This is a genomic window from Mycobacterium nebraskense, from assembly GCF_002102255.1.
In the GTDB taxonomy this organism is placed as follows: domain Bacteria; phylum Actinomycetota; class Actinomycetes; order Mycobacteriales; family Mycobacteriaceae; genus Mycobacterium; species Mycobacterium nebraskense.
The window spans coordinates 1-84,652 of the sequence record NZ_LQPH01000011.1 but is presented as its reverse complement, the minus strand read 5'-3'; the positions used below and the strand labels follow the sequence as shown (position 1 = coordinate 84,652).

The following is an 84,652-nucleotide window of genomic DNA, read 5'->3' as shown; positions in this document are numbered from 1 at the left end:
GACAGTGGCCACCCCGCCGAAGGAGGCCGCCCCGCCGAAGGAGGCCGCCCCGCCCAGGGAGGCCGCCCTGCCCGTCTCAAAGCCCGAACCGGTCCCGCCGCCGGCCCCCGAACCGGCCGCCGCGCCCGCCGAACTCAACGCGGCCGCCGTGCGAACGATCTGGCCGACGGTGCGCGACAAGGTGCGTCAGCGCAGCCGCACCACCGAGGTGATGCTGGCGGGCGCCACCGTCCGCGCGATCGAGGAAAACACGCTGGTGTTGACGCATTCCTCGGCGCCGCTGGCCAAGCGGCTGTGCGAACAGCGCAACGCCGACGTCATCGCCGAAGCGCTCAAAGATGCGCTGGGCGTCAACTGGCGGGTGCGCTGTGAGGTGGGCGCGGCCGCTGAACCGGTCGAGTCGGCCCCGCCGGCCCCGAGGGTCGAAGAGCCCGCGCCCGACGTGGCTCAGCGCGACGAAGAGGAACACATGCTCGCCGAAGCCGGCCGCACGGAGTCGTCGGCGCCGCGGCGCGACCCCGAGGAGGTCGCGCTCGAGCTGCTACAGAACGAGCTGGGCGCGCGCCGGATCGATAACGGCTGAGCTCTAGGGCGTCCACCAGGGTCGCAGCGGCAGGTGGTCGTCGCCCCAGGCGTCGACGTTGGCCGCCAGCACGTGGTGCAGCTGCAGGTTGTTCTGCTCGAAGGCCACCCGCGAGGCGGCCATGTAGAGGCCCCACACCTTGGCGGTGGCCAAGCCGACCTCGTCGACCGCTTCGTCCCAGTGCTCGACCAGGTTGCGGCACCAGTCCCGCAGCGTCATCGCGTAGTGATGCCGGAAGTTCTCCTCGTGCAGCACCTCGAAACCGACGTCCTGGACCTCGGTGATGATGCGTCCCGAGCCGGTCAGCTCGCCGTCCGGGAAGACGTACCGGTCGGTGAAGCCGCCCGCAAAGGAGGTTGACTTGTTGTCGTGGCGGGTGATGCAGTGGTTGAGCAGTAGGCCGCCGGTGCGCAGCTTCGACTTCAGGAACCCGAAGTAGGCCGGGTAGTTCTTGACGCCGATGTGCTCGGTCAACCCGATCGAGGACACGGCGTCGAACCCGCCCTCGCGGATGTCGCGGTAATCGGAATGCCTGACCTCAGCAAGGTCCTTCAGCCCTTCGTCTTCGATCGCCCGTTGCGCCCACTTCGCCTGCTCACCCGACAGCGTGGCTCCGATCACCCGCACGCCGCGTCGCGCGGCAAAGCGCACCATGCCGCCCCAGCCGCAGCCGACGTCGAGCAACCGGTCGCCGGGCTGCAGCCTCAGCTTTTCGAAGACCAGCCGGTACTTGTTCTCCTGGGCCTCTTCCAGCGTCGCGTCGGCGCCGGGATAGACCGCGCAGGTGTACGTCATCGACGGGCCGAGCACCCATTCGTAGAAGTTGTTGGAGACGTCGTAGTGGTGGTGGATGGCCTCGGCATCGCGCGTCTTGGTGTGCATCAGCCCGTCGGCGATCCGCCGCCACCGCGGCGGCGTCTCCTGCGGTGGCGGGGCGACCGGCACCAGCCGCTCGAGCCCCATCGACCGCACCACGTTGGCGAGCACCCGCGCCGGCGGCCGCTTGAATTGAACGCGGTCGGTCAGCGTCTTGAGCAGCTGGTAGGGATCACCGGGGTGGACGCCGTACAGGTCCAGGTCGCCCGCCACGTACGCGCGGGCGAGGCCAAGTTCGCCGGGCGCAGTGGCCAGGTAGGTCGCGCCCCGCGGGGTCCGAAGATCCAGGCCCAGTTCGGCGTCTCGGCTTCCGGCGGTGCTGCCGTCGTAGGCAGTGAACTTCAGCGGATGGCGCCCGGTTGCCGCGAAGATTTCCAGGATCTCCGCCATGCTCAGTTTTCCGGTCGTGGCGCGGTGGGGTTCTTTGGTCATCGTCATCGCCGTTGCACCGCCTTTGCGTAGAGGTCGAGTAACCGGGAATCGGGATCGTAGGTTTTCTTGACCGTGCTGTAGGCCTCGCCGCCGTACAACTCGTCGAATTCTTCGCGGGCGTAGTACGAGTCGGAATACAGCGACTTGTGCCCGTCGAGCTCGCTCACCTTCGCTTCGATCGCCCGGTTGGTTCCACCTTCCGTGGCACCCGCCGGCACCGAGGACCAGAAGCCGACATTGACGTAGGTGTGGTCCGGCCGCATCGGATACAGCGGCCAGCCCTCGTGATCGCGCAGCCGCAGCGGACACAGCCAGATCGGGGTGATGGGCACGTTGCCCAAGAACCATTCCAAGAACTCGCAGGTCCGTTCGACCGGCACCTCGACATCCTGGACCACCCGCTCACGCGGCGGACGGCCATTGCGCTTCTCGATCCGGTCTACGACACCGAAGCGCTGGTCCATGGCGATCAGCTTCGAGTAGACGCTGCTGCGCCGGTAGCGGCGCGGCCACCACCGCCGCAGCCGGGGATTCTGCAAACCGAACGCGCGCGAGCACCAGAACCAGTCGGTGTCCCAGCGCCAGAAGTAGTCGTGCATCGTCAGCCGGTCGTCCCTGGTCGCTTCTTGCGTGGTTTCCGAGCCCGGGGAGTCGTGCCGGATCGACTGGTAGTAGATGTCCTTGCCGGTGTAGTCGCTGACCGGGCCCGGGGTGGTGGTTCGCCGGCCCACGCACAGGTAGCTTTCGTCAGCGCTGAACACCACCCCGTCGAGATAGTCGACGGGCGTGCCGCCCTGGCCGCCGGTGTCGATGATGCGTTCCATCGCCGCGATCAGCGCGGGCAATGAGCGGAACCGGACGTGTCGCAACGCCACGAACGGCGCGATGGGCTCCAGCTCGATCCGAAGTCGGGTTGAATAACCAAGCGTGCCATAGGAATTGGGGAAGGCGCGGAACAGGTCGGGGTGCTGGGTGCGGGATGCGGTGAGCAATTCGCCAGCGCCGGTGAGGATGTCCATCTCCAGCACCGATTCGTGCGGCAGGCCATTGCGAAACGACGCCGACTCGATACCCAAGCCGCTGACCGCACCGCCGAGCGTGATGGTCTTCAATTGCGGGACTACCAGTGGCGAAAGGCCGTAAGGCAGAGTTGCGGCCACCAGGTCCTCGTAGGTGCACATGCCGGCCACGTCGGCGGTGCGGGATTCGGGATCGACGCTCAGCACGCCGGTCAGCCCCGATGTGTCCAGGCCGGGGGCGTCGCGTTTAGTGCGGGCGCGGAACAGGTTTGACGTCGACTTGGCGAGCCGGACGGCGGACGTCGCGGGGATGGATCGATAACTCGCCATCAACCGGTCAACGCCCGACTTGTGCGCCGAGAGTGCAGATCCAGGGACAGGCACCACATATACCCTAGTCTTCGACCACAGCCCGTGCACCCGCGCGCGGGCGGCGTACCTTCAGGAGTTTGTCTTGGGACAGGTGAGTGCTGCCAGCACAATTTTGGTCAATGCGGAGCCGGCCGCCACCCTTGCGGCCGTCGCGGACTATCAGACGGTGCGCCCGAAGATTCTGTCCCCCCAGTACAGCGACTACCAGGTGTTACAGGGCGGCCAGGGGGCGGGCACCGTCGCCAAGTGGAAGTTGCAGGCCACCAAGACCCGCGTCCGCGATGTGCAGGTCAACGTCGACGTCGCCGGTCACTCCGTCATCGAGAAGGACGCGAACTCCTCGATGATCATCAACTGGACGGTGGCCCCCGCCGGACCCGGCTCCAGCGTCACGGTGAAGACCACCTGGACCGGTGCGGGCGGCGTCAAGGGCTTCTTCGAGAAGACTTTTGCGCCGTTGGGGCTGAAGAGGATTCAGGGCGAGGTCTTGGCCAACCTGAAGCGGGAGCTGGAAAGCTAGGCCGCGCTGGAACCGCGGCTGGCGACCGCCACCGTCGGGCCCAGCCGTTGGTCGGGGAATTCGACGGTAATCGCCGGGTCGGCGAAATGGGCGAGCGCGCTCAGCGCCGACGGGCTGTAGGCGCGTAGCTGGCTGATGAAACCATCGTGTGCCAGCGGGCTCAGACCCGTGAAGGGCCACGTCGCCGCCAACACCACCGAGTGGATCGGTGCCGGCGGCCTGCGGAGGTCGATGATCACCAACTTTTTCGCGGCCCGGGTCCCTTCGGCGAATACTCGGGCCGCCAGGGCGGGCGGCAGATGATGTAACGACATCGCAAATACCGCGAGGTCGTAATGCCCGTCCGGGGCGTCGACGGCGGTGGCATCCATCTCCCGCACCGTGGCCCGTGGGTGACTGCCGAGGTCGCCGGCGGCGACGGCGGCCACAAACGTGGGGTCGATGTCGGTGACCGTCACGTGTGCCGTGGGGTGCATCTCCAGCAGCTTGCTCGACAGCCCGCCGAGGCCGGCCCCGAGCTCGAGGATCTTCGGAGAGGGGACATCGGACACCTCAGCAAGCACGATCTTGGCCAACTTCTCGTGGGCACCCAAGAACCGGCGCCGTCCGGCGCGGTCGAGTGCGCGGACGACCTTTTGCTTGAGATCGTCGACGTCCTCGCGGTCAAGGTATTCCAGTCGGCCGGTCTGCAACCGACGGTCCAACCAGGAGGCGTCCGGCCCGCCCCGGGGCATGCTCTCAATGTCGTGGGCGCTGCTGTCCACGTAGACCATCATGGACCATGGCCGCACCGATCGACCGCGTTTGCGCCCAACCCGTTCGCCGCAGAAGTGCCAACCGGGTCGCCGTGCGGCGTTAGAACCGCGTAGCTGCCACACGACGACGGCAACGGAAACGCGCTACCATGAACCACCCGTTTTCCCGAAGGAAGAAAATGCGCCGAATCGCCTTTTCGATCCCCTTGGCGTTCCGGAGGGTCGTCCAGGCGTTTGGCCTGATGCGACAGAAAGACGCCGCGGCTTACTACACGATGATCGGTGACGACCTCATCGACTTTATGAATGAAGGGTACGCCGATAGCTCCAAGCCGCTGTGGCTCAACCTCGGTTACTGGAAAGTCGCTCGCACCTATCCCGACGCTTGTGTCGCGATGGTCGAACTCCTGGGAACGCGGGCCGGGCTGGAGCCAAGCGATAGAGTCCTCGACGTCGGCGTCGGTTTCGCGGAACAGGATTTTGTTCTTCTGGATCGTTTCAAGGTGTCTCACATCACGGGCATCGACATCACACCGGTCCACGTCGACAAGGGCCGAGAACGCGTCGCCAGGCGCGGGCTGGAGAAACAAATCGACATTCGACTCGGTTCCGCGACCGCAATGGAGTTTCCCGACGTATCGTTCGAAAAAGTCTTGGCCCTGGAATGCGCATTCCACTTCGACACGCGAGATCAATTCATGCGCGAAGCATTTCGTGTCCTCAAACCAGGAGGAACCATTGCGCTCGCCGACATGCTCCCGAATCCAGGCAAGAAATCTGGCCTGACGGCCGTCTTTGGCCGAAAGTACGGTCACATTCCCAAAGCCAATTGCTATGACCGGGAGGAATACCCCCGGCGCCTGGCTGCCGCGGGATTTGCCGATGTCATCGTGGAATCGATCCGGGAAGACGTGTACCCGGGGATGGCCAAGTACATGTGGCAGCGCGTTCAGGAAAAGAAAAAGATGGATGAAGTGGTCGTGGAAGTCACGGATGACGATCGCGCCCAGTGCCGCGGAGTATCGCTGTGGGAACGATCGACCGGCTTCGCGGACTATGTGATCGTGTCGGCGCGGAAGCCTTCGGACACGAACGGAGTCCCTCAAACGGGCTAGAGCATTCCGAGCAGTTGCAGGTCGGTGGCGTATTTGATGATGATCGGCGCCGAGACGTGCGGAATGTCTTGGTCGGGGCCGATTTTCGCTTCTTGCACCGCGGCACGGAATCGGTCGGTCGGCGCGTAGCACCCGCGGGTCGGCTCGGGGGGCTGCAACTGCTTGGCAGTGTGCAACAGGAACTGCAACACCTCCAGGACCGAGTACCGGCGCTGTCGCTCCGGCAGAGCACGCAGGGCGGCCTCGAACCGCTGCAACCACTCCCCAAAGTCATCGATGCGCTGGATCGGGTAACCGGCCTCGATCAGCCAGTCGACGTACTCATCGAGCCCGATGCCGTCGTCGTGCGGGTTCATCACGTGGTAGGTCTCAAACCCGTCGACCACCCGGGCACCCAGCGTGGCGATCGCCTCGGCGACAAAACCCACCGGCAGCCCGTCGAAGTGCGCGCGCTGCCGATTGCCCTCGGCGTCGAGCTGGAAGAACGAGCCGGGCGCAACGCCGGTGGCTAGCAGGCTCAGCGCCGTCCTCGTGAACACGTCCGGCACGTTGAGCTGGCCCGCGTAGGTGGTGTCGGCCAGGATCACGTCGCTACGAAATACCGAGACCGGCATACCGCACAGGTCGTTGGCCTCGCGCAGCAGCACCTCGCCGGCCCACTTGCTGTTGGGGTATCCGTTGCCGTAGCTGTTGTCGATTGCGCGGGTGGGGCTGATGACCCGGATGTCGGCATCCTCGGTGAACGCCGACCGCTCGATCTGGTGACCCACGGCGCTCGTCGACACGTAGATGTAGGGCTTGATCTTGGTGGTGAGCGCGATCCGGATCAGCTCGGCGGTGCCCATGACGTTGGGCCCGAACAACTCGCGGTAGGGCAGGACGGTGTTGACCAGGGCTGCGGGATCGACGATCAGATCGACGGTGTCGGCCAGCCGCTGCCAGGTCTGCTGGTCGAGGCCCAGGTTGGCTTCGCCCTTGTCGCCGGCGACGACCTCGAGATGATCGGCGGCCAGTTCCTCGAAGTGCCGCAACAGCTCCGGGTCGCCGCTGTCGAAGGTCTTGTGGAGACGGCGTCGCGCGTCCCCGTCGGAGTGCGCGCGCACCAGGCAGATAAGCGTGCCGTCGACGAGGTTCATCCGTTCGAGCCATTGCAGGGCCAGGTAACGCCCGAGGAAACCGGTCGCCCCGGTCAGCAGGACCGTCCGCGCCTCGGAGCCGGCCCTGGGAAGCGTCGGGGCGACCGACAGCGTCGGGGCGTCGATGAACTTGTCCAGCGTCAGATCGCCGGCGTGCACCTCGGTGGTGTCGCCGCCGTGCACAGACGCAAAGAGCACATCGCCGGCCGGGCTCTCATGTCGGTCCAATTGCTCGCTGAGGCTTCTGACGGACGGGGCGTCGAACACTGTGCGCACCGCAAGATGGGAATCAAGGGCTTTGTTGATCGAGTCGATCAGGCGCATCGCCGACAGCGAATCCCCGCCCAGGTCGAAGAACGACTCGTCGACCCCAACCCGCTCGAGGCCCAGGACCTGGGCGTAGACGCCGGCCACGATCTTCTCGGTCGGGGTCTGCGGTGCCTGGAAGGGTGTGGCGGCAAACACCGGCGCCGGCAGCGCCTTTCGGTCGATCTTGCCCGAGGAGGTCAACGGGAACTGCTCAAGCACGACTATCTGGGACGGCACCATGTATTCAGGCAACCGCGCGCTCAAACGCTGGCGTACCGCGCTGACCTTGGCGTTGGTGCGGGGTTCATTGGCGTGCGGGGTGCTTCGGCGGGCCCACGTGTCGGGCATGTAGAGGTCGGTCAGCGGTGGGGTGTGCTCGCGGTGCGGTTCAGGGCCGATGAACACGGCGTCGAGGGTGCCGGGTTTGGTGCCCCAGGTCACCGCGACGTGATATCCGGCGGCTTCGCCGGCGCGGTGCAATTGTTCTGCAGTGGCGGTATCGGGGGTCGCAGTGGCTTGGACGAGTGCGCCGGCCAGCGGTAACCCTGCCGCGAGTGCCTGTTCGACGTGGACGTCGGTGATCACTCCGGTGTGGGGAATCTCGGCGATGCGGACCGTGGCGGGACGGTGCGTCATCAACTGGCTGCGCAACCCGTCCAGTCCTGCGCACTGGGCCCACGTCCAGGTGGGCACTTTCGCGAGTGAGCGTACCCACGTCGGGGTTTTATGGACGACAACGTCGTAGCGGTACCGGTTCAGTTCGTTGTCGGCAAATCCGCGTTTGACTTGGATGTCGAGCCCGGCCACTGACGGGTGGTCGGCGGCCCACTTGGTGAAAAACTCTGGGGCTAAGAGCAATTCGGATTCGCTAAGCATGGCCCGGTGAACCCGTTGGCGGATCTCGGCGGTGTCCGTGGTGTCGGTGCGGGCCAGCGCGACCGCGGTTTGGAAGGCGCCTTGCAGAGTGTGGTTGCGGACGTCGCCGATGAACAGTGCCCCGCCGGGGGCCAGCAGTTCCACGGCGTAGTCGATGAGGTCGGCCAGGTATTGCTGATTGGGGAAGTACTGGATGACCGAGTTGAGAATGATGGTGTCGAAGTAGCCAGGCGGCAGTCCCTCGACCACATGGGCGGGTCGGGTCAGCAGCTGGACCCGGTCACACCACGGGGTCTGCAACCGCTCCAGCGAGCGGGCCAGGTTGTCGATGGCCGCCGCCGACATGTCGGTGGCAACGTAATGCTCACACTGCGGGGCGATCTGCGACAGCACCAACCCCGAGCCCGCGCCGATCTCCAACACTCTTCGCGGCTGCAGGGCGATGATCCGATCCACCGTTGCCGAGCGCCACTCCACCATCTCCTCGAGGGGGATCGGATCACCGGTGTAGCTGCTGTTCCAGCTCCGAAAGTCCATGCCGAACGCCGGCTCCGCGACTGGGGCGCCGTACAGCTCGTTCCAGACGTGTTGCCATTCTTCGACGCTTTCGGCGTCGCGGTCGGCGCTGGCGGTGTGCTCGAGGGTGACGTAGGCGACGAGTTGGGCGCCGGTCTTGGTGTGGTGCACGGTTGCGGCTGCCTGGGTGACCTGCGGGCACGACAGCAGGGTGTTTTCGATTTCGCCCAGTTCGATGCGCTGTCCGCGCAATTTGATCTGGGTGTCGGCGCGGCCCAGGTAGTCCAGTGTTCCATCCGGGGCCCAGCGCACCAGGTCACCGGTGCGGTACATCCGCGCGCCGGCAGCCCCATAGGGATTTGCGACGAACCGTTCGGCGGTCAGGTCCATCCGGCCCACATAGCCGTGAGCCAGCACGGGCCCGCTCACATACAACTCGCCGACCACTCCCCTGGGCACCGGGTTCAGCCGGGCATCGAGAACCAGTGCGCACGCTCCGGGCAGCGGGGCGCCGATGCCCACCGGCTGCCCCGCCAACAGCGGCGCAGTGCAGGTGACCCAGATGGTGGTCTCGGTGGGGCCGTAGGTGTTGAACATCTGCCGGCCCGACGCCCAGGTGGCCGCCAACTCTGCCGGGAGGGCCTCCCCGATGGTGATCAGCGTGTCCACCCCGTTCAGCCGGGAGGGATCCAGCGACGACAGCACCGTCGGGGTGAATACCGCCGCATTGACCTGCTGGCGCTGCAGCAACGTGGTCAACGCCTCCCCGGCGTACGCTTCCTTGCCCGCAACCACCAGCGCCGCCCACGACCTCACCGCCGACAACAACTCGCCGACCGACACATCGAAGGTCGGCGACGCCACCATCAACAGCCGCGAATCCGCACCCAACCCGACCCCCTCGCCCAGCGCCGCCGCGCGCAGACCGGCGTGGCTGACCGCGACCCCTTTGGGTGAACCGGTGGAGCCCGACGTGAACATCACATAGGCGGTGTTGTCCACCCCCAACGGCGCCAGCCGGTCGGCATCGGTTATTGCATTCGCGGAGCGCCCGCACAGGTCCAGACCGTCGATGCGCAGCACCGGGCGCGACCCGGCCCCGGCCACGGTGTCGGCACCACACGTCAACACCAACCCCGCATTGACCGTGTCCAGCATCGTGGCGATCCGTTCGACCGGATAGGCCGGATCCACCGGCACATAGGCCCCGCCGGCCTTGACCACCGCCCACCAGGCCACCACCAACTCCAGACACCGATCCATTGCGACGCCCACGGCATGCTCAGGACCCACCCCCGCCTCGATCAATACCCGCGCCAACCGCGTCGACCACTCATCAAGCTCGCGGTACGACACCTCCCGGGTGCCGTCCACCACCGCCACCGCGTCGGGGCGGGCCGCCACCGCCGCAGCCAACAACTGCGGCGCCACCGCCACGGGCACTTCCACGCCAGTGCCAGACCACTGCGACAGCACTAAGTCCCGCTCACCGCGATCGAGCAGCGGGACGTCTCCCACCACCACCGACGCGTTCGCCACCACCGCCTCGATCAGCCGTCCAAACCAGGTGACCAACCGCTCGACGGTGGCCCGGTCAAAGAGATCGGTGGCGTAAGTCACCACCCCGGAGGCCATCGGCGCGGCCGAATCGTCGGTCGGCACTTCGCTGAACTCGAATTCCAGGTCGAACTTTGCGGTGCCGGTCGCAGCCGTCAGCGGCTCGACGCTGAGCTCGTCGAACGACAACACCTCGGGGCGCACATTGTTCTGGAAGGCCATGAACACCTGAAACAGCGGATGGTGTGCCGTGGAGCGCACTGGGTTGAGCTGCTCGACCAGCCGCTCGAACGGAACATCCTGATTGCTGTAGGCATCAAGCGCCTTATCGCGCACCTGCCCGAGCACATCGCTGAACCGGTGCGCAGAAGTGATCCCCACCCGCAACACCCAGGTGTTGACGAAGAACCCGACCAGATCGTCGAGCGCCTGATCCAACCGTCCGGCGATCGGCGTGCCCATCACCACGTCCTCGCCGACGCCGACTCGGTGCAACAACACCGCCACCACCGCCTGCAGCACCATCGATGCGGTCGTATTATGCTCTGCTGCAACGCGTTTAACGCCCGCCCACATTTGCGGGTCGACGGGCACGTCGATCGCATCACCGCGGAAACTGGGCTCCGGCGAGCGGGGCCGATCCGTCGGCAGCGACACCACTACCGGCAGATCGGCTAATTCCTGCCGCCAGTACCGCAACTGGCCCGCGATAATGCTGTCCGGATCAGACTCCGCGCCCAACAAATCCAATTGCCAAAGCGTGTAATCCGCATACTGCACCGGTAACGGCACCCACCGCGGCGCCTCCCCCCGCGCTCGTGCCCGGTACGCCTCGGCGATGTCCCTGACCATGGGAGCGAACGACCAGCCATCAAAAGCAATGTGGTGCAACACAATTGCCACCACATGCTGCTCTTCCCCGACCGAATAGATCTGCGCACGGATCGGGATCTCTGCCGACAAATCGAACCGGTACCCAGCCAGCGCAATTACCCTGCCGGCGACATCCTGCTCCGGCAAAGACATCACCGCTGGGTCCCCGCCCTGCCACATGCCCGGCTTGGCCGGCATCACCTGCTGGAACGGCACACCGTCGATGTCGGGAAATACGGTGCGCAGCGATTCGTGGCGGGCGACGACATCGTCGAGCGCCGATTCCAGCGCTGCAACATCCAGGAGCCCGCTCATCCGAAAAGCGATCGGCATGTTGTAGGTCGCAACCCCACCCTCGAACCGGTTGAGGAACCACAACCGGCTTTGGGCGAACGACAGCGGGACCACTGCCGGCCGTGGACCGGCCACCAACGGCTTACGCCGACCCGCATCTCCGCGCGAGTCGTCGGCCCCGACCCGTTCCGCACCCAGCAGGCCGAGCAGGTGCAAGTCGGTGGCGTACTTGATGATGATCGGCGCCGACACGTGCGGGATGTCCGGGATGTCCTTGTCGGGGCCGATTTTCGCTTCTTGCACCGCGGCGCGGAATCGGTCGGTCGGGGCGTAGGACCCGCGGCTGGGCTCGGGGGGCTGCGGCTGAATAGCGTTGCGCAACAGCAACATCTGCAGCACCGAGTGCCGGCGCTGTCGCTCCGGCAGGGCGCGCAGGCCGGTCTCGAACCGCTGTAACCACTCCCCGAAATCGCCGATGCGCTCGATGGGGTAGCCGGCCTCGATGAGCCAGTCGACGTACTCATCGGGCCCGATGCCGTCGTCGTGCGGGTTCATCACGTGGTAGGTCTCAAAAGCGTCGAGCACCTGGGCGCCCAGCGTGGCGATCGCCTCGGCGACGAAACCGACGGGCAGCCCGTCGAAGTGTGCGCGTTGCCGGTTTCCGTCGGCGTCGAGCTGGAAGAACGAGGAGGGCGCGACACCGGTGGCCAGGACGCTCAGCACCATGCGGGTGACGGTGTCCGGCACGTTGAGCTGGCCCGCGTAGGTGGTGTCGGCCAGGATCATGCCGGAGCGGAACACCGCGACCGGCAGCCCGCACAGGTCATGGGCCTCGCGCAACAGCACCTCGCCGGCCCACTTGCTGTTGCCGTAGCCGTTGGCCAGGCTTCCGTCGATGGTGCGGGTGGGGCTGACGACCCGGATGTCGGCGTCCTCGGTGAACAGCGATCGCTCGACCTGGCGCCCGACGTCTGAAGTCGACACGTAGGAGTAGGGCTTGATCTTGGTGGTGAGCGCGAACCGGATCAGCTCGGCGGTGCCCATGACGTTGGGCCCGAACAACTCGCGGTAGGACAGGACGGCGTTGACCAGGGCGGCGGCATCGACGATCAGATCGACGGTGTCGGCCAGCCGCTGCCAGGTCTGCTGGTCGAGGCCCAGGTTGGCTTCGCCCTTGTCGCCGGCGACGACCTCGAGATGATCGGCGGCCAGTTCCTCGAAGTGCCGCAACAGCTCCGGGTCGCCGCTGTCGAAGGTCTTGTGGAGACGGCGTCGCGCGTCCTCGTCGGAGTGCGCGCGCACCAGGCAGATCAGCGTGCCGTCGACGCGCGCCATGCGTTCGAGCCATTGCAGGGCCAGGTAACGCCCGAGGAAACCGGTCGCCCCGGTCAGCAGGACCGTCCGCGCCTCGGAGCCGGCCCTGGGAAGCGTCGGGGCGACCGACAGCGTCGGGGCGTCGATGAACTTGTCCAGCGTCAGATCGGCGGCGTGCACCTCGGTGGTGTCGCCGCCGTGCACCGACGCAAAGCACAAGTCGGTTGCCGGGCTCGCGGTGGGAGCCACTTCCAGCAGCCTGCCATCCCTACCCAACAGCTGACTCAGACTTCTGACGGACGGCGCGTCGAATATCGTGCGCACCGCGAGGTTGGTATCCAGGGTTTTGTTGACCGCGGCGACCAGGCGCATCGCCGACAGCGAATCCCCGCCCAGGTCGAAGAACGACTCGTCGACCCCGACCCGCTCAAGGCCCAGGATTTGGGCGTAGACGCCGGCCAGGACCTCCTCGACCACGTCGGCGGGGGCGCGGTAAAGACCCGCATGGTATTCGGGTGCCGGGAGTGCGCGCCTGTCGAGCTTGCCGTTGACCGTCAGGGGCAGCGCCTGCAGCACCATCACCGCGGCAGGCACCATGTACGCCGGTAGCCGCTCGGCAAGCTGCGAACGCATCGCTGCTGGGTCCACTGCCCCGGCGACCGACTCGGTGACGTAGCCCACCAAGCGCAAGGCGGCGGGGCGGTCTTCGCGGGCGATCACCACCGCCTGCTCCACCCCGTCCAGCCCGGACAGCGCCGTCTGGATCTCACCAAGTTCGATGCGATATCCGCGGATCTTGACCTGCTCGTCGGCGCGTCCGAGATACTGCAGCTGCCCATCGGCGCCCCACCGCACCAGATCCCCGGTGCGATACATGCGCGTTCCGGGCTCCCCGAACGGACAGGCCACGAACCGCGACGCGGTCAAACCGGCCCGTCGCAGATACCCGCACCCGACGCCGCGGCCGGCCACATACAACTCCCCGACCGCGCCGACCGGCACCGCGCGCAACCATCCGTCCAGCACGAACAGCGCCGCCCCCGGCACCGGTGCACCGATCGGCACCACCGCCGACCCCGCCATTAGCGGGGCGCTGATCGTGGCATACACCGTGGTCTCGGTCGGGCCGTAGCCGTTGATCATCACCCGCCCGGGCGCCCAGCGATCCACCACCTCGCCCGGGCAGGCCTCGGCGGCGATCATCAACGCCGCCGATCCCAGACCCTCGGGTGAGAGCGTCGCCACCGCCGACGGGGTTTGACTCAAGACGCTGACCTTCTCGGCGACGAGTAAGGCGTGGAAGTCATCCGGTGAGGCCGCCACTGACTCGGTCACCACGACCAGGCGCCCGCCGTGCAGCAACGCGCCCCAGATCTCCCAGACCGAGTAGTCGAAGGCATAGGAGTGGCACTGAGTCCACACCTGTCCCGGCGCCGGCGTCAGGCCGACGTCGAGTGAGTCGAACAGCCGGGTGACGTTGTGGTGGGTGACGGCGACGCCCTTGGGGACTCCCGTGGTGCCGGAGGTGTAGATGATGTGGGCGACGTCGTCGGGGTCCGGCGCCGGGAGGCCTGTGCTCGGGTAGGTCTCAACAGCGGGGTCGTTGGTAGCGATGACCGGCACGCCGTATCCGCGCAGCCGGTCGGCCAGCCCGGTGGCGGCAATCGCGGCGATCGGCGCGGCGTCAGCCATCATGAACTCGATCCGGGCCGGCGGGTGCGCCGGGTCGATCGGTAAGTATGCGGCCCCGGCCTTGAGCGTTGCCAGGATCGCGACAATCGCGTCGGCGCACCGGTTGAACAGCACCGCCACACACTGGCCGCGGCCAACACCATGTCCGATCAGCAGGTGCGCCAAGCGATTCGATGCCCGATCAACCTCGCGGTACGTCATTGAGCGGCCGTCGAAGGTCACCGCCACCGCCCCGGGTGTGCGCGCCACCTGTGCGGCGAATAACCCTGGAATCGACACCGGCGTCGCGGGCAGGGCCAATACCGCGCGATTGCCGAACTCATCGAGGCGGGCGTGTTCGTCGGCATCGAGCACATCCATCGACGCAAGCCGCGCCGTTGGATAGGCGGACATGGTCGCCAGGATCCGCTGCAAGCGCGCGGCCAGCGCTTCGATGCCGGCCGGGTCGAAGACGTCGGTGTCGAATTCGAGGCGAAGGCCCAACTGGTCGCCCGGCATCGCTTGCAGTGTCAGCGGGTAGTGGGTGGATTCACGGGTGGCGATGTCGGTGATGGCCAGCTCGCGGACGTCCAACGACGCGGCGGTGTCGATGGGGTAATTCTCGTAGACGAACAGGGTGTCGAAGAGTTGGTCGTGGCCGGTGGCGCGGTGGATCTCGGTGAGCGCCAGGTGTTGGTGTTCCAGTGTGTGGTTGTGGTCGTTGCGTAGTTGGTCGAGCAGCCCGGCGGTGGTGGTGGCCGGGGTGATCCTCGCGCGCACCGGCACCGTGTTGATCAACAGACCGACCATCGTTTCCGCGCCGGGCAGCTCGGTCGGCCGGCCGGAGACCGCGGTGCCGAAGGTGACGTCATGCTGACCTGTCAGCCCCATCAGCAGCTGCGCCCACGCGGCCTGCAACACGGTGTTGACGGTGGTGTGGCACGAGCGCGCCAACTCGACCAGCGCCCGGGTGGTCTGTTCGGGCACCCGAGACGAGGTCACGCCGCGCCGCCCGAGCCCTGACCGACTCGGCGGGGCCACCAGGGTGGGGGTGTCGAAGCCGGCCAGCACATCGCGCCAGGCGGCGTGGGCGGCCTCGAGGTCTCGATCGGCCAGCCAACCGACGAACCGGCGATACGGCGTGGCCGCGGGCAGCCGCTGTCCGTAGTAGCCGGCGAAGATTTCCCCCAGCAGGATCGGCAGCGACCAGCCATCGAGCACGATGTGGTGGTTGGTCAGCACGACCCGGTGCCGCCCGTTGGCGGTGCGGATCAACGCCACCCGAAAGGCCGGCGGCTCGGTGAGGTCACAGACCGCCGCGCGTTCGGCGGCGCACACCTGCTGGACCTGTTCCGCGGAGTCCAGTTCGAAGTACTGCCACGCCGCCGTGGGTTCGGCCGGGATGATCTGGACCGGCTGGTCGAATTCTTCGCAGAACCGGGCGGCCAGGTTGGGATGGCGGTTGATCACAGTGTGTACGGCATCGTGCAGGCGGTGCGGATCGAGCGGGCCGGTGACGGTGATGTCCAGCTGCATCGCATACAGGTCGTCGTTGCTGCCGGTGGTGCTGGCGTGAAAGTGCAGTCCCCGCTGCAGGGGGGTTAGCGGCAAGATATCGGCGATCCGGTACTGCTGTTGCAGCGCGTCGATCTGAGGTTGGCTGAGCCGGGCGGGGACGATATCGGAGGGGGTCAGCCCGCCGCCCCCGCGACGGACATGCGCGCAGATTCCGGCCAGGGCCTCGAACCACAGCCGGCTGAGTCGGCTGATCTGGTCGTGGTCCAGTGCTGACGAGGCCCACGTCCAGGTGGCGTGCAGGTGCGGGCCGGCATCGGTGTCGACGGTGCCGGCGTTGAGTTCCACGGTGTGTCCCAGTGGCATCGGCACGGCGGTCGCGGCGGCGACCGACAGGCCGTCCTGGCTGACCCGCCACAGCTCGTCAGGGAGGTCGGCGGCGGCCGCGCCCATCCGGCCCAGATAGTTGAATCCGATCGCCGGGTCCGAACCGGCCAGGTCGATGTCGGTGTTGAGGTAGCGCAGCAGCCCGTAGGTCAGGCCGTCGGGCAGGGCGCGGAGTTGTTCTTTGCCGTCTTTGATCACCGCACCCAGCGCCGCTTCGCCGGCCACGACCTGGGTCCAGCGCAGCCCACCGACCGCCAACGAAACCGGGTATTTGGTGGTGAACCAGCCCACGGTGCGCGACAAGTCCACGTCGGGGAACAGGTCGTCGTGGCGCCCATGGCCCTCAACGTCGATGCCGACGGGCGCGCCGCTGAGAGCGCCCAAGTATTCGGCCCAGGCCATCCCGAATGCGATCAGCAGGATGTCGGTGATCCCGGTGTGAAACGCCGCGGGCACCTCACCGAGCAGCAGGCGGGTCGTCTCGACATCCAGTGCTGCCGTCAGGTGTCCGGCGCTGGCGTAGGTATCAAGCTCGGGTTGTACCGGCGGTAACGCGGCCGGGGTCGCCAACACCTGTTGCCAGCTGTCGGCCTGGTCGACGACTGCGGGGGTGTGGGCGTGCTCATTGAGGAGTGCCGCCCAGCGGGCGAATGAGGTCCCGGCTGCGGGCAGCGCGATCGGTTGGCCGCTGTGATGCTGGGCCCACGCGATATTCAAGTCCTCCAACAGGATTCGCCAGGACACCGCGTCGATGGCCAGGTGGTGAATGATCAGCGCCAACTGGCCGGTGGCGGTCGCCCATAGCGCGCGCACCATCGCCCCGCCGGCCGGGTTCAACCGTGACCGGGCCTCTGACAGCGCCTCGTCCGAGAGCACGTCGACGGTGTCCAGGCAAGCACCGGAGTCGACCGAACCCGGATCGGGCACCTGGAGTGACCAGCCGCCGGCGTCATCAGTGTCGGCGCGTAGCCGCAGCATGGCGTGCCGGTCCAGCAGCGCCTGAAGAACGATCGCCACGTCGACCTCGGAGACCCCGGCCGGTGCTTGCACCACCATCGTCTGGTTGAACTGGTCGATCGGGCCGTCCACGGTGTGCAGCCAGCGCATGATCGGAGTTGCCGGCACCGGCCCGACACCCTCATCGACCGGGACGGCTTCACCGCCGGCCGCCACGGCCACTCTGGCCAGGCGGGCCACAGTCTGCTCGACGAAGATGTCGCGCGGCCGACATGTCAGGCCTGCCGCCCGGGCCTGGGCCACCACCTGCATCGACAAGATGCTGTCCCCGCCCAGATCGAAGAACGACTCGTCGACCCCGACCCGCTCCAGCCCCAGCACCTGGGCGTAGATGCCGGCCAGGACCCCCTCGACCGCGTTGGTCGGTGCGCGGTAGTGATCGCCATCGCGGTACTCCGGTGCCGGCAGGGCGCGAGTATCGAGCTTGTTGTTGACCGTCAACGGCAACGCGTCGACAACCACCACCGCGGCGGGAACCATATACGCGGGGAGCCGCTCAGCCAGCCGGGCGCGCGCCTCGGCCGGGCGTGCTGTTCCGGTGATGTAGCCGACCAGGCGTTTGTCGCCGGGACGGTCCTCGCGGGCGATCACCACCGCCTGGTCCACACCGTCCAGCCCGGCCAGCGCGGCCTGGATCTCACCGAGTTCGATGCGGTACCCGCGGATTTTGACCTGATCGTCGGCGCGTCCGAGGTAGCGCAGCTGTCCATCGGGACCCCACCGCACCAGATCGCCGGTGCGATACATCCGCGTCCCGGGTCCGCCGAAGGGACAGGGGACAAACCGTGACGCGGTCAACCCGGGCCGTCGCACATACCCGACCCCCACGCCGCGGCCGGCCACATACAACTCGCCGACCACCCCGGTCGGCAGGGGGCGCAGCCATTCGTCGAGGACGAACAAGGCCGCGGTCGCCACCGGCGCCCCGATCGGCGCCGCACCCGACCCCGCTGGTCCAGCCTCTAAAGGTGCGCTCATCGACGCGTACACCGTCGCCTCGGTCGGGCCGTAAGCGTTGATCACCACCCGTCCAGGTGCCCACCGATCCACCACCTCGGCGGGGACGGCCTCACCGCCGAGCAGCAACGCCACCGAATCCAACCCCTGCGGCGAGAGTGCGGCCACCGCGGACGGGGTCTGGGTGAGCACGTTGACCTGTTCGCCGACCAACAAGGCGTGGAAGTCCTCTGGCGAGGCCGTTACCTCCTCGGGTACGACCACCAGGCGCCCTCCGCCGAGCAGCGCAGCCCAGATCTCCCACACCGAGAAGTCGAAGGCATAGGAGTGGCATTGGGTCCACACCTGGGCACCGGGCAGGTCTGGGGGCGCTGACTGGGCCAAGTGGGTCAGGTTGCGGTGGCTGATGGCCACGCCTTTGGGGACGCCGGTAGTGCCCGAGGTGTAGATCAGGTAGGCGATGTCGTCCGGGGCGGGCGCCGGCAATGCGGTATTGGGTTGGCTGTCGACAGCGGGATCGTCGACATCGATGACCAGTAGGTCGTACCCGTCCAGTCGCGACCGCAGGCCCGCCGTCGTGACAGCGGCGATCGGCGCGGCATCGGTGATCATGAACTCGATGCGGGTATCGGGCAGCGCGGGGTCGATCGCCAGATAGGCCGCCCCGGACTTGAGCACCGCCAGCATCGTCACGACCGCCTGCGCCGACCGCTCCAACAACAGCGCCACACACGAGCCTGGCCGCACACCATCGGCGGCCAGCAGGTGCCCCAGCCGGTTCGCGGTCTCGTCGAGTTCGCGGTAGGTCAGTGAGCGGCCGCCGCAGCGGATCGCGACCGCCTGCGGCGAGCGGGCCACGTGGTCGGCGAACAACTCCGGAACCGACACGGACGCCGGCGCGGGCCTGGTCAACACCGCCCGGTTGCCGACCTCATCCAGCCGGGCATGCTCACCGGCATCCAGCACGTCCACCGACGACAACCGCTGATCCGGGTCGGCGGTCATCGCCCCCAAGATGCGTTCAAACCGCTCGATGAATGCGTCGACGGTTGCCGTGTCGAACACGTCGGTGCGGAATTCCACCGCCCCACCGATCCCGGCGGGCTCACCGGCCTCGGTGAAGCGTTCGGCCAGGGAAAACGACAGATCCATCCGGGCGGTGTGGGTGTCGACCAGCATCTGGGTGACCTGCACATCACCCAACGCCAATCCGGCGGCGGGGTCGTGGTTTTCGTGCCCAGGAAGGTTCTGCCAGGACAACATCACCTGGACCAGCGGGTGATGGGCCAAGGATCGGGTTGGGTTGAGGCGCTCGACCAGCACCTCGAAGGGCACGTCCTGACGATCGTAGGCGGCCAGGCTACGCCGGCGCACTTGGGCCAGCAGCTCGGCAAAGCTGGGATCCCCGGCCAGATCGACCCGCAACACCAGGGTGTTGACGAAAAACCCGACCAGCTCATCGAGCGCGGGATCACCACGCCCGGCGATCGGAAACCCCACCGCCACCTCGGAACTCGCGCTAAGCCGCGACAGCAGCACCGCCAAGGCGGTCTGAACCACCATGAAGCTGGTCGCATTGTGCTCACCAGCAAGCTCGCGCACTCGTTGCTGGAGCTCCACCGGCCAGTCCACGGCGGCTTTCGAGCCGCGCTGATCGGCCACCGGCGGATAAGGTCGATCGGTGGGCAAGTGCAGGCATTCGGGCATCCCGGCCAGGGCATCCTGCCAGTAGGCCAGCTGGCCGGCGATGGGGCTGTGTTCGTCGTCCAGATCACCAAACTGTTCGCGCTGCCACAACGTGTAATCGACGTACTGCACCGGTAACTCAGCCCAGCCCGGGGACCGCCCCGCGCTTCGGCTCGCATACGCCATGCCCAGATCACGCACCAGCGGGGTGATCGACCAGCCGTCGGCGGCGATATGGTGCACCACGCCCACCAACACGTGCTCGTCGTCGGCGACGCGGAAAAGCTTTGCCCGCAACGGGATCTGGGTTGCCAGGTCAAACGTGTGACCCGCCGCCTCCTCGATGGCCGCACTCAGCCGGCTCGGCGACCAAGCGGCGGCATCGACGAGTTCCCAACCGAAATCGGTCCGCTCGGCAGACACAACCTGCTGCTGGGGTATGCCCTCGGGCGCGGTAATCAGTGTGCGCAGGCTCTCATGGCGCGCCATCACGTCGACCAGCCCCGCACCCAGGGCGTCGACATCGAGGCGCCCGCACAACCGCAAGACCACCGCCATGTTGTAAACCGCCGAGGGTCCTTGCAATTGGTCGAGGAACCACAACCGATTCTGGGCAAACGACAACGGGACTACCGCGGGGCGCTCAACGGCGACTAACGGCTTGCGCCGACCACCCTCCCTGCTGATACGGGGCGTCAATTGGGCAATCGTGGGGAAGTCGAACAAGGCGTGCATTTCAAGGTCGGCGTCCAGGGCGGTGTTGAGCGCGGCGACCAGGCGCATCGCGGACACCGAATTCCCGCCCAGGTCGAAGAACGAGTCATCGATGCCGACCCGGTTGAGCCCGAGGACTTGGGCGTAGACGCCGGCCAGGATTTCTTCGACGGCGTTGGTCGGGGCGCGGTAGTGGTCGGCATCTTGGTATTCCGGCGCCGGCAGGGCGCGGGTGTCGAGTTTCCCGTTGACCGTCATGGGCAGCGTCTGCAACATCACGATCGCAGCGGGCACCATGTAGCCGGGCAGCCGCTCGGCCAGCGCGGCACGCGCGGTGGTCGGGTCGGCGGTGCCGGTGATGTAGCCGACCAGCCGTTTGTCGCCGGGGCGGTCTTCGCGCGCGATGACGGCGGCGCGGTCGACGCCGTCGAGTGCGGTCAGGGCCGCTTGGATTTCGCCGAGTTCGATGCGGTAACCACGGATCTTGACTTGTTGGTCGGCGCGCCCCAGGTAGTGCAGTTGCCCGTCGCGCCCCCAGCGCACCAGATCCCCGGTGCGATACATCCGCGTTCCTGCTCCGCCGAAGGGGCAGGGGACAAACCGTGAAGCGGTCAACCCGGCCCGGCGCACATACCCGACTCCGACGCCGTGACCGGCCACGTACAGTTCACCGACCGCTCCGGGCGGTACCGGGTGCAGCGACTCGTCGAGGACGAACAGCGCCGCCCCCGGCACGGGTGTCCCGATGGGCACCACTGCCGAGTCGGGGGTCAGTGGGGCGCTGATGGTGGCGTAGACGGTGGTTTCGGTGGGGCCGTAGCCGTTGATCATCACGCGCCCGGGCGCCCAGCGGTCGACCAGGTCGGCGGGGCAGGCCTCACCGGCGGCCATCAGCGCCACCGATTCCAATCCTTCGGGGGAGAGTGCGGCTGCCGCTGAGGGGGTTTGGCTCAACACGGTGACGTGCTCGGTGACGAGAAGGGTGTGGAGGTCGGACGGTGAGCCGGCTACCGCCTCGGGCACCACGACCAGCCGGCCGCCGAACAGCAGAGCGCCCCAGATCTCCCACACGGAGAAGTCGAACGCGTAGGAATGGCACTGGCTCCACACTTGCGCCGGGGTCAGTTCCAGCCCGACGTCGAGTGAGTCGAACAGCCGGGTGACGTTGTGATGGGTAACCGCAACCCCTTTGGGGATGCCGGTGGTGCCCGAGGTGTAGATGATGTGGGCGATGCCGTCGGGGACCGGGGCCGGTAGTGCGGTACCGGGTTGGGTGTCGATGCGTGGGTCGTCGATGTCGATGACGGTCAGGCCGTGTCCGTGCAGCCGGCCGGCCTGCGCGGCGGTGGTGACCGCGGCAATCGGTGCGGCGTCGGTAACCATGAATTCTATGCGGGTCGCCGGCACCGCCGGGTCGATCGGCAGGTACGCCGCTCCGGTTTTGAGCACCGCCAGGATCGCCACAATCGCCTCGGCGGACCGGGAGAACAGCAGTGCCACGCACGTGCCCGGGCCCGCACCATATCCAACAAGTAAGTGCGCCAACCGGTTCGACGCCTCGTCGAGCTCGCTGTAGGTGATTGAGCGGCCGTCGAAGGTCACCGCCATCGCCTCGGGGGTGCGCTCCACCTGGGCGGAAAACAGCACCGGAATCGACACCGGCGCAGCGGGCTTGGCCAATATCGCCCGGTTGCTCCACTCATCCAGGTGCGCGTGCTCGGACTCGTTGACAAGATCGATGGAGAACAACCGTCGTGTTGGGTTGGTAGTCACGATTGACTCTCCAGATCGGTGGTCATGGCCACCAGCGCCCGCTGGAAGCGCTCGATCAATGCTTCGATGCTGGCCGCATCGAATACGTAGCTGTCGTATTCGACGCGCAGGATCAATTCGCGGTCGGGTCTGGCCTGCATTGTCAGCGGGTAATGGGTGGATTCGGTGCCGGTGAAGTCGGTAATGGCCAATCCGTTGTTACTCAACAGTGCGGTGGCGTCGATCGGGTAGTTCTCAAACACAAACAGCGTGTCGAACAGTTGGTCGTGCCCGGTGATGCGGTGAATTTCGTTGAGCGCCAGATGTTGATGGTCGAGGGTGTGGTTGTGGGCACTCTGGAGTTGGCCGAGCAGGTCGGCGATTGTGGTGGCCGGTGTGATGGTGGCCCGCACCGGGACGGTGTTGATCATCAGTCCCACAATGGATTCCGCGTCGGCCACCTCGGCGGGCCGTCCCGAGACCGCTGCGCCGAAGACGACGTCACGCCGGCCGGTCATCGACATCAATACCTGCGCCCAGGCGCCCTGAAGCACGGTGTTGACGGTGGTGTGACAGGAGCGGGCCAGCTCGTTGACGGCCTTGGTGGTGTCCTCGGACACCCGAGAAGAGGCAACGCCTCGCGGTCCCAGCTTTGACCGGCCCGGCGGTCCGACCAGTGTGGGAATCTCGAATCCGGCCAGCACCTCACGCCAAGCCGCCTCGGCGGCGTGCAGGTCCCGCTCGGCGAGCCAGGTGACAAACCGACGATACGACCCGGCCGTCGGCAGCCGCTGGCCGTAGTAACTGGCAAAGATCTCTTGCAGCAGGATGGGCAGCGACCAGCCGTCGAGCACAATGTGGTGATTGGTCAAAACGACCCGATACCGTTCCGGCGCGGTGCGGATCAGAGCGACCCGAAAAGCCGGCGAGCCCCTGAGGTCGCATACCGCGGCGCGCTCGGCGGCGCATATTTGTCGGACCTGCTCATCGCCATCGGTATCGAATTCGAGGTATTGCCACGGCGTTTGGGGGTCGGCCGGGATGACTTGTACCGGCTGGTCGAATTGACTGCAGAATCGGGCGGCCAGGTTGGGGTGACGGGCGACGACGGCGTCCACGGCATCGTGCAGGCGATCGGGGTGTAGCGGGCCGACGACGGTGATGTCGAGTTGCATTGCGTACAGGTCGTTGTCGCTGTTCTGCCGGGCGGAGTGGAACAGCAATCCCTGCTGGAGAGGAGTGAGCGGCAGGATGTCGGCGATCCGGCAATGCCGCTGCAGTTCGTCGATCTGCCGTTGGGTGAGGTGGGCGGGGGACACGTCGGAGGGGGTCATACCGCCGCCGCCGCGTTGAACGTGGGCACAGATGCCGGCCAGCGCCTCGAACCACAGCTGGCTGAGCCGGGCGACCTGGGTGTGATCGAGCGCCGAAGGCGCCCAGGTCCAGTCGGCGTGCAGGTGAGGGCCGGTGGCCGCATCGACAGTGCCGGCGTTGAGTTCCAGGGTGTGTGCCAGCGGCATGGGCACCGCCGCAGCGGAGGTGGAGACCGCCAAACCATCTTGGCTGATCCGCCACAGATCGCCGGACGCCGCGGCCGGGCCCAGCCGCCCGAAGTAGTTGAATCCGATCGTCGGATCGGACCCGGGGAGTGCAACATCTGTGTTGAGGTAGCGCAGCAGACCGTAGGTCAGGCCGTCGGGCAGGGCACGCAGTTGTTCCTTGGCCCGCTTGACGATTGGGCCGACGGCAGTGTCACCGGCCACCAGCTGCGCCCAGCGCAGCCCATCGACCGCCAGCGACACCGGGTACTTGGTGGTGAACCAGCCCACAGTGCGGGACAGATCGACATCAGGGGCCAGGTCCTCGTGCCGGCCGTGGCCCTCGACGTCGATCCCGATCGACGCGCCACCCCTCGAGCCCGAAAACTCGGCCCACGCCAACCCGAATGCGATCAGCAGGATGTCTTGGATGCCAGCACGAAAAGCCGCGGGAACCTCACCGAGCAGTAGGCGGGTGGTCTCGGTGTTCAACGAAACCGTCAGATGTCCCGCGCTGACGTAGGTGTCAGTCTCGGGTTTTGGCGGGGTCAGGGCGGCCGGAGTCGCCGCCACCTGTTGCCAGGTGCTGGCAAGATCCACCACCGCAGGCTGGTGGGCGTGCTCGGCGAGTAGTGCTGCCCACCGCTGGAATGGAGTCCCGCCTGCGGGCAGTGCGACCGGCTGGCCGCTGCAGTGTTGAGCCCAGGCGATGTTGAGGTCTTCCAACAGGATTCGCCAGGACACTGCATCGACAGCAAGATGGTGGATGATCAGCGCCAGCTGACCGGTGTCGGCCACCCACAGCGCGCTGAGCATCACCCCGCCGGCGGGGTCTAGGCGCGATCGGGCATCCGCCACCGCGGCCTCGGTCAACACATCGACGCCGTACAGGCACCCCCCGGCATCCACCGCACCGGCCTCGCGCACGATCAGTGTCCACTCGCCGGCATCGCCATCGGCGACGTGCAGCCGCAGCATGGCATGGCGGTCCAGCAGGGCTTGCAGGACCACCACCACGTCGGCCTGGGTAACCCCGGGCGGCGCCTGTATCAGCATGGTTTGGTTGAACTGATCGACGGGGCCGTCGATGTTGTGCAGCCAGCGCATGATTGGGGTGGGCGTGATCGGCCCGATACCGTCATCCACAGCAGCGCCCAGGCCCTCGGTGACTTGGGCTACGCGGGCCAGTCGGGCCACGGTCTGTTCGACGAAGATGTCGCGCGGGCGGCACGCGAGGCCGGCGGCGCGGGCGCGGGCGACCACCTGCATCGACGAAATGCTGTCGCCGCCAAGGTCGAAGAAGGAGTCGTCCACTCCTACGCGCTCGAGTCCCAGGACCTGGGCGTAGATGCCCGCGAGGATTTCCTCGACGGCGTCGGTCGGGGCGCGGAAGTGATCGACATTGGAGTAGTCGGGTGCCGGAAGGGCGCGGGTGTCGAGTTTCTTGTTGGCTGTCAGGGGCAGCACGTCCAATGCGAGAACGGCAGCGGGCACCATGTAGCCGGGCAGCCGCTCAGCCAGGGCGGCACGGGCGGCGACCGGGTCGGCGGTGCCGGTGATGTAGCCGACGAGCCGTTTGTCGCCGGGGTGGTCTTCGCGGGCGATGACGGCGGCGTGGTCGACGCCGTCGAGCGCGGCCAGGGCCATTCGGATTTCGCCGAGTTCGATGCGGTAACCGCGGATCTTGACCTGTTCGTCGGCGCGTCCGAGGTAGTGCAGTTGCCCGTCGCGGCCCCACCGCACCAGATCCCCGGTGCGATACATGCGCGCCCCAGGGCCTCCGAACGGGCAGGCCACAAATCGAGCCGCGGTCAGCCCCGCCCGGCCCAGATAGCCGACGCCTACGCCGCGACCGGCGACGTACAGCTCACCGACTACCCCCGGCGGTACCTGAAGCAACGACTCGTCCAGGACGAACAACGCCGCCCCGGGCACCGGCGCACCGATGGGCACGGTCCCCGACCCGGCGGTCAATGGCGCACTGATCGCGACGCACATCGTCGTCTCGGTCGGGCCGTAGGCGTTGATCATCACTCGCCCGGGCGCCCATTGATCAACCACTTCGGGGGCGCAAGCCTCACCGACCACCACCAGCGCTGCCGACTCCAAACCTTCGGGCGACAACACACCTGCCGCAGAAGGGGTCTGCGTGAGCACATCGACTTGCTCGGTTACCAGCGCGTCGTGGAAGTCGGTCGGTGACGTTGTCACGTCTTCGGTCACCACCACCACCCGCCCACCACGCAAGAGGGCGCCGAAGATCTCCCACACCGAGACGTCGAAGGCCAAGGAATGGCACTGCGGCCAAACGCCTGTTGACGGCAGGCCGGCGTCCAATGGTTCCAGTAGTTGCGTGACGTTGTGATGACTGATGGCAACACCTTTCGGCACACCGGTGGTGCCGGAGGTGTAGATGAGGTACGCGATGTCGTTGGGGGCCGGGGCAGGCAGTGGTGTGCGGGGTTGGGCGTCCACGGCGACGCCGCTCACGTCGAGGACCGTTAACTCGTGCCCGTCCAGCCGCGACCGCAGGTCTGTGGTGGTGATCGCGGCGATGGGCGCGGCATCGGCGAGCATGAATTCGACCCGCGTCTGCGGTAGCGCCGGGTCGATCGGTAGATAAGCCGCCCCGGTCTTGAGCACCGATAAGATCGCAATGATGGCCTCGGCCGAGCGAGAGAACAGCAGCGCCACGCTCTCACCGGGACCTGCGCCATACCCAGTCAGGAAGTGCGCCAACCGGTTCGACGCCTCGTCCAGTTCGCGGTAGGTCCAGGAGTGCGCCCCGTCGCTGATCGCGACCGCGTCGGGGGCGCGCGTCACGTGCCTGGCAAACAACGCCGGTATCGAGACCGGCTCGGGCGCGGGCCGGGTCAGGATCGCCCGGTTAGACGTCTTGTCCAGACGGGCGTGCTCTGCAGCGTCCAAGACGTCGATCGACGACAAGCGGGCCTGCGGATCGGCGGTCATCGCCACCAGGACCCGCTGGAACCGCTCGACAAGCGTGCTGACGGTATCGGGGTCGAATACGTCGGTGCGGAATTCAACCGCACCTCGAATGCCTTCGGGCGCATTGGCATCGGTCCAGTGTTCGGACAGCGAGAAGGTCAGGTCCATGCGGGCAGTGTGGGTGCCTATCGGCACCTCGGTAACCTGCAAATCACCTAACGCCGACCCGGCGGCAGCCTCGCGGGCGTACCCCGGCAGGTTCTGCCACGCCAATGCCACCTGAACCAGCGGATGATGGCTCAACGACCGGGTGGGGTTGAGCCGGTCGACGAGCACCTCAAACGGCACGTCTTGATGCTCGAAGGCAAGCAGGCTACGCCGACGCACTTGGGCCAACAACTCGGCAGCGGTTGGATCTCCGGCCACGTCGACCCGCAGCACCAAGGTGTTGACGAAGAAACCCACCAGGTCATCGAGCGCGGGATCACGACGTCCAGCGATCGGGAAACCCACCGCCACGTCGGAACTCGAGCCGAGCCGCGACAGCAGCACCGCCAAGGCGGTCTGAACCACCATGAAGCTCGTCGCGTTGAAGTCGCGAGCCACCTCGCGTATGCGTCGCTGCAACTCGGCCGGCCAGTCCACGGTCACTTGGGCGCCACGCTGATCAGCCACCGAGGGATAAGGCCGATCCGTCGGTAACTCCAAGCGCTCGGGCAGGTCGACGAGGGCGTCTTCCCAGTACTTCAGCTGTGCGGCGATCCGGCTGTGGGTGTCGTCGAGAGCACCGAACTGCGCCCGCTGCCACAGTGTGTAGTCCACGTATTGCAGCGGTAATTCGGGCCAGCCAGGGGCCTGCCCCGCGCAGCGGCTCGCGTACGCCTCGCCGATATCGCGGATCATCGGCGCCAGTGACCACCCGTCGAAAGCGATGTGGTGGACCACGCACACCAGCACGTGCTCCTCATCGGCGACACGGAAGAGCGTGGCCCGCAGCGGGATTTCGGATTCCAAAGCAAAGGGATGACGTGCCGCTTCATCGATTGCCTCATCGAGTCGGGCTGACGGCCATTCGGTGGCATCGATGACATCCCAACCAAAATCTGCCCGATCACCAGAAACGACGAGTTGCTGTGGTATCCCGTCGGGTGCGGGAAATACCGTGCGCAGGCTTTCGTGCCGGGTCACCAGGTCGGCCAGCGATGCGTTGAGCGCTTCTGCATCAAGCGTGCCGGCCAGCTTGAGTGCCACTGGAATGTTGTAAACCGCTGAGGGCCCGTGCAACTGGTCGAGAACCCACAGCCGGTTTTGGGTGAACGAGAGTGGAATCACCGCGGGGCGCCGGCACGCCACCAACCGCTCACGACGGGAAGCCTCGCCGTCGAGGCAGGGTGCCAACTGCGCAACCGTGGGCGCGTCGAACAACGCGTGCACGGCGAGGTCCGCGTCCAGCCCGGTGTTGATGGCGGCAATCAAACGCATCGCCGACAGTGAGTCCCCGCCCAGATTGAAAAACGACTCATCGACACCGACCCGCTCGACACCTAGCACCTGGGCGTAGATGCCGGCCAGGATCTCCTCAACGGCGGTGGCGGGGGCACGGTAGTGCTCGGTGGTGTAGTCGGGTGGGGGAAGGGCTCGGGCGTCGAGTTTGCCGTTGACCGTCAGCGGCAGCGCCTGTAACACCAGGATCGCCAGGGGAACCATATGACCGGGCAGTCGCTCGGCCAGTGTGGCGCGTGCCGCAGCGGGATCGACTGTTCCTGTGCTCGTTTCGACGATGTATCCGACGAGGCGTTTGTCGCCGGGGCGGTCTTCGCGGGTGATGACCGCGGCCTGTTCGACGCCGTCGAGTTCGGCCAGCGCGGCCTGGACTTCGCCGAGTTCGACTCGGTAGCCGCGGATTTTGACCTGGTCGTCGGCGCGGCCCAGGTAATGCAGTTGCGCGTCGGGACCCCAGCGCACCAGGTCCCCGGTGCGATACATCCGCGCGCCGGGCGCACCGAAGGGGCAGGGCACGAACTGTGCGGCGGTCAGCCCGGGCCGGCCGACATAGCCGACGCCGACGCCGCGTCCGGCCACATAGAGTTCGCCGACCACTCCCGGCGGCACCGGGTGGAGCCATTCGTCGAGGACGAACAATGCCGTTGTCGACACCGGCGCACCGATCGGGACCGTCCCCGAACCAACCGCCAACGGGGCGGTGAGCGTCGCGTAGACGGTGGTTTCGGTGGGGCCGTAGGCGTTGATCACCACCCGCCCGGGGGCCCACCGGTCCACCAGCTCGGCCGGGCAGGCCTCGCCGCCGAGCAGCAGCGCCACCGAGTCCAAGCCTTGCGGGGAGAGCGCCGCGGCCGCCGACGGAGTCTGGGTGAGCACGGTGACGTGTTCGGCGATGAGCAGGGCGTGGAAGTCTTTCGGTGAGCTCACCACCTGCTCGGGCACCACGACCAGGCGCCCCCCGCCGAGCAGCGCGGCCCAGATCTCCCAGACGGAGAAGTCGAACGCGTAGGAGTGACACTGCGTCCACACCTGGTCTGCGGGTAGGTACGCTGACGCTGACTCGACCAAATGGGCCAGGTTGTGATGCGTGATCGCAACCCCTTTGGGCACGCCCGTGGTGCCCGAAGTGTAGATGAGGTAGGCGATATCCTCCGCTACAGACGTGGGAAGCTCGCAGCGGGGTGGAGCGGTCGTGCGGTCGTCGGTGATATCGATGACGGCCAGGGCATATCCGGCCAGCCGTGGGCGCAGCGCGGTGGTGGTAACCGCGACGATCGGCGCGGCGTCACTCAACATGAATCCGATCCGCTCGTCGGGCAGTGCCGGGTCGATCGCCAGGTACGCCGCACCGGCCTTGAGCACCGCGAGCATGGCGATGACAGCTTCGGCGGAGCGTTCCAACAGCAGCACCACACACGCGCCCCGGCCGGCGCCGCAGCCAGATATCTTATGCGCCAGGTGATTCGACGCCTCGTCGAGATCCTGATAGGTCAACGACCGGCCCGCGCAACTGATGGCCACCGCCTGCGGGGAACGGGCCAGCTGGCCGGCGAACAGTTCCGGGATCGACACTGGCCCCGATGCGGGCCCGGTCAGCGCCGCCCGATTGCCCATGTCGTCGAGGCGGCTGCGGTCATCGGCGTCGAGCACGTCGATCGCCGACAATTGGAGCTGTGGATCAGCAATCATCGTCAGGATGATCCGCTGCAGCCGATTGATCAGTGTGTCAACGTTTTCGGCGTCGAACACGTGGGTGTCGTACTCGATGCGGAAGCCGAGTTCGGGGCCGGGTGTGGCCTGCATGGTCAGTGGGTAATGGTTGGCCTCGCGGCCGGTGAACTCGGTAATGACCAGCCCGCCAGCGCCTGCGAACGTGGTGGCGCCGATCGGGTAGTTCTCGTAGACGAACAGGGTGTCGAACAGTTGGTCGTAGCCTGTCGTGCGGTGAATCTCGTTGAGCGCCAAGTGTTGGTGGTCGAGGGTGCGGTTATTGGCGTTGTGGAGTTGGTCGAGTAGGTCAGCGGTGCTGGTGGCCGGCGTGATAGTGGCCCGCACCGGCACGGTGTTGATCAGCAGTCCGACCATGGTTTCGGCGCCGGCCAGCTCGACGGGCCGCCCCGAGACGGCGGTGCCGAAGACGATGTCGCGCTGGCCGGTCATGCCCATCAGCAGTTGCGCCCAGGCTGCCTGCAGCACGGTGTTGACGGTCGTGTGCTTGGAACGTGCCAGCTCGTTCAGCGCCAACGTGGTCTGCTCGGACATCCCAAACATGCGAGTGCTCTTGGGCCCGGGCTTGAGTCGGGCCGGCGGGCCGACCAGGGTGGGGGTGTCGAAGCCGGCGAGCGTCTCGCGCCAGGCTGCCCGGGCGGCGTCGAGGTCTCGCTCGGCCAGCCAGGTGACGAACCGGCGGTATGGGGTGGCGGGCGGCAGCTGCTGCCCCTGGTAGCTGGCGAAGATCTCTTGCAGCAGGATTGGTAGCGACCAGCCGTCGAGCACGATGTGGTGAAAAGTCAACGCAATACGGTGCTGGTCGTCGGCGGTGCGGATCAACGCCACCCGGAAGGTCGGGGCGTCGGTGAGGTCGCAGACCGCGGCTCGTTCAGCGGCGCAGACTCGCCCTACGTGGTCGTTGACATTGGAGTCGAATTGGAGGTGCTGCCAGAGTATTTCAGGATCAGCAGGAATGATCTGCACCGGTTGATCGAATTGCGGGCAGAATCGGGCGGCCAGGTTGGGGTGGCGCTTGATGACCGTTTGCACTGCGCCGTGCAGCCGGCGGGGGTCCAGTGATCCGGCGACGGTGATGTCGATCTGCATCGCATACAGGTCACCGAGACCCGCAGCGGTGCCGGCGTGGAAGAGCAGTCCCTCCTGGAGGGGGGTGAGCGGCAAGATGTCGGCAACGTCGTATTGTGCTTGCAATTCGTCGATTTGGTATTGGGTGAGCCGGGCTGGGGTGATGTCGGAGGGGGTCAGCCCGCCGCCGCCGTGCTGAACATGGGCGCAGATGCCGGTCAGGGCGTCGAACCAGAGTTGGCTGAGCCGAGCGATCTGGGTGTGATCGAGTGCCGAGGGCGCCCAGGTCCAGGCGGCGTTGAGGCGGGGCCCGGTGTCGGTGTCGATGGTGCCGGCGTTGAGTTCGGCGGTGTGGGACAGCGGCACGGGAACCGCGGCGGCCGCGCCGGCGACCCCCAGGCTGTCCTGGCCGACCGCCCACCGGTCGCCAGAGATGTCGGCGGCTGGGCCGCCGAGGCGTCCGAGGTAGTTGAATCCGATGGTGGGGTCGGGTCCAGTCAGGTCGGTGTCGGTGTTGAGGTAGCGCAGCATTCCGTAGGTCAGGGGATGGGACAGGGCACGCAGTTGTTCCTTGAGGCGCTTGACAATTGAGCCGAGCGCCGGGTCGCCGGTCGCCACTTGTTCCCAGCGCAGGCCGCCGACGGTCAGTGCCACGGGGTATTTGGTGGTGAACCAGCCCACCGTGCGCGACAGGTCGATTTGGTCGGCCAGGTCGTCGTGGCGGCCGTGGCCTTCGACGTCGATGCCAAGGGGCGTGTCGCCGGTGCCGAGAAATTCGATCCAGGCCAGTGCGTAGGCGATCAGCAAGATCTCGTGGATGCCCGTGTGAAAGGCGGCGGGAACCTCGGTGAGCAGTCGGCGGGTGGTCTCGGTGTCCAGCGCCACCGTCAGGTGCCCCGCGCTGGTGTGGGTGTCCTCGGGTTGGGGTCCGGGCAGGGCGGCGCCGACGCTGGTGATGTGTTTCCAGGTATCCGCCTGGTCAATGACCGCACGGGTGTGGGCCAGTTGTTCGAGGATTGCAGCCCAGCGTTGATATGAGGTTCCGCCGGCGAGCAGGGTGATGGGTTGGCCACGGTGGTGTTGAGCCCAGGCAATGCTGAGGTCTTCCAACAGAATCCGCCATGACACCGCATCGACGGCCAGGTGGTGGACGATCAGCACCAACCGACCGGTGCTGGACACCCATACCGCGCTGAGCATGCCTGCCGCGGCGCGGCTCAGCCTTGACCGGGCCTGAGCAAGCGCCTCATCGGTCAACACGTCGACGGTGTGCAGGCATTCACCGGCATGGACCACCCCGGCGTCGGGCACGGTCAGCGCGCGCCCTTTGGTGCCGTCATCGTCGACTCGCAGCCGCAGCATCGGGTGGTGGTCGATTAAAGCTTGCAGGACGGCGAGCACGTCGGTGGGGGTGACCCCGGACGGTGCTTGGAGCGAGATGGTTTGGTTGAACTGGTCGATGGGGCCGTCGATGTCGAACAACCAGTGCATGATCGGGGTGGGCGTGATCGGCCCGATGCCCTCGTCGATGACCGCGTCGTGACCGTCAGTGATACCGGCGATGCGGGCCAGTCGGGCCACGGTTTGTTCGACGAAGATGTCGCGGGGGCGACAGCTCAGCCCGGCCTCGCGGGCGTGGGCCACCACCTGCATCGACAAGATGCTGTCGCCACCGAGGTCGAAGAATGAGTCGTCGATGCCGACCCGCTCCATACCGAGCACCTGGGCGTAGATGCCCGCCAGGATTTCTTCGACCGGGGTAGCGGGAGCGCGGTAGTGCTCGGTGGTGTAGTCGGGTGCGGGCAGGGCGCGGCTGTCGAGTTTGCCATTTACCGTCATAGGCAGCGCGTCCACCGCGACGATCGCAGCGGGCACCAAAAATCCGGGGAGCCGGTCGGCCAGCGCTGCGCGTGCTTCAGCGGGATCGACTGTGCCGGTAATCGTTTCGGTGATATAGCCGACCAGCCGTTTGTCGCCTGGGCGGTCTTCGCGGGTGATGACCGCGGCGTGCTCAACGCCCTCGAGGGCGGCCAGTGCAGCCTGGATCTCGCCGAGTTCGATGCGATAGCCGCGGATTTTGACTTGCTGGTCGGCGCGGCCAAGGTAGTCGAGTTGTCCGTCGGGTCGCCAGCGCACCAGATCCCCGCTGCGATACATCCGTGTTCCCGGCGGACCGAAGGGGCAGGGCACAAACCGGGACGCGGTCAACCCTGCCCGGTCGATATAGCCGACGCCGACGCCGCGGCCGGCCACATACAGTTCGCCGACGACTCCGGGCGGTACCCGGTGCAGCCACGGATCGAGAACGAACAACGCCGTCCCGGGCACCGGCACACCGATGGGAACCACTGCGCCGTGCGAGGTTAGCGGGGTGCTGATGGCGGCATAGACCGTGGTTTCGGTGGGGCCGTACCCGTTGACCATCACCCGTCCGGGGGCCCACCGGTCCACCACCTCGGGTGGGCAGGCCTCCCCGGCGGCCATCAGCGCCACCCCCTCCAACCCGTGCGGTGACAGCGCCGCGAGCGCGGAGGGGGTCTGGCTCAACACGGTGACCTGTTCGGCGATCAGCAGCGCGTGCAGGTCCTCGGGGGAGCGGGTCACCTGGTCGGGCACCACCACCAGCCGCCCGCCAAACAGCAGAGCGCCCCAGATCTCCCACACCGAGAAGTCGAACGCGTAGGAGTGGCATTGGGTCCACACTTGCTCCGGCCCCAACCTGATCCCCACCTGCAGGCCGTCGAACAGTCGGGTGATGTTGTGGTGGGTGACCGCGACACCTTTGGGCACCCCGGTGGTGCCCGAGGTGTAAATGATGTGGGCGATATCCTCGGGCGCCGGGGCCGGCAAGCCCGTGTTGGGCCGGGCATCGATGCGGGAGTCGTCGATCTCGAGGACCGCCAAGTCGCGCTCGCTCAACCGGGGGCGTAGCGCGGTGGTGGTCAGCACGGCGATCGGTGCGGCGTCGGTGACCAGGAAGGCAATCCGCTCATCGGGAACGGTGGGGTCGATCGGCAGGTAGGCCGCCCCCGTCTTGAGCACCGCCACGATCGCAACGATGGCCTCGGCCGAACGGGCGAACAGCAGCGCCACGCACGCACCCTGACCAGCGCCGTAGTCGATCAGCAGGTGGGCTAACCGGTTTGAGGCCTCGTCGAGTTCGCGGTAGGTCCAGGAGCGCTGCCCGCAGCGCAGCGCCACCGCTTCCGGGGCGCGCGCCACCTGCTCGGCGAACAACGCCGGGATCGAGACCGCCCTAGTCGGCTGGGTCAGCACCGCGCGGTGGCCCAGCACATCAAGCCGCACACCATCATCGGAGTCGAGCACGTCGATCGACGACAGTACCGCCTGCGGATCGGCGGTCATCGCCACCAACACCCGCTGCAACCGCCCGACCAGCGAGGCGATGGTGCGGAGCTCGAAGACGTCGGTGCGGAACTCCACCGTCCCCGAAATCCCGGCCGGCTCAAAGGAACCGGTGAAGCGCTCGCCCAGATTGAACGTCAAATCCATGCGGGCGGTGTGGGTGGCGATCGGCATCTGCGCGACCTGCAGATCACCCAACGCCAACCCGGCACCCGGGTCACCGCTGCTTCCGTGCAGGTTCTGCCAGGCCAACATCACCTGCACCAACGGATGATGGGTCAGCGACCGCGCCGGATTAAGCCGCTCAACGAGCACCTCGAACGGCACATCTCGATGCTCGAGAGCGGCAAGTGCTTTCAGGCGGACCTGTGTCAGCAGCTCCGCCACCGTGGGATCGCCAGCCAGGTCCACTCGCAGCGGCAGGGTGTTGACGAAGAACCCGACCAAATCGTCGAGCGCCGGGTCATCACGTCCAGCGGTCGGAAAGCCCAGCACCACATCCGAACTCGAGCCAAGGCGGGACAGCAACACGGCCAATCCGGCCTGGATCACCATGAAACTGGTCGCGTTGCACTCGCGGGCCACGGCGCGCACCCGCTGCTGTAACTCCGCGGGCCACTCCACCGCCACGGTGGCACCGCGCTGGTCGGCCAGCGGCGGATATGGCCGATCCGTCGGCAACTCCACGCGCTCAGGCATCCCGGCCAGCGCATCCTCCCAATACGCCAGCTGCGCGGCGATCGGACTATCGCCGTCATCAAGATCACCGAACTGGGCCCGTTGCCACAACGTGTAATCCACATACTGCACCGGCAACCCAACCCAACCCGGGGCAAGGCCCTGCTGCCGCGCCTGATACGCCGCGCTGATATCCCGGACCATCGGAGCCAGCGATAACCCGTCAAAGGCAATATGGTGCACCACAATTCCCACCACATACTGCTCCGGGCCGACCGAATAGATCTGCACACGGATCGGGATGTCGGTCGACAGATCGAACTGATGCCCGGCCAGCGACCTCAACTCGCCGGCCACATCCTGTTCCGCCAACGGCACTATCGCGGCATCCCCGCGTTGCCACATCCCGCTCTTGGGCGGCAGCACCCGTTGGAACGAAACGCCGTCGAGGTCGGGGAAAACGGTGCGTAAGGATTCGTGACGGGCAACGACGTCATCGAGGGCCGCGCAAAGAGCCTCGACGTTGAGGGGCCCGCTAATCCGGAACGCGGTCGGCATGTTGTAAGTCGTTGCGCCGTATTGTAATTGCTCGAGGAACCACAGTCTGCTCTGGGCGAACGACAACGGAACCGTCGCGGGACGCTCGACGGCCACCAATGGCTCGCGTCGGGGTCCACCTTCAATGAGCCGGGGTGCGAGCAGCGCCACCGTGGGCGCGTCGAACAAGGTGCGCAACGAGAGGCCGGCATCCATAGACTTGTTGATCGCGGCGACCAGGCGCATCGCCGACAGTGAATCCCCGCCCAGTTCAAAAAATGACTCGTCGATCCCGACCCGCTCGGCGCCGAGCACTTGGGCGTAGATGACGGTCAGGATCTCCTCGGTGGGGTTGGTGGGGGCGCGGTAACGATCGGCATCGGCGTATTCAGGTGCCGGTAGGGCGCGGGTGTCGAGTTTGCCGTTGACCGTCAGCGGCATCGCCTGCAACACCACCAGAGCCGCGGGCACCATATAGCCGGGTAGCCGCTCGCCCAACACCGTCCGCAGATCAGCGGGATCAACAGCCCCGGCAACGGTTTCGGTGACATAACCGATCAGACGCTTATCGCCCGGGCGGTCCTCGCGCACGATCACCGCGGCCCGTTCGATGCCGTCCAGTTCGGCCAGGGCGGCCTGGATCTCTCCGAGTTCGATGCGATAGCCGCGGACTTTGACTTGCTGGTCGGCGCGCCCAAGGTAATCAAGCTGCCCGTCGCGGCGCCAGCGCACCAGATCCCCGCTGCGATACATCCGTGTTCCCGGCGGACCGAAGGGGCAGGCCACAAACCGCGACGCGGTCAATCCGGCCCGGCGCCAATACCCCACGCCCACACCACCGCCAGCGATATATAACTCACCGACCACATCAACGGGCACCGGACGTAGCCACCCGTCGAGGACAAACAACGCCGCTCCGGGGACCGGCGCGCCGATCGGCGGTGCACCCGTCCCGGCGGTCAGCGGCACACTCCTCGACGCACACACTGTGGTCTCGGTGGGGCCGTAGCCGTTGACCATCACCCGTCCAGGCGCCCAACGATCGACGATCTCGGCGGGGCAGGGCTCACCGGCCACCAATAGCGCCGCACATCCCAAACCCTCGGGAGGTAGCTCCGCCACCGCCGAGGGGGTTTGGCTCAAGACGCTGACCTGTTCGGTGACCAGGAGGGCTTGGAAGTCTTCCGGTGAGTGCGCGAGCGACTCGGGTACCACCACCAACCGCCCGCCGAACAACAGCGCACTCCAGATCTCTTCGACCGACGCGTCGAAGGCCAACGAGTGCCACTGCGCCCACACTTGCCCCGGCAGGTGCGAATTCAGCGAAGCCAGCAGCTGAGTGACGTTGTGGTGCGTGACCGCAACGCCTTTCGGCGCGCCAGTGGTGCCCGAAGTGTAGATGATGTACGCGATGTCATCGGGTGAGGGCAACGGCAACGCGGTGCTGGGTCGGGCGTCGACAGCAGGGTCGTTGATGTCGATGACCACGTGGTCGTACCCGTCCAGCCGCGACCGCAGCCCCGCGGTGGTTACGACGGCAACCGGGGTGGCGTCACCCAACATGAACTCGATGCGGGAACGGGGATGCATCGGATCGATCGGCAGATACGCGGCGCCGGTCTTGAGCACCGCCAGCATCGCGATGACGGCCTCAGGCGAACGGGGGAACAGCAATGCGACACACCCGCCCGGACCCGCACGATGTTCAGTCAGCAGATGCGCCAGCCGATTAGCGGCCTCATCGAGCTCGCCATAGGTCATCGATCGACCCTCGAACCTCACCGCCACGGCCTCGGGGGCGCGCTCCACCTGCGCGGCGAATGACTCCGGAATCGAAACCGGTTGGCGGGGTAGCTGGGCGAGCACCGCGCGATTGCCCCACTCATCAAGCCGGCCGTACTCATCGGCGCTGAACGGATCGACCGACGACAGCTTCCGCCCCGGGTCGACCGTCATCGCCACCAAGACGTCTTGCAGCCGTTCCGCTAGGTCTGCTAGATCGAGGTGTGAAAATGGTTGGCCGGCGCCCTCCGTGCCGAACAAGAGTTCGTCACCGACGGCAGAGAAGAACAACCCGAAGCCGTCGGTAAGCCCAGAATTGGTGAATGACGCCGACGCCGCGAGGCCACCGAAGTCCAAGGTGAACGCGGACGGAAGAAAGTTGACGCTCACTCTCCGGCCCGGCTGACTCCGGCCGGGGAAGCGGGCTTTGCGTTCCAGGGCTTGCACCGGAAAGCGCTGGTGTTGCAGGGCTTCCCGAATTCGGATGTCAACATGGTGACAGAACTCGGCGACCGTGGCGTCCGGCGAGATCGTCAGGACCAGCGGCACGACCCCCGAAAACACCCCTGGGAGTGTCTTCGCCTCCGGATCTACTCGCCTACTCACCGGGAAGTCGAGCACCACCTCTGAGCCTTGGGCGCACCAGCCGTGTACCAGTAGTGCGCACGCCGCGGTGATGACCGATGAACGAGGCATGTCCCGCGCTTGGGATAACTCTTGTATCCGGCGGAGGACCACCGGGTCCAGGCGAACCGGCGCAGAGGCACCACGCTCGCTCGCATCCTGAGGGAACCAATGATCCAGTCCGTTTTCCGATGGCAGGTTCTGCGTCCAATACGCCTGATCCTCTTGGTAATCGGTCGACGCTTCGTACTCTGCCTCGCACCTGACCAAGTCCTCGAGGGAGCCGAATAACGGGGGCGGCAAGGGTGCGCCTGAGACGACCGCAGAGTAGATAGTGGCGATCCGGTGCCCGACCAGCGCAATACCCGATGCGTCCACGACGATGTGGTGGCAGCATGTGAACCAATAGAATTCGTCGGGCCGCATCTGAAATAGCGCGAATCTGAACAGTGGTCCCGTGAGCGGCATCGGCGTGCGCTGAATCGACGAGGCTATCTCGTAGGCCTCTTGCAGGGGATGATATGAGCCGCTCAGATCATGGACAATGAGTTCAATTTCCGGATCGTCAATCGTCCTCTGGAGAACCTGGCCGTGCTGTTCAAAGAACGTGGCCCTGACCGGCTCAGCCTCCCGCAGCGCTCGGCGGATCGCCCACTCGAAGGGCTCTCGCTGCAGCCGACCCTCGATTTTCGCGAAGAGGCCAAGCTGCCACTCCGTAGTGAAGCGACCCGTCTCCTGCGCGAGCCATATGTCCAACTGCCCGGGCGTCAGGGGAAGCGCCCGGCCATCAAGTTCCATCCGACCCCCCTCGGTGTCAGGCCGCACTAGCGGGCGCTAGCTTCTCGCATAGCAGCCCCGCTAGACCGCGGACGGTTATGGTGGAGATGTCAGCGGACGGGATGCGAACCCCCGTTTCGGTCTCGATGCGGGTGCGTAGTTCGAGGGCGCCCAGCGAGTCCAAGCCGTACCCGGAGAGCGCCCGGTCGGGATCGACGCTGCGACGCAGAATCAGGCTGACCTGATCGGAGATCAGACGCCGCAGCCAGGTGGGCCACTCGTCCACGGGCAGCTCGTCGAGCTCAGCACGCAGTTTGCTTGTGCCCGTTTGGTTTTGTCCGATGGAACGGAATGCCTGCGCAAACAGGCTGCGCTCGGCGAGGATCGCAAACCAGGAGGTGCCGGTGATCGGCGCATAGCCGGTATAGGCTCGGTCGTGGCGCAGTATCGATTCGAATGCGTAAGCGCCCTCGTCGGGGGCGATTGCAATGTCGGAACTTTCCGCGAGCGCGGTCGCGCGCCCGATCTTTGCCCAGGGGCCCCAGGCGATTGCGGTGGCCGGCAGGCCCCGAGCCCGGCGCCAGTGGGTGAAGCCGTCCACCCAGCTGTTGGCCGCGGCGTAGGCGCCCTGCCCCGGCGAGCCCACCAGCGCGGCCGCCGAGGAGAACGAGCAGAACCAGTCCAGCGGCTGCCCGACGGTTGCAGTATGCAAATTCCACGCGCCGTAGACCTTTGGCGCCCAGTCATGCGCGATCAGCTCATTGGTGATGTTGGCCAGTGTGGCGTCCTCCACGACCGCCGCCGCGTGCAGCACGCCGCGCACCGCAAGCCCGGTCGCCGTCGCTGTGGCCACCAACCGGTGCGCGGTGTCGGATTGAGCGATATCACCGCACTCCACCACGATGTCGGCGCCGGTCGCGCGGATTCGCTCGATCGTCTCCAGCGCATTGCGCGTCGGCTGTGAGCGTGAGGACAGCACGATACGCCCACATCCCGCGGCGGCCATCTTCTCCGCCAAGAACAGCCCCAGGCCCCCCAGGCCGCCGGTGATGAGGTAGGCGCCGTCGCGGCGGAACACCCGAGCCTGCGCCGGCGGCACCGTCACCCGGTGGTGGCCGGTGTGCGGGACGTCAAGCACGATCTTGCCGGTATGCCGGGCGCCGGCCATCGTTCGAATGGCGTTGCCGGTTTCGGCAAGCGGGTAGTGCGTGCTCTCCGGCATCGGGAGCACACCGTCCGCGATGAGCTGGTACACCGTGGTCAACAAGTCGTGAACCCGTTCGGGTTCGCTGTACGACAGCAGCGCCAGGTCGACGCCGTGAAATGCGAGGTTGGGCCGAAACGAGAAGAGACCCAGCCGGGTTTCGCGCTTGCCGATCTCGACGAATCGTCCACCGAGAGCGAGCAATTTGAGCCCCGCGAGTTGGGCGGCGCCGGGGACCGAGTTAAGCACGATGTCTACGCCGTACCCGTTGGTTTGGCGTCTTATCAGTTCGGCGAACTCGGTGCTTCGCGAATCGTAGACATGGTCGATGCCCATGTCGCGCAACATTTGACGACGTTGCTCGCTGCCCGCTGTGGCGAAGATTTCGGCGCCGGCGGCCCGGGCCATCGCGATCGCCGCCTGTCCCACCCCGCCCGTCGCAGAGTGAATCAAAACGCGATCACCGGCCTTGATATGAGCCAGCTCATGCAGGCCGTAATACGCGGTGGCGTGTGCGGTTGGTACCGCCGCGGCCTGCTCATCGGAGAGTCCAGCCGGCAGCGTCACCGCCAGGCGCGCGTCGCAGGTGATGAACGTGGCCCAGCATCCGTCGCCACACAGACCCCCAACGTGATCGCCGACCTTATGGTCCGTCACACCTGGTCCGACGGCGGTCACCACTCCGGCGAAATCGGTGCCCAGCTGTTGTCGTCGGCCCTCGAAGGCGGGATAACGATCGAACGCGACCAGTACATCGGCGAAGTTGATGTTGGAGGCACTGATTTCGACCTCAATCTGGCCCGGCCCCGGCGTAACCCGTTCGCGAGCAATGAATTCCACCGACTCCAGATCACCGGCCGTGCGGATTTGCAGACGGATGCCGTCGAGCTCGAGGTTGGCGATGGTGGTTTGCCGCTCCTCGGGGCGCAGCGGACTGAGGGCCAACCGCGCCGTGTACCACGCGCCGTGTCGCCAGGCCGTCTCGTCTTCCTCTGAGCCGCCGACCAGTTGGCGGGCGAGCTGCTCGGCATCGGTGTCATCGTCCACGTCGATCTGGGTGGCCCGCAAGTGCGGATGCTCGGTGCCGATTACGCGCATCAAACCCCGTAGCCCGGTTTGCTCCAAATTGGGCAAGTCACTGGCCACTACGGTCTGGGCGTTGTGCGTCACGACATAGAGGCGGGGGAGTTGGCCGGGAATGTCGGACAATTCGCGGGTGACATGCACCAGATGCTGCACGGACTCCAGGCCCAGCAGCGGCGACTGGTCACCGGAGTCGCCTTTCCCGGGTCCCGTCACGATCACCAAACCGCTGAATCCACCGGCACGCAGGTGATCGCGAAGCAGTTCGCTGTTCAAGGTGTGGTCGGTGTGCGGCGGCCAGCACATGGTGGTGCATTGTGCGCCAAGCTGTTTCAGTGCGTCCGTCATCGGGGTGACGACATCGGCGGTGGGGCCGACGACCAGCCAGGCTCCGGGGTTGTTGTGTTCCGCCCCTGGCAGTTCTCGTTGACGCCACTCGATCGTCAGCAATCGCTTGGCCAGCAGCCGTTCGTCGTGGTCGTTTTCGGATGCTCCGGCACCCAATCGCAAACCCTGCGCGGCGAGTAGGACGGCCCCGTTCTCATCGAGCATCTCGAGGTCTGCCTCCACTCCGGAAGTATCGGCTTTCGTCACCCGTGTGTAGCAGTAGCGGGCGCTGCGGGCAGCGTCGTAGGAGCGGAGCCGGCGAAGACCCAGCGGCAATGCCAGCACATCTTCGCCCAGCGCATGCAATTCCGGGTGCGCCGCGACGGACTGAAAGCAGGCATCCAGCAGCGCCGGGTGCACCCCGTAGGCATCTTGTTGCGAGCGGATTTGGCTGGGTAGCGCGACCTCGGCCACCACACTGCGGGTTGCGCCATCGCCGATGTGCAACGCGGCGAGACCGCTGAATGCCTGCCCGTACCGAACACCGCGCTCGTCCAGGCGACGGCGCACCTCGGCACCGTCCTCGCGGCCCGGGTGCGCGGCGAGCAGCGCGGAGATGTCATGTGCGGGAGGGGGATCCGCCGCTGCGGCATATAGAACCGCGGTAACCAGCTGTGCTTGTTCGCCCCCCTCATCGGACTCCACGGCGAAATCGGCGACGCCCGTTGACGACAACACCGCCGAGGCGCCGATCGTGGTCTGCTCGTCCAGCAGCAGCGCATGTTCGAAGCGCAAGTCACGGACTTCAGAGGCGTTGCCGAGCACAGCGCGCGCGGCCGCCAGCGCCATTTCGCAGTAAGCAGCCCCCGGAAACACGGTCACATTGCGGACCTGGTGATCGCCGAGCCAGGGCTGGGCGGCGGTGCCGACCTCGGCCTGCCAGACGTGGCGCTCCGGGTCTTCCAGCAAGCGCACGTGGGCGCCCAACAGCGGATGCACCGAAACGGTGCAACCACCGTGTATCGAGGGTTGACCGCCGCGGCTCAACAACAGCCGACGGTGCGTCCAGGTCGGCAGCGGCGCGTCCACCAGCCGGCCATTCGGGTAGAGCGCGGAGAAGTCGACCGCGGCCCCCGCGCTGTACAGATCCGCGACAAAACCACGTAGCCCGTATGGCTGCGCTTGCTCGCGGCGCATGGCGGCCAGAGCGGCCAGCGGCATGTCGAGACTGCGGGCGGTCTGCTCGACCGCGTGGGTGAGCAGCGGGTGGGGCGCCAGCTCCGCGAAGACCCGGTAGCCGTCCTCCAAGGCGGCCCGCACCGCCGGGGCGAACCGCACCATCTGGCGCAGATTCTGCACCCAATACCCGGCATCGCAGAGCGGCCGCTCGCGCGGGTCGTAGAGGGTCGCCGAGTAGAAGGGAACTTCCGGCGGCATCGGGTGCAGCTCGGCGAGCGCGTCGGCCAGATCGTCGAGGATCGGATCGACCTGGGGGGAGTGCGAGGCGACGTCGACGGCGATCTCGCGGGCCATCACGTCGCGCGATTCCCAGGCTGCGACCAGATCGCGCACCGTCTGGGTGGCACCGCCGATCACTGTGGACTGCGGCGACGCCACCACCGCCACCACGGCGTCGTCGACACCACGGGTCACCAGCTCCGAAAGCACTTGCTGGGCAGGCAGTTCCACCGAGGCCATCGCACCGGCGCCGGAGATGCGGGACATCAGCCGGGAGCGCCGGCAGATGACGCGCAACCCGTCTTCCAGGGACAACGCTCCCGCGACGACGGCCGCAGCGACCTCACCCAGGGAATGCCCGATGACCGCGCCTGGCTGGACCCCGTACGAGCGCATGGTGGCGGCCAGCGCGGCCTGCATGGTGAACAGGGTCGGTTGAATCCGGTCGATACCGGTCACGGTCTGCGAGGCGGTCATCGCCAGGGTCACCGAGAACCCGGCCTCGTGGGCGATCAGTGGCTCGGCCGCCGCGACGGTCGCGGCGAACACCGGTTCGGTCGCCAGCAGCTCAGCTCCCATTTGAGCCCACTGCGAACCTTGTCCCGAGAACACCCAGACCGGTCCCCGGTCGTCCTGCCCCGCCGCGGCCTGATACGGAGCGTCGCCGTCGGCGACCTCGCGCAAAGCTCTGGTGAGCTCCGGCCGGCTACTCGCAATGACGGCAGTGCGTACTGGGCGGTGCGTGCGCCGACGCGCCAGGGTGTAGGCCAGATCCGTCAAGGCCACATCCTCATGCGCTGCCACCCAGTCGGCCAGGCGGCCGGCGGTGCGGCGCAATTCGTCGGCTGAGGTCGACGACAGCGGGAACAGCAGAGGTGCCGCCGTAACCGAATCAGCTGGGATGGCTTCGGGCACAGCGGATTCGGGAGCCTGCGCTGGGGCTTGCTCCACGATGGCGTGTGCGTTTGTTCCCGAAAGTCCGTACGACGACACCGCCGCCCGTCGGGGATGATGACCATTGGTCGGCCACGGTGTAATCGTTTGCGGAACAAAAAGTTTGGTGTTTATCGCGGCCATTTCGTCGGGCAGCCGGGTGAAGTGCAGATTTTGCGGAATCATGCCGTGCTGCAGGGCCAGGATCGTTTTCATCAGCCCGAGCGTTCCGGCGGCCGACTGGGCATGCCCCAAGTTGGTCTTCACCGTTGCCAGCGCGCAGGGGACGTCGATGCCGTAGACGGCGGCGAGGCTGGCGTATTCGACCGGGTCGCCGACGGGCGTGCCGGTGCCGTGCGCCTCGACCATGCCGACGCTGCGGGCGTCGACGCCTGCGGCGGCCAACGCCGCCTTGTACACCGCGGTCTGCGCCTTGACCGACGGTGTGGCGATGTTGACGGTGTGGCCGTCCTGGTTGGCAGCACTGCCGCGGATTACGGCCAGAATCCGATCGCCGTCGCGCAGCGCGTCGGACAAACGTTTGAGTAAGACCACGACACAGCCCTCGGCAGACGCGAACCCGTCAGCCGCGACGTCGAACGCATGGCACCGTCCGGTGGGAGACAGCATGCCTTCCGCGGAACCTGCGACGAACTTCCGCGGATCCAGGATCACCGCGGCGCCACCCGCCAGGGCAAGGTCGCTTTCACCGTCGCTCAGGCTGTGACAGGCCAGGTGGACCGCCGTCAGACCGGACGAGCATGCGGTGTCCACCGTCATCGCGGGACCGTGGATGCCCAAGGCATACGCGATACGCCCGGATGCCAGGCTGAAGCTGCTGCCCGTGAATCCATACGGCGCCTCCACGGCGTTCGCATCGGCGGCCAGCAGTTGATAGTCGCCGTGCGTCAAACCCACGAACACACCGGTGAGCGAGTCGGCCATGGTCTCTCGAGTCAGGCCGGCGTGTTCCACGGCCTCCCAGGAGGTTTCCAGCAGCAACCGGTGCTGGGGGTCGATCGCGGTGGCCTCGCGCTCGTTGATCCCGAAGAACTCGCAATCGAAGCCGGCGACGTCATCGAGGAACCCGCCCCACTTCGTCACCGATCGACCCGGCACTCCCGGCTGAGGGTCGTAATATTCCTCGGCGTCCCACCGGTCCAGCGGCACTTCCGTGACCAGGTCATCCCCGCGTACCAACGCCTCCCACAGCCGCTCAGGGGAGTCGATGCCCCCCGGCAGCCGACAGGCCATGCCGATGACAGCGGTGGAAGTGACAGTAGCTTTGTCCACGGCCGTTCACCTCTTCTTATCCGGTGGGGCGGTAAGCGCGATTTAATTCGAATTGGCTGATGGGACCGCCTGTTTGAGTCGGCGCATCTTCGACAATTGGTTGCAAGAAACGTCGGGCGTTGGACGTCATACCGGTGTCCATTCCAATTGATCGATTGCGCGGCTGATGGGTTGCAATCCGGGGTCTACCAGCGCAAAGACATAATCAGAGTTCGGCTCGGCGTCCGAATAATCAATCGCTCCATGGAAAACTTGGCCGCCCACCCCGAAGAAATCGGCCCTGAGTGGTTCCGGCCCTCGCGGCACTTTGCTGGTTACTTGCCCAGGCAAATCCGGATTGAGTGAAACCCCGATATTCGCCAATAGGCTGCGTCGCCATTCGGTACGGAAATGACCAGACTTTCGCGAAGGCCGGACGTTTGCTTGTCGCCCCGCCGGTAGCTGTGTCCCGCCCTCAAGTTCCATCCGACATTGCCCGCCTCGAAGGCGTATGAATAGACGGCGGCGCCGGCGCGGCCGCCGTCGCCACTTCGTCGGGCGGAGCGGAGATGCAGCGCGAATGGCTGCGCTCTCGACCGTCCGGCAGTTGGTTGAGACTTCGGCGACGGCCTGCCACAAGTCGTCCCGCGCCGGTTGTCGTCGGCCGAAACGAACAAATCGGCGTTGTCGTTGTCGACGGGTCGATCATCGGTTCTCCCACCCCGCAACTCGACATGCGTGGAACAAACCATACCCAAGGTCTCGTTGGCGCGGGCCGCCTTGAGGCAAATTTTCCGAAGTGGCCAGTGTGTTAGCTGTGTGTTAAGCCACGATTGGTCAGACGGCCCGGCGGAGAAGCCTCCGCGGGTGGCGCCGGCGCGTGCCAGGCGCCTGCGGCGGCCTAGCGGGCCTGGCCCTGCGAGGCCAGGAAACCCGCGACACCGCGGACCATCGCGTCGGCGTACTTCTGCCTGCCCTCGGCCGACTCCATCAGCGCCGAATCCGCGGGGTTCTTCATGTTGCCGCACTCGACCAGGATCGACGGGTACTGAGCCAGGTTCAGCCCGGCCAGGTCCGAGCGCCCATACAGCCCGTTCTGGCCGATGTAGTTGGCCGGCGGAATCCCAGAGGCCTGCATCTGGTCTCGCATGATCCGGGCGTACTGCACCGACGGTCCGGCCTGCACCTGGTTCAGCGGCGGGGCCGAGTAATTGACGTGGAATCCCCGGCCCGACGCCGGCCCGCCGTCGGCGTGGATGCTCAGGACCGCGTTGGGGTGCAGCGCGTTGGCCATGTTGGCGCGCTCGTCGACGCACGGCCCCAGCCCGGTGTCGTCGCCGCGCGCCATGGCGGTCCGGACGCCCAGGGCGTTCAACTCCGCGCGGACCCGCAGCGCGGTGTCCCAGGTGAAGGTGTGTTCCTGATAGCCGCTGTTGGTCGACGTCCCGCTCGCCTGGCAGTCCTTGGTGCCGCCGCGGCCGGTGGGCACCTGGCGGCCGATGGAGGCGTCGTTGGAGCCGTTGTGGCCGGGATCGATGAAGACGACCATGCCGGCGATGTTGGAGGGAACCCCCCATGCAGTCGGGGCCGCGGTCGGGGTGATCGCCGCCGAAGCCGCAACCAGCACACCGACGACCAACCTGATGCCGACACGCCTGCTCACTCGTAGGTCCACGGCGCCAAGGTAGCGTCGCGCGGTCTACGCTGGGTGTTTCGAATCGCCGGACACACGCAGGCGAAACCAGTTCGAGACCAAGATGCGAGGGAACTGTCATGCAACCCGGAGGTGACATGTCGGCGCTGCTGGCCCAGGCGCAGCAGATGCAGCAGAAGTTGATGGAAGCCCAGCAACAGCTCGCCAACGCAGAGGTCCACGGGCAGGCCGGTGGCGGCTTGGTCAAGGTGACCGTGAAAGGCAGCGGCGAGGTGGTCGCGGTGCAGATCGATCCCCAGGTCGTCGACCCCGCGGACGTCGAGACGCTGCAGGACTTGATCGTCGGGGCCATGGTGGACGCTTCCAAGCAGGTCACCCGCATGGCGCAGGAGCGGCTCGGCGCGCTGGCCGGCGGTTTCGGCGGGCCACCGCCGGGCCAGCCGCCGGCCCCGGCGCCGGAGCTCTAGCTCATCCATCGACATGTTTGAAGGACCCGTCCAGGATTTGATCGACGAGCTCGGCAAGCTGCCGGGCATCGGGCCCAAGAGCGCTCAACGCATCGCCTTTCACCTGTTGTCGGTTGAACCGCCGGATATCGACCGGCTGACCGCGGCGCTGGGGAAGGTCCGCGACGGCGTGCGGTTCTGCGCGGTGTGCGGCAATGTCTCCGACAACGAGCGTTGCCGGATCTGCTCGGACCCCCGCCGGGACGGCTCGCTGGTGTGCGTCGTCGAGGAGCCCAAGGATGTGCAGGCCGTCGAGCGCACGCGCGAGTTCCGCGGCCGCTACCACGTGCTGGGCGGCGCGCTGGATCCGCTGTCCGGGGTGGGGCCCGATCAGCTGCGGATCCGCGAGCTGCTGAGCCGGATCGGGGAGCGGGTCGACGATGTCGACATCACCGAGGTGATCATCGCCACCGACCCCAACACCGAGGGCGAGGCGACCGCCACCTACCTGGTTCGGATGCTGCGCGACATCCCCGGGCTGAGCGTGACGCGAATCGCGTCCGGGCTGCCGATGGGCGGCGACCTGGAGTTCGCCGACGAACTGACGCTGGGCCGCGCGCTCACCGGCCGCCGGGCGATGGTCTGACGCGTTCGTCGGCCGCCGGGAGCTCTCGGTAGGGATGGGCGACTCTCAAATTTGATATCGCATGCGCTATCAAATCCGCCGTTGACCACATGCCTGTAGCGGCGGCTCGCGGGCAACCGTCAGGCGGTCACGACGGCGAAGTTGTCACTGGTGGCCCACGCCTTCTCGAACGTGGCCAGGGGCACCTGCTCGTCGCGGCCGGCCTCGATGCCGCTGTCGTTCAGGTGCACCACCCGGGCCGTGGTGTCGATGCCGATGACGACGACGAAGTGGTTCTCCCGGGTGCGGTTGCCGGGCTCGTCCCAGATGATCTTGTCGTTGAGGCCGACGATCACCTTGTGGCCCCGATCCAGTTCCTGCGCCAGCGCGTCGGTGTCGGTGTGCACCCCGGCGGCGTGCACGCCGTAGTGCGCCAACAGCACCGCGAGGTCGCTGTTGCTGGTCTTGCCGGCCGGGCGGTAGATCGGCCCGGAGTGGCTGACGCTGGGGATGTTGCCGGCCGTGGCGGTGATCTCGTCCTCGCTGGGCTCGTGGCCGCTGATCTGGCCGATCACATCGGCCACCGCCATCTCCCCGCAGTCCAGGTCCTGTTGCTGGTAGCGCCAGTAGGGCGCGGCGGCGGCCGGGTCGCCGTGCATCCCGTCGCGGGCGGCGTGGGCCGTGCCGGCGAAGGGGACCGCCAAAGCGGCGGCCGCGCCGAATATCGCCGCGAGCTTGATGCTGTTAGCCATGGAGCAAGGCTGAGCGATAGCCCTAAAAGGATCCTTGAGGTGGCGCGGGGCCGGCCTTCAGCGAGCGGCCAGTCGCTCCTGGCGCAACAACTCCACCTCCGGCAGCTCCAGCGGCGCCAGCTCACCCACCACCTTGCTCAGCAGCAGGTCGGCCAGCTCGGGGTTGCGGGCCAGGCACGGTCCGTGCATGTAGGTGGCGACGACGCTGCCCTGCACTGCGCCGTCAAAGCCGTCACCCGCCCGGTTGCCCGCGCCCTTGGCCACCGCTCCCAGCGGTGACGCGGCGGGCCCCAGGACGGTGCCGCCCCGGTGGTTCTCGAAACCGGTGAGCCGTTGGGTCAGCCCGGTCAGCAGCGGCTTGGTGATCAGTTCGCCGATGGTGCGGGCATCCTGCGGGGAGGTGGTCGCATCGAGGAGACCCACGCCGTCGCCCCGTTCGCCCGCCGACGTCTCATACCACTGCCCGAGCACCTGGACGGCTGCGCAGATCGCCAGCACGGGCGCTCCCCGGTCCGCGGCGCGCTGCAGCCCCGGATGCTTGATGAGGTGCTTGGTGGCCAGCCGCTGTGCATAGTCCTCCGCGCCGCCCAGGGTGTAGAGATCCAGCGAGCCCGGCACCGGGTCGGCCAGCGTGATCTCCACGATCTCCGCGGCGATGCCCCGCAACCGCAGCCGCTGGCGCAGCACCAGCGCGTTGCCGCCGTCGCCATAGGTGCCCATCACGTCGGGCAACACCAGCCCGATCCGCACTATCGAGTCAGCCATGGCGCGCCAATGCCCGCTGCAGCTGGAGGAACGCGGTGTAGTTGGCGACGACCTCGACCCGCCCGGGCGGGCACGACGCGATGGCGGCCACGGTGTCGTGCACGAGGGTGTGGTCGACGCCCGCGTATCCGAGGCGAACCGCGAGGTCGGTGCCGCGTTCGCCGGCGGCGACTATGGGCCTTTTCGAGGCCGACTCTTCGAAGCGCTCGAAGCGCACGTCCCACAGCCACGACAGGTCTTCCCCGTCGGGAACCTGCCCGTTGACCGAGATGACCACCCCGGCCGCGTGCTTGTCGACCATCGACAGCGCCTCCTGCCAGCCGGCCGGGTTCTTGGCCAGCAGGATCCGCGCCTCGTGGTCGCCGATGCGGACGGTCCGGTAGCGCCCGGCGACCTCGTCGACGCCCGACACGGCCGCCACGGCCTTCGCAGGATCCGCGCCCAGCGTGACGGCCGCGGCGACGGCCTGGGCGGCGTTGCCGCGATTCACCGCGCCCGGCAGCGCCAACCGCATCGGCAGGGCCAGCCCGTCGGGCCCGTACAGCGTCTCGTCGTCGAACCACCATTGCGGGCTGGGCCGCTTGAAATCGGCGCCGGTGGAATACCAGTGGTTCTTGTCGCGGACGATGACCTCGCCGCTGCGCGGGCAGCTGACGGAGTCGTTCGCCCACGAGCCGCCCGCGGCCACCCACACGACGTTCGGGCTGTCATAGGCCGCAGACGTCATGAGCACGTCGTCGCAGTTGGCGACGACGACCGTCGCCGGGTGCCGGGCCAGCCCGGCTCGCAGCGTGCGCTCGATGACGTTGATCTCGCCGACGCGGTCCAGCTGGTCGCGAGACAGGTTGAGTAAAACGATCACGGCGGCTTCCACCGCATTCAAGACGTGCGGCACGTGCATCTCGTCGACTTCCAGGGCCGCCAGCGGCGCCTCGCGGTTCGCTGCCAGCGCGGCCACCAGACCGGCGTCCATGTTAGCGCCCTCGGCGTTGGTGGCCACCGACCCCAGCGTGCCCAGGGCGGCTGCGGTCATCCGGGTGGTGGTCGACTTGCCGTTGGTGCCGGTGACGACGACGGTGCGCCGTCCGGCGGCGAGCTGACGGAGCACCGAGCGGTCCAGGGTCATCGCGATCAGGCCGCCGATCATCGCCCCGGCGCCGCGCCCGGTCACCCGCGATGCCCAGCGCGCGCTTGCTCCCGCGGCGAGGGCGAGACGCGCACGGGTGGTGATCACGCGGGTGAGTTTAAGGGCGATCGCAAGCGCGGCGCAGAGCGCCGGGCGCTGGGGGTCGCCCCATCGGGTAGAGGGGGGTCGCCGCCGTCATCGAATTCAGCGCCGACACGATGCACGGTGACCAGGCGATGTCGGTCGGACGTGCCATCCTCAATTCATGAACCGGGTGTCCTGGGGTCGGCCGGCCAGCGAGCCGGACGGGGGCTGGGCGGTCATCGACGTCGAGACCTCGGGCTTTCGGCCGGGTCAGGCACGGGTCATCAGCCTGGCGGTGCTCGGCCTCGACAACGACGGCCGAGTCGAACAATCCGTCGTCAGTCTGCTCAACCCCGGCGTGGACCCGGGTCCGACCCACGTGCACGGCCTGACCGCCGCCATGCTGGAAGATCAACCGCAGTTCGCCGACGTCGTCGACGACGTGGTCAAGGTGCTGGACGGCCGCACGCTGGTGGCCCACAACGTCGCGTTCGACTACGCATTCCTGGCCGCGGAAGCCGAGCTCGCCGAGGCCGAACTGCCCATCGACTCCGTCATGTGCACGGTCGAGCTGGCCCGGCGGCTGGACCTCGGCATCGACAACCTGCGGTTGGAGACCCTGGCGGCGCACTGGGGCGTGACCCAGGAACGGCCGCACGACGCCTTCGACGACGCCATGGTGCTGACCGGAGTGCTGGCGTCCGCCCTCGCGCGGGCGCGCGAACGCGACATCTGGCTGCCGGTGCATCCGGTGACCCGGCGCCGGTGGCCGAACGGCCGTGTCACCCACGACGAGCTGCGCCCGCTGAAGGTGCTGGCCTCGCGGATGCCCTGCCCGTATCTCAACCCCGGCCATTACGTGTGCGGCAGGCCGCTGGTGCAGGGCATGCGGGTGGCCCTGGCGGCCGAGGTCGGACGCACGCACGAGGAACTCGTCGAGCGAATCCTGCACGCCGGGCTGGCCTACAGCGACGCCGTCGACGGGGAGACCTCGCTGGTGGTCTGCAACGACCCCGCCCCGGAACAGGGCAAGGGCTACTTGGCCCGCCAGCTCGGGGTGCCGGTGATCTCCGACGTGCAGTTCATGAACTCCATCCGCGCCGTGGTCGGCGGCACCAGCATGGAGGAATTCACCGACATCACCACGGTCGACCAGCAGCTCGCGCTGTTCTGACGAGCCTCTTGTACCACTACGTGCATAGTGGTACCGTCGCGGCATGAGTACCACTACTGGTGTAGTGAACAAGGGGTCCTGGTGGGCGTCCTACCGCCGGCACGGATACTTCTTCCGCGAGGCGGCCATGCTGACCATCTCGCTCGGCGTCCTCATTCACGTGTACCGGGTGGGCTTCGGGGACGAGGCCACGCTGAAACACGCGCTCACCCTGACGACCGACCGGATCCTGCTCGTCCCGATGACCTATGCGGCCATCACCGGCATTCTGGTCTGGCGGCGCGTCCGGTTCGCCAACAAGCGCCAGCGGGCCTTCTTCACCGCGTCACTCGTCTACATCGCCGGCAGCGTGCCGCTGCACGTGTACTGCTCCTACGTGGCCAAAGACCTCTCGACCTACATGTGGTTTCCGGTGTGGTTCAGCTACCTGTTGCTGATCGTCGTCTATCCGGCGTTCCTGACCATGTTCTGGCGAGTGCGCTACAAAGACTGATGCCGCCCAACCCGGAACGCCGCGCGCAAATCCTGGACGCCGCGATCGGCATCCTCGCCGACACCGGCGTCGGGGGACTGACGCACCGCCAGGTCGATGAGCGGGCGGGCCTGCCTGCCGGCACGACCTCGAACTATTTCCGGACGCGCCAGGCCTTGCTCGAAGCCACGGCGGCCCGCACCGTCGACCTGCATTGGCGACGCGTCGAGGCCTTGCGTAGCGCGATCGGGCCGCTCAACCGCGACGGCGTCAAAGCCTTCTTGACGCGGATGATCTCCGAGCCCGACGAACAGGCGCGCCGGTACACGCTGGCCCGGTTCGAGCTGTTCATGGAGGGCACGCGCCGGCCCGAGCTCCGGCCGTTTCTGAAGGACCTGCAGGCGGCCGCGGTGAAGTCAGCGACGCTGATCTTCGAGGCGGCGGGCTACACGCCGCAGCCCGAGCAGATGGAGGAGCTGAGCCGCCTGCTCAACGGCTACGTGTTCAGCAACCTCACGATTGCGGGCGCCCCCGACGACCCGGCCGGGGTAGTGGAGCGACTGCTGCGCGCGTTCTTTGATGCCTAGAGCCGCTTAGCGTGACGCGCGGTTGACCGCCGACACGACGGCGCGCAGCGACGCGGTCGTGATCGACGGCGCAATGCCGACACCCCACACCGTGCGGCCGTTGACCGACGCCTCCACGTACGCGGCGGCCTGCGCGTCGTCACCGGCGCTCATCGCGTGCTCGGAGTAATCGAGAACCGCGACGTCGAATCCCACATCGCCCAGCGCGTGGACGAACGCCGCAAGCGGGCCGTTGCCGGCGCCGCTGATCTCGGTCTCCGCCCCGTTGACCTTCACGGTCGCCGCGATCGTGGTTGTGCCGCTGTCTTCCTCCGATGCCTCGACCCGCTGTTTCATCCGCTCCAGCGGCCACACCGGGGCCAGGTACTCCTCGTAGAACGCGTCCCACATCTCCTTCGGGGAGACCTCGCCGCCCTCGCCCTCGGTGATCTTCTGAATCGCCTGGGAGAACTCGATCTGCAGCCGGCGCGGCAGCGCCAGACCGTGGTCGGACTTCATGATGTAGGCCACCCCGCCCTTGCCGGACTGCGAGTTGACCCGGATCACCGCCTCGTAGGTGCGGCCGACGTCCTTGGGGTCGATCGGCAGATACGGCACCTGCCAGAGCATGTCCTCGACGTCGGCGTCCGCGGCGTCCGCGTCGATCTTCATCTGGTCGAGGCCCTTGTTGATGGCGTCCTGATGGCTGCCGGAGAACGCGGTGTACACCAGGTCGCCACCGTAGGGGTGACGCTCGTGCACGGGCAGCTGGTTGCAGTACTCCACCGTGCGACGGATCTCGTCGATGTTGGAGAAGTCGATCTGGGGGTCCACGCCGCGGGAGAACAGGTTGAGCCCCAACGTCACCAGACACACGTTGCCGGTGCGCTCGCCGTTGCCGAACAGGCAGCCCTCGATCCGGTCGGCGCCGGCGGCAAAGCCCAATTCGGCTGCGGCAACGGCTGTTCCGCGGTCGTTGTGCGGGTGCAGGCTCAGGATGACGGATTCCCGGTTGGCCAGGTTGCGGCTCATCCACTCGATCGAGTCGGCGTAGACGTTGGGGGTGGCCATCTCCACCGTGGCGGGCAGGTTGAAGATGATCGGGTTGTCCGGCGTCGGCGCGATGATCTCTCCGACGGCGTCGCACACCTGCCTGGCGTACTCCAGCTCGGTTCCGGTGTAGGACTCCGGCGAATATTCGAAACGCCATTGCGTGCCAGGGTATTTGGCGGCCTCCTCGACACACTTGCGGGCGCCCTCGGTGGCGATGGCCTGCACCGCGGCCCGATCGGCGCGAAAAACCACGCGGCGCTGCAGGATTGACGTCGAGTTGTAGAAATGCACGATGGCCCGCGGCGCGCCCTCACACGCGGTGAAGGTGCGCTCGATGAGTTCGGGGCGGCACTGGGTCAGCACCTGAATGGTGACATCGTCGGGGATGGCCCCGTCGGTGATGATCTCGCGGACGAAGTCGAAGTCGGTTTGACTGGCCGACGGGAAGCCGACCTCGATCTCCTTGTAACCCATGCGCACCAGCAGATCGAACATGCGGCGCTTGCGGGTCGGGCTCATCGGGTCGATCAGCGCCTGGTTGCCGTCGCGCAGGTCCACCGCGCACCACAGCGGGGCGCTGTTGATGACGCGCTCGGGCCAGGTGCGGTCGGGGAGCCGAATGGGCTCGACTTCCTCGGCGAAGGATCGGTACCGGTTGACCGGCATCGCGGAACCGCGCTGGGGATTCCAGGCGGGCTGGCCGGACCCCGGCGGGCCCGCGGGTTTGACGATCGATCGTGTCGACGTATAGGCGTCGGGATTGGAAGTCACGGTAGTTGCTCCGGGGGTGTCAGAAGGAACCTCAGACCGGCGCATCGCGAACACCCGCGACGGGAGGCCGGTCTGGATCAGACCCCGTCGCGGCGTCCGAGGAGGAGCACCCGCTGCACGTCCTGAACTCTACCGCGATTGGCGCCATGGCGAAAATTGCGCTAAAACTCGCCGAAAACCACAGGCTGTGGCTCTTAGCATCGCGGCGTAAACCGCTATGCGCAGCCACGTATTCTGTTGTGGACTTAAATCGTGCCCAAGGGCGGGAAGAATGCGGGAACAATAACGTGGCGCTCGTCGTGCAAAAGTACGGCGGATCCTCGGTGGCCGACGCCGATCGGATCCGCCGTGTCGCCGAACGCATCGTCGCGACCAAGAAGCAGGGGAACGACGTCGTCGTGGTGGTCTCCGCCATGGGCGACACCACCGACGACCTGATGGACCTGGCCCAGCAGGTCTGCCCGGCCCCGCCGCCGCGGGAACTCGACATGCTGCTGACCGCCGGCGAGCGCATCTCCAACGCGTTGGTGGCCATGGCGATCGAATCGCTGGGCGCGGAGGCGCGCTCGTTCACCGGTTCGCAAGCCGGCGTCATCACCACCGGCACGCACGGCAACGCGAAGATCATCGAGGTGACCCCGGGACGGCTGCAGGCCGCGCTCGACGAAGGCCGGATCGTGCTGGTCGCCGGGTTCCAGGGCGTCAGCCAGGACACCCGCGACGTCACCACGCTGGGCCGCGGCGGCTCGGACACCACCGCCGTCGCCCTGGCCGCCGCACTGCACGCCGACGTCTGCGAGATCTACACCGACGTGGACGGCATCTTCACCGCCGACCCGCGGATCGTGCACAACGCACGCCGGTTGGACAAGGTGACCTTCGAGGAAATGCTCGAGATGGCGGCGTGCGGCGCGAAGGTGCTGATGCTGCGCTGTGTGGAATACGCACGCCGCTACAACATTCCGGTGCATGTCCGCTCGTCGTACTCGGACAAACCAGGCACCGTCGTCGTCGGATCGATCAAGGACATAGCCATGGAAGACCCCATCCTGACCGGAGTCGCACACGACCGCAGCGAAGCCAAGGTGACCATCGTCGGCATCCCCGACATCCCCGGGTATGCATCCCGGGTGTTCCGCGCCGTCGCCGACGCCGACGTGAACATCGACATGGTGCTGCAGAACGTCTCCAAGGTGGAGGACGGCAAGACGGACATCACCTTCACCTGCTCGCGGGACAGCGGGCCCACGGCGGTGGCCAAGCTGGACGCGCTCAAGGACGAGATCGGCTTCACGCAGCTGCTCTACGACGACCACATCGGCAAGGTTTCGCTGATCGGCGCGGGCATGCGCAGCCACCCCGGCGTCACCGCGACCTTCTGTGAGGCCCTGGCGGAGGTCGGCGTCAACATCGAACTGATCTCCACCTCCGAGATCCGCATCTCGGTGCTGTGCCGCGACACCGAACTAGACAAGGCCGTCGTGGCGTTGCACGAGGCGTTCGGGCTCGGCGGCGACGAGTCGGCCACGGTATATGCGGGGACGGGCAGGTAAATATGGGCGCGAATCGCGTGTCGATAGGCGTTGTAGGCGCCACCGGCCAGGTGGGCCAGGTGATGCGCAGGTTGCTCGACGAGCGGGACTTCCCCGCAACGTCGGTGCGGTTTTTCGCGTCGTCCCGCTCGCAGGGGCGCAAGCTGGCATTCCGCGGCCAGGAGATCGAGGTCGAGGACGCCGCGAAGGCCGACCCGACCGGCCTGGACATCGCGTTGTTCTCCGCCGGCAAGACCATGTCGCTGGTCCAGGCGCCGCGGTTCGCCGCGGCCGGAGTGACGGTGATCGACAATTCGTCGGCGTGGCGCAAGGACCCCGACGTGCCGCTGGTGGTGTCCGAGGTGAACTTCGACCGGGACGCGCATCGCCGACCGAAGGGCATCATCGCCAACCCGAACTGCACCACGATGGCCGCGATGCCGGTGCTCAAGGTGCTGCACGACGAGGCCGAGCTGGTGCGCCTGGTGGTCTCGAGCTACCAGGCGGTGTCCGGCAGCGGGCTGGCCGGGGTCGAGGAGCTGGCGACCCAGGCGCGCGCGGTCATCGACGACGCCGAGCAGCTGGTGCACGACGGCTCCGCCGTCGAGTTCCCGGCGCCCAAGACCTACGTCGCGTCGATCGCCTTCAACGTGGTGCCGCTGGCCGGCTCGCTGGTGGACGACGGCTCCGGGGAAACCGACGAGGACCAGAAGCTGCGGCATGAGAGCCGCAAGATCCTTGGCATCCCCGACCTGGCGGTGAGCGGAACCTGCGTGCGGGTGCCGGTGTTTACCGGGCACTCGCTGTCGATCAACGCCGAATTCGCCCGGCCGCTGTCGCCCGAGCGCGCCCGACAGCTGCTCGACGGCGCGCCCGGCGTCAAGGTGGTCGACGTGCCGACCCCGTTGGCGGCCGCGGGCGTCGACGAATCGTTGGTCGGCCGCATCCGCCACGACCCGGGGGTGCCCGATGGGCGCGGCCTGGCCTTGTTCGTCTCGGGAGACAACCTGCGCAAGGGGGCGGCGCTGAACACCATCCAGATCGCCGAGCTGCTGGCCGCCCGGCTGTGAATCAGCGGGTGAGCTCAATGAGCTCAGCCCACACTCGACTGGTCGCGCGGTGCTCGCTTGCTTTAACTCTGCTTGCGCCGCAATGGTTTTGGATCGCGCACGCCGACCCGCCGGCGCCGGCCCCCGAGCCCATCGTGCAGCCGCTGGCGCCCGGTCAGGTGCTGCGGATCGGGCCCACGGCAGGCACCGGCACCCCCACCGGCGACTACGGCATCGGCGCGACCGACCTCTGTGAGTTCGTCGAGTTCCCCACCGAACTGCTGCAGGTCTGCGGCGACAGCTTCGCCGGCCAGGGCGTCGGGTTCGGCGGCTGGTACGCGCCGGTGGCGCTGCATGTGGACACCGCCTCCGTCGACGACCCGGCCGGCGTGCGCTACACCGGCGTGACCGGGCTCAGCAATCCGCTGCTAGCCGACCCCACCCCGCCGGGGACCTCGCAACTGCCCGCCGGAGTGGTGCAGATCAACCGCCGCAACTACGTGATGGTGACGACGACGAAGAACCTGGAGCCGCAAAGCTCACGGCTGGTGACGGCCGAGCCCGCGCGGGCGGGCTGGCAGACCATCACCGGCTCGCGGAGACCGGCGTCCTATCAAGGCGGCTCGCAGACGCAGATCAGCGGCTACTACGACCCGATCCCCACCCCGGACTCGCCCACCGGCTGGGTGTACATCGTCGCCGACAGCTTCACCCGCAGGGACCCCGTCGTGCTCTATCGGGCCGCCCCGCAAGCGTTTACCGACAGGTCCCGGTGGCAGGGCTGGGCGGCGGGACCGGGCGGCGGCTGGGGCAAGCCCCCGACCCCGCTGTGGCCGGACGCGGTGGGCGAGATGTCCGTGCGGCAGATCGACGGCAAGACCGTGCTGTCGTATTTCAACTCCGTCACGGGCAACATGGAGGTCCGCGTCGCCGACGACCCGACCGCGCTGGGCGACGCGCCGGTCACCACGGTGGTACAGCACGACGAGTGGCCGGAACCGGCGGAAAGCCTGCCGCCGCCTTATGACAATCGGCTCGCGCAACCGTACGGCGGATACATCTCGCCCGGCTCCACGCTGGACGAGCTGCGAATCTTCGTGAGCCAGTGGGATACTCGCGCCCGGGTGGCCGCGCCATACCGGGTGATCCAATTCGCGGTCAACCCGTTCAAGCCGGCGTAGCTGCCGCAACGAGCGCTCCCTCCGCAGCACCGTGGAGGCCAATGCTCGGCGGGATGGGTTCGTCGTTCACACTGCTGCAATGGAATTCGTTAGCGCCGACCCCGTCCTGGCAGTGCACGATCTGGACAAAGCCGCCCAGTGGTTTCATTCGGTGCTCGGCTGCAAAATCACCGAGCCGGACCCCGGCAATTGGACCTTCTGCGCTGCGGGGCCCGTGACCTTTCGGCTTGGTCGTTGAAATCCCCGGAAGGACACCGCTTCATGTTGTCCGAGCCGGTTGATGGGACTGCGGGTCGGTAACGCTTACCTGTGGCGGATCGGGTGCGTCTTACCTGCGAGGCAGCGGGTTTCGGTTCACAGCTGCTACATAAGTCGCGCATAGCCGCAACTATTGTTAACGCCTTCATCATTTGTCTCATGAGTGAAACATCTGAAACCCCCGCTGCGCGGACTTCCACCGCAACTGCACCGGCGCCGGCCGCGGTAGCGGCGCCATACCGGGCCTCTCGGGTCTTCCAAGTCGCCGCCTGGGTCGCCATCGTCGCCGGGATCGTGTTCATCGTCGCGGTCATCTTCTTCACCGGCTTCATCCTCGGCCACCGCGGTGGCCACCACGGCGGTCATCACCACAAGCACCACGCGGCGTGGATGCACCAGCATCGCATGGGCGGTCCGGGCGGCCCGGGTGCCGGCGGACCCGCCGGCATCCAGCAGGGCGGACCCGCGTCGGCGACCCCCGGTGCCCCCGGCCCCAGCCAGATTCCCTCGTCGGTAGCCCCAACCCGGACGCCGTAGTCCGACCCGCTCACTGAACAACCAGCAGCCCGGTGCTCGCCAGAGCACCGGGCTGCGCGTCGTTTCTTCCCCGGCAACTAACCGCCGCATTTCGATTCACAGCAAGTTTGTGGGCCGAACCTGTTAAGCCCGTCGCGACCCTGGGCATCATTCAAGGATGAGCGAGACACCTGAACCTTCGTCGACCCCGCCGACCCACGCCGCGCCACCACCGCCGCCGCCCCATCCGGAGCGGGTGAAGCCCCCGAGGCTTTACACGGCCGCGGCGTGGGTGATCATCGTCGCCGGGATCGTCTTCATCATCTCCACCGTGTTCTTCGCCGGTGCCCTCGTCTTCGGGTATTACCACCACTGCCACTATCACCACGGCCAGATGTTCAAACCCGGCGGAGGCCCCGGACCCGGCAACGGCCCGTGGGGACCCGGACCCGGCAACGGCCCGTGGGGTGATGGCGGGCCCGGGTTGATCGTGCCCATGCCTCCAGGTGGTCCGGGCGGACCCGGTGGACCGGCCGGCGGGCCCGGCCTGAGCGGTCCTGGCCAGCCGCCGACGAGCGCCCTCAGCCCGGGCCCGAGCGCGCCGGGACCGCGTCCGTGACGGGCGGCATGCGTAGACATTTTTCTTGACTTGGTCCAGAAAGGGAGCATAGTTATTGGCGCGCAGGAAGTTTCGTCGCCAAAGCCTGGAATCAGCCCAGCAAACGAGGAGATAGCGACATGACGGAGCGTTTCACCACCACTGACGCCGGCATCGCTGCGCCCAGCGACGACCAGTCGTTGACGATCGGTCCCGACGGCCCGATTCTGTTGCAGGACCATTACCTGATCGAGCAGATGGCCCAATTCAACCGGGAGCGCATCCCGGAGCGTCAGCCGCACGCGAAAGGCGGCGGTGCCTTCGGCACCTTCGAGGTCACCAACGACGTCAGCAAATACACGAGGGCCGCGGTCTTTCAGCCCGGCACCAAGACGGACATGCTGGCCAGGTTCTCCACCGTCGCCGGCGAGCGCGGAAGCCCAGACACCTGGCGTGACCCGCGTGGCTTCGCGCTGAAGTTCTACACCAGCGAAGGCAACTTCGACCTGGTCGGCAACAACACGCCGGTCTTCTTCATGCGGGACCCGCTGAAATTCCAGCACTTCATCCGGTCCCAAAAGCGCATGCAGGCAACGAACTTGCGCGACCACAACATGCAGTGGGACTTCTGGACGCTCTCACCGGAGTCTGCGCACCAGGTGACATGGCTGATGGGTGATCGCGGAATTCCCAAGACCTGGCGGAACATGAACGGCTACAGCAGCCACACCTACAGCTGGATCAACGCCGCCGGCGAAATCTTCTGGGTGAAATACCACTTCAAGACCGACCAGGGCGTCGACTTTCTGACTCAGGAGGACGCCGACCGGCTGGCCGGCGAGGACGGCGACTACCACCAGCGTGACCTCTACGAGGCGATCGAGGGCGGCGACCATCCCAGCTGGACGCTCAAGATGCAGATCATGCCGTACGAGGAGGCCAGGAACTACCGGTTCAACCCGTTCGACCTGACCAAGGTGTGGCCGCACGGCGACTACCCGTTGATCGACGTCGGCAAGATGACGCTGAACCGCAACGTCACCGACTACCACACCGAGATCGAGCAGGCCGCCTTCGAGCCGAACAACACCGTGCCGGGCACCGGGTTCAGCCCCGACAAGATGCTGCAGGCCCGCGGGTTCTCCTACTCCGACGCGCACCGCGCCCGGTTGGGAACCAACTACCGGCAGATTCCCGTCAACACGCCGAAGGTCGAGGTGAACAGCTACTCGAAGGACGGCGCGATGCGGGTGAAGAACGTCTCCGACCCCGTGTACGCGCCCAACTCCTACGGCGGCCCGCACGCCGACCCGGCCCGAGCCGCCGAGGTGCGCTGGCACGCCGACGGCGGCATGGTCCGCGCCGCGTACACGCTGCACGCCGAGGACGACGACTGGGGACAGGCCGGCACCATGGTCCGCGACGTCCTCGACGACGCGGCACGGGACCGGTTGGCGCACAACATCATTGGGCACGTCTCCAAGGGCGTCAAGGAGCCGGTGCTGTCGCGGGTGTTCGAGTACTGGCGCAACGTCGACCCCGACCTCGGCAAGTTGGTCGAAGAGGGCGTGCGAGCCAACGGGGGCTGACCACGCGCCGGCCTTCCTGGCATGATCGCTGGAATGACCATGCGGGCTCGCGCGGCCGTGATCACCATCGGCCTGGCCATCGAGGGAGCGGTCGCACTTCCGGTTGCGGCCGCGCACCCGTCGGAGCCGGGGGTGGTGAACTACGCGGTCCTGGGTAAGGGGTCGGTCGGCAACATCGTCGGCGGGCCCATGGGCTGGGAGTCGGTGTTCACCCAACCGGTCCAGGGCGACTGGGTGGACGTTCCGGCGTGCAACAACTGGGCCGACATCGGGTTGCCCGAGGTGTACGCCGACCCGGACCTGGCGTCGTTCAACGGCGCTGTCACTCAGACGTCGGCCAACGACCAAACCCACTTCGTCAAGCAGGCCGTCGGGGTGTTTGCCACCAACGACGCCGCCGACCGCGCTTTCCATCGAGTGGTGGATCGAACGGTGGGGTGCTCGGGCCAGACCACCGCGATGCACCTGGACAACGGCACCACACAGGTGTGGTCATTCGACGGCGGACCGCCCGGACCCGCCGATGCCAACTGGACCAAGCAAGAGGCCGGCACCGATCGGCGGTGCTTCAATCAAACCAGGCTGCGCGAAAATGTGTTGCTGCAGGCCAAGGTCTGCCAATCTGGCAACGCTGGGCCCGCGGTCAACGTGCTGGCCGGCGCGATGCAGAATGCGCTGGGTCAATGAGCCGGGTTCTGGGGCCGGGTCGGGCATGCTTGAAATTGGGCGCGAACGGGAATATGTCGGGGCCATCTGCTAGATGAAGTAGATGCGGTTACCGTTCCCTTAGCTGTGTGGGGAAGTGGTCCGCAGGCGCGTGTTCAGGCTCGCTCAGGCCCGAAGGGATGGCGATATGACGTTTGCCGCTGTCACTACCGCCGGTTCCGAGCTGGGCAGCCCCGAGATGGCCGATTCCAAAGCCGCCGCGCGCTACATCGCCGACGGCTGCCTGGTGGACGCCCCGCTGGGGCGCGTGGGTCTGGAGATGGAAGCCCACTGCCACGACCCGGCCGACCCGCACCGCAGGCCCGGCTGGGAGGAGATCGCCGAGGTTCTTCGGCTGCTGCCGGAGCTGCCGGGTGGCAGCAAGATCACGGTGGAACCGGGCGGTGCGGTGGAGCTGTCCGGTCCGCCGGCCGACGGGGTGGTGGCCGCCATCGCCGGGATGCGACGCGACCAGGCCGTGCTGCGGTCGGCGTTCGTCGAGGCCGGGCTGGGTCTGGTGTTCCTCGGGGCGGATCCGCTGCGGCCGCCCAAGCGCATCAACCCCGGCGCGCGTTACCGCGCCATGGAGCAGTTCTTCGCGTCCAGCCGCTCGGGTGAGGCGGGCGCGGCAATGATGACGTCCACCGCGTCCATTCAGGTCAATCTGGACGCCGGGCCGCGGGCCGGCTGGGCGGACCGGGTACGGCTGGCGCACGCGCTGGGGCCCACCATGATCGCGATGGCCGCGAATTCCCCGATGCTGGGCGGCGAGTTCACCGGGTGGGCTTCCACCCGGCAGTGGGTGTGGGGCCAGATGGACTCGGCGCGGTGCGGGCCCATCCTGGGCGCCAGCGGCGACGATCCCGGCACCGACTGGGCGCGCTACGCGCTCAAGGCCCCGGTGATGCTGGTGAACACCACGGACGCGGTGGCGGTCACGAACTGGGTGCCCTTTGCCGACTGGGTGGACGGCCGGGTGTTACTCGGCGATCGCCGTCCCACCGTCGCCGACTTGGAATACCACCTGACCACGCTGTTTCCGCCGGTGCGCCCGAGGCGGTGGCTGGAGATCCGCTATCTCGACAGCGTGCCGGACGACTTCTGGCCGGCCGTGGTGTTCACCCTGGTGGCCCTGCTCGACGACCCGGTCGCGGCCGACGTCGCGGCCGAGGCGGTCGAGCCGGTGGCCACCGCCTGGGACACCGCGGCCCAAGCGGGCCTGCGGGACCGGCGGCTGTACGCCGCGGCCACCAAGTGCGTGGGCGTCGCCGCCCAGCTGGCACCGCCCGAACTCGGCGATTCGATGCAGCGGCTGGTCGACGCCGTCGAGCGCGGCCGATGTCCCGGCGACGACTTCTCCGACCGGGTGATTCAGCACGGCATCGCGCCCACGGTGGCGCGACTGGCGCGAGGGGGGCTGTGACTTTCCGGGCAAGTCTTGCCGACGATTTGGCGCGGGCGCGGGCGCGGACGCTGCGGCTGGTCGAGTTCGACGACGCCGAACTGTATCGGCAGTACGACCCCCTGATGAGCCCGCTGGTGTGGGACCTGGCGCACATCGGTCAGCAAGAGGAGCTCTGGCTGCTGCGTGGCGGTGACCCCGGCCGGCCCGGCATGTTGCCGCCGGCCGTCGAGGGCCTCTACGACGCGTTCGTGCACACACGCGCGAGCCGGGCGGAGTTGCCGCTGCTGTCGCCGGAGCGCGCGCGGGCGTATTGCCGGACCGTGCGGTCCGCCGCGCTGGATGCCCTCGACGCCTTACCCCAGGACAGCGACGGCTTCACGTTCGCGCTGGTGATCAGTCACGAGAACCAGCACGACGAGACGATGTTGCAGGCGTTGAACCTGCGCAGCGGCGCCCCGCTGCTGCACGACAAGGCGGGTTTACCGGCCGGCCGGGCAGGGCTGGCCGGCACGTCGGTGCTGGTGCCCGCCGGCCCGTTCGTGCTGGGCGTGGACGCCGTGAGCGAACCGTACTCGCTGGACAACGAGCGTCCCGCACACGTCGTCGAGCTGCCGGCATTCCGGATCGGCCGGGTGCCGGTCACCAACGGTGAATGGCGGCACTTCATCGAAGACGGCGGGTACCTGCAGCCGCGCTGGTGGTCCGAGCGCGGCTGGGACCACCGCCAGCGCGCGGGCCTGACCGCGCCACAGTTCTGGAGCCCCGACGCACGAACGCGCACCCGGTTCGGCCACGTCGAAGACATTCCCGCCGACGAACCGGTGCAGCATGTCACCTACTTCGAGGCCGAGGCCTACGCGGCCTGGGCCGGCGCGCGGCTGCCCACCGAGATGGAATGGGAGAAGGCCTGCGCCTGGGATCCGGCCACCGGCAGCCGTCGCCGCTACCCGTGGGGAGCGCAGCCGCCGTCCGATGACCTCGCCAACCTCGGTGGTGCCGCGTTGCGCCCGGCGCCTGTCGGCGCGTACCCGGCCGGCGCCTCGGCATACGGGGCGGAGCAGATGCTCGGCGACGTGTGGGAGTGGACCACCTCGCCGCTGCGGCCCTGGCCGGGGTTCGTCCCGATGATCTACGAACGCTACTCGCAGCCGTTCTTCTTTCGCGACTACCGGGTGCTGCGGGGCGGCTCGTGGGCCGTGGATCCCGCCATCCTGCGGCCGAGCTTCCGCAACTGGGACCATCCGATCCGGCGCCAGATATTCTCCGGCGTCCGGTTGGCTTGGGACATCGAGGATTTCGCCTGATGTGCCGCCACCTCGGCTGGCTCGGGGCCGACGTCACCGTCTCCTCGCTGGTGCTGGACCCGCTGTGCGGCCTGCGGGTGCAGTCGTATGCCCCGCGCCGGCAGAAGCACGGCCTGCTCAACGCCGACGGTTGGGGCGTCGGGTTTTTCGATCGCTCTTCAGACGGCGACACCCCCCGCCGCTGGCGTAGCCAGACGCCGCTGTGGGGCGACGTGTCGTTCGACTCCGTTGCGCCGGCGCTGCGCAGCCACTGCGTGGTGGCCGCCGTGCGCTCGGCAACGGTCGGCATGCCGATCGACGTCAGTGCGACGGCGCCGTTCACCGACGGCCAGTGGTTGCTGTCGCACAACGGGGTGGTCGACCGCGCCGTGTTGCCCGTGACATCGCAGGCCGAATCGGTTTGCGACAGTGCGCTACTCGCGGCCACCATCTTCGAACGCGGCCTCGACGCGCTCGGCGGGACCATCACCGAGATAGCGGCCGCCGACCCGAATGCCCGGCTGAACATCTTGGCCGCCAACGGGTCTCGCCTGGTGGCGACCACCTGGGGCGACACCCTGTCCATCCTGCGCCGCGCGGACGGTGTCGTACTGGCCAGCGAGCCCTACGACAACGACTCCGACTGGGAGGACGTGCCGGACCGCCACCTCGTCGAGGTCACCGCGACGGGTGTCGCGTTGACCCCGCTGGATCACTCGGAAGGTTATCGATGACGCTGACACTGTCCAACCACTTGGCCGCCGACTCCGCGTACCAGGCGTTGCGGCGCGATGTGTTCGACGGCCTGCAGCAGACTCCGAAGTCGTTGCCGCCCAAGTGGTTCTACGATTCACTGGGCAGCCACCTGTTCGATCAGATCACCCGGTTGCCCGAGTACTATCCGACCCGCGCCGAGGCCGAGATCCTGCGTGCGCGATCGGCCGAGGTCGCGGCGGCCAGCGAGGCCGACACCCTGGTGGAGTTGGGCAGCGGAACGTCGGAGAAGACCAGGCTGCTGCTCGACGCCTTGCGCGAGCGCGGATCGCTGCGCAGATTCGTCCCGTTCGACGTCGACGCCGGCATCCTGTCGACGGCCGCGGCGGCCATCCAGCGCGAATATGCCGGCGTCGAAATCAACGCCGTCTGCGGCGATTTCGAGGAACACCTGACCGAGATCCCGGCCGGCGGGCGGCGCCTGTTCGTGTTCCTGGGGTCGACGATCGGCAACCTGACGCCCGGACCGCGCGCGGAGTTCCTGTCGAGCCTGTCCGCCCAGATGCGGCCGGGGGACAGCCTGCTGCTGGGCACGGACCTGGTCAAGGACACCGGCCGGCTGGTGCGCGCCTATGACGACTCGGCCGGGGTGACGGCGGCGTTCAATCGCAACGTGCTGGCGGTGATCAACCGGCAACTCGACGCCGATTTCGACGTCGAGGCCTACCAGCACGTGGCGCGGTGGAACGCCGACGAGGAACGCATCGAAATGTGGCTGCGCGCGGGCCGTCGCCAGCGGGTCCGCGTCGACGCGCTTGACCTGACCGTCGATTTCGCGCCCGGCGAGGAGATGCTCACCGAGGTGTCGTGCAAGTTTCGCCCGGACGGGGTGAGCGCCGAACTGGCCGGCGTGGGACTGCGTCGCACGCGGTGGTGGACGGACGCCGCGGGTGATTTCGGGTTGTCGTTGGCCGTGAAGTGACGGCCGGCGGTTTCCTGGCGGACCGATGGCGGGCGGCCCGCCTGCCGGCGGCCGGACTGCACCTGGACAGCGCGGCCTGTTCGCGGCAGAGCCTTGCGGTAATCGACGCCGCCGCCCAGCACGCGCGCAACGAGTCCGAAGTCGGCGGCTATGTCGCGGCCGAGGCGGCCGCCCCCGCGCTGGACGCCGGACGCGTGGCGTTCGCCGCGCTGGCCGGCATGCCCGACGCCGAGGTGGTGTTCACCACCGGCTCGCTGAACGCGCTGGATCTGTTTCTCGGCGGCTGGCCGGCGGACCGCCGCACGTTCGCGTGCCTGCCCGGCGAATACGGTCCCAACCTGGCGCTGCTGGCCGCCCACGGATTCGACCGTCAGCTGCTGCCGACGCTCGAGGACGGCCGGCTCGCGCTCGACGACGCGGCGCTGGCGCTGGAATCCGACCCGCCCGATCTGGTCCACCTGACCGCCGTCGGCAGCCACAGCGGCGTGGTGCAACCGTTGCCGATGATCGCTCTGCTGTGCCGCGAGCTGGGGTTGCCGCTCGTCGTCGACGCCGCCCAGGCCATGGGCCAGGTGGACTGCGCGGTCGGCGCCGACGTGACCTATGCGTCGTCGCGCAAATGGATCGCCGGGCCGCGCGGTGTCGGAGCCCTCGCGGTGCGCCGCGAGCTGATGGAGGGTTTGCGTCCGAGGCTGGCCGCGCCGGACTGGCTCGCGGGCTCGTTCACCGTAGCCCAGCAACTCGAGTTCGGTGAAGCCAATATCGCTGCGCGCCTGGGCTTTTCGATGGCGCTGGGGGAGCACCTGGCGTACGGACCGCAGGCCGTGCGCGCGCGGCTGGCCGAGCTGGGCGGCACCAGCCGCCGGGTGCTGGCCGATGTGGCCGGCTGGGCGGTGGTCGAGGAGGTCGACGAGCCCAGCGCCATCACCACCCTGGCGCCGGTCGACGGCGCAGATCCGCAAGCGGTGCGGTCGTGGCTGCTCGCCGAGCGGCGGATCCTGACCACCCTCGTCGGTGTGCAGCGGGCGCCCCTGCAGCTGGCCGGGCCGGTGCTGCGGATCTCGCCGCACGTCGACACCACGGCCGACGATGTGGAGACCTTCGCCGAGGCGTTGATCGCCGCGACGGCGGCGACCTCTGGTTAAGCGCTACCCGCTTTGTGCGCCGTCAGCAGGTAGGCCGGCATCTTCATTCGGCCCTTCTCGTCGCGTTCATGCGGCGGAAATTCGAAGGGCGCGCCTGCGATCTCGACGACGTTGGACAGAATGAAGGCCGGCCGGATCTCGTCGACCTCCCAGTACTTGCTCACCGCGGCGCGAAGTTCGTCTTCGTCGACCTCATTGGGCTTCGGTTCCATCTCGGCGGGAAAGGCGCCCTTGGCGAACACCAGCACGAACAAGCTGGCCCCCGGGGCGGCCGCGCGGTGGATGGAGCTCAGGTAGCCGTCGCGGCCCTCGACCGGCAGCGAGTGAAACAGCGTGCTGTCGACGACGGTGGAGAACCGTCCGTCGTAGCCACCGAACGAGGTGATGTCGGCCTGCACGAAGCTGGCCGTGGTCAAACCCCGCTCCTGCGCGGCCTTGCTGGCCGCCGCGACGGCGGTCGGCGTGAGGTCGACACCGACCACCGTGTAGCCCTGGGCGGCCAGCGCCAACGACAATTCGGCGACCCCGCACCCGGCATCCAGCACGTCGCTGCGGAATTTCCCGGCCGCGACCAGTGCGGCCAATTCAGGTTGCGGCTCACCGATGTTCCACGGCGGCGGGCCTTCGAAGTGCGCCTGCTCGCGATATGCGCTCTCCCAGTCCATGACTTGATCGCCCGTCATGGTTTTCAACGTACCCCGCGGTCATGACTCCCAGGTGTGCACCGGCTCGTTGGCGTGCATGTGCTCGCAGTAGCGGCGCAGCATCTCGGCCAGGGCCGCGGGCCGGGTCATCCCACCGTCTTCCAGCGTGCGCACCGTGGACACCTGCCAGCTGGCGCCGTTGCGGCCCGTCCTGGCGCGGCCCTCGATGACGCCGAGGAACCGGTCCCGCACCTCGGCGTCCACCCCCCAGCGGCGCAGTCCCTCATCGGCGATCGGCAGCAACGTGTCGAGCACCAGTGCGGCGGCCGTCACGTCGCTCAGTCCGGGGCCCAGCCCCGGCCAGTGCAGCCGGGCGTCGATGCCGTTGCGCGCCGCCTCGAGGAAATTCGCTTGTGCCGCAGCGAAGTCCATGCGGGTCCACAGGGGATTGTCGTCCTCGGACAGGCTGCGCAGCATGCCGTAGAAGAAGGCGGAGTTGGCCAGCATGTCCACCACGGTCGGCCCGGCCGGCAACACCCGGTTCTCCAGCCGCAGGTGCGGCCGCCCGTCGACCACGTCGTACACCGGCCGGTTCCACCGGTACACGGTGCCACTGTGCAGCCGCAATTCGGGCAGGTGCGGGGTCCGCCCGGCGGTCAGCTCGGTGACCGGATCCTCGTCGGACACTTCGGGCAGCAGGGACGGGAAGTAGCGGATGTTCTCTTGGTACAAGTCGAGGACCGAGGTGATCCACCCTTCGCCGAACCACACCCGCGGCCGCACGCCCTGGGACTTGAGCTCCTCGGGCCGGGTGTCGGTGGACTGCGTGAACAACTCGATGCGGGTCTCGGCCCACAGCTGGTGGCCGAAAAAGTACGGCGAGTTGGCGCCCAGCGCCAGCTGCGGGCCGGCGACCACCTGGGCCGCATTCCAGTTGGGGGCGAACGTTTCCGGGGCCAGCTGGAGGTGCAATTGGCTGCTGGTGCAAGCGGATTCGGGCGCTATCGACACGGCTTGCCAGCTCAGCGGTTCGGGGCCGGAGATGTTGATCGGGATGTCCTCGCCGCGGGCGGTGAAGATCGACTCGTTGAGCGCCGCGTATCGCCTCGAGTCGCTCATCCAGCCGCTGGCCAGGTGTTCGGGCATCAGCGTGGGCAGGATCCCGATCATGACGATGTGCGCGCCGCCCGTGCTGGCCTTGATCTCGGCGTCGTTCAGACTGGCCCGCACCTCGCCCTCCAGATCCAGGGTGGTGTGTCCGGGCAGGGCGTGGGGCGGCACGTTGAATTCGATGTTGTAGGCGCCCAATTCCGGCTGGAACGCCGGATCCGCGATGGCGTCCAGCACATCGCGGTTCGACATCGCCGGCTGATAGTCGGCGTCGACGAGGTTGCACTCGATCTCCATGCCGGTGAGCGGCTTATCCGACTCGAAGCGCGACTGCGCCAGCATCGTCTCGAAGACGTCCAGGCATAGCTGGAGCTTGCGCCCGTATTCCCGCCGATGTGCGCTGCTGTACGTGGTGCGCTTGACCTCTTCGCCCACACCGCCGATGGAACAGGGTTACCGGCGGTAACGCAAGCTACGCGGCCGCTTGTCGAGTTGGGCAGACCATGATGGACTCCTGACGTGTCCGATCACGGGTGGAGGAGAGCAGTTGGCCGAGTCCGCTGAGTTCGTAGCCGCCATCGACCAGGGAACCACCAGCACCCGCTGCATGATCTTCGATCACGACGGTGCCGAAGTGGCTCGCCATCAACTCGAGCACGAACAGCTCCTGCCGCGCGCGGGCTGGGTCGAGCACGACCCGGTCGAAATCTGGGAGCGTACCTCGTCAGTGCTGATGTCGGTGTTGAACCGGGCCAACTTGTCCGCCAAACACATTGCCGCGCTTGGTATCACGAATCAGCGGGAAACCACGCTGGTGTGGAATCGGCGCACTGGGCGACCCTATTACAACGCGATCGTCTGGCAGGACACCCGCACCGATCGGATCGCGTCGGCGTTGGAACGAGACGGCCGCGGCGAGGTGATCCGACGCAAGGCGGGCCTGCCGCCGGCGACGTACTTCTCCGGGGGCAAATTGCAGTGGATCCTGGAGAACGTCGACGGGGTACGGGAGGCCGCCGACAGCGGTGACGCCCTGTTCGGCACCCCGGACACCTGGGTGTTGTGGAACCTGACCGGCGGACCGCGCGGCGGCGTGCACGTCACCGACGTGACCAATGCCAGCCGAACCATGCTGATGGACCTGGAAACCCTGGATTGGGACGACGAGCTGTTGTCGTTCTTCTCCATCCCGCGCGCGATGTTGCCGGCGATCGCGCCGTCGTCGTCGCCGCAGCCGTACGGCGTCTCCGCGCAGGCCGGGCCGGTCGGCGGCGAGGTGCCGGTCACGGGGGTCCTCGGTGACCAGCACGCGGCAATGGTGGGCCAGGTGTGCCTATCGGAGGGCGAGGCGAAGAACACCTATGGCACCGGAAACTTCTTGCTGCTCAACACCGGCGAGACGATCGTGCGATCCAAAAACGGGCTGCTGACCACGGTCTGCTACCAGTTCGGGGACGCCAAACCCGTGTACGCGATCGAGGGTTCGATCGCGGTCACCGGTGCTGCGGTGCAGTGGCTGCGCGACCAGCTCGGCATCATCAGCGGCGCCGCGCAAAGCGAGTCCCTGGCGCGTCAGGTCGCCGACAACGGCGGAGTCTATTTCGTCCCAGCGTTTTCCGGGCTGTTCGCGCCTTACTGGCGATCCGATGCCCGCGGCGCGATCGTCGGGCTGTCCCGGTTCAACACCAACGCGCACCTGGCCCGCGCGACGCTGGAGGCGATCTGCTACCAGAGCCGCGACGTGGTGGATGCGATGGCGGCGGATTCCGGTGTGCGCCTTGAGGTTTTGAAGGTCGACGGCGGCGTCACCGGCAACGACCTGTGCATGCAGATTCAGGCCGACGTGCTCGGCGTCGACGTGGTGCGCCCGGTGGTCGCCGAGACGACCGCGCTGGGCGCCGCCTACGCGGCGGGTCTGGCGGTGGGGTTCTGGGCCGATCCGTCCGACCTGCGGGCGAACTGGCACGAGGACAAGCGCTGGACGCCCGCCTGGAGCGACGAGCAGCGCGCGGCCGGATACGCGGGTTGGCGTAAGGCGGTGCAGCGGACCCTGAACTGGGTCGATGTGACCTGATCCAGGGCCCGCTGTGGGTGGCGGGGCTCAGTCTTCGCCGAGGATGCCGTAGACCTCGCGCCGGGCGTTGTTGAGGATTTCGACGATGCGCTGCTGCTGCTCGGCGGTGGCGGTGTGCGCGGACTGCGCGACCGCGCCGAACAGCTGGCCGATGGCCGCTCGCAGGTTCATGTGACCCGGGTCGGCGCCTTCGGCGATCTCCTCCCACGGCGGGGTTCCGACCTTTTCGGCCGCCGCGCGGCCCTCGTCGGTCAGCTCGAATAGCTTCTTACTGCCCTCGCTTTCGCTGGCGGTGATCAGGCCCTCGTCGGTCAGCAACTGCAGCGTCGGATAGACCGAACCGGGGCTGGGCTTCCAGAGCCCGTTGCTGCGTTCGGCGATCAGCTGGATCATTTCGTAGCCGTGCATCGGCCGCTCGGTCAGCAGCGACAGGATGGCCGCGCGGACGTCACCGCGCTTGCCGCGACCCGGGCCGCCACGGCGCCATCCGCCGCGCCGGCCGCCCGGCCCGAATCCGAATCCCGGACCGAAGCCGGGTCCGAAAGCCGGGCCGAACCCGGGCCCGAATCCCAGGGGACCGTCGTGGTCGGGGGCGTGCTCGCGAAGGTGTTCGAAGAACTCCTGGCGAGCGCGCCGCCTGGCGCCGTGCAGCGCGCGCCGTTGTGTGTCGGGTCCGAAGCCGAAACCGGGGCCGCCGGGGAACGGGCCGCCGGCGGGGGTGAATGGGTTGTTCATGTCTGTTCCTTACGTCTGAAGGGGAAGCGCACCGTGCGCTTCGAAGTATCACGATATATCGGAAAGTATCGCGATGCAACGAGCCGGTGCGGCGGGGCACCCGGCTGTCCGCTTGGGAGTGCCGTGACCTGCCGTGTTGGCGTACCAGTGCAATTGCGGGGCCGGACGCCCCGGCGCGGTTTGCACTCGACAGGCGGCGGGTAGGAACTCTGGGATGAACGCTGATAACTCCAACCTGACGGTGGGCAGCGGGACCTCTACCGCGGCCGGACCCGCGCAGGGTGGCAGCGATCCCAGAAGTGGTAGCCGCAACGTGTGGCCGTGGGTCAACTGGGGCCTGGCGCTGGCCACGGTGCCCGCCGCCGCCATCGTCATGCTTTTCGCGCTTGGCGCGGTGATGAGTACCGACGGCTGCAGCGAGAGCAGTTGCCCCAACCTGGGCCACGGCGGGATCAATTTCGGGGTCGCGTTCTACGGCGCGCCCGCCGTCGCCGTGGTCGTGATCGTCATTTCGCTTTTCACCGCGAAGCGCCGCGGCGGCATCGCCGTTCCGCTGTGCGGATGGGCGCTGTTGATCGCCGACGTCGCGCTGATGGCGGCGAGCGTCTCCGGTTAGCGCGGCCGTCAGCCGGGCGGCGAGAAACCACCCGGTGCTGGATTGGGTGGGGCCTGCTGCGGTGCGCCCGGATTCGGCCATGGGACCGCCTGCTGTTGTGGCGCGGCCGGCCAGGTTGGCCACGGCGCGGCGGCCGCCGGTGGCATGGCGGGACGAAGCCGGGCCAGTTCGCGGCGGTGCCGTTCGGCGAGCACGGCGGCCAGCACCAGTTCCGGCGGGGCGCCGGGCGGGGGTGGCGGGGCAATGCGGGACACCACGTCACCGGCGATGCGGTACGCCATCTGCAGCCGTAACTGTCGATCGAGTTGCGGTGCCCGCGAAAGGAATTGGCGTGCCACCTCGGCTTGGCCGGGGGACAGGCCGGAAAGTTGCAGCGACGACGCCCACCAGGCCAGCGGCGGCGGCATCACCGGCGGGGGACCCAGGCGGGGACCGCGTTCGTTGATGACGACGGTGCCGGCGAAGATGTCACCGATCCGCTTGGCCTTCGGCGACAGGATGCTGCAGATGACGGCCGGACTCCCGAACAGCATCCAGATCTCCACGACCGACGACAGGCCGCGGAAAAGGGCCTGCCGGAAGCGTTCTGGGCCGCCGTCGTCGGACACCACGCGCAGGCCCATCGCGATCTTGCCCACCGAGCGCCCGCGGGTTGCCGTTTCGAGGATCACGGGATAACCGAGGATCACCACGACCGTGAAGATGAGCAGGATGGCGGTGCTCAGCGCGGAGTCGAACTGGGTGAGCGTGGCGGCCCACAACATCAGCCCGAGCAGATAGCAGACGAAGATCACGGCGATATCGATCAGTGCGCTCACAGCCCGCACCGGCAACTGGGCGATCTGCACATCGAGCACGACGGCGTCGCCGGTCACCACCTCCGACATAACACCGAACGGTACAGGGCGATTAGGCTGCGCAGGGTGGACGTCGACGCCTTCGTGCTGGCCCATCGCGGGACCTGGGACCGCCTCGACCGGCTGGTGGGTAGGCGTCGCTCGCTGAGCGGCGCCGAGGTCGACGAGCTCGTCGAGCTGTACCAGCGGGTGTCCACCCACCTGTCGATGCTGCGCTCGGCATCCTCGGATTCGCTGTTGATCGGTCGGCTCTCGAGCCTGGTCGCGCGCGCTCGTTCCGTGGTCACCGGTGCCCACGCGCCGTTGAGCAGTACGTTCGCCCGGTTTTGGACGGTGTCTTTCCCGGTGGTCGCCTACCGGTCGTGGCGCTGGTGGCTGGGCACGGCGGTGGCGTTCTACGCGGTGGCAGTGGTCATCGCGTTCTGGGTGGTCGGCAATCCGGAGGTCCAGTCGGCGCTCGGAACACCAAGCGACATAGAACAATTGGTCAACCACGACATCGCCTCTTACTACAGCGAACATCCCGCCGCGGCCTTCGCCCTGCAGATCTGGGTGAACAACTCCTGGGTTGCCGCGCAGTGCATCGCGTTGTCGGTCCTGCTGGGACTGCCGATTCCGATCCTGCTGTTTCAAAACGCCGCCAACCTGGGACTGATCTCCGGGCTGATGTTCCAGGCCGGCAAGGGCGGCGTCCTGCTCGGGCTGCTGATTCCGCATGGGCTGCTGGAGCTGACGGCGGTCTTTTTGGCGGGGGCGGCCGGGATGCGGCTGGGGTGGTCGGTGATCTCGCCGGGTGACCGGCCCCGCGGACAAGTGCTTGCCGAACAGGGCCGCGCCGTCGTGTCGGTCGCGATCGGTCTGGTGGGCGTGCTGTTGGTCTCCGGGCTGATCGAAGCGTTGGTGACGCCCTCGCCGCTGCCGACGTTCGTTCGGGTCGGCATCGGGATCATCGCCGAGGCGGCCTTCCTCACCTACATCGTGTATTTCGGTCGCCGCGCGGCGAAGGCCGGCGAGACCGGCGATATCGAAGACGCGCCCGACGTGATTCCGACGAGCTGAACCGCTCTAGAGCCGGCCGGTGGCTTTCATCGCCAGGTAGCGGTCGGCCAGGGCGGGCGCCAGTTCGGTGGGCGGTGCGTCGACGACCTCCACCCCGCTGCGGCGCAGGCGCGCCGCGATCGCGCGGCGGTCGTTGCGGGATCGCTCGGCGGCCGCCGCGTCGTACACGGCGGCCGGATCCGAACGCCCGGCGGCCATTTGGTCGACCCGAGGGTCGGCGACCGCGGCAACCATCAGGTGATGTTTCGCCGCCAACTGCGGCAGCACCGGCAGCAGGCCCTCGTCGAGAGCGGTCGCGTTGAGGTCGGTCAGCAGCACCACCAGCGATCGGTGGCGGGCGCGGCGCGCAATGGCGGAAACCATTGCGGTCCAATCCGGTTCGAGCAGCGCCGGTTGCAGGGGGGCCATCGCCTCGACCAGCTGGGCGAGCAGCTCGGTGCGTGACGCGCCGAACACGCCGGCCCGGCTGACCCGGTCGTGCGCGAGGAAGTCGACGTGGTCGCCGGCCCGCGACGCGAGCGCGGCCAGCAGCAGCGCGGCGTCCATGGACCAGTCCAGCCGGGGCCAGCCCGCGGGATCGGCGGCGGTCGGGTCGACGCCCACCCGGCCCGCCGCGGTGCGCCCGGTGTCGAGCACGATCACCACGCGCCGGTCGCGTTCGGGGCGCCAGGTGCGGACTACGACGTCGGCGCGACGCGCGGTCGCGCGCCAGTCGATCGACCGCACGTCGTCACCGACGACATACTCGCGCAGCGAATCGAATTCGGTTCCCTGCCCGCGGATCAGCGTCGGCAGCAGCCCGTCGATCTCGCGGAGTTTGGCCAGCCGCGCCGGCAGGTGCTTGCGGGACAGGAACGGCGGCAGTACCCGAAGCAGGCCCGGCACCGCTTGCGACCCCTGCCATCCCGCCAGCCCCAGCGGGCCGATGGATCGGGCGGTGACCACCGCCGCGCGCTGCTCGCCGCGTCGGACCGGCCGCAGCTGGGACTGGACGTGCTGATGGTGCCCGGCGGGGATGTTCACGGGATGAATGCGGGGGCGCGCGCCGGCGCTGGGCGGCCAGGCGTCGCGGACCTGGCCGCGGAACCGCCGCCGGCCGTCGTTGTGGATCAGCAGCCCGACGTCCACTTGCTGTGCGAGCCGGACGGAGCGATCGGGGGAGCGGATGTAGCGCAATCTGCGGGTGCTGGCCGCCAGCGCGATGTCCACCGTCACCACGACCGCCAGCGTGACCAGCAGAACGGCGAAAGTCCTTGCCGGCCAGGGTGACAGCGCGATGGGAAGGACGCACATCAGCGCGACCAGCCCGGTGCGTCCGGTCAGGACCACTAGCGCGGCACCGGAACCGACGCCAAGATCCCGTCGAGCACGCCGTCGGGCGTGGCCCCTTCGAGCTCGGCCTCGGGGCGCAGCATCACCCGGTGCCGCAGCGTCGGGCGGGCCATGGCCTTCACGTCGTCGGGGGTGACGTAGTTGCGGCCGGACAACCAGGCCCAGGAACGGGCCGTGGCCAGCAGCGCGGTCGCCCCGCGCGGCGAGACGCCCAGCTGCAGCGCGGGGGAGGAGCGGGTGGCCCCGACGATGTCGACGATGTAGCCCAGGACCTCGTCGGCGACCAGCACGTGCCCCACGGCGTCGCGTCCGGCCGCCAGTTCGGTGGGCCCGGCCACCGGTTTGATCGCCGACAGGTCGCGGGGATCGAAGCCGTGGGCGTGCCGACTGAGGATGGCGATCTCCGAATCCCGCGGCGGCAGAGTCACATTCAGCTTGAGCAGGAATCGATCCAGCTGCGCTTCGGGCAGCTGGTAGGTGCCCTCGTATTCGACGGGGTTCTGGGTCGCGGCGACGATGAACGGGTCGGGCAGTGGCTGGGCCACGCCTTCCACGCTGACCTGGCGCTCTTCCATCGCCTCGAGCAGCGCGGCCTGGGTTTTGGGCGGGGTCCGGTTGATCTCGTCGGCCAACAGCAGATTGGTGAACACCGGGCCGGGCCGGAACGCGAACGCGGCGGTGCGCGCGTCGTAGACCAGCGAACCCGTGACGTCGCCGGGCATCAGGTCGGGGGTGAACTGCACCCGCTTGAACTCCAATTGCAGCGCGGCCGCCAGCGCCCGGACCAGCAGCGTCTTCGCCACTCCCGGAACGCCTTCCAACAGCACATGACCGCGGCACAGCAGCGCGATCACCAGGCCGCTGACCACCCCCTCCTGCCCGACGACGGCCTTGGCCAGCTCGGTACGCAACGCCAACAGCGCGTCTCGCGCCGACTCAGCGGTGGGGGTCTGGGCGGGGGATGGGGACTGTGTCACGTCCGTGTGACCTGCCTTTCGATGTCGTCGAGCGCACGGGCAAGTTGTAACAGGTCGTCATCGGTCGCCGGGGGCGGGCCGAACAGCTGGTAGGAAACGAATGCCGGATCGGCCCCGCTGCGCCCGGCCACCGCGGCCGCCACCGCCGGCGCCGGCGCCCCGGTGCTCAGACCCAGCCGGGGCAGCAGCCGCTGCAGTGTGGCGGTGCGCAGCGCCGCGGCGGCGCGATCGCGCGCCCGGCGGGAACGGTACAGCCGGCCGCGGCCCTCGACTGTCTCCGACGCGCGCACCACGACGGGCAGCTCCTCGGCGACCAGCGGGCCGGGCCGCCGGCCCCGCCACAGGGCGACCAGCAGCACGACCAGGCACAGCTGCCAGACGATCCACGTGACGTTCTGCGGGATGAGGTCGGTAATCGAGCCCGGCGGCGAAGACTCACCCTCGACGCGGTGGGGCGCGTACCAGACGAGCCGGGGCCGGGCGCCCGCGAGGTTCATCGCCAGGGCGGCGTTGCCCGCCTGCAACAGGGCGCCGTTGGTCAGGAAGTCAGAGCTGCCGACCGCGGTGATGGTCCGCCCGCCATCCCGGAAGCGGATCAGCGCACCGTGGTAGCAACGGGTCATCGCCCGGCCATCGGTAGCGCGGTAGGTATCGCTGGGGCCGAATCGAACCGGCCCGGCCCGGGTGGCCTCGCGCAGAGTGCAATCGGGGTCGGTGTCGAACGTGTCGGCCGCCGAGAGGTGCAGGCCGGGCATCAGTGCCTCGCGGGTGCGCGCCGTCGGCTCAACGAGAAGCAGATCGCCGGGCGCCTTCGCCAACCGGTCCAGCAGCGGGTCGGTCAGGTATTGGCTCTGCGCCACCAGGATCAGCGCGTCCGGGCGCGCCGCTCGTTCGACGCCGGCGATGCCGTCGGCCACCACGACGTCGACCCCGCCGCCGCGCAGCAGCGCCACCAGCGCATGGGTACCGTCGGGCCCCGTCGACGCGGGATCCATGCGCGCGCCGGGCCGCGGCGCGGTCAGGTAGGCATCGGCGCCGGCGATGGTGGCGAGCACGACCAGGGTGAGGATCACCCAGCGCCAGGACCGCCGGCGCTGCACCGCCGTCGGGGCGGCGGCTCGGGGACGCCCGATGGTCGCCATCACCGCACCTGCGCCCACGAGTCGGGCGCGGCGGGTTGCCCCGGCCCCGCGAGGACGGCCGCCGAGCGGGACCGCAGGTGGTCGTCGAGGTCCGCGATCATCCGATATGCGCTCGGTGTTCCGGGTTGCTCGCCGTAGGTGACGTCGTTGAAAGCCGTTGCCGCCTGCGATAATTCGCCCGCGAGATGGGGTAATGCGGTGCCGGCGTCAGAGGCCAGCTCGTTGGCGGTGCGGCCGGGCGCCGGGTTGAGCACGCCGGTCTCCTCGAGCTGGCGGGCGACCGCCCGCAGCCGGTGACGAATCGCCGCGGCCCACTCACCTTGCGCCGCATAGCTTTCGGCGGTCGCACGATGCTGGGCCGCGGTTAGTTGGGCGGCTTCGAACAACTGGTAGTCGCCGCCGCGGTTGGTGCGCATGGTACGCCGCGCGAGGTGGACGGCAGCCGCCAGCGCGATCGCCAGCATGATGAAAAGCACCGTCGCCGTAAGCCATCCGCCGGGCAGCGAGGACGTCTTCTGCAGCAGCCGATAAATCGTCTCGTTCAGCCATTCGGCTAGCTGTTGGTCGGCGGAGCCTTTGGCGTAGATCGGTTTGTTGAGCTCGTCCTGCGCGGCCTGATGCGCGGCATCGCGGTCGATGTCGATGGAGGGCACTGTCTCACTCGTCCTCAGACCGGCCGCGTCAGCCAGAGATTATCGGTGGAGCCGGCCGCGTACGGCCCGCCGGCGGCGCCGGTCTGCAGCACCAGATCGAAGGCCTCGGCGCGCATCCGGCGGTCGGTATAGAGCAGCGCGATGACGCCCGCGTTGAAAGGCGCGGTGATGATCTCGCCGATCGCGGCGCCCACCGACGCGACCGCGGTGCTGACCAGGAAAGCCGAGGTGGACGAGGTGATCAGGAAGAACTGGCTGACGATATTGAACGGCACGGCCACGGCGCCCGCGACCACGGATGTCACCAGGAGCGTCAGCGCCCGGATGCCCAGCACCCGCCAAAAGCCGTTGCGGACCAGCGCGAACGATCGGGTGATGGCGTCGAGGACGGGCAGCCGCTCCAGCACGATCAGTACGGGCGCGAATAGCACCACCGTGTACAGGTACACCAGCAACGCGATCACGGCCAGCGCCAGCGGCAGGCCCAGGACGACCACCGCCGCGGCGCTGCCGATCGCCGCCAGCACCGCGACGATCACCGCCACCAGGCCCACGACAACCGCGATCGCGGCGCCTTCCAGCACAGCGAGACCGAGCAACGGCAGCAGGCGCCCACGGATCTTGGTCCACGTCTCCCCGATGGTGATCGGCGACCCGAACACCGCGCGCCCGACGATGACGGTGAGCATCCCGGACAGCAGCATGCCGCCCAGCCAGGCGACCAGGACGCCGGCGCCCATCGACGTCAACCAGGCACCGAGGACCCCGGTGCTCAGCTCCCTGGCGTGATCGGTCGTCAACCTGCCGTAGGCCGCCAATGGCCCGAAGACGGCGACCTTCGTGACGATCTGGATGATCACCACCACGATGGCGGTCAGCCCCAGCGTCGCCTTCGGATTGGCCCGGACGTAGCCGACCGCGCCGTTGAAGATATCGCCCAGGGTCAGCGGCCGCAGCGGGATGATGCCGGGTTTGACCGCTCCCGGAACCAGTTGCGGCGGGCGGTATTGCCACGGCGGCGGCCCGTATCCTGCCGGGGGCCCGTAGCCGGGTGGTGGGCCGTAGCCGGGCGGTGGGCCGTAGCCGGGCGGGGGCGGGCCGTAACCCGGTGGCGGCCCAACCGGATAGCCAGGTGGCGGTGCGCTCACCGTGTTCCGCGGCGTTTGCGGGCGGGCCCGTCGTTCGTCATGGGCTCCATCCTGTCGGTGGTCCGGGCATTTCTCAATCATGGCCAGGCTGCCGGCGCGTAGCGTCTCTGGCATGGCCGAACTCAAATCCCGGCTGCGGGCCGACCTGACCGATGCGATGAAGAGCAAGGACAAGCTGCGCACGGCGACGCTGCGCCTACTGCTCGCCGCGATCCAAACCGAGGAAGTATCCGGCAAACAGGCCAGAGATCTCTCCGACGACGAAGTCATCAAGGTGCTGGCGAGGGAATCCCGCAAGCGTGCCGAGTCAGCGGAGATCTACACCCAGAACGGCCGCGGGGAGCTCGCCGCCAACGAGCACGCCGAGGCGCGCGTCATCGACGAATATTTGCCGACGCCGCTCACCGAGGCCGAGCTGGCCGACGTCGCCGACACCGCCATCGCCCAGGTCGCCGAGGAGATCGGTGAGCGCCCGAGCATGAAGCAGATGGGCATGGTGATGAAGGCGGCCACCGCGATCGCGGCCGGCAAGGCCGACGGGGCCCGATTGTCGACGGCGGTCAAGGAGCGGCTGTAGAGACCACCACCCGGGTGCCGTCCGGGGCCCGCCTGGTGACGCGCCGGGCGTCGAGCTGCTCCAGCAACGGCACGGCGACCCGGCGGGTGGTGCCCAGTGCGCGGCGCGCGTCGCTGACGGTGAACGGCTGCGGCAGCGTGGCGAGGACGCCGGCCGCCCGGTCCAGCACGCCGGATCCCAGGACGACGCCGTCGGCGATCCGCGTCAGCCGCCCGGCGCGCACCGCCGCGGCCAGCTCCCGGGGTCCGAGCTTGAGGTCAGCCAGTTCGTCGGCCTCCGGCGCCCGAAAGGGCTCGGCGGCCAGCCACTCCTCGATGGTGCGCACCGCCTTGTCGACGCGGGCCGGCAGGGCCGCCCCCGGCGAGCGGACCAACCCGTCGGCCACTTCAAGGCCGGTGCCCTCGAGCAGCCTCGGCAGTAATTCGGCGGCGGGCAGCCCGACCCGTTGGCGCAGCGTCTCCAGCGGCATCCCCGCCGCGATGTCGTAGTCGTCGGACCAGCGCCGCACCGCCGCGGTCGCGCACTCGCGCCGCCCGGCCCACCAGTCGGGGTCCACCACCCAGTCGCCCACCCGGCGCCCGGAAAGCGGCAGGCCCATTGCCCGCAGTTCGGCCACCCGGGCGCAGGCGGGCGGGCGGGCCCGGCCGGTCGCCAGCTCCGCGGCGCGCTGCCGCGCCGCGCCGCGGCGGCGCAGCGCCGGCGGTCGGACGTCGAGCACTTCGATCCCCGCCGCAATCCGGTGCTCCCCGGGATCGCGCAGCAGCCCGACGTCTCCGACACGCAGCGGTAGGGGCTTCGCCAAGCGCAGCCGCGCCGCGGCCTCCCCCAGCTGGCGCACCTGCACCGGCACGGCCGCGGACCCGATGTGCAGCACCAGCTGGCGGTGCAGCGCGTCCGCCGACCGCAGGGCAACGTCGATCTCCGCGGTGTCCAACCACACGCCCGGCGTCCGAACGGTGTCGCCGCGACCGATGTGCTGGCGGTCCACGCCGCGCAGGTTCAGCGCGACGCGCGCGACCGCGCCGACCGCCGTCTGATCACGGCCCAGCGATTGCAGCCCGCGCACCGCGACGCGGCGGCCGGCGTGTTCCAGCTCGTCGCCCACCCGGACCGTCCCGGCCGCTAGCGTGCCCGTCACCACCGTGCCCGTGCCCCGGACGGTGAAGCTCCGGTCGACCCACAGCCGGACGTCGGCCTCGGGGTCCGGGGCCGGCAGCCGGTCGGTCAGCGCCAGCAGTTCCGCGCGCACCCGCTCGAGGTCGGTGCCGATCGCGACGGGAACGTCGGCGAGCGAGGTGGCGGCGAACCGTTCGCGCGCCTGCCCGATGGCCGGACCCGGATCGGCGAGGTCGGCCTTGCTGATCACCAGCAGCCCGTGGCGGACCCCGAGGGCGTCGAGCGCCGCGAGGTGTTCGTCGGACTGTGGCATCCAGCCCTCGGTGGCGGCGACGACGAACACGACGGCCGGGACGGCGCCCACCCCGGCCAGCATGTTGGTCACGAACCGTTCGTGGCCGGGCACGTCGACGAACGCGAGCTGGCGGCCGCCGATCTCGGTCCAGGCGAAGCCGAGGTCGATCGTCAGGCCGCGGCGCCGCTCCTCGGCCAGCCGGTCCGGCCACATGCCGGTGAGCCGGTGCAGCAGGGTCGACTTGCCGTGGTCGACGTGCCCGGCGGTGGCTAGGACGAACATGCCAGCACCGCCGAGGCCAGCAGTGCGTCGTCTTCGGGCGCCACGGTGCGTAGGTCGAGCAGGCACCGGCCGGCCTCGATGCGACCGACGACCGGCGGGCTGGCTGCGCGCAGCGCGGCCGCGTAGGACTCGGGCAAGCTCACGGCGGCGCTGGGCAATTCGACGTCCGGTGCGCCGCCGCCGCCGATGGCCGCGACGCAATCCACCGCCTCCGCGTCCGGCAGCTCGGCGGCGAGCGACTCGGCACGGGCGCGCAACTCGGCCACGTCGGCGACCAACGCCTCGGCGACCGGCGGTGGCGGGCCCGTCAGGGTCGCTTCCAGCGCGGCGAGGGTGAGCTTGTCGACCCGCAGGGCGCGCGCCGCCGGATGGCGACGCAGCCGCTCGATGAGCTCGGCGTCGCCGAGGAGCAGGCCGGCCTGCGGGCCCCCGAGCAGCTTGTCGCCGCTCGCGGTGACCAGGTCCGCGCCGTCGCGCAGCGTGGACGTCGCGTCGGGCTCGTCGGGCAGCAGGGGATGCGGGGCCAGCAGCCCGGAGCCGATGTCGACCACCAGGGGGACGCCCAGCTTCGCCAATTCGGCCACGCCGACCGCCGAGGTGAACCCGGTGACGTGGAAGTTGGACGGGTGAACCTTCAGGACGAAACCGGTCTGCGGCCCGATCGCCTCGACATAGTCGCGCAGGCTGGTGCGGTTGGTCGTTCCGACCTCGCGCAGCCGCGATCCGGTGGAGGCCAGCAGCTCGGGGATGCGGAACCCGTCGCCGATCTCGACCAGCTCGCCGCGGCTGAGCACGATCTCCTTGCCCGGCGCCAGCGTGAGCGCGGCCAGCAGCAGCGCGGCGGCGTTGTTGTTGACCACGTGCACGCCCTCGGCGGTGGGCACCGCCCGGGCCAGCGCGGCCAGCGCGCCCCGGCCGCGGCGGCCGCGGCGGCCCGTCGCCAGATCCAACTCCACATCCGTGGTCCCGGCCGCGGCGACCACCGCGTCGACGGCGGCCCGCGACAGCGGCGCCCGGCCCAAATTGGTGTGTACCAGCACACCGGTGGCGTTGATGACCGGCCGCAGGCTCGACGCGGTGGGTGGGAGCGCGGCGACGGCGTGCTCGGCGACGAACTCGGGCTCGATTTCCCCGGCGCGCGCCCGCTGTTGCGCGTCGGCGATCACGGATTTCACCAGCGCTCGGCCCAGCACCCGCTGGGCTTCGACCAGGCGCGGATCGGCGAGCAGCACGTCGGTGCGCGGCACCCGCCGGCGCGGGTCACTCATTGCAGGCTCGAAGAAGTATGGCGGAGGCGGACGGGAATCGAACCCGCCAGCGGCAGCGTCTGCCGTTCGACGGTTTTGAAGACCGCGCCGGTCACCAGACCGGAGACGCCTCCTCGGACCATGGCGACAATTATGTATCCCGTGACCTACCGACTGACTCAGTACGCCCACGGTGGCGGCTGCGCCTGCAAGATCCCGCCGGGCGAGCTGGAGGATGTGGTCCGCGGGCTGGGGGCGAGCGCGCCGCGTAACCCGGTCGGCCAGTTGCTGGTCGGCCTGGAGCACGGCGACGACGCCGCGGTGGTGCGCATCGAGGGTGGGACGGCGCTGATCGCGACGACGGACTTCTTCACCCCGGTGGTCGACGACGCCTACGACTGGGGCCGCATCGCGGCCACCAACGCGCTGTCCGACGTCTACGCGATGGGCGGGCGTCCGGTGGTGGCGGTGAATCTGCTGGGCTGGCCTCGCGATGTGCTGCCGTTCGAGCTGGCGGCCGAGACGCTGCGCGGCGGGCTGGACGTCTGCGACCTGGCCGGCTGCCACCTCGCGGGCGGCCACAGCGTCGACGACCCGGAGCCGAAGTACGGGCTGGCGGTCACCGGAATCGCGGACCCGAACCGGTTGTTGCGCAACGACTCCGGCAAGCCCGGCACGCCGCTGTCGCTGACCAAGCCGCTCGGCGTCGGCGTGCTCAACAGCAGGCACAAGGCCACGGGCGAGCGCTTCGAACAGGCGATCCAGGCGATGACCACGCTCAACGCCGATGCGGCCGCCGCGGCGTTGGCCGCCGGTGTCGAATGTGCTACGGACATAACGGGTTTCGGCCTGCTCGGGCATCTGCACAAGCTGGCGCGGGCCAGCGGCGTGACGGCGATCGTCGACGCCGCGGCGGTGCCCTACCTTCAGGGCGCGCGGGAGGCGCTGGCGGCCGGCTACGTCAGCGGGGGCACGCGACGCAACCTGGACTGGGTGGCGCCGCACGTCGACCTGTCCGCCGTCGGCGAGGACGAGGCCCTGTTGCTCGCCGACGCGCAAACCTCGGGCGGGCTGCTGATCGCCGGCGAGATCCCGGGCGCGCCCGTGATCGGGGAGCTGGTGGCGCGCGGCGAGCACACGATCGTGGTGCGCTGACCTCCTCGGGGTCTCGGCCCCGCGCACTAGGCTTGGAGTCAGTGTCAGGGTGAGGTTGCCGCGTGGTGCGGTGGTTGGATCCTGATCACCTGGTGTCTGGCTCGTAGGCTCGGTG

47 protein-coding genes, 1 tRNA gene and 1 pseudogene are annotated in these 84,652 nt (G+C 68.0%); 26 read left to right on the top strand and 23 right to left on the bottom strand.

The genetic code is table 11. The features are described from left to right. A pseudogene (locus AWC17_RS01605) lies at positions 1 to 583 on the top strand (DNA polymerase III subunit gamma/tau); the annotation flags it as partial. Between the two features lie 3 nt (positions 584 to 586). Here AWC17_RS01605 and AWC17_RS01600 read toward each other — a convergent pair. Continuing rightward, positions 587 to 1,897, bottom strand: coding sequence for a class I SAM-dependent methyltransferase (locus tag AWC17_RS01600; RefSeq protein ID WP_197083380.1), 1,311 nt, complete (start codon positions 1,895 to 1,897; stop codon positions 587 to 589). Next, positions 1,894 to 3,297, bottom strand: coding sequence for an FAD-binding oxidoreductase (locus tag AWC17_RS01595; RefSeq protein ID WP_046183149.1), 1,404 nt, complete (start codon positions 3,295 to 3,297; stop codon positions 1,894 to 1,896). Before AWC17_RS01595 ends, AWC17_RS01600 begins: the two co-directional genes overlap by 4 nt. Positions 3,298 to 3,364: 67 nt before the next feature. Between AWC17_RS01595 and AWC17_RS01590 the strand changes: the two genes are divergently transcribed. Next, positions 3,365 to 3,802, top strand: a complete 438-nt coding sequence (locus AWC17_RS01590; protein WP_046183148.1) for an SRPBCC family protein — start codon at positions 3,365 to 3,367, stop codon at positions 3,800 to 3,802. Here AWC17_RS01590 and AWC17_RS01585 read toward each other — a convergent pair. Next, the gene (locus tag AWC17_RS01585; RefSeq protein ID WP_046183152.1) at positions 3,799 to 4,575 is read right to left on the bottom strand and encodes a methyltransferase domain-containing protein; all 777 of its coding nucleotides are present in this window, start codon (positions 4,573 to 4,575) and stop codon (positions 3,799 to 3,801) included. The two genes, AWC17_RS01590 and AWC17_RS01585, sit on opposite strands and share 4 nt — an antisense overlap. A 131-nt stretch (positions 4,576 to 4,706) precedes the next feature. Between AWC17_RS01585 and AWC17_RS01580 the strand changes: the two genes are divergently transcribed. Next, on the top strand, positions 4,707 to 5,672 hold the full coding sequence (locus AWC17_RS01580) for a class I SAM-dependent methyltransferase (protein WP_082122935.1): 966 nt from the start codon (positions 4,707 to 4,709) through the stop codon (positions 5,670 to 5,672). On the opposite strand, the gene AWC17_RS01575 is transcribed toward AWC17_RS01580, so the two are convergent. The 4 genes from AWC17_RS01575 to AWC17_RS01560 all read right to left on the bottom strand — a co-directional run bounded on the left by AWC17_RS01575 (position 5,669) and on the right by AWC17_RS01560 (position 46,748). After that, on the bottom strand, positions 5,669 to 22,267 hold the full coding sequence (locus tag AWC17_RS01575; RefSeq protein ID WP_085164177.1) for a non-ribosomal peptide synthetase: 16,599 nt from the start codon (positions 22,265 to 22,267) through the stop codon (positions 5,669 to 5,671). The two genes, AWC17_RS01580 and AWC17_RS01575, sit on opposite strands and share 4 nt — an antisense overlap. Further along, positions 22,264 to 38,817, bottom strand: coding sequence for a non-ribosomal peptide synthetase (locus AWC17_RS01570; protein WP_085164175.1), 16,554 nt, complete (start codon positions 38,815 to 38,817; stop codon positions 22,264 to 22,266). Before AWC17_RS01570 ends, AWC17_RS01575 begins: the two co-directional genes overlap by 4 nt. A 16-nt stretch (positions 38,818 to 38,833) precedes the next feature. Further along, on the bottom strand, positions 38,834 to 45,094 hold the full coding sequence (gene pks2 / locus AWC17_RS01565; RefSeq protein ID WP_046183974.1) for a sulfolipid-1 biosynthesis phthioceranic/hydroxyphthioceranic acid synthase: 6,261 nt from the start codon (positions 45,092 to 45,094) through the stop codon (positions 38,834 to 38,836). A gap of 880 nt (positions 45,095 to 45,974) precedes the next feature. Continuing rightward, a complete protein-coding gene (locus tag AWC17_RS01560) occupies positions 45,975 to 46,748 on the bottom strand; it encodes an Rv3717 family N-acetylmuramoyl-L-alanine amidase (RefSeq protein ID WP_046183972.1) in 774 nt (257 codons plus the stop codon). A 98-nt stretch (positions 46,749 to 46,846) separates the two neighbouring features. Between AWC17_RS01560 and AWC17_RS01555 the strand changes: the two genes are divergently transcribed. Continuing rightward, on the top strand, positions 46,847 to 47,194 hold the full coding sequence (locus AWC17_RS01555) for a YbaB/EbfC family nucleoid-associated protein (protein ID WP_047322435.1): 348 nt from the start codon (positions 46,847 to 46,849) through the stop codon (positions 47,192 to 47,194). Positions 47,195 to 47,207: 13 nt separating this feature from the next. Further along, on the top strand, positions 47,208 to 47,819 hold the full coding sequence (recR, locus tag AWC17_RS01550; protein WP_046183970.1) for a recombination mediator RecR: 612 nt from the start codon (positions 47,208 to 47,210) through the stop codon (positions 47,817 to 47,819). Positions 47,820 to 47,938: 119 nt separating this feature from the next. Here the strand turns inward: recR and AWC17_RS01545 are convergent, their stop codons facing one another. From AWC17_RS01545 to AWC17_RS01535, 3 genes are read right to left on the bottom strand one after another with little or no spacing between them, the layout of a single operon-like run. Continuing rightward, a complete protein-coding gene (locus AWC17_RS01545) occupies positions 47,939 to 48,550 on the bottom strand; it encodes a C39 family peptidase (protein WP_046183969.1) in 612 nt (203 codons plus the stop codon). Positions 48,551 to 48,607: 57 nt separating this feature from the next. Then, positions 48,608 to 49,303 (bottom strand): type 1 glutamine amidotransferase, encoded by a 696-nt coding sequence (locus AWC17_RS01540; protein WP_141224401.1) that lies wholly within the window; start codon positions 49,301 to 49,303, stop codon positions 48,608 to 48,610. 4 nt (positions 49,304 to 49,307) lie between these two features. Continuing rightward, positions 49,308 to 50,549, bottom strand: coding sequence for a Mur ligase family protein (locus AWC17_RS01535; protein ID WP_047322436.1), 1,242 nt, complete (start codon positions 50,547 to 50,549; stop codon positions 49,308 to 49,310). Between the two features lie 157 nt (positions 50,550 to 50,706). Here AWC17_RS01535 and AWC17_RS01530 point away from each other — a divergent pair, with 157 nt between their 5' ends. From AWC17_RS01530 to AWC17_RS01520, 3 genes are read left to right on the top strand one after another with little or no spacing between them, the layout of a single operon-like run. After that, the gene (locus AWC17_RS01530; protein ID WP_046185697.1) at positions 50,707 to 51,699 is read left to right on the top strand and encodes a DEDDh family exonuclease; all 993 of its coding nucleotides are present in this window, start codon (positions 50,707 to 50,709) and stop codon (positions 51,697 to 51,699) included. Positions 51,700 to 51,742: 43 nt separating this feature from the next. Beyond that, positions 51,743 to 52,192 carry a hypothetical protein gene (locus AWC17_RS01525; RefSeq protein ID WP_046185698.1) on the top strand — a complete coding sequence of 150 codons (450 nt, stop codon included), beginning with the start codon at positions 51,743 to 51,745 and terminating at the stop codon, positions 52,190 to 52,192. Further along, positions 52,192 to 52,758 carry a TetR/AcrR family transcriptional regulator gene (locus tag AWC17_RS01520; RefSeq protein ID WP_046185699.1) on the top strand — a complete coding sequence of 189 codons (567 nt, stop codon included), beginning with the start codon at positions 52,192 to 52,194 and terminating at the stop codon, positions 52,756 to 52,758. The genes AWC17_RS01525 and AWC17_RS01520 overlap by 1 nt, the downstream gene beginning before the upstream one ends. Before the next feature lie 6 nt (positions 52,759 to 52,764). On the opposite strand, the gene leuA is transcribed toward AWC17_RS01520, so the two are convergent. Continuing rightward, complete coding sequence (gene leuA / locus AWC17_RS01515; RefSeq protein WP_167385532.1) at positions 52,765 to 54,606, bottom strand: 2-isopropylmalate synthase; 1,842 nt, start codon at positions 54,604 to 54,606, stop codon at positions 52,765 to 52,767. 242 nt (positions 54,607 to 54,848) lie between these two features. Here leuA and AWC17_RS01510 point away from each other — a divergent pair, with 242 nt between their 5' ends. The 13 genes from AWC17_RS01510 (at position 54,849) to egtE (ending at position 67,518) form a co-directional block, all read left to right on the top strand. After that, positions 54,849 to 56,114, top strand: a complete 1,266-nt coding sequence (locus AWC17_RS01510; protein WP_046185701.1) for an aspartate kinase — start codon at positions 54,849 to 54,851, stop codon at positions 56,112 to 56,114. 2 nt (positions 56,115 to 56,116) lie between these two features. Further along, the gene (locus AWC17_RS01505) at positions 56,117 to 57,163 is read left to right on the top strand and encodes an aspartate-semialdehyde dehydrogenase (RefSeq protein ID WP_085164171.1); all 1,047 of its coding nucleotides are present in this window, start codon (positions 56,117 to 56,119) and stop codon (positions 57,161 to 57,163) included. 17 nt (positions 57,164 to 57,180) lie between these two features. After that, positions 57,181 to 58,323: a DUF4185 domain-containing protein gene (locus AWC17_RS01500; protein WP_047322485.1), complete on the top strand. Its 1,143-nt coding sequence runs from the start codon at positions 57,181 to 57,183 to the stop codon at positions 58,321 to 58,323. A gap of 79 nt (positions 58,324 to 58,402) precedes the next feature. Beyond that, the gene (locus tag AWC17_RS32430) at positions 58,403 to 58,561 is read left to right on the top strand and encodes a VOC family protein (RefSeq protein ID WP_156181101.1); all 159 of its coding nucleotides are present in this window, start codon (positions 58,403 to 58,405) and stop codon (positions 58,559 to 58,561) included. 179 nt (positions 58,562 to 58,740) lie between these two features. After that, positions 58,741 to 59,118, top strand: coding sequence for a hypothetical protein (locus tag AWC17_RS01495; RefSeq protein ID WP_047322438.1), 378 nt, complete (start codon positions 58,741 to 58,743; stop codon positions 59,116 to 59,118). 157 nt (positions 59,119 to 59,275) lie between these two features. After that, positions 59,276 to 59,716, top strand: coding sequence for a hypothetical protein (locus AWC17_RS01490; RefSeq protein ID WP_046184333.1), 441 nt, complete (start codon positions 59,276 to 59,278; stop codon positions 59,714 to 59,716). Between the two features lie 119 nt (positions 59,717 to 59,835). Next, a complete protein-coding gene (locus AWC17_RS01485; protein ID WP_085164169.1) occupies positions 59,836 to 61,284 on the top strand; it encodes a catalase in 1,449 nt (482 codons plus the stop codon). Positions 61,285 to 61,323: 39 nt separating this feature from the next. After that, entirely contained in the window at positions 61,324 to 61,971 is a 648-nt protein-coding gene (locus AWC17_RS01480; protein ID WP_141224400.1) for a sensor domain-containing protein, read from the top strand. A 166-nt stretch (positions 61,972 to 62,137) separates the two neighbouring features. Beyond that, positions 62,138 to 63,412, top strand: coding sequence for an ergothioneine biosynthesis glutamate--cysteine ligase EgtA (gene egtA / locus AWC17_RS01475; RefSeq protein ID WP_046184330.1), 1,275 nt, complete (start codon positions 62,138 to 62,140; stop codon positions 63,410 to 63,412). After that, complete coding sequence (egtB, locus tag AWC17_RS01470; protein ID WP_046184329.1) at positions 63,409 to 64,698, top strand: ergothioneine biosynthesis protein EgtB; 1,290 nt, start codon at positions 63,409 to 63,411, stop codon at positions 64,696 to 64,698. The genes egtA and egtB overlap by 4 nt, the downstream gene beginning before the upstream one ends. Further along, positions 64,698 to 65,411, top strand: a complete 714-nt coding sequence (gene egtC, locus AWC17_RS01465; protein WP_046184328.1) for an ergothioneine biosynthesis protein EgtC — start codon at positions 64,698 to 64,700, stop codon at positions 65,409 to 65,411. The genes egtB and egtC overlap by 1 nt, the downstream gene beginning before the upstream one ends. Next, positions 65,408 to 66,373, top strand: a complete 966-nt coding sequence (gene egtD, locus AWC17_RS01460; RefSeq protein ID WP_046184327.1) for an L-histidine N(alpha)-methyltransferase — start codon at positions 65,408 to 65,410, stop codon at positions 66,371 to 66,373. Before egtC ends, egtD begins: the two co-directional genes overlap by 4 nt. After that, on the top strand, positions 66,370 to 67,518 hold the full coding sequence (gene egtE, locus AWC17_RS01455; protein ID WP_046184326.1) for an ergothioneine biosynthesis PLP-dependent enzyme EgtE: 1,149 nt from the start codon (positions 66,370 to 66,372) through the stop codon (positions 67,516 to 67,518). The genes egtD and egtE overlap by 4 nt, the downstream gene beginning before the upstream one ends. Here the strand turns inward: egtE and AWC17_RS01450 are convergent. Both AWC17_RS01450 and AWC17_RS01445 read right to left on the bottom strand, forming a co-directional pair. Further along, on the bottom strand, positions 67,515 to 68,201 hold the full coding sequence (locus AWC17_RS01450; protein ID WP_046184325.1) for a class I SAM-dependent methyltransferase: 687 nt from the start codon (positions 68,199 to 68,201) through the stop codon (positions 67,515 to 67,517). The two genes, egtE and AWC17_RS01450, sit on opposite strands and share 4 nt — an antisense overlap. Positions 68,202 to 68,222: 21 nt before the next feature. Then, a complete protein-coding gene (locus AWC17_RS01445; RefSeq protein WP_046184324.1) occupies positions 68,223 to 69,707 on the bottom strand; it encodes a glutamate-cysteine ligase family protein in 1,485 nt (494 codons plus the stop codon). Between the two features lie 112 nt (positions 69,708 to 69,819). Between AWC17_RS01445 and glpK the strand changes: the two genes are divergently transcribed. Further along, positions 69,820 to 71,346 (top strand): glycerol kinase GlpK, encoded by a 1,527-nt coding sequence (gene glpK / locus AWC17_RS01440; RefSeq protein WP_046184323.1) that lies wholly within the window; start codon positions 69,820 to 69,822, stop codon positions 71,344 to 71,346. Positions 71,347 to 71,373: 27 nt separating this feature from the next. On the opposite strand, the gene AWC17_RS01435 is transcribed toward glpK, so the two are convergent. Further along, positions 71,374 to 72,081 (bottom strand): PadR family transcriptional regulator, encoded by a 708-nt coding sequence (locus AWC17_RS01435; RefSeq protein ID WP_085164167.1) that lies wholly within the window; start codon positions 72,079 to 72,081, stop codon positions 71,374 to 71,376. A gap of 214 nt (positions 72,082 to 72,295) precedes the next feature. Between AWC17_RS01435 and AWC17_RS01430 the strand changes: the two genes are divergently transcribed. Further along, complete coding sequence (locus AWC17_RS01430) at positions 72,296 to 72,697, top strand: hypothetical protein (RefSeq protein WP_046184321.1); 402 nt, start codon at positions 72,296 to 72,298, stop codon at positions 72,695 to 72,697. Between the two features lie 8 nt (positions 72,698 to 72,705). Here the strand turns inward: AWC17_RS01430 and AWC17_RS01425 are convergent, their stop codons facing one another. After that, entirely contained in the window at positions 72,706 to 73,584 is an 879-nt protein-coding gene (locus AWC17_RS01425; RefSeq protein ID WP_046184320.1) for an RDD family protein, read from the bottom strand. 36 nt (positions 73,585 to 73,620) lie between these two features. Here AWC17_RS01425 and AWC17_RS01420 point away from each other — a divergent pair, with 36 nt between their 5' ends. After that, positions 73,621 to 74,613 carry a stage II sporulation protein M gene (locus AWC17_RS01420; RefSeq protein ID WP_046184319.1) on the top strand — a complete coding sequence of 331 codons (993 nt, stop codon included), beginning with the start codon at positions 73,621 to 73,623 and terminating at the stop codon, positions 74,611 to 74,613. A gap of 6 nt (positions 74,614 to 74,619) precedes the next feature. Here the strand turns inward: AWC17_RS01420 and AWC17_RS01415 are convergent, their stop codons facing one another. The 5 genes from AWC17_RS01415 to AWC17_RS01395 are packed head-to-tail and all read right to left on the bottom strand — an operon-like array spanning position 74,620 to position 79,979. Beyond that, positions 74,620 to 75,942, bottom strand: coding sequence for a DUF58 domain-containing protein (locus AWC17_RS01415; protein WP_085164165.1), 1,323 nt, complete (start codon positions 75,940 to 75,942; stop codon positions 74,620 to 74,622). Then, positions 75,942 to 76,922 carry an AAA family ATPase gene (locus AWC17_RS01410; RefSeq protein ID WP_085164163.1) on the bottom strand — a complete coding sequence of 327 codons (981 nt, stop codon included), beginning with the start codon at positions 76,920 to 76,922 and terminating at the stop codon, positions 75,942 to 75,944. The genes AWC17_RS01415 and AWC17_RS01410 overlap by 1 nt, the downstream gene beginning before the upstream one ends. Beyond that, positions 76,919 to 78,064, bottom strand: a complete 1,146-nt coding sequence (locus AWC17_RS01405; protein WP_047322486.1) for a DUF4350 domain-containing protein — start codon at positions 78,062 to 78,064, stop codon at positions 76,919 to 76,921. The genes AWC17_RS01410 and AWC17_RS01405 overlap by 4 nt, the downstream gene beginning before the upstream one ends. Beyond that, a complete protein-coding gene (locus tag AWC17_RS01400) occupies positions 78,064 to 78,717 on the bottom strand; it encodes a DUF4129 domain-containing protein (RefSeq protein WP_085164161.1) in 654 nt (217 codons plus the stop codon). Before AWC17_RS01400 ends, AWC17_RS01405 begins: the two co-directional genes overlap by 1 nt. 14 nt (positions 78,718 to 78,731) lie before the next feature. Next, on the bottom strand, positions 78,732 to 79,979 hold the full coding sequence (locus AWC17_RS01395; RefSeq protein ID WP_208618352.1) for a hypothetical protein: 1,248 nt from the start codon (positions 79,977 to 79,979) through the stop codon (positions 78,732 to 78,734). On the opposite strand from AWC17_RS01395, the gene AWC17_RS01390 reads away from it, so the two are divergent. Beyond that, positions 79,978 to 80,442: a GatB/YqeY domain-containing protein gene (locus AWC17_RS01390; protein WP_046187137.1), complete on the top strand. Its 465-nt coding sequence runs from the start codon at positions 79,978 to 79,980 to the stop codon at positions 80,440 to 80,442. The genes AWC17_RS01395 and AWC17_RS01390 overlap by 2 nt on opposite strands. Here AWC17_RS01390 and AWC17_RS01385 read toward each other — a convergent pair. The 3 genes from AWC17_RS01385 to AWC17_RS01375 form a co-directional block, all read right to left on the bottom strand. Further along, complete coding sequence (locus tag AWC17_RS01385) at positions 80,426 to 82,135, bottom strand: selenocysteine-specific translation elongation factor (RefSeq protein ID WP_085164159.1); 1,710 nt, start codon at positions 82,133 to 82,135, stop codon at positions 80,426 to 80,428. The two genes, AWC17_RS01390 and AWC17_RS01385, sit on opposite strands and share 17 nt — an antisense overlap. After that, a complete protein-coding gene (gene selA, locus AWC17_RS01380; protein ID WP_047322452.1) occupies positions 82,123 to 83,403 on the bottom strand; it encodes an L-seryl-tRNA(Sec) selenium transferase in 1,281 nt (426 codons plus the stop codon). The genes AWC17_RS01385 and selA overlap by 13 nt, the downstream gene beginning before the upstream one ends. A gap of 18 nt (positions 83,404 to 83,421) precedes the next feature. Beyond that, positions 83,422 to 83,516, bottom strand: a tRNA-Sec gene (locus tag AWC17_RS01375). Between the two features lie 19 nt (positions 83,517 to 83,535). Here AWC17_RS01375 and selD point away from each other — a divergent pair. Beyond that, positions 83,536 to 84,537: a selenide, water dikinase SelD gene (gene selD / locus AWC17_RS01370; RefSeq protein ID WP_276038783.1), complete on the top strand. Its 1,002-nt coding sequence runs from the start codon at positions 83,536 to 83,538 to the stop codon at positions 84,535 to 84,537. Positions 84,538 to 84,652 lie beyond the last annotated feature (115 nt).

Bases quoted from the DNA above. Each gene is read 5' to 3' on its own strand.
- AWC17_RS01600 (WP_197083380.1), bottom strand. From the start codon at position 1,897: ATGACGATGACCAAAGAACCCCACCGCGCCACGACCGGAAAACTGAGC.
- AWC17_RS01585 (WP_046183152.1), bottom strand. From the start codon at position 4,575: ATGGTCTACGTGGACAGCAGCGCCCACGACATTGAGAGCATGCCCCGG.
- AWC17_RS01580 (WP_082122935.1), top strand. From the start codon at position 4,707: ATGAACCACCCGTTTTCCCGAAGGAAGAAAATGCGCCGAATCGCCTTT.
- AWC17_RS01570 (WP_085164175.1), bottom strand. From the start codon at position 38,817: ATGGAACTTGATGGCCGGGCGCTTCCCCTGACGCCCGGGCAGTTGGAC.
- AWC17_RS01555 (WP_047322435.1), top strand. From the start codon at position 46,847: ATGCAACCCGGAGGTGACATGTCGGCGCTGCTGGCCCAGGCGCAGCAG.
- recR (WP_046183970.1), top strand. From the start codon at position 47,208: ATGTTTGAAGGACCCGTCCAGGATTTGATCGACGAGCTCGGCAAGCTG.
- AWC17_RS01545 (WP_046183969.1), bottom strand. From the start codon at position 48,550: ATGGCTAACAGCATCAAGCTCGCGGCGATATTCGGCGCGGCCGCCGCT.
- AWC17_RS01530 (WP_046185697.1), top strand. From the start codon at position 50,707: ATGAACCGGGTGTCCTGGGGTCGGCCGGCCAGCGAGCCGGACGGGGGC.
- AWC17_RS01525 (WP_046185698.1), top strand. From the start codon at position 51,743: ATGAGTACCACTACTGGTGTAGTGAACAAGGGGTCCTGGTGGGCGTCC.
- AWC17_RS01520 (WP_046185699.1), top strand. From the start codon at position 52,192: ATGCCGCCCAACCCGGAACGCCGCGCGCAAATCCTGGACGCCGCGATC.
- leuA (WP_167385532.1), bottom strand. From the start codon at position 54,606: ATGCGCCGGTCTGAGGTTCCTTCTGACACCCCCGGAGCAACTACCGTG.
- AWC17_RS01505 (WP_085164171.1), top strand. From the start codon at position 56,117: ATGGGCGCGAATCGCGTGTCGATAGGCGTTGTAGGCGCCACCGGCCAG.
- AWC17_RS01500 (WP_047322485.1), top strand. From the start codon at position 57,181: ATGAGCTCAGCCCACACTCGACTGGTCGCGCGGTGCTCGCTTGCTTTA.
- AWC17_RS32430 (WP_156181101.1), top strand. From the start codon at position 58,403: ATGGAATTCGTTAGCGCCGACCCCGTCCTGGCAGTGCACGATCTGGAC.
- AWC17_RS01495 (WP_047322438.1), top strand. From the start codon at position 58,741: ATGAGTGAAACATCTGAAACCCCCGCTGCGCGGACTTCCACCGCAACT.
- AWC17_RS01490 (WP_046184333.1), top strand. From the start codon at position 59,276: ATGAGCGAGACACCTGAACCTTCGTCGACCCCGCCGACCCACGCCGCG.
- AWC17_RS01485 (WP_085164169.1), top strand. From the start codon at position 59,836: ATGACGGAGCGTTTCACCACCACTGACGCCGGCATCGCTGCGCCCAGC.
- AWC17_RS01480 (WP_141224400.1), top strand. From the start codon at position 61,324: ATGCGGGCTCGCGCGGCCGTGATCACCATCGGCCTGGCCATCGAGGGA.
- egtA (WP_046184330.1), top strand. From the start codon at position 62,138: ATGACGTTTGCCGCTGTCACTACCGCCGGTTCCGAGCTGGGCAGCCCC.
- egtC (WP_046184328.1), top strand. From the start codon at position 64,698: ATGTGCCGCCACCTCGGCTGGCTCGGGGCCGACGTCACCGTCTCCTCG.
- egtD (WP_046184327.1), top strand. From the start codon at position 65,408: ATGACGCTGACACTGTCCAACCACTTGGCCGCCGACTCCGCGTACCAG.
- AWC17_RS01450 (WP_046184325.1), bottom strand. From the start codon at position 68,201: ATGACGGGCGATCAAGTCATGGACTGGGAGAGCGCATATCGCGAGCAG.
- AWC17_RS01435 (WP_085164167.1), bottom strand. From the start codon at position 72,081: ATGAACAACCCATTCACCCCCGCCGGCGGCCCGTTCCCCGGCGGCCCC.
- AWC17_RS01430 (WP_046184321.1), top strand. From the start codon at position 72,296: ATGAACGCTGATAACTCCAACCTGACGGTGGGCAGCGGGACCTCTACC.
- AWC17_RS01425 (WP_046184320.1), bottom strand. From the start codon at position 73,584: ATGTCGGAGGTGGTGACCGGCGACGCCGTCGTGCTCGATGTGCAGATC.
- AWC17_RS01405 (WP_047322486.1), bottom strand. From the start codon at position 78,064: ATGGCGACCATCGGGCGTCCCCGAGCCGCCGCCCCGACGGCGGTGCAG.
- AWC17_RS01390 (WP_046187137.1), top strand. From the start codon at position 79,978: ATGGCCGAACTCAAATCCCGGCTGCGGGCCGACCTGACCGATGCGATG.
- AWC17_RS01395 (WP_208618352.1), bottom strand. From the start codon at position 79,979: ATGCCAGAGACGCTACGCGCCGGCAGCCTGGCCATGATTGAGAAATGC.
- AWC17_RS01385 (WP_085164159.1), bottom strand. From the start codon at position 82,135: ATGTTCGTCCTAGCCACCGCCGGGCACGTCGACCACGGCAAGTCGACC.
- selA (WP_047322452.1), bottom strand. From the start codon at position 83,403: ATGAGTGACCCGCGCCGGCGGGTGCCGCGCACCGACGTGCTGCTCGCC.
- selD (WP_276038783.1), top strand. From the start codon at position 83,536: ATGTATCCCGTGACCTACCGACTGACTCAGTACGCCCACGGTGGCGGC.